Origin of the sequence: Geobacter anodireducens (genome assembly GCA_001628815.1) — a bacterium.
Classification (GTDB): domain Bacteria; phylum Desulfobacterota; class Desulfuromonadia; order Geobacterales; family Geobacteraceae; genus Geobacter; species Geobacter anodireducens.
Window position 1 is genome coordinate 3,402,916 of the sequence record CP014963.1, and the last position, 115,343, is coordinate 3,518,258.

General features: G+C 63.3%; 94 protein-coding genes, 2 tRNA genes, 1 other RNA gene and 15 pseudogenes (2 of these 112 only partly in view). 36 read left to right on the forward strand and 76 right to left on the reverse strand.

Features of this window, described 5'->3' with window-relative positions; all coding sequences use genetic code 11:
• From A2G06_15635 to prfC, 23 genes and pseudogenes are all read right to left on the reverse strand, one after another.
• Nucleotides 1–175: the 5' end (the start) of a 4-hydroxy-tetrahydrodipicolinate reductase gene (locus A2G06_15635; protein ANA41429.1), read on the reverse strand. 626 nt of this gene lie to the left of the window's left edge; only the first 175 of its 801 coding nucleotides appear in the window; it begins with the start codon at nt 173–175; its stop codon lies beyond the left edge, outside the window.
• Between the two features lie 21 nt (nt 176–196).
• A complete protein-coding gene (locus A2G06_15640) occupies nt 197–1,069 on the reverse strand; it encodes a 4-hydroxy-tetrahydrodipicolinate synthase (protein ID ANA41430.1) in 873 nt (290 codons plus the stop codon).
• A 33-nt stretch (nt 1,070–1,102) separates the two neighbouring features.
• Nucleotides 1,103–2,356: a diaminopimelate decarboxylase gene (locus A2G06_15645; protein ID ANA41431.1), complete on the reverse strand. Its 1,254-nt coding sequence runs from the start codon at nt 2,354–2,356 to the stop codon at nt 1,103–1,105.
• Nucleotides 2,357–2,493: 137 nt separating this feature from the next.
• A complete protein-coding gene (locus A2G06_15650; GenBank protein ID ANA41432.1) occupies nt 2,494–3,267 on the reverse strand; it encodes a hypothetical protein in 774 nt (257 codons plus the stop codon).
• Between the two features lie 38 nt (nt 3,268–3,305).
• Entirely contained in the window at nt 3,306–4,682 is a 1,377-nt protein-coding gene (locus tag A2G06_15655) for an argininosuccinate lyase (protein ID ANA41433.1), read from the reverse strand.
• A gap of 21 nt (nt 4,683–4,703) precedes the next feature.
• Nucleotides 4,704–5,867 carry a hypothetical protein gene (locus tag A2G06_15660; GenBank protein ID ANA41434.1) on the reverse strand — a complete coding sequence of 388 codons (1,164 nt, stop codon included), beginning with the start codon at nt 5,865–5,867 and terminating at the stop codon, nt 4,704–4,706.
• A 10-nt stretch (nt 5,868–5,877) separates the two neighbouring features.
• Entirely contained in the window at nt 5,878–6,321 is a 444-nt protein-coding gene (locus A2G06_15665; GenBank protein ANA41435.1) for a DNA mismatch repair protein MutT, read from the reverse strand.
• 165 nt (nt 6,322–6,486) lie between these two features.
• Nucleotides 6,487–7,707 (reverse strand): argininosuccinate synthase, encoded by a 1,221-nt coding sequence (locus A2G06_15670; GenBank protein ANA41436.1) that lies wholly within the window; start codon nt 7,705–7,707, stop codon nt 6,487–6,489.
• A 32-nt stretch (nt 7,708–7,739) separates the two neighbouring features.
• Nucleotides 7,740–8,651: an ornithine carbamoyltransferase gene (locus tag A2G06_15675; protein ID ANA41437.1), complete on the reverse strand. Its 912-nt coding sequence runs from the start codon at nt 8,649–8,651 to the stop codon at nt 7,740–7,742.
• On the reverse strand, nt 8,648–9,847 hold the full coding sequence (locus A2G06_15680; GenBank protein ID ANA41438.1) for an acetylornithine aminotransferase: 1,200 nt from the start codon (nt 9,845–9,847) through the stop codon (nt 8,648–8,650). The genes A2G06_15675 and A2G06_15680 overlap by 4 nt, the downstream gene beginning before the upstream one ends.
• Nucleotides 9,848–9,927: 80 nt before the next feature.
• Nucleotides 9,928–10,805, reverse strand: a pseudogene (locus A2G06_15685) (acetylglutamate kinase).
• Nucleotides 10,806–10,941: 136 nt separating this feature from the next.
• Complete coding sequence (locus A2G06_15690) at nt 10,942–12,057, reverse strand: hybrid sensor histidine kinase/response regulator (GenBank protein ID ANA41439.1); 1,116 nt, start codon at nt 12,055–12,057, stop codon at nt 10,942–10,944.
• A 22-nt stretch (nt 12,058–12,079) separates the two neighbouring features.
• Complete coding sequence (locus tag A2G06_15695) at nt 12,080–14,707, reverse strand: alanine--tRNA ligase (protein ID ANA41715.1); 2,628 nt, start codon at nt 14,705–14,707, stop codon at nt 12,080–12,082.
• A 67-nt stretch (nt 14,708–14,774) separates the two neighbouring features.
• The gene (locus A2G06_15700) at nt 14,775–15,251 is read right to left on the reverse strand and encodes a recombinase RecX (GenBank protein ANA41440.1); all 477 of its coding nucleotides are present in this window, start codon (nt 15,249–15,251) and stop codon (nt 14,775–14,777) included.
• A gap of 28 nt (nt 15,252–15,279) precedes the next feature.
• The gene (locus A2G06_15705) at nt 15,280–16,440 is read right to left on the reverse strand and encodes a type IV pili twitching motility protein PilT (GenBank protein ANA41441.1); all 1,161 of its coding nucleotides are present in this window, start codon (nt 16,438–16,440) and stop codon (nt 15,280–15,282) included.
• Nucleotides 16,441–16,443: 3 nt separating this feature from the next.
• A complete protein-coding gene (locus A2G06_15710; GenBank protein ANA41716.1) occupies nt 16,444–17,460 on the reverse strand; it encodes a DNA recombination/repair protein RecA in 1,017 nt (338 codons plus the stop codon).
• Between the two features lie 132 nt (nt 17,461–17,592).
• On the reverse strand, nt 17,593–19,722 hold the full coding sequence (locus tag A2G06_15715) for a histidine kinase (GenBank protein ANA41442.1): 2,130 nt from the start codon (nt 19,720–19,722) through the stop codon (nt 17,593–17,595).
• A 43-nt stretch (nt 19,723–19,765) separates the two neighbouring features.
• Nucleotides 19,766–21,006 (reverse strand): annotated as a pseudogene (locus A2G06_15720) (damage-inducible protein CinA).
• The gene (locus A2G06_15725; protein ID ANA41443.1) at nt 21,003–21,455 is read right to left on the reverse strand and encodes a phosphatidylglycerophosphatase A; all 453 of its coding nucleotides are present in this window, start codon (nt 21,453–21,455) and stop codon (nt 21,003–21,005) included. Before A2G06_15725 ends, A2G06_15720 begins: the two are co-directional and overlap by 4 nt.
• On the reverse strand, nt 21,452–22,618 hold the full coding sequence (locus A2G06_15730; protein ANA41444.1) for a hypothetical protein: 1,167 nt from the start codon (nt 22,616–22,618) through the stop codon (nt 21,452–21,454). The genes A2G06_15725 and A2G06_15730 overlap by 4 nt, the downstream gene beginning before the upstream one ends.
• A 7-nt stretch (nt 22,619–22,625) precedes the next feature.
• Nucleotides 22,626–23,375 (reverse strand): 1-(5-phosphoribosyl)-5-amino-4-imidazole-carboxylate carboxylase, encoded by a 750-nt coding sequence (locus A2G06_15735; protein ANA41717.1) that lies wholly within the window; start codon nt 23,373–23,375, stop codon nt 22,626–22,628.
• A gap of 206 nt (nt 23,376–23,581) precedes the next feature.
• Nucleotides 23,582–24,196 carry a hypothetical protein gene (locus A2G06_15740; protein ANA41445.1) on the reverse strand — a complete coding sequence of 205 codons (615 nt, stop codon included), beginning with the start codon at nt 24,194–24,196 and terminating at the stop codon, nt 23,582–23,584.
• Between the two features lie 226 nt (nt 24,197–24,422).
• Nucleotides 24,423–26,003, reverse strand: a complete 1,581-nt coding sequence (gene prfC, locus A2G06_15745) for a peptide chain release factor 3 (protein ID ANA41446.1) — start codon at nt 26,001–26,003, stop codon at nt 24,423–24,425.
• Between the two features lie 148 nt (nt 26,004–26,151).
• Here prfC and A2G06_15750 point away from each other — a divergent pair, with 148 nt between their 5' ends.
• Entirely contained in the window at nt 26,152–26,850 is a 699-nt protein-coding gene (locus A2G06_15750; protein ID ANA41447.1) for a pilus assembly protein PilZ, read from the forward strand.
• Nucleotides 26,851–26,962: 112 nt separating this feature from the next.
• Here the strand turns inward: A2G06_15750 and A2G06_15755 are convergent, their stop codons facing one another.
• Nucleotides 26,963–27,400, reverse strand: a complete 438-nt coding sequence (locus A2G06_15755; GenBank protein ANA41448.1) for a DoxX family protein — start codon at nt 27,398–27,400, stop codon at nt 26,963–26,965.
• 234 nt (nt 27,401–27,634) lie between these two features.
• Between A2G06_15755 and A2G06_15760 the strand changes: the two genes are divergently transcribed.
• A complete protein-coding gene (locus A2G06_15760) occupies nt 27,635–28,612 on the forward strand; it encodes a delta-aminolevulinic acid dehydratase (GenBank protein ANA41449.1) in 978 nt (325 codons plus the stop codon).
• Nucleotides 28,613–28,690: 78 nt separating this feature from the next.
• Nucleotides 28,691–29,791, forward strand: a complete 1,101-nt coding sequence (locus tag A2G06_15765) for a ribonuclease Z (GenBank protein ID ANA41450.1) — start codon at nt 28,691–28,693, stop codon at nt 29,789–29,791.
• A gap of 7 nt (nt 29,792–29,798) precedes the next feature.
• On the opposite strand, the gene A2G06_15770 is transcribed toward A2G06_15765, so the two are convergent.
• On the reverse strand, nt 29,799–30,965 hold the full coding sequence (locus tag A2G06_15770) for an exonuclease (GenBank protein ANA41451.1): 1,167 nt from the start codon (nt 30,963–30,965) through the stop codon (nt 29,799–29,801).
• A 276-nt stretch (nt 30,966–31,241) separates the two neighbouring features.
• Between A2G06_15770 and A2G06_15775 the strand changes: the two genes are divergently transcribed.
• Nucleotides 31,242–31,748, forward strand: coding sequence for a chemotaxis protein CheX (locus tag A2G06_15775; protein ANA41452.1), 507 nt, complete (start codon nt 31,242–31,244; stop codon nt 31,746–31,748).
• 153 nt (nt 31,749–31,901) lie between these two features.
• Here the strand turns inward: A2G06_15775 and A2G06_15780 are convergent, their stop codons facing one another.
• From A2G06_15780 to A2G06_15795, 4 genes and pseudogenes are all read right to left on the reverse strand, one after another.
• On the reverse strand, nt 31,902–32,657 hold the full coding sequence (locus tag A2G06_15780) for a hypothetical protein (protein ANA41453.1): 756 nt from the start codon (nt 32,655–32,657) through the stop codon (nt 31,902–31,904).
• A gap of 2 nt (nt 32,658–32,659) precedes the next feature.
• On the reverse strand, nt 32,660–33,613 hold the full coding sequence (locus tag A2G06_15785) for a methionyl-tRNA formyltransferase (protein ANA41454.1): 954 nt from the start codon (nt 33,611–33,613) through the stop codon (nt 32,660–32,662).
• Nucleotides 33,614–33,623: 10 nt separating this feature from the next.
• Nucleotides 33,624–34,127 carry a peptide deformylase gene (locus tag A2G06_15790; GenBank protein ANA41455.1) on the reverse strand — a complete coding sequence of 168 codons (504 nt, stop codon included), beginning with the start codon at nt 34,125–34,127 and terminating at the stop codon, nt 33,624–33,626.
• 87 nt (nt 34,128–34,214) lie between these two features.
• A pseudogene (locus A2G06_15795) lies at nt 34,215–36,469 on the reverse strand (primosomal protein N').
• Between the two features lie 122 nt (nt 36,470–36,591).
• Between A2G06_15795 and A2G06_15800 the strand changes: the two are divergent.
• From A2G06_15800 to A2G06_15850, 11 genes and pseudogenes are all read left to right on the forward strand, one after another.
• A pseudogene (locus tag A2G06_15800) lies at nt 36,592–37,364 on the forward strand (tRNA 2-thiocytidine(32) synthetase TtcA).
• A gap of 205 nt (nt 37,365–37,569) precedes the next feature.
• Nucleotides 37,570–38,547, forward strand: a complete 978-nt coding sequence (locus tag A2G06_15805; protein ID ANA41456.1) for a 4Fe-4S binding protein — start codon at nt 37,570–37,572, stop codon at nt 38,545–38,547.
• 23 nt (nt 38,548–38,570) lie between these two features.
• Entirely contained in the window at nt 38,571–39,224 is a 654-nt protein-coding gene (locus A2G06_15810) for a lactate utilization protein C (protein ID ANA41457.1), read from the forward strand.
• A 3-nt stretch (nt 39,225–39,227) separates the two neighbouring features.
• Nucleotides 39,228–39,944 (forward strand): competence protein ComF, encoded by a 717-nt coding sequence (locus A2G06_15815; protein ANA41458.1) that lies wholly within the window; start codon nt 39,228–39,230, stop codon nt 39,942–39,944.
• A gap of 156 nt (nt 39,945–40,100) precedes the next feature.
• Nucleotides 40,101–41,216 carry a hydrogenase gene (locus tag A2G06_15820; protein ID ANA41718.1) on the forward strand — a complete coding sequence of 372 codons (1,116 nt, stop codon included), beginning with the start codon at nt 40,101–40,103 and terminating at the stop codon, nt 41,214–41,216.
• A gap of 3 nt (nt 41,217–41,219) precedes the next feature.
• The gene (locus A2G06_15825) at nt 41,220–42,920 is read left to right on the forward strand and encodes a hydrogenase (GenBank protein ID ANA41459.1); all 1,701 of its coding nucleotides are present in this window, start codon (nt 41,220–41,222) and stop codon (nt 42,918–42,920) included.
• A gap of 9 nt (nt 42,921–42,929) precedes the next feature.
• Nucleotides 42,930–43,597, forward strand: a pseudogene (locus tag A2G06_15830) (Ni/Fe-hydrogenase, b-type cytochrome subunit).
• Between the two features lie 3 nt (nt 43,598–43,600).
• Nucleotides 43,601–44,071 (forward strand): hydrogenase expression/formation protein, encoded by a 471-nt coding sequence (locus A2G06_15835; GenBank protein ID ANA41460.1) that lies wholly within the window; start codon nt 43,601–43,603, stop codon nt 44,069–44,071.
• 158 nt (nt 44,072–44,229) lie between these two features.
• Entirely contained in the window at nt 44,230–44,580 is a 351-nt protein-coding gene (locus tag A2G06_15840) for a glyoxalase (protein ID ANA41461.1), read from the forward strand.
• A gap of 17 nt (nt 44,581–44,597) precedes the next feature.
• Nucleotides 44,598–45,203 carry a hypothetical protein gene (locus A2G06_15845; GenBank protein ID ANA41462.1) on the forward strand — a complete coding sequence of 202 codons (606 nt, stop codon included), beginning with the start codon at nt 44,598–44,600 and terminating at the stop codon, nt 45,201–45,203.
• Between the two features lie 278 nt (nt 45,204–45,481).
• Nucleotides 45,482–46,785, forward strand: a pseudogene (locus tag A2G06_15850) (aminotransferase).
• Nucleotides 46,786–46,896: 111 nt separating this feature from the next.
• On the opposite strand, the gene A2G06_15855 reads toward A2G06_15850, so the two are convergent.
• The 11 genes and pseudogenes from A2G06_15855 to A2G06_15905 form a co-directional block, all read right to left on the reverse strand.
• Nucleotides 46,897–47,859 (reverse strand): transglycosylase, encoded by a 963-nt coding sequence (locus A2G06_15855; GenBank protein ID ANA41463.1) that lies wholly within the window; start codon nt 47,857–47,859, stop codon nt 46,897–46,899.
• Entirely contained in the window at nt 47,850–48,875 is a 1,026-nt protein-coding gene (locus A2G06_15860) for a 4-hydroxythreonine-4-phosphate dehydrogenase (protein ID ANA41719.1), read from the reverse strand. Before A2G06_15860 ends, A2G06_15855 begins: the two co-directional genes overlap by 10 nt.
• Nucleotides 48,876–48,964: 89 nt before the next feature.
• Nucleotides 48,965–49,378, reverse strand: a complete 414-nt coding sequence (gene atpC / locus A2G06_15865; GenBank protein ID ANA41464.1) for a F0F1 ATP synthase subunit epsilon — start codon at nt 49,376–49,378, stop codon at nt 48,965–48,967.
• A gap of 59 nt (nt 49,379–49,437) precedes the next feature.
• Nucleotides 49,438–50,850, reverse strand: a complete 1,413-nt coding sequence (locus tag A2G06_15870) for a F0F1 ATP synthase subunit beta (protein ID ANA41465.1) — start codon at nt 50,848–50,850, stop codon at nt 49,438–49,440.
• A 57-nt stretch (nt 50,851–50,907) separates the two neighbouring features.
• Nucleotides 50,908–51,771 carry a F0F1 ATP synthase subunit gamma gene (locus A2G06_15875; protein ANA41466.1) on the reverse strand — a complete coding sequence of 288 codons (864 nt, stop codon included), beginning with the start codon at nt 51,769–51,771 and terminating at the stop codon, nt 50,908–50,910.
• Nucleotides 51,772–51,792: 21 nt separating this feature from the next.
• A pseudogene (locus A2G06_15880) lies at nt 51,793–53,303 on the reverse strand (F0F1 ATP synthase subunit alpha).
• Nucleotides 53,304–53,311: 8 nt separating this feature from the next.
• Entirely contained in the window at nt 53,312–53,854 is a 543-nt protein-coding gene (locus A2G06_15885) for a F0F1 ATP synthase subunit delta (GenBank protein ID ANA41467.1), read from the reverse strand.
• On the reverse strand, nt 53,851–54,471 hold the full coding sequence (locus tag A2G06_15890; protein ANA41468.1) for a hypothetical protein: 621 nt from the start codon (nt 54,469–54,471) through the stop codon (nt 53,851–53,853). The genes A2G06_15885 and A2G06_15890 overlap by 4 nt, the downstream gene beginning before the upstream one ends.
• Before the next feature lie 2 nt (nt 54,472–54,473).
• Nucleotides 54,474–54,899 carry a hypothetical protein gene (locus A2G06_15895; GenBank protein ID ANA41469.1) on the reverse strand — a complete coding sequence of 142 codons (426 nt, stop codon included), beginning with the start codon at nt 54,897–54,899 and terminating at the stop codon, nt 54,474–54,476.
• Nucleotides 54,900–55,076: 177 nt separating this feature from the next.
• Nucleotides 55,077–55,916, reverse strand: coding sequence for a chromosome partitioning protein ParB (locus tag A2G06_15900; protein ANA41470.1), 840 nt, complete (start codon nt 55,914–55,916; stop codon nt 55,077–55,079).
• Nucleotides 55,909–56,682 (reverse strand): chromosome partitioning protein ParA, encoded by a 774-nt coding sequence (locus tag A2G06_15905; protein ID ANA41471.1) that lies wholly within the window; start codon nt 56,680–56,682, stop codon nt 55,909–55,911. The genes A2G06_15900 and A2G06_15905 overlap by 8 nt, the downstream gene beginning before the upstream one ends.
• Before the next feature lie 187 nt (nt 56,683–56,869).
• Between A2G06_15905 and A2G06_15910 the strand changes: the two genes are divergently transcribed.
• Nucleotides 56,870–57,151, forward strand: coding sequence for a cytochrome C (locus tag A2G06_15910; GenBank protein ANA41472.1), 282 nt, complete (start codon nt 56,870–56,872; stop codon nt 57,149–57,151).
• A 60-nt stretch (nt 57,152–57,211) separates the two neighbouring features.
• Here the strand turns inward: A2G06_15910 and A2G06_15915 are convergent, their stop codons facing one another.
• From A2G06_15915 to A2G06_15975, 13 genes and pseudogenes are all read right to left on the reverse strand, one after another.
• The gene (locus A2G06_15915) at nt 57,212–57,601 is read right to left on the reverse strand and encodes a hypothetical protein (GenBank protein ID ANA41720.1); all 390 of its coding nucleotides are present in this window, start codon (nt 57,599–57,601) and stop codon (nt 57,212–57,214) included.
• Nucleotides 57,602–57,618: 17 nt separating this feature from the next.
• The gene (locus tag A2G06_15920) at nt 57,619–59,730 is read right to left on the reverse strand and encodes a histidine kinase (GenBank protein ID ANA41473.1); all 2,112 of its coding nucleotides are present in this window, start codon (nt 59,728–59,730) and stop codon (nt 57,619–57,621) included.
• A 146-nt stretch (nt 59,731–59,876) separates the two neighbouring features.
• Entirely contained in the window at nt 59,877–61,787 is a 1,911-nt protein-coding gene (locus A2G06_15925) for a selenocysteine-specific translation factor (protein ANA41474.1), read from the reverse strand.
• Between the two features lie 30 nt (nt 61,788–61,817).
• The gene (locus A2G06_15930; protein ID ANA41475.1) at nt 61,818–63,596 is read right to left on the reverse strand and encodes an antibiotic ABC transporter ATP-binding protein; all 1,779 of its coding nucleotides are present in this window, start codon (nt 63,594–63,596) and stop codon (nt 61,818–61,820) included.
• A gap of 149 nt (nt 63,597–63,745) precedes the next feature.
• Nucleotides 63,746–64,333, reverse strand: coding sequence for a gliding-motility protein MglA (locus A2G06_15935; GenBank protein ANA41476.1), 588 nt, complete (start codon nt 64,331–64,333; stop codon nt 63,746–63,748).
• Nucleotides 64,334–64,351: 18 nt separating this feature from the next.
• Entirely contained in the window at nt 64,352–64,843 is a 492-nt protein-coding gene (locus A2G06_15940; protein ID ANA41477.1) for a dynein regulation protein LC7, read from the reverse strand.
• A gap of 265 nt (nt 64,844–65,108) precedes the next feature.
• Nucleotides 65,109–68,696, reverse strand: a complete 3,588-nt coding sequence (locus A2G06_15945; protein ANA41478.1) for a pyruvate:ferredoxin (flavodoxin) oxidoreductase — start codon at nt 68,694–68,696, stop codon at nt 65,109–65,111.
• 65 nt (nt 68,697–68,761) lie between these two features.
• Nucleotides 68,762–69,355 carry a recombination protein RecR gene (locus A2G06_15950; GenBank protein ID ANA41479.1) on the reverse strand — a complete coding sequence of 198 codons (594 nt, stop codon included), beginning with the start codon at nt 69,353–69,355 and terminating at the stop codon, nt 68,762–68,764.
• 187 nt (nt 69,356–69,542) lie between these two features.
• Nucleotides 69,543–69,857 carry a nucleoid-associated protein gene (locus A2G06_15955; GenBank protein ID ANA41480.1) on the reverse strand — a complete coding sequence of 105 codons (315 nt, stop codon included), beginning with the start codon at nt 69,855–69,857 and terminating at the stop codon, nt 69,543–69,545.
• A gap of 70 nt (nt 69,858–69,927) precedes the next feature.
• Nucleotides 69,928–71,669, reverse strand: a pseudogene (locus tag A2G06_15960) (DNA polymerase III subunit gamma/tau).
• A 79-nt stretch (nt 71,670–71,748) separates the two neighbouring features.
• An RNA gene (gene ffs, locus A2G06_15965) (signal recognition particle sRNA small type) lies at nt 71,749–71,847 on the reverse strand.
• Between the two features lie 94 nt (nt 71,848–71,941).
• Nucleotides 71,942–72,029, reverse strand: a tRNA-Ser gene (locus tag A2G06_15970).
• Between the two features lie 11 nt (nt 72,030–72,040).
• Nucleotides 72,041–73,813: an ABC transporter ATP-binding protein gene (locus tag A2G06_15975; GenBank protein ANA41721.1), complete on the reverse strand. Its 1,773-nt coding sequence runs from the start codon at nt 73,811–73,813 to the stop codon at nt 72,041–72,043.
• Nucleotides 73,814–74,463: 650 nt separating this feature from the next.
• Here A2G06_15975 and A2G06_15980 point away from each other — a divergent pair.
• The 8 genes from A2G06_15980 to A2G06_16015 are packed head-to-tail and all read left to right on the forward strand — an operon-like array spanning nt 74,464 to nt 81,680.
• A complete protein-coding gene (locus A2G06_15980; GenBank protein ID ANA41481.1) occupies nt 74,464–75,048 on the forward strand; it encodes a heterodisulfide reductase subunit C in 585 nt (194 codons plus the stop codon).
• Nucleotides 75,045–75,935, forward strand: a complete 891-nt coding sequence (locus A2G06_15985; protein ANA41482.1) for a heterodisulfide reductase subunit B — start codon at nt 75,045–75,047, stop codon at nt 75,933–75,935. Before A2G06_15980 ends, A2G06_15985 begins: the two co-directional genes overlap by 4 nt.
• Nucleotides 75,936–77,933, forward strand: a complete 1,998-nt coding sequence (locus A2G06_15990; GenBank protein ANA41483.1) for a disulfide reductase — start codon at nt 75,936–75,938, stop codon at nt 77,931–77,933.
• The gene (locus tag A2G06_15995; GenBank protein ANA41484.1) at nt 77,933–78,433 is read left to right on the forward strand and encodes a heterodisulfide reductase subunit D; all 501 of its coding nucleotides are present in this window, start codon (nt 77,933–77,935) and stop codon (nt 78,431–78,433) included. The genes A2G06_15990 and A2G06_15995 overlap by 1 nt, the downstream gene beginning before the upstream one ends.
• A gap of 33 nt (nt 78,434–78,466) precedes the next feature.
• The gene (locus A2G06_16000; protein ANA41485.1) at nt 78,467–79,396 is read left to right on the forward strand and encodes a Fe-S oxidoreductase; all 930 of its coding nucleotides are present in this window, start codon (nt 78,467–78,469) and stop codon (nt 79,394–79,396) included.
• Nucleotides 79,397–79,439: 43 nt separating this feature from the next.
• A complete protein-coding gene (locus tag A2G06_16005; protein ANA41486.1) occupies nt 79,440–80,444 on the forward strand; it encodes a heterodisulfide reductase subunit A in 1,005 nt (334 codons plus the stop codon).
• A 12-nt stretch (nt 80,445–80,456) separates the two neighbouring features.
• Nucleotides 80,457–80,825 carry a hypothetical protein gene (locus A2G06_16010; GenBank protein ID ANA41487.1) on the forward strand — a complete coding sequence of 123 codons (369 nt, stop codon included), beginning with the start codon at nt 80,457–80,459 and terminating at the stop codon, nt 80,823–80,825.
• Between the two features lie 12 nt (nt 80,826–80,837).
• Complete coding sequence (locus A2G06_16015; protein ANA41488.1) at nt 80,838–81,680, forward strand: heterodisulfide reductase subunit F; 843 nt, start codon at nt 80,838–80,840, stop codon at nt 81,678–81,680.
• A gap of 98 nt (nt 81,681–81,778) precedes the next feature.
• On the opposite strand, the gene A2G06_16020 is transcribed toward A2G06_16015, so the two are convergent.
• The 5 genes and pseudogenes from A2G06_16020 to A2G06_16040 all read right to left on the reverse strand — a co-directional run bounded on the left by A2G06_16020 (nt 81,779) and on the right by A2G06_16040 (nt 86,544).
• Nucleotides 81,779–82,954, reverse strand: a complete 1,176-nt coding sequence (locus A2G06_16020) for an aminotransferase class I and II (protein ID ANA41489.1) — start codon at nt 82,952–82,954, stop codon at nt 81,779–81,781.
• Between the two features lie 12 nt (nt 82,955–82,966).
• Entirely contained in the window at nt 82,967–83,767 is an 801-nt protein-coding gene (locus tag A2G06_16025; GenBank protein ID ANA41490.1) for a laccase, read from the reverse strand.
• A 2-nt stretch (nt 83,768–83,769) separates the two neighbouring features.
• Nucleotides 83,770–84,738: an RNA pseudouridine synthase gene (locus tag A2G06_16030; GenBank protein ANA41491.1), complete on the reverse strand. Its 969-nt coding sequence runs from the start codon at nt 84,736–84,738 to the stop codon at nt 83,770–83,772.
• An 84-nt stretch (nt 84,739–84,822) separates the two neighbouring features.
• A complete protein-coding gene (locus tag A2G06_16035) occupies nt 84,823–85,086 on the reverse strand; it encodes a hypothetical protein (GenBank protein ID ANA41492.1) in 264 nt (87 codons plus the stop codon).
• 43 nt (nt 85,087–85,129) lie between these two features.
• Nucleotides 85,130–86,544 (reverse strand): annotated as a pseudogene (locus A2G06_16040) (peptidase).
• Between the two features lie 181 nt (nt 86,545–86,725).
• On the opposite strand from A2G06_16040, the gene A2G06_16045 reads away from it, so the two are divergent.
• Nucleotides 86,726–87,316 (forward strand): Cro/Cl family transcriptional regulator, encoded by a 591-nt coding sequence (locus A2G06_16045; GenBank protein ID ANA41493.1) that lies wholly within the window; start codon nt 86,726–86,728, stop codon nt 87,314–87,316.
• An 18-nt stretch (nt 87,317–87,334) separates the two neighbouring features.
• Here the strand turns inward: A2G06_16045 and A2G06_16050 are convergent, their stop codons facing one another.
• The 3 genes from A2G06_16050 to A2G06_16060 all read right to left on the reverse strand — a co-directional run bounded on the left by A2G06_16050 (nt 87,335) and on the right by A2G06_16060 (nt 88,564).
• Nucleotides 87,335–87,676 (reverse strand): pilus assembly protein PilZ, encoded by a 342-nt coding sequence (locus A2G06_16050; protein ID ANA41494.1) that lies wholly within the window; start codon nt 87,674–87,676, stop codon nt 87,335–87,337.
• Nucleotides 87,677–87,685: 9 nt separating this feature from the next.
• Nucleotides 87,686–87,883, reverse strand: coding sequence for a hypothetical protein (locus A2G06_16055; protein ANA41495.1), 198 nt, complete (start codon nt 87,881–87,883; stop codon nt 87,686–87,688).
• Nucleotides 87,884–87,964: 81 nt separating this feature from the next.
• On the reverse strand, nt 87,965–88,564 hold the full coding sequence (locus A2G06_16060) for a hypothetical protein (protein ANA41496.1): 600 nt from the start codon (nt 88,562–88,564) through the stop codon (nt 87,965–87,967).
• 106 nt (nt 88,565–88,670) lie between these two features.
• Between A2G06_16060 and A2G06_16065 the strand changes: the two are divergent.
• From A2G06_16065 to A2G06_16080, 4 genes and pseudogenes are all read left to right on the forward strand, one after another.
• A pseudogene (locus A2G06_16065) lies at nt 88,671–89,587 on the forward strand (NADH-binding protein).
• A 72-nt stretch (nt 89,588–89,659) separates the two neighbouring features.
• Nucleotides 89,660–90,313, forward strand: coding sequence for an isoprenoid biosynthesis protein (locus A2G06_16070; GenBank protein ID ANA41497.1), 654 nt, complete (start codon nt 89,660–89,662; stop codon nt 90,311–90,313).
• Nucleotides 90,314–90,364: 51 nt separating this feature from the next.
• The gene (locus A2G06_16075) at nt 90,365–90,967 is read left to right on the forward strand and encodes a hypothetical protein (protein ANA41498.1); all 603 of its coding nucleotides are present in this window, start codon (nt 90,365–90,367) and stop codon (nt 90,965–90,967) included.
• Between the two features lie 453 nt (nt 90,968–91,420).
• Nucleotides 91,421–91,869: pseudogene (locus A2G06_16080) on the forward strand (hypothetical protein).
• A gap of 70 nt (nt 91,870–91,939) precedes the next feature.
• On the opposite strand, the gene A2G06_16085 reads toward A2G06_16080, so the two are convergent.
• The 8 genes and pseudogenes from A2G06_16085 to A2G06_16120 form a co-directional block, all read right to left on the reverse strand.
• Nucleotides 91,940–93,193 carry an oxidoreductase gene (locus tag A2G06_16085; GenBank protein ANA41499.1) on the reverse strand — a complete coding sequence of 418 codons (1,254 nt, stop codon included), beginning with the start codon at nt 93,191–93,193 and terminating at the stop codon, nt 91,940–91,942.
• Between the two features lie 2 nt (nt 93,194–93,195).
• Complete coding sequence (locus A2G06_16090) at nt 93,196–93,969, reverse strand: 4Fe-4S ferredoxin (GenBank protein ANA41500.1); 774 nt, start codon at nt 93,967–93,969, stop codon at nt 93,196–93,198.
• Nucleotides 93,962–94,444, reverse strand: coding sequence for a cytochrome C (locus A2G06_16095; protein ANA41501.1), 483 nt, complete (start codon nt 94,442–94,444; stop codon nt 93,962–93,964). The genes A2G06_16090 and A2G06_16095 overlap by 8 nt, the downstream gene beginning before the upstream one ends.
• A 98-nt stretch (nt 94,445–94,542) precedes the next feature.
• Nucleotides 94,543–95,190, reverse strand: a complete 648-nt coding sequence (locus tag A2G06_16100) for a carbonic anhydrase (GenBank protein ID ANA41502.1) — start codon at nt 95,188–95,190, stop codon at nt 94,543–94,545.
• Nucleotides 95,171–95,881: pseudogene (locus A2G06_16105) on the reverse strand (alkyl hydroperoxide reductase). The gene A2G06_16100 and the pseudogene A2G06_16105 overlap by 20 nt, the downstream one beginning before the upstream one ends.
• A 66-nt stretch (nt 95,882–95,947) precedes the next feature.
• On the reverse strand, nt 95,948–96,160 hold the full coding sequence (locus A2G06_16110; protein ANA41503.1) for a hypothetical protein: 213 nt from the start codon (nt 96,158–96,160) through the stop codon (nt 95,948–95,950).
• A 166-nt stretch (nt 96,161–96,326) separates the two neighbouring features.
• Nucleotides 96,327–96,416: transfer RNA gene (locus tag A2G06_16115), tRNA-Ser, on the reverse strand.
• Between the two features lie 61 nt (nt 96,417–96,477).
• Complete coding sequence (locus A2G06_16120; protein ANA41504.1) at nt 96,478–97,017, reverse strand: tRNA-specific adenosine deaminase; 540 nt, start codon at nt 97,015–97,017, stop codon at nt 96,478–96,480.
• 726 nt (nt 97,018–97,743) lie between these two features.
• Between A2G06_16120 and A2G06_16125 the strand changes: the two are divergent.
• Nucleotides 97,744–98,246 (forward strand): annotated as a pseudogene (locus A2G06_16125) (cysteine methyltransferase).
• 398 nt (nt 98,247–98,644) lie between these two features.
• Here the strand turns inward: A2G06_16125 and A2G06_16130 are convergent.
• The gene (locus A2G06_16130; GenBank protein ID ANA41505.1) at nt 98,645–100,288 is read right to left on the reverse strand and encodes a hypothetical protein; all 1,644 of its coding nucleotides are present in this window, start codon (nt 100,286–100,288) and stop codon (nt 98,645–98,647) included.
• Nucleotides 100,289–100,868: 580 nt separating this feature from the next.
• Between A2G06_16130 and A2G06_16135 the strand changes: the two genes are divergently transcribed.
• The 3 genes and pseudogenes from A2G06_16135 (at nt 100,869) to A2G06_16145 (ending at nt 104,446) form a co-directional block, all read left to right on the forward strand.
• Nucleotides 100,869–102,287, forward strand: a complete 1,419-nt coding sequence (locus A2G06_16135; GenBank protein ANA41722.1) for a B12-binding domain-containing radical SAM protein — start codon at nt 100,869–100,871, stop codon at nt 102,285–102,287.
• Nucleotides 102,288–102,319: 32 nt separating this feature from the next.
• Nucleotides 102,320–102,910 carry a lipid A 3-O-deacylase gene (locus A2G06_16140; protein ID ANA41723.1) on the forward strand — a complete coding sequence of 197 codons (591 nt, stop codon included), beginning with the start codon at nt 102,320–102,322 and terminating at the stop codon, nt 102,908–102,910.
• 7 nt (nt 102,911–102,917) lie between these two features.
• Nucleotides 102,918–104,446, forward strand: a pseudogene (locus tag A2G06_16145) (dioxygenase).
• Nucleotides 104,447–104,460: 14 nt separating this feature from the next.
• Here the strand turns inward: A2G06_16145 and A2G06_16150 are convergent.
• Together A2G06_16150 and A2G06_16155 are read right to left on the reverse strand one after the other, a co-directional pair.
• Nucleotides 104,461–105,933, reverse strand: a complete 1,473-nt coding sequence (locus tag A2G06_16150; GenBank protein ANA41506.1) for a two-component system response regulator — start codon at nt 105,931–105,933, stop codon at nt 104,461–104,463.
• Nucleotides 105,930–108,254 (reverse strand): histidine kinase, encoded by a 2,325-nt coding sequence (locus A2G06_16155; protein ID ANA41507.1) that lies wholly within the window; start codon nt 108,252–108,254, stop codon nt 105,930–105,932. The genes A2G06_16150 and A2G06_16155 overlap by 4 nt, the downstream gene beginning before the upstream one ends.
• 365 nt (nt 108,255–108,619) lie before the next feature.
• Here A2G06_16155 and A2G06_16160 point away from each other — a divergent pair, with 365 nt between their 5' ends.
• Entirely contained in the window at nt 108,620–109,543 is a 924-nt protein-coding gene (locus A2G06_16160; protein ID ANA41508.1) for a lipid A biosynthesis acyltransferase, read from the forward strand.
• Between the two features lie 68 nt (nt 109,544–109,611).
• On the opposite strand, the gene A2G06_16165 is transcribed toward A2G06_16160, so the two are convergent.
• Genes A2G06_16165 through A2G06_16175 form a run of 3 tightly spaced genes read right to left on the reverse strand, consistent with a single transcriptional unit; the run spans nt 109,612 to nt 112,937 of the window.
• Nucleotides 109,612–110,304 carry a Crp/Fnr family transcriptional regulator gene (locus A2G06_16165; protein ANA41509.1) on the reverse strand — a complete coding sequence of 231 codons (693 nt, stop codon included), beginning with the start codon at nt 110,302–110,304 and terminating at the stop codon, nt 109,612–109,614.
• An 11-nt stretch (nt 110,305–110,315) separates the two neighbouring features.
• The gene (locus tag A2G06_16170; protein ANA41510.1) at nt 110,316–110,924 is read right to left on the reverse strand and encodes a DTW domain-containing protein; all 609 of its coding nucleotides are present in this window, start codon (nt 110,922–110,924) and stop codon (nt 110,316–110,318) included.
• A gap of 6 nt (nt 110,925–110,930) precedes the next feature.
• Nucleotides 110,931–112,937, reverse strand: a complete 2,007-nt coding sequence (locus A2G06_16175; GenBank protein ANA41511.1) for a transketolase — start codon at nt 112,935–112,937, stop codon at nt 110,931–110,933.
• A 78-nt stretch (nt 112,938–113,015) separates the two neighbouring features.
• Between A2G06_16175 and A2G06_16180 the strand changes: the two genes are divergently transcribed.
• A complete protein-coding gene (locus A2G06_16180) occupies nt 113,016–114,422 on the forward strand; it encodes a dihydrolipoamide dehydrogenase (protein ANA41512.1) in 1,407 nt (468 codons plus the stop codon).
• A 6-nt stretch (nt 114,423–114,428) separates the two neighbouring features.
• Entirely contained in the window at nt 114,429–115,232 is an 804-nt protein-coding gene (locus tag A2G06_16185) for a hypothetical protein (GenBank protein ANA41513.1), read from the forward strand.
• Between the two features lie 5 nt (nt 115,233–115,237).
• On the opposite strand, the pseudogene A2G06_16190 reads toward A2G06_16185, so the two are convergent.
• Nucleotides 115,238–115,343: pseudogene (locus tag A2G06_16190) on the reverse strand (hypothetical protein); it runs 793 nt beyond the window's last position.

Consider the following 115,343-nt stretch of genomic DNA (forward strand, 5'->3'; position numbering starts at 1 on the left):
CGGAAATGGCGATGCCCAGGGCGCCGCAGCCGGCGATGAGGCCAGCATCCTGCCCGACCATCTCGTGGCCCGGCCGCTCCAGGGCGCCGGAGACGGTGCAGCCCGCCTCCCTGGCGGCAACGATGATCCTCTGGCCCATGCGCCCGGCGGCGCCGCAGACAGCTATCTTGGTCATATCAACCTCGCAGTTCGCGCGTTAAATCAACTGGTACTCTTTCATGATGGCAGCCAGCTTCGCCTTGTTCCCCTCAGACATGGGGCAGAGCGGGAGGCGGACCTCGTCGGAGCACTTGCCCATGAGGCCCAGCGCCGTCTTCACCGGGATCGGGTTCGACTCTATGAACATGGCGTTGCTGATCTTGAGGGTGTTCAGGTGGAGCCGGCGCGCCGTCTCCAGGTCACCGGCAAAGAAGGCGTCGGTCAGGTCGGCCACGGCCTTGGGCATGATGTTGGCCAGCACCGAGATGACCCCCTTGGCGCCACAGGCCATCATGGGGAAGGTGATGAAGTCGTCGCCCGAGAGGACATCGATCTGGTCGCCGCAGAGGGCCAGGATCTCCGAGGCCTGCTGGAGCGAGCCGGTGGCCTCCTTGATGGCGACGATGTTCTTGTGGGGCGCCAGTCGCGCCACGGTGTCGGGGAGCATGTTGACCCCGGTGCGGCCCGGTACGTTGTAGAGGATCTGGGGGATTGCCACGGCATCGGCGATGGCGGTGTAGTGGCGGACGAGCCCCTCCTGGGTCGGCTTGTTGTAGTAGGGGGTGACCAGCAGCACGCCGTCTGCCCCGGCATCCTTGGCCTTGCGGGAGAGCTCGATGGCCTCGGCGGTGGAATTGGAGCCGGTGCCGGCGATGACCGGGACCCGCTTGTTCACCTGGTCGATGACGATCTTCACCACATCCATGTGCTCGTCATAGTCCAGCGTCGATGATTCGCCGGTGGTGCCGCACGGAACGATGGCGTCGGTGCCGTTGGTGATCTGGAACTCCACGAGTTCCCGCAGTTTCTCCTGGTCCACCGCGCCGTTGGCGAACGGGGTGACGATGGCGACAATGCTTCCCTTGAACATATCCGTATCCTCCCTCTCTGGGGTTGTCTTTCGTTACAGGAACGACGGCACCCGCTCGCCCCGGATCAGGTCTTCCACCGTCTCCCGCTCGCGGACCACTTCGAACTGGTTCCCCTTGACCATCACCTCGGCCACCCGGGGACGGCTGTTGTAGGTGCTGCTCATGGCGAAGCCGTAGGCGCCGGCCGACATGAAGGCCATCAGATCGCCCTGGCGGAACATGGGTACCTCCCGGTCCTTCACCAGGAAGTCGCCCGACTCGCAGATGGGACCCACGATGTCGGCCACGATCATGCCGTCCTGGTCCTTGACCACCGGCTGCACGCCGTGGAAGGAGCCGTAGAGGGCCGGACGGGCCAGGTCGTTCATGCCGGCGTCGATCATGATGAAGTTCTTCTCGTCACGCTCTTTGGTGAAGAGGCACGTGGCCACCAGGATGCCGGCGTTGCCCACGATGTTGCGGCCCGGCTCGAAGAGCAGGTGCATGCCCAGCTCCTTGGTGGCCGCGACGATCTCCTTGCCGTAGTCGGCGGGGAGCGGCGGCTCTTCGGTGCTGTACTGGATCCCCAGGCCGCCGCCGCAGTCGAAGTACTGCAGGTCGATCCCCTGGCCGCGCAGGTTGGCGATCATCGCCTTCAGCTTCTCGATGGAGTCCACGAAGGGAGTGACCTTGGTCAGCTGGGAGCCGATGTGCATGTCGATGCCGATCACGTCGATGCCGGGGAGCGTCTTGGCGCGGGCGTATTCGGTCATGGCCCGGTCAATGGTGATGCCGAACTTGGCGTTCTTGAGGCCCGTGGTGATGTAGGGATGGGTCTGGGGGTCCACGTCGGGGTTGACCCGGATGGCGATGCCCGCCTTCTTGCCCATGCGGGAGGCGATCTCGGAGATGCGGGTCAGCTCCTGCTCCGACTCCACGTTGAACATGAGGATGCCGGTGTTCAGGGCGTACTCGATCTCGTCGTCCTTCTTGCCTACGCCGGAATAGACCACCTTTTTCGGGTCCACGCCGGCCTGGAGGGCGCGGTAGAGCTCGCCGCCGGAAACGATGTCGGCGCCGCCGCCCAGGGTGATGAAGGTCCTGAGCACTGCCTGGGTGGAGTTGGCCTTGACCGAGTAGCAGATGGTGTGGGGGACGCCGGCAAAGGCCTCGTCAAAGGCAGTGAAGTGCCGGGTCAGGGTGGCGTGGGAATAGACATAGACCGGGCTGCCTACCCGGGCCACGATCTCCTTGAGCGGAACCTCCTCGGCGTGGAGCTCGTTCCCTTTGTACTGAAAGTGATTCATGATGTCCTCCGTTTATGAAAAGTGAATAATCGTCACGCTGTAAACAAAAGTGGACATTTTTAACATGCAAGACCGAAAAAGTCAAAAGATTAGCGGCTTATCGCCCGGTTCCGGCCGCCGCGCGCAGTGCCTGCCCCCTACTCCGGCTCGGCCAGGGCGCCCCGGACCGTGTTGGATGCGGCCCCTTCCACCAGCTGGCCGTCCACGGCAGCGACCTGGCGCACCAGATAGACATAGGTGACGCCACGCTCCAGGCGCTGGTCCTCGTAGCTCGTGCCGGTCACCGGCGCCGGCGTCAGGAGGACCAGGCTGGCGAGGTCGTCGCCCCGGCGGCGGTAAATGTAGGCGCCAACGGACTCCCCGGTCGCCAGCGGGGACTGCTCCCACTGGAGCGCGACTCCGGTTGCGCTCGACGAAGCGGTGAGGCGCGGCGCCGGCGGGGCCGCCACCATCGTGCGCCGGGTCCGGTTCGAGGCACCGCTCTCGCTGCCGTCCTTCTTGAAGGAGATTACCTTGTACTGGTAGGTGACCCCGTTGGTCAGGCCGCGGTCGGCCAGCACGTAGCGACCGTCGTAGGTGCGCACGTCCTGGGGATATTCCAGGTCCACGGTCCTGACCAGCGCGTAGGCGGTGGGGCACTCCTCGCAGTCCTGTCCCGGCGGAAGCACCGGCCTGCGGTAGACCCTGAACCCGGCCAGGTCCTTGAGGGGGCGGCCTCCTTCATCCCTGTCGGGCGCGGGCCAGGAGACGTAGAACGCGTCATCCTTCTGCTCCACCGTCAGGGTGGCGACGGGGGCCGGCACGAAGGATTCGGGCGGCACCAGGGGTCCCTTCCTGCCGCAGCCGGCCAGGGCGGCCGCAAGTGCGATTCCGGCAACGAGCTTGACTACGATTCCATGGTTACCGCTCACTGTCCCCTCCCCGGCCCTGTGCCGCGACGCGAATCACGCTATCTCCCCACTTTGGCCCGCTCGATCTCCGCCCTGACCCGCTCCAGGGCCGTGCCGCCGGTGGCGGCCCGGGCGTTGACCGACGCTTCCAGGGTGATCGCGTCGAAGATGTCCTCGCCGATCTTGTCCGAGAACCCCTGCCATTCATCCATGGTCAGGTCCGGGAGATCTTTGCCGTTGGCGATGCAGTAGGCCACGGTCTTCCCCACCACCTCGTGGGCGTCGCGGAAGGGCATCCCCTGGCGGACCAGGTAGTCGGCCACGTCGGTGGCGGTGGAGAATCCCTTGGCGGCCGCGGCCCGCATGTTCCCGGCGTTGATCCGCATCTCCCGCACCATGTCGGCGAAAATCTTGAGGCTCCCCTTCACGGTGTCGATGGTGTCGAAGAGGGGCTCCTTGTCTTCCTGCATGTCCTTGTTGTAGGCCAGGGGCAGAGCCTTCATGACCGTGAGGAGCGCCATGAGGTTGCCGTAGACCCGGCCGGTCTTGCCGCGGACCAGTTCCGGCACGTCCGGGTTCTTCTTCTGGGGCATGATCGAGGAGCCGGTGCAGAAGGAATCGGTCAGCTCCACGAACTTGAACTCGCTGGTGGACCAGAGGATCAGCTCTTCGGAGAAGCGGGAGAGGTGCATCATGAGGATCGAGGAGGCCCCCATGAACTCCAGGGCGAAGTCCCGGTCCGATACCGAATCGAGGGAGTTGCGGGTCACGGCGGGGAAGTCCAGCAACTCGGCCACGTACTCCCGGTCGATGGGGAAAGTGGTCCCGGCCAGGGCGCCGGCGCCGAGCGGAAGGGCGTTCATCCGCCGCAGGCAGTCCTCCATCCGCCCCTTGTCCCGGGTGAACATCTCCACGTAGGCCATCATGTGGTGGGAGAAGAGGATGGGCTGGGCGGTCTGCAGGTGGGTGTAGCCGGGCATGATGACGCCCAGGTTGGCTTCCGCCTGGTAAATGAGGGAGTCCACCAGCATATCCAGGTAGGCGGAGATCTCCACGATCTCGTCCCGCAGGTAGAGGCGGATGTCGAGGGCAACCTGGTCGTTGCGCGAACGGCCGGTGTGGAGCCGCTTGCCGGCCTCGCCGATCTTTTCCGTGAGACGCGCCTCGATGTTCATGTGGATGTCTTCCAGGGCCACGGAGAAGTCGAACTTCCCGGCCTCGATCCGGGCAAGGACCTCCTGGAGCCCCGCCACGATCTTTTCAACCTCGGCCATGGGGAGGATGCCCTGCTTGCCCAGCATCCGCGCGTGGGCAATGGATCCCCGGATGTCCTGATGGTAGAGCCGCTTGTCGAAGTCGATGGAAGCGGTGAATTCCTCGACGAATTGATCGGTCGGCTCGGAAAAGCGGCCGCCCCAGAGTTTTTCGTGTGCCATAGGTGTCTCCTGATGGTGTGATTACGTGTTCTGCGCGATCTCGAACCCCGCCACCATCTCATCCCCGCTGATCTTGACCCAGCCGCCGTCCCGGGACGGACGCATGATCGTGTGGACCTTGAGGGGGACCCGCGTGGTGCGCGGATCGATCTCGTGGTGGAGCGGAAGGTTGAAGTAGTAGAGGCGGGTCCCGGTCCCGAAGCGGAGCCGGCAGATCGGGGCGCCGTCGAAATCGTCGGTGGAGAACTCCGAGAGCTGCACCCGCGCCAGGCGGTGGCTGCTGTTGATGACCACGGAGGAGGTGCCGAAGGCGTGCCCGCCGGGAGCGTCCTCGATCCGGGTCTCCTCGGAGGTGTTGCCGAAGACCGTCACCGTTTCCCGCACGCCTGGCGTGTCCTCCAGGTACTCGCCGTAGAATCCGGAGAGCACGTCCCGGTAGGCCCGGTGCTCGGGCTTGGGGTCACACTGGATCACGAAGATGGTGTCCAGGGTCTGCCGGGTGGAGAAGTAGAGCTGGTTGGCGTGGTCAATGATCTGCTTGATGTTGGAGCTGTACAGGTCCCGGTAGAGGTAATCCAGGCAGATCAGGACCATGAAGTTGAAGCAGGAGGGGCGGCTCCGGAAAAGGTAGAAGTGGCGCCCGCGGTAGAGATCGTGGAACTTGTCCAGGAACTCCTCCCCGTGGAAGGGGTGGCTCTTGGCCTCCAGGAAGACGCGCAGCCTGCCCGTGGCCTCCTTCACCGCGATGCAGCACCAGTTCACCGGCATCTCCAGCACGTCGCCCGAGTCGATGTCCCGGTCCACCAGCTCGATGGCCTCGGCGTTGTCCTCCCGGAACCGCTCCAACATCTCCCGGTAGGTCTTGAGGCTCACGTGCTCCACCCCGAACATGGTGACGGTGTTGGGGCGGAAGGTGCCGTTGATCGCGTTCAGCATCTCGTCGAACCGGCTGACCGGGACGTGGGCCTCCGGGAGCATGAGGAAGTGGAGCTTCTTCAGGTTCCCCTCGCCGGCCGCCACCAGGTCGAGGATCGACCGGACCCGCTCCCACTGGCGGTCGGGCTCCACGATGGCGAATCCCTTCTCCGCCCCCCGCAGGTGGTTCGGCACCTGGGCGATCATGCAGTGGAGGTGGTGCCCCAGCGGGTATTCGAGATTCACCTTCTTGTCGATGATCTGGACCATGGGAACCTTGTCATGTCTCGCAACTGCAGAGCTCCGGAAATACCTTGCCGAGGATGAAACGGGTCCCTTCGGGCATTGTGTAGCCCGCCAGCTCCCCGCGGGGAACCCAGCGAGCCTCCTCCACCTCGGCCCGGTTATGGTCGATGTCGCAGTAGATGGGGTGGCAGAGGTAGTAGAGGATAATGAAGTGGTAGTTGTCCTCCCCCGGGGTCACGTGCTCGAACACGTCGATGAGGTCTTCCACCTCCACCTGGAGCCCCACCTCTTCCATAACCTCCCGCTGGAGGGCCGCAATGATCGGCTCGCCCAGGTCAATCTTCCCCCCGGGCATGACCCATTCGCCCTTGAAGGGATTCACGTTCCGCTTGGTGAGGAGCACCTGGCCCTCATCGTCCACGATGACGGCCACGACAGAGGTGACGATGTGGTCTTTCTTGAATGCTTTCTCGGCCATGGGATAGACGAAGGGACACGGCGGACCGTGCCCCTTTTGATCTTTCTGAAAACGCGAATTTCTCGCAGGATCAAGGTCTCAAGAACCTGCGCGGAGGCGTACTGAACGTACGCCGCACAAGCAGTTTCGCAGGGCAATGCAGAGCGTGCGGAAAAGGCGCGCTTTCTACTTCTTCCCCTGCATGAGCGCTCTGATCCGCAGCCGCAGGCTGTTGATCTTGATGAAGCCGGTGGCGTCGGCCTGGTTGAAGACCTGATCCTTCTCGAAGGTGGCGAAGTCCAGATTGAAGAGGGAGTTGGTCTCGGACTTGCGCCCCACGGTGCGGCAGTGCCCCTTGTAGAGTTTCACCCGGGCCACGCCGTTCACGCACTTCTGGGAATCGTCGATCAGGGTCTGGAGCATCTCCCGCTCCGGCGAGAACCAGTAGCCGGCATAGACCTGGCGGGCGTACTCGGGGATGAGGGAGTCGCGGATCCGCATGACCTCGCGGTCCATGGTGATCTGCTCCACCGCCGAGTGGGCCTCGCGCAGGATGGTGCCGCCGGGGGTCTCGTACACGCCCCGGGACTTCATGCCCACGGAGCGGTTCTCCAGGAGATCGACCCGGCCGATGCCGTGCTCGCCGCCGATGTAGTTCAGGTGGGCCAGGAGCTGGGCCGGGCTCATCTTCTCGCCGTCAACCGCCACGGCGTTCCCGTTCTTGAACTCGATCTCCACGAACTGGGGCTTGTTGGGGGCCTTTTCCGGCGCCTTGGTCAGCACGTACATGTTCTCGGGGGGCTCGGCCCAGGTATCTTCCAGGATGCCGCCTTCGAAGGAGATGTGGAGGAGGTTGCGGTCCGAGGACCAGGGACGCTTCTTGGTGACCGGGATCGGGATCCCGTTCTTCCTGGCGTAGTTCACCAGGGCCTGGCGGCTGTTGAGCTTCCACTCGCGCCAGGGGACCACCACGGTGATGGCCGGGTCGAAGTGGTAGTAGGCCAGCTCGAAGCGGACCTGGTCGTTCCCCTTGCCGGTGGCGCCGTGGGAGACGGCGTCGGCCCCCTCGATCTTCGCAATCTCCATCTGGCGCTTGGCGATGAGAGGCCGGGCAATGGAGGTGCCCAGGAGGTAGTGCCCCTCATAGATGGCGTTGGCGCGGAACATGGGGAACACGAAATCCCTGACGAACTCTTCCTTCAAATCGTCGATGTAGACCTTGTCTGCACCGGTGGCGATGGCCTTGTCCCGGATCGGCGCCAGTTCGTCCCCTTGGCCCAGGTCGGCCGAGAAGGCGATGACCTCGCAGCCGTACTCGTTCTTGAGCCACTTGAGAATGATGGATGTGTCGAGTCCGCCCGAATAGGCAAGGACGATCTTTTTCACGTCTTTGTGCACTTTGGCCATGGGGATCTCCTTTGGATCGGTATGAAATCGGGTTACTTCATCAATGAAGCCATGATGGCTTTCTGAATGTGGAGCCGGTTTTCGGCCTCGTCCCAGACGGCGGAGCGAGGGCCTTCGATGACGCTGTCGGTGATCTCCTCGCCCCGGTGGGCCGGGAGGCAGTGGAGGACCATGCAGTCGGGCCGGGCCAAGGCAACCAGGGCGTCGTCGAGGCAGTAGCCCTGGAACGCCGCCTCACGCTCCTTCTGCTCCTGCTCCTGCCCCATGCTGGCCCAGACATCGGTGTTGACGACGTCGGCGTCGCGCACGGCCTCCTCAGGGTCCTCGGTGATGGTGATGGAGGACGTGGCCCGCTGCTGGGCCCAGTCCCAGACCTGACGGTCGGGCTCGTACCCGGTGGGGCAGGCCAGGGCCAGGTCGAAGCCCAGGATGGCGGCCGCCTCGATCCAGGTATTGGCCATGTTGTTGCCGTCGCCGACCCAGGCGAATTTCAGCCCCTGGTATCCCCCCTTGTATTCAATGACCGTAAAAAGGTCGGTCATGATCTGGCAGGGATGGAACAGGTCGGTGAGGCCGTTGATGACCGGCACCGACGAGTAGCGGGCGAACTCCTCAACGATCTCCTGGCCATAGGTGCGGATCATGACGCCGTCGCAGTAGCGGGCCATGACACGGGCCGTGTCCCTGATGGGCTCGCCCCGCCCCATCTGGGACGTGGCCGAGGAGATGAACAGGGGATGGGCTCCCAGTTGGGCGACCCCCACCTCGAAGGAGACGCGGGTCCGGGTGGACGATTTCTCGAAGATGAGGGCCACGCTCTTCCCCTCCAGCAACCGGTGGGGAATGCCCTGCTTCTGCTTGTCCTTCAACTCCCGGGTAAGGGTGAAGAGCCCGTCGAGCTCCTCTTTCGTAAACTGGTTGAGGGCCAGAAAGTGCCTGGTCATTTCGTCATTTCCTCCAGGATGCCGTCAAGGACGGCGATCATGTCGTTCACTTCCTGCTTGGTCACCACCAGGGGGGGGACGAACCGGAGCACCCGGTCCTGGGCCACGTTCAGGAGCACGCCCCGTTCCAGCCCCTTGAGCACGATGTCGCCGGCCGGCACCGACAGTTCCATGCCGACCATGAGGCCGATGCCCCGCACGTCGGTGATGATGTCGTATTTTCCCTTGAGCCGCTCCAGCTCCCCCACCAGGTACTCGCCCATCTCCTCGGCCCGGTTCAGGAGCCCTTCCTCCAGCACGGCCCGGACGGCTGCCAAACCCGCGGCGGTGACCAGGGGATTGCCCCCGAAGGTTGAGCCGTGGGTGCCGGGTGAAAAGGACGCGGCGATCTCGTCCCGAGCCAGCATGGCGCCGATGGGGGCGCCACCGGCAAGGGCCTTGGCCAGGGTCATGATGTCGGGGGTCACGTCGAAGTGCTCATGGGCGAAGAGCTTGCCGGTCCGCCCGATCCCCACCTGAACTTCGTCGAAGATGAGGAGCAGGCCGTGGCGGTCGCAGATCTCCCTTACCTTCCGGAAGTAGTCGGCGGAGGGGACGACCACGCCCCCCTCCCCCTGGATCGGCTCCAGCATCACCGCGCAGGTCGTGGGGGTGACCGCCGCCTCCAGAGCCGCGGCATCGTCGAAGGGAACGTAGGTGAAGCCATGGAGGAGCGGGTCGAAAAATTTCTGGACCTTCTCCTGGCCCGTGGCGGAAATGGTGGCCATGGTCCGGCCGTGGAAGGAGGCCAGCGCCGTAATGATCCCGTAGCGCTCGGCGTCGCCGGTCTTCTCCCGGGCATGCTTGCGGGCCAGCTTGATGGCGGCCTCGTTGGCCTCGGCGCCGCTGTTGCAGAAAAAGACCTTGTCCGCGAAAGAGTGGGCGCAGAGCAACTCGGCCAGCTCGATCTGGTTCGGGATGTGGTAGTAGTTGGAACAGTGGATCATCTCGGCGGCCTGCGTGCGCAAAGCCTCAACCACCTTCGGGTGGCAGTGCCCCAGGTTGTTCACGGCCACGCCGGCAAGGAAGTCCAAATACTCCTTCCCGTCAGCGTCCCAGACCCGGCACCCTTCTCCCCGCACCGGCACCAGGGGGTACCGGCCGTAGGTCTTCATGATGTATTTGTCAGCCTTTGCAATCCATTGTGCGGTCTTCATATCAGCGATCCTCATGGGCGGCCTGGGCCGCGCCTGTCCGTTTCATGCCTCTGATCGGGGCTTCCTGCCGGGAGAGGCCGTCATCGGTGAATCTCGGTGCCGACGCCGACGTCGGTGAAGATCTCCAGCAGAACCGCGTGCAGCACCCGGCCGTCGATGATGGAGGCCTTTCTGACACCCTCCTGGATGGCATCGACGCAGCAGGTGACCTTGGGAATCATGCCGCCGGTGATGACGCCGCCGTCGATGAGGTTGGGCACCGTATCGAGGTGGATGCTGGAGAGGAGGTCACCCGCCTTGTCCTTCACCCCTGCCACGTCGGTGAGCAGGATCAGCTTCTCGGCCCGCAGGCTCCGGCCACCCGGCCGGCCACCAGGTCGGCGTTCACGTTGTAGCTCTCCCCCTGCTCACCCACCCCCACCGGGGCGATGACCGGGATGAACTTGCCGTGCTCCAGGGTCTGGATCAGCTCCTGGTTCACCTTGACCACATCGCCCACGAAGCCGATGTCCACCGGCTCCACGGTGCCGTCATCCTGCCTGATCTCCTGGAGAAGCTTGCGACAGAGGAGGAGATTGCCGTCCTTGCCCGAGAGCCCCACGGCCCTGCCCCCGTGCTGGTTCAGGTACCCCACCACCTCTTTGTTCACCTGACCGGTGAGGACCATTTCCACCACCTGCATGGTGGCGGCGTCGGTGACCCGCATCCCCTTCACGAATTCGGAAACGATGCCGTACCGCTTGAGGGTTTCGTTGATCTGGGGGCCGCCGCCGTGGACCACGACGGGATTGATGCCGAGGGACTTCAGCATGATGACGTCGAGGGCGAAGGACTCCTTCAGTGCCTCGTCGGCCATGGCGTGTCCGCCGTACTTGATGACGATGGTCTTGCCGGAGAAGCGCCTGATGTACGGCAGCGCCTCCATGAGGGTATTTGCCTTGTCGATGAGATGCTGCATCCGGAATGGCCTCCCGGGCGGTGGGATAGGGGCGGGGACGGTCGCAAGAAAGGTGTAACTATAGCAGAACGGGGGAAATAATCAACCGTGAAAGGCGGCTCACCGGGTGCGCGCAACCGGTGGAACGACACTGGTCTCAGGCGGCTATGCGGGGCAGGGCGATGGTGATCCGGGTGCCCGCGCCGGGCTCGCTCTCGATGGAGATGGTGCCGTCGTGGAGCTTGACGAACTCGCGCGCATAGAAGAGACCGAGGCCAAAACCGCGGATCTGGCCGGTGCCTTCGGGGTCCACCTGGTAGAACTTCTCGAAGATCTTGGGCATTTCGTCGCGAGGGATACCCACGCCCGTGTCCTCGACGGCCAGCAGGTAGTCGTCGCCGGACTCCCTGAGGGTGATGGTGATCTTCCCGCTCTCCCGGGAAAACTTGTAGGCGTTGTCGATGATCTGGCCAATGGCGAAGGATATTTTTTCCCGGTCCAGGGAGATCGGGGGCAGCGGGGCCAGGTCGAAGGAGGTGACGATGCCGGGCTTGGCGACCGCCTCCCGGGACGAGGTGACGAGCTTGGGAATCATGTCCTGCAACAGGCACGGCTCGGGCTGGATGCCCGCCTCGGCGTCCATGAAGCGGCTGAAGGCGAGGAGTTCGCTCACCAGGCTTTCCAGGTAGCGGGACTGGCCGAAGATAAGCTCCAGGTTCCTGCGGGACTCCGGGTCGTCGGGGTCGTAGACGCCGCAGGCGAGATTCTGGAGAAAGAGCGAGATGGCGGTGAGCGGCGTCCGGAACTTGTGGGAGATGAGCGACAGAAAGTTGCTCTTGAGCCGGTCCATGCTCTTGAGGTTGGCGATCTCCTCCTTGAGGACCTTCTTGTCCAGGGCGCGGTCCACTGCCGTCTTGAGCTGAAGCAGGTTCAGGGGCTTGGTGATGAAGTCGTCGGCATCCGCCTTGAGCGCATTGAGGATGATGTCCTTTTCAGCGTAACCGGTCATGACGATGACCACGAGCGTCGGCTCCATCTCCTTGAGGCGCCGCAGGAGCTCGATGCCGTTCAGCTTCGGCATCATCACGTCGGTGAGGATCACGTCGATCCCCCCCCGCTCGAACAGGCGCAGTGCCTCTTCGCCGTCCCCGGCCTGGAGGACCCGGTACCCCTTGAGGGCCTTGGCGCACAGGTCGCGGATCACCGATTCGTCGTCCACGACGAGAATCGACTTGAGACCGTGCTCGGACTGCATCTTGGTCACGATATCCATGGTGTTCCTGCCGTTTCCCCGATCAGGGGACGAGTTCACACACCTTGCCGAGGGCCTCGCCGAGCTTGTCCGGCAGGGTCCCGCCCGCCTGGGCCAGCTCCGGCTTCCCTCCTCCGCTACCACCGATGATGGGGGCAAGCTGACGGATCAGGTCGCCGGCCTTGACGCGGCCGGTCAGATCCTTGGTCACCGCCACCAGAAGATTCGCCTTTCCTTCCTTGATGCACCCGAGGGCCACCACCCCGGAGCCGAGCCGGTCCTTGAGGGTGTCGGCCAACTCCCGGAGCTTCTTCGGATCGTCCACCTCGGCCAGGGTGGCGAGGACCTTGACGCCGTTCGCCTCCCGGACGCCCGCCAGCAGGTCAGCCGAGCGGGCGGCGTTGAGGCGCGCCTCCAGGGTCTCGATCTCCCGCTGCATCTCCTTCTGGCGCGCCAGCAGCCGCTGGAGGCGCTCCACGTTGTCCCCCCCCTCGGCCTTGATCAGGGCGGCGATCTCTTTCCGTTCGTCCTCCAGCTCCTGCACGTGGCGCAGGGCACCCATGCCGGTCAGGGCCTCGATGCGGCGGACCCCCGCGGCGATCCCCGCCTCGGAGAGGATCTTGAAGAAACCGATGTCGCCGGCGGCGTGGACATGGGTGCCGCCGCACAACTCCATGCTCACCTCGCCCACCCTCACCACCCGGACGGTGTCCCCGTATTTTTCGCCGAACAGGGCGGTGGCGCCGATCTCCATGGCCTCGTCCAGGGCCATTTCCCGGGCATGGACGTCGTCGTTAACCATGATGCAGGAGTTGACGATCTCCTCGACCCGCCGGGTCTCTTCGGGCGTCATGGCCGCGAAGTGGGTGAAGTCGAAGCGGAGGCGGTCCGGCCCCACCAGGGAGCCCGACTGCTTCACATGGTCTCCCAGCACCTGGCGCAACGCCGACTGAAGGAGGTGGGTCGCGGTATGGTTGCGGGCAGTGGCGTCGCGGCCCGGCGCGACCTTCAGATCGCAGGCGTCGCCCTGCCGGATGGTGCCCTCGACCACGGTCCCCCGGTGGACGATGAGGTCCGGGAAGGGACGGAGCGTCTCCGTCACCTCCACGTGGGCGCTGCCCGTGGAGATGGTGCCGGTGTCTCCCACCTGGCCGCCCGACTCGCCGTAGAAGGGAGTGGCATCGGTGATGATCTCCACCCGGTCGCCGGCCGAGGCCTCGACCACCTCGGCCCCTCCCTTGAGAAGGACCGTCACCGGCGAATAGGCGGTGCGGGATTCGTAGCCCGTGAAACGGCTCCGGACGCCCCGGGAATGGAGGGTCTTGTGGACCTCGGCGATCCCCTCCTCGCCGGAGCCCTTCCAGTGCTCCCGGGCCTGCTCCCGCTGGCGCTCCATGCAGGCTTCGAAGCCGTCTTCGTCGATGGTGAACCCTTCGCTCCGGACGATATCCGCGGTGAGATCCGTGGGAAAGCCGAAGGTGTCGTAGAGCCGGAACAGGGTTTCGCCGGGGATGACCGTGCGCCCCTCGCCCTTGAGCTCCGCCACGGCCTCGTTGAGAATGGCGAGTCCCCGGTCGAGGGTTTCGGCAAAGCGCTCCTCCTCGGCCCGGATCACCTTTCTGATGTACTCCTCACGCTCCAGAAGTTCCGGGTAGGCGTCGCCCATCATGGCGCTGACGGCCTCCACCATCCGGCAGATGACCGGTTCGGCAAAGCCGAGCATCTTCGCGTGTCGGGCGGCCCGGCGCATGATCCGGCGCAGCACGTAGCCCCGCCCCTCGTTGGAGGGGAGGACCCCGTCGCAGATCAGGAAGGTGGTGGCCCGGACGTGGTCCGCCATGACCCGCATGGAGACGTCGTCTTTCTCGCTGTGCCGGTAGCGCTTGCCCGAGAGCTTTTCCACGTGCCCGATGATCCCCTGGAACAGGTCGGTGTCATAGTTGGACTTCACCCCCTGCATGACCGTGGAGATGCGTTCGAGTCCCATGCCGGTGTCGACGGAGGGCTTGGGGAGAGGGGTCATGGTGCCGTCGGCGGAGCGGTTGAACTGCATGAAGACGTTGTTCCAGATCTCCATGTACCGGTCGCAGTCGCACCCAACGGCGCAGTCGGGGCTGCCGCAGCCGACCTCGGGACCGTTGTCCCAGAAAATCTCGCTGCAGGGGCCGCAGGGGCCGGTGTCGCCCATGGCCCAGAAGTTGTCCTTCTCGCCGAAGCGGTAGATCCGCTCCCGGGGTACCCCCTCCTGCAGGTGCCAGATGTCGGCGGCCTCGTCGTCGTCCGTATAGACCGTCACGTAGAGGCGGTCCTTGTCGAGGCCCAGGTCTTTGGTGAGAAAATCCCAGGCAAAGGCGATGGCCTCTTTCTTGAAGTAGTCGCCAAAGGAGAAGTTGCCGAGCATTTCGAAGAAGGTATGGTGCCGGGCGGTGCGCCCCACGTTCTCCAGATCGTTGTGCTTGCCGCCGGCCCGGACACACTTCTGGGACGAGCAGGCCCTGACGTAATCTCGCTTCTCCAGGCCCAGGAAGCAGTCCTTGAACTGGTTCATGCCGGCATTGGCGAACAGGAGCGTGGGGTCATTGTGGGGGATGAGGGGGGAGCTGGGCACGACGGCATGCCCCCGGTCGGCGAAGAACTTGAGAAATCGGGCGCGTATCTCTTTTCCGGTCATCGGGTCCTCTGTATCTGCATGATCATTGTAATGGGTATGGTCAATCTCTTCGTACGGTGCCGCTCCGTCATTCATCAACGGGACACCGGAGCGCTTCAAGGATGGCACTGAGCCCGAATCCACGGCGCTGGAACCAGCCCACCACCCGTCGTTTTTCGCGGGGGTCCGCCGCGGCCGGATCAAAGCCGGGAAATTTCCGGGCCAGCAGGTCTCCGACCATGGCCCGCTCGTCGCAACCGGCCGTCTGGGCAAGGGCCTCCTCGGCCAAGTCCGGCGGAATCCCCCGGCGGCGCAGCTCGACCCGGAGCCGCGCTCCCACCATCTTCCCCTGGGCCAGGGCAGACTCCGCCAGGCGGCAGGCAACGCGGCGATCATCCAGGTAGCCGAACTCCCTGAGGCGCGCGACGATGCGGTCGATCTCCCCCGCGTCGATCCCCCTGGTCCTCAGCTTGCGGGCAAGCTCGGCTTCGCTGTGGTCCCGGCGCGAGAGGATGTCGAGGGCGGTGGACAACGGGTCGCGCCGCCGCTCCGGTCGGGAATGCATGCTTGAATCAACCTCGCGGGCCACCGGCCTAGAACTTCTCGATGCCCTCGACGGCGGCCTCTCCCTCCGCGGGGGGGGCCTCGTCATGGACGAAGTCGTCCCACGTGCTGTCGGAGGTGGACGAGATGCCGGACACCTTGAGGGCGAAGTCGTCGGGGTTGGACGACTGGCGGAGCGCCTCCTCGTAGGAGATGAGCTTCTGGGTGTAGAGCAGCATCAGGGACTGGTCGAAGGTCTGCATCCCGTACGAGGTATAGCCCTGGGCAATGGCTTCGGGGAGGAGTTTCGTCTTGTCCTTGTCGTCGATGTATTCCTTGATCCGGGCGGTGCCGATCATGATCTCGACTGCCGGTACCCGGCCCTTGCCGTCGGCTCGGGGGACCAGACGCTGGGAGACGACCCCCTTGATCACGCCGGCGAGCTGGATCCGGACCTGGCGCTGGTGATAGGGAGGGAAGACCGAGATGATCCGGTTGATGGTCTCGGTGGCATCCAGGGTGTGGAGGGTCGACATGACCAGGTGACCGGTCTCGGCCGCGTGCATGGCAGTCTCGATGGTCTCCAGGTCGCGCATCTCGCCGACCAGGATCACGTCCGGGTCCTGGCGGAGGGCACCCTTGAGGGCGGTGGCGAAGGAGACGGTGTCGAACCCCACCTCCCGCTGGGAGAGGATGCTCTTCTTGTCGCGATGGAGGAATTCCACCGGGTCCTCGACGGTGATGATGTTGCAGGTCCGGTGCTCGTTGATGTAGTCGATCATGGCGGCCAGGGTGGTGGACTTGCCGCTCCCCGTGGTGCCCGTGACGAGAATGAGGCCCCGTTCCTCCATGGCCAGCCTCTTGATGACCGGCGGCAGGGTCAGGTTCTCCATGGAGGGGATGCCGAAGGGAATGAAGCGGAACACCATGGCCACGGTGCCGCGCTGGGAGTAGACGCTCACCCGGAAGCGGCCCAGGCCCGGCACGCCGTAGGCGGTGTCGCACTCGAAGTGCTCCTCGAAGATGCGCTTCTGCCGGTCGTTCATGATGGCGAGCGCCATGGCGCGCACCTGGTCAGGGGCCAGCCGCGGCGCGTTCGGGATCGGCCGCAGGCGCCCGTCGATCCGCACGACGGGCGGGAGGCCCGTTTTGATGTGGACGTCGGACGCCTTGGCGCGGACCGCCACGGTGAGGATATCGTTCAGTTCCATGGGCTATGCCGCTTCCTTCGCCCCTTTGCGGGGGATGCCGGCCACGTCGTAAACCTTCCCTTCGATCTCGTCCACCAGCTCGGGCCGCTCCTTGAGGAAGAGGCGGGAATTTTCGCGCCCCTGGCCGATCCGGTCGCCGCCGTAGGAGAACCAGGCGCCGCTCTTGTCCACGATCCCCTTCTCCACGGCCAGGTCGAGGATGTCGCCCTCGCGGGAGATGCCCTCGCCGTAGTAGATGTCGAACTCCACCTCCCTGAAGGGGGGAGCCACCTTGTTCTTGACCACCTTTACCTTGGTGCGGGAGCCGATGACGTCCTGCCCCTGCTTGAGGGATGCGATCTTGCGGATATCGAGGCGGACCGAGGCGTAGAACTTGAGGGCGTTGCCGCCGGTGGTGGTTTCGGGGTTGCCGAACATGACGCCGATCTTCATCCGGATCTGGTTGATGAAGATGACGCAGCAGTTGGACTTGGAGATGATGCCGGTGAGCTTGCGCAGGGCCTGGGACATGAGCCGGGCCTGGAGCCCCATGTGGGAGTCGCCCATTTCCCCTTCGATCTCGGCCTTGGGGACCAGGGCCGCCACCGAGTCGATGACGAGAACGTCCACGGCGCCGCTCCTGACGAGCATCTCGGCGATTTCCAGGGCCTGCTCCCCGGTGTCTGGCTGGGAGACGAGCAGGTCGTCCGTCTTGACGCCGAGCTTGCGGGCATAGCCGATGTCAAGGGCGTGCTCGGCGTCGACGAACGCGGCGATGCCGCCCATTTTCTGAGCCTCGGCCGCGATATGCAGGGCGAGCGTGGTCTTGCCCGACGACTCGGGTCCGTAGATCTCGATGATCCGCCCGCGGGGGACGCCGCCAACGCCGAGGGCCAGATCAAGGGAGAGGGAGCCGGTGGGGATGGCGGCCACATCGGGGAGGGCTTCATCTGCCCCGAGGCGCATGATCGCCCCCTTGCCGAACTGCTTTTCTATCTGGCTGAGCGCAAGCTCTATCGCCTTTTCGCGTTCCTGGGTCACAATCGCCTCCTGGGCGGTGCCGGCGGCGGCCGGCGCCACGTTTCGTATCGGTCAGTTGACCAGAAATAACACAGATCTTTCGGTCTTTTCAAGGGTATCTTTCCGGCAGATCCGGCCTGTTTCGAACGGGTGTCACACTCCCTCTCCGGGGATGCCACCCGCCAGCGGATCCCGGGGGCCGGCCAGGGGAATGACCGGCGCCCGCAGGCTTTCCTCAAGGGGGATGAGAACCAGGAACGCGCTGCCGAAGCGGGCCTCCGGGTCGACCCCCGGGCTTTCGACCCAGACCATGCCCCCGTGGGCCTCCACCATCCCCTTGACGATGGCCAGCCCGAGCCCCGTCCCCTTGCCCTGGAACTTGAACTTGCCGCTGGAGTGGTGACGGATATCGCCGATCTCGTAAAATTTGTCGAATATCTTCACCTGTTCGTCGTGGCTGACCCCGATGCCGTTGTCGCGGACCGCCACCTCCAGATAGCAGCGATCCCCGATCTGGGTCGGGAAATCGGCATTGAAGCGCGCCAGGATCTCCCGCTTCGGGGCCAACGCCCGCCGGTCCACCACTCGCGCCGAGATGATGATCGTTCCCCCGTCCGGGGTGAACTTGACCGAGTTCTCCAGCAATTCCGAGAATATCTCCTCGAAGCACTCCTGGTCGCCGATGCAGTGGGGGAGTCCCTCCAGATTGTTGAAGGCGATTCGCAGGCTCCGCTCCGCCAGCAGCGGCTCAAGCTTCGTGACCACCTGGCTGAATACCTGGGAGATGTGGAGGGCACGCCGGGTCACGGTGGCGGACTTGGCCTCAAGACGGGCAACCTTGAGGATGTCGTTGACGATCTCGAAGAGGCGCTCTCCCCCCTCGTGGATCATGTCGAGGACCTGCCGGCTGTCGGGGTCGCCGGCAAGGCTCGATGAGGAGCGCAAAAAATCGGTGCCGCTGATGATGCTGGTGAGGGGGGTGCGAAACTCGTGGGAAATCATGCCGAGGAAGTTGTTCTTCATCCGGTCGATCCGCTCCAGCTCCTGATTGGCGCGTTCCACGAGAGTCAGGTTGGTACGGAGCCGGTGCTGGGAAAGGGCAAGCTCGTGGCTGCTTTTCTCCAGGAGGCGGAACGACCCCATGAGCTCATCGCTCTTCCACTTGAGCTCATTGAAGAGGCGGGCGTTTTCGATAATGATCCCCATCTGGCCGGCAATGGAAAAGAACAGCTTGAGCTCTTCGTCGGTGAAGGAGCGCGCCTGCCGGTTCAACAGGTACATGACTCCGGTGACCCGGTTCTTGGCGAACAACGGGACCGCCGCAAACCCCGTCCAGCCTGCCGACTCATCCGAGAGTCCCGCCATGCCCCCTTCCATGGCCAGATCGTCCAGGGCGAGGGGGCCGCGCGTGGCGGCAACCCTGCCCAGCAATCCGCCGTCGGCTCCGGCATCGAGCGCCTCCCTGAGCCGATCCGGAACGGAGCAAGTGGCTGCCGGGCGCAGGGTGCCGTCCCGTTCGCGCAGATGGATGCCGCCACCGTCAACGCCGAAGACTTCGATCGTTTCCCGCAGGGTCACGTCGAGGACCGTCTCCAGTTCCATCTCCTGGTTGGCTCTGGTGATGATGTTGACCAGGGAGGTGAGCTCCCGGTTGCGCTGGCGGATTTCCCGCTCGGCCCGGTGCTTGAACGTAATGTCCCTGATCGTGGCGTGCACCACCTTCTCGTCGCCCAGGTCGATGAGGCGGGCTTCCACCTCTCCCAGGAAGCGATCCCCTCCCTTGCGGCGGAACGCGATCCCGTCGGTCCGGCCCCTTCCGCGCCGCACCACCCGCAATACCAGCAGGGAAAACTTCTCCTGGTCTTCTTCGGGCACCAGGTCCTTCCCCTTGAGAGTGACCATTTCCTCCTTGCTGTACCCCAGCAGTTCGGTGCCCCGGCGGTTCACCTCCACCAGGAGCCCGGTGTCGGCATTGAAGACGAAAACCGCGGTGCCGGCCCCTTCCAGAAGACTCCGGTAGCGCCGGGCAATCTTGTCCAGCTCCCTCTGGTACTGCATGAGCTCGTGCAGGTGGGCCAGTTCATTGACGCTGCGTGTCTTGCGGTAGCTGACCACCATGAAAACGATGCAGGAAACGAGCAGGAACAGCACCAGGGCAAGGAAGTCGAGGAGGGGAAAGTCGTGGCGGCGGTAGACGACAAAGGAGGCCGCGAGCACGCCGAGCACCAGGAGCGCCGAAACACTGACAACTATCAGATACACCCTGTCGTTGCGTACGGACATGACGAGCTTTCCCGCTGCGTGCGAAAAAGGGGGCGGCTACGATTCAGGCGGCGAGGAGACGCCTCCTCAGCCAGTCCAGGGCCGTGACGGCCGTGACGGTCCGGATGGCGTCCCGTTCGCCGGCGAAGCGGTACGCCTTGACCGAGCAGCCCGCCCGGTCGGCCAGGGCCAGGTAGACCGTGCCGACCGGCTTGTCGTCGCTCCCCCCATCGGGACCGGCGATACCGGTGACGGCCAGGGCAAGGTCGCTGCCGGCTGCGTGGCGGGCCCCCCTGGCCATGGCACGGGCAACTTCGGCGCTTACGGCACCCTTTTCCGCCAGAAGCGCGGCCGGAACGCCCAGAAGCCGCTCCTTGGCCCCATTGGCATAGGTGACCAGCCCCATGGAAAAATAGGCGGAACTGCCGGCCACGTCGGTGATCCTCTTGGCGATGAGCCGCCGGTGCACGACTCGGCCAGGGCGAGGGTGAGCCCCTTTTCGCGAAACAGGCGGGCAACCGCCGTATCGATGGTGTCGTCCCCCTCGGCCACGATCACATCGCCCAAGCGCTCGCGCACCAGGGGCAGCCCCCCGGCAATGATTTCCGCGGCCTCTTCCTCGCTTCGGGCGGTGGCCCGCAGTTTCACCTGCACCATCGGAAAATCGACGCAGTAGGCAATGCCGAGCCCCTCGCGGGAGCGCTCCAGGCCACTCAACCGGCCGCCGATTTCCGCCTCGGAGAGGCCGAACAGCGTCAGCACCGCCGTACGGGTAACCTCTGGCCCGCTCCGCCGGTCAAGGACCAGGGGCACCACCGACTCCTCCAGCATCCTGGCCATCTCGGCCGGGACGCCGGGGAGAAAGACCAGAAGACATTCCCCGTGCAGCAGGTGGAAACCGCACGCCGTGCCGAGGATGTTCGGGATAAGCCCCGCCTTGGCCGGCAGGAGGCACTGGCGCTCATTGGCGGGATACAGCTCGCGCCCCCGCCGGGAGAAAAAGTCCCGCAACCGGTCAAGAGCCTCCTCGTTCAGGACGAGGCGGCGTCCCGTTGCCCGGGCCGCGGCCCGGGCCGTGACATCGTCGTCCGTGGGACCGAGCCCCCCCGTGACGATGACGGCATCATGGCCCGCCGCAAGCGTGCCGAGGGCCGCCTCGATCTCCCCCTCGTCATCGCCCACGGTCAGGTGCCTGCCCACGGCAAGCCCCGCGTCCGCCAGGCGTGCTGCGATGCGAGCGGCGTTGCTGTCCACCACTTCGCCCCGCAGGAGCTCGTCGCCGATGGAAAGGGTTGCGATCCTCACAGGTACCCCAGCAGCAGATGGAGCGCGGCGCAGGCGTAGAGCCCGGCAGCCACGTCGTCCAGCACCACGCCGTAGCCGTTTCTCATCCGTCGGTCGAAATAGCGGGCGGGCCAGACCTTCACCACGTCGAAGAAGCGGAAAAGGAGAAAGCCGGCCAGGATACTCCGCCAGTCGGCGGTCACCCCGGCCATGGTAATGAGATAACCGATCACCTCGTCAATGACCACCGTGCCGGGGTCCTTCTGGCCAAACTCCTCCTGGGCGCGTCCCGCCACCCAGGACGACAGGAAGAAGAACGGCACGAGGATGGCGAGGTAGAGCCAGAGGGGCAGCCGCGCCATGGCCATGTAGAGAGGGATGGCGCCGAGGGTGCCCACCGTGCCGGGGGCAACGGGCGACAGTCCCGTGCCGAACCAGGTGGCGGCAACGACCACGAATCGCCGGGTCACTGTCCGCACTCCCGCTCCACGATCCGGTAGACCTCCATGAGCGGCATGGCGCGCTCGGCGGCGATCCGGCAGCAATCGTCGTACTCGGGCGCCACGCGCGCCACCCCGTCCCCATTGATGACCTTCACCCGCACTCTGCCAAGGGTCGTATCCCGCTCTTCCACCACCCGCCGGAGCTTCAGCCTCCCCGCCGGGTGGAAGCGCACCCCGATGGCGGATGTTTCCCGCAGGACAAGCGCCGCAAGTTCGTCCCGTTGCTCGGGATGAACCACCACCGTGAGCCTGACCGCGGGCCGATTCTTCTTCATCTGGAGTGGGGAAAAGGCCGCGTCCAGGGCACCGGCGGCAAGACAGCGCTCCATGACGTGTCCCAGGATCTCCGGGCTCGTGTCGTCGATGTGGGTTTCGATGACCACCACGTCGTCCCGTTCGAACCCTCTGCCACTCTCCCCCTGGAAGACGCGCAGAATATTGGGAATGTCGGCGAAGTCCCGGGCCCCGGCTCCACAGCCGACACCGGTAACGGTCATGGCCGGTGCCGGACCGAAACCGGCGGCCAGAGCCGCCAGGATGGCCGCCCCGGTGGGCGTGACCCGTTCGCCGGGCCCCGCCTCGCCATGGACGGGGATGCCGCGCAGAAGCTCTGCCGTGGCGGGTGCCGGCACCGGCAAACGGCCGTGGGCCGTTTCAACGAAGCCGCTCCCCAGGGGCAGGACTCCCCCGTGGATGGCCTCGATCCCGAGCCAGTCGATGGCTGCGGCGGCACCGACGATGTCGGCGATGGAATCCACCGCCCCCACCTCGTGGAAGTGCACCCGTCCCAACTCGACGCCGTGGACCTTGGCCTCGGCCTCGGCCAGGCGGAAAAATATCCGCTGGGCCTTTTCCTTGATGCCGTCGGCAAGGGGGCTCTCTTCGATCATGGCTGCAATGTCGCCGTAGTGCCGATGGGGCTGGTGCTCTTCCACCTGCACCACGAAGCGGGTGGCGGCTATTCCCTTGCGGCTCGTCCGCTCCGTGGCAAGGGAATAGCTCGACCGGGGCAGACGGAGACACCCCACGGCGTCGCGCACCACCTCGAAGGGGACCCCCAGGTCCAGCAGCGCCGCCACGGTCATGTCGCCGGCAATGCCGGCAAAGCAGTCGAAATAAAGTATCTTCAAACGGACCTCATTCTCTGTTGATTGTGCTCGCGGCAACGGCGGCGCCGAACCCGTTGTCGATATTCACCACGGTCACGCCGGCGGCGCAGGAGTTGAGCATGCCCAGCAGCGCGGCGATGCCGCCGAAGGAGGCCCCGTAGCCAACCGACGTGGGAACGGCGATGACCGGCCGGTCCACGAGCCCCCCCACCACCGAAGGGAGCGCCCCCTCCATGCCGGCCACCACGATGAGCACCCGTGCGGAAAAGAGCACGTCGCGCCGGGACAGCAGCCGATGGATGCCGGCCACCCCCACGTCGTAGAGGTGGGAAGCCTCGTTGCCGAGCATCCGGAGGGTGACCAGGGCCTCGGCGGCCACCGGCAGGTCGGAGGTACCGGCCGAGATGACGAGCACCGTGCCGAGCCCCCGCTTCTCAACCGGGCGCGGCTCCAGGGTGAGGCAACGGGCATCGGCGTGCCAGACCGCGGCGGGAAACGCCTCCTTGACTGCCAGGGCCTTGGCCTCGTCGAGGCGGGTCACCAGGATGTTGTTCCCCTTGGCGGCCAGGGAGGCCATGATCCGCTCCACCTGGCCAGCGCTCTTGCCGGCCCCGAAGATCACCTCGGGGAAGCCCTGGCGCAGCCCCCGGTGGTGATCCACCAGGGCGTCGCCCACATCCTCGTAGGGAAGATGCCGCAGCCGCTCCAGCATCTCGTCTTCGCTGAGCGCGCCGTCTTTGAAGGAACGCAGGATGGTTTTCAGTTCCCGAGGGTCCATGGGGGCTCCGATCATGTTCGTACATAGTGTAACATACCTGGGGCGCAAGGACAGGCACGCCGTAACGACGCGGGGCCGGCACCGGCGAGCGGACCCCGGCCTCGCACGGACCGGGGTCTGGCTTGTGTATAGCACCAAATCGAGGGGTTGGAAAGGGGTGAGGGAGGCTGCGGCGGAAAGAGTGCCCCGCCGGCGGGACGCGATGTTCAGTCGCGTTCGAGCCCGAGCAGGTGGCAGATCTGCCCCTGGAGCCCCATGAAGGGAGCGGCAACCGGCCGCAGCAGCACGGCCAGCCGACGCTCCAACTGGCGGGCGGCGGGGGAGCAGGGCGCCAGTTCCGGCTTGAAAATGGAAATGAGAACCAGGAAAAGAAGCACCACCATCTGGGCGACACCAAAGGCTACTCCCAAGCGGTAGGTTTGGACGTAGGCCAGGTTGTCGAAAGCCGCCAGCCGGTTGAGGCCGGCGATTTCAGAAAGCTCCTGGAGCCAGGGGCCGAGGAACACGATGCCGAAGAAGGTGGCCACCAGGGTAACCACCCACTTCACCGCGACCCAGCGGTGACGAAAAAAACCCCAGTGGGTCGTGAGCGATATGAGCGCGCCCGACATGACCGAACCGGCAACCCCCGGCCCGATGAGCCAGTTGTCCAGGGACCGGATGGCGTCGTTGACCGCGAAGAGCTCATCCCCGTTGGTGGCGAGGCGGTCCTTGTAGAGAAGGATGAGGATGGCCTGGGCGCCGCCGATCCACATCATGGCGGAAAAGGTATGGATGTACTTGAGGAGAAGGCGGGTCTGGGGGCTGGCCTGATACCGCATGTGCAATCCTCCGGGTCGGGATGGGAGGAGCACCGCCGGTGGCCGCGCTCCCGCCCTTGCCCGGAAAGAGTGCAAAGCGGATTCCCGTATACGGCAGTTTCGCGTATACGCGAGACTGCCTATTCTTACACAGGGATTACAGATTATGTGTCAACTATGCCCACTGCGCTTTGCGCCACACCTGTCACAGCATGGGCCATGCGCGGCACATGTTGCGCTTCGCCAATCAGTTGTGTTCGCGAGTTGCGTGGAAGGCGAGATCTTTCCAGTTGTCCATGGTATTGTCGAGGCGCCACTGGGAGCCGGCCAGATACGTCAGGTCCCCCTCGCCGTCGATGTAACAACTCATCACTTCCTTTTTCTGGAACTCCTCAATCTTTTTCTTCTCCCCGGTCACCCAGCGGGCGGTCACGTAGGAGACCGGCTCATAGGTGGCCTTCACGTTATACTCATGCTCGAGCCGGTGCATGACCACGTCGAACTGGAGAAGGCCGACGGCTCCGACAACCCAGTCGGCCCCCATGAGCGGGCGAAAGACCTGGGTTGTCCCCTCTTCGGCCAACTGGGTCAGCCCCTTCTCCAGGGCCTTGGATTTCAGGGGATCCAGCAGGCGCACCCGGCGAAAGTGCTCGGGGGCGAAATTGGGAATGCCCGTGAACTTGAGCTCCTCTCCCTGGGTGAAGGTGTCGCCGATCTTGATGGTGCCGTGATTGTGAATGCCGATGATGTCGCCGGGAAATGCCTCGTCCACATGGGTGCGGTCCTGGGCCATGAAGATCGTTGCGTTGTTGATGGCTACCTCGCGGCCGAGCCGCACATGGCGGACCTTCATGCCCCTGGTGAACTTGCCGGAACAGACCCGGAAAAAGGCGATCCGGTCCCGGTGGGCGGGGTCCATGTTCGCCTGAATCTTGAAGGCAAAGGCGGTGAAGGGCTCTTCGTAGGGGGAAACGGTACGGCTGACCGCCTCGCGGGGAAGCGGCGTAGGGGCATGATCCACAAAGGTGTCGAGAAGTTGCTGTACGCCGAAGGTGTTGATGGCGCTGCCGAAGAAGACCGGTGTCTGGAGTCCGGCACGATACGCCTCTTCCTCGAAGGGATGGGCAGCCCCCTCCAGCAGTTCCACGTCGGCACGCAACTCCTCGGCCTGGGAGCCCAGGAGTTCATCCAGGCGCGGGTCATCGAGGCCGGTCATGGAGATGACGCCGCCGGTGCCGCGCTCTGCCTCGGCATCGAAGATGACGAGCTCCTTGGTGTAGAGGTGGTAGGTTCCCCGGAAGCGTTTGCCCATGCCGATGGGCCACGTCATGGGGGCGCACTGGATTCTCAAGACTTTTTCGATTTCGTCGATAAGCTCAAAAGGATCGCGGCCTTCACGGTCAAGCTTGTTGATGAAGGTCATGATCGGCGTATGGCGCAGGCGGCACACATCCAGGAGCTTGATGGTCTGGTTCTCAACGCCCTTCACCGAATCGATGACCATCAGGGCCGAGTCGACGGCGGTGAGGACCCGGTAGGTGTCTTCGGAAAAGTCATTGTGACCGGGGGTGTCCAGCAGGTTCACCTCGTAATCCCGGTAGGTGAACTTCATGACCGACGAGGTGACGGAGATGCCGCGCTGCTTTTCCATCTCCATCCAGTCGGAAGTGGCATGGCGGGCTGCCTTGCGGGCGCGGACCTCGCCGGCCTGCTGGATGGCGCCGCCGAACAGCAGCAGTTTTTCGGTGATGGTGGTCTTGCCGGCATCCGGGTGGCTGACAATGGCAAAGGTGCGCCGGCGATCGATTTCCTGTTCGTTGTACTTCATTGTGTGGAACTCCGAAAGACTTGAGAATATCTGAACAAAGAAAAGGCGAAGAAGCTGCTCTTCGCCTTGAAAATCGATGATACACCAGCTCCCCGACGGTTTACAACCAAAAGAACGCCGGGGAAACACCTCGCTCAAGGATGGGGCAATGCACGACTACTACCAGTTGGTTACGGTTGCCGACCTTCCCCAGGACAACCGGCAGATTCTGGACACACTGACAGCCATCGGCGCGGGCAAGCTGCCCAACGATCTGAGGCTCCTGAACTACTACCGCTCCATCCCTGTCAACTTCGGCGCCACGGTGGAATCAGTGGAACGGGGCTCGGTGGAACTGGCGGTGAACCAACAACAGGCCATTGTCATGCAACTGGAAAAGCAGGCGTTCCTCAAGAGCAGCCACTTCCCCAAGGATGTACTGGCGACCGTCAGCTACGTCAATATCGACAAGTGCGTGGCCATCCTCGCCAACTTCGCCTATGCGGTGATCAGGTCGGAACGTCGTCAATTCGTGCGCGTGGAAGTTAAGGAAAAGATCGAGGCGAGTTTCGCGGGGGACGGCTTCACCGTGGCCGGCCAGTTGAACGACATCTCCCTGGGAGGCGTGGCCATCTCCGCCACGATCCCCTCTCATCCCGATGCGGGTATCAAAGGGAAGGTCACGCTGCATCTGCCCGGCGGCCCCCTCGAGATGCCCGCCCATATCCTGCGGGTCATCACCACGAAACAGTCGGACCTCTGCATCATTGAAATCCAGCCCGACAACCGGGCCGAGAAGGGGATATCCCACTACATCTTTCAGCGCCAGGTTGAGATCATCAGGGAACTGAAGGACTCGATTTTCTAGCTGGCCCGCATCCGCTGGCACGCCCCGTCTTCGTCCGCTCCCCTACCCCATGCTCCTCGACCTGGCGCACATCCGAACACGATGGAACGGCCATGGGGTTACGCGCAACAAGTTACCGCTTGAAAAGATAACGGTCAACGGACCATGCTCCGCCCCCGGTGAAGACGAGGGCCAGCGCCATGCCGAGGAGAGCGAGGTTGTACTCGACGCCGTTCCCCCGGGGGCCGTTGAGGAAAAAGCCGTTCACCCAGTGCACCTTGTACATGGCGACCGCCATGGTCGAGGCGATGCCGAAGCCGGACAGCCGGGTGAGAAAGCCGCAAAGAACGCCGATGCCTCCGCCGAATTCGGCAATGATGGCAAGCAGCGTGAAAATCGGCGGGACCCCCAGCTTCTCCTCGAACATCCTGAAGGTGGCGGTGAGGCCCTGGCCCCCGAAGGCGCCGAGAAGCTTCTGGGAGCCATGGGCAATAAAGATGGCGCCGAGCGGCACCCTGATCATGAGGAGCGCCAGCGAATCGGCCACGGCGCCCATGTTCGACCTGGCCATGGAGACCTCCTGCTGTTTGCGTGCCGGCGTACCCATCACGCACGACCGGTTATTGCTATTTTTGCCACAAGAGCCGCCCGTGCGCAACGGTAAATACCCCCTGGCCGGCAACGGCTCGTCGCTGCTCCGCCGCTACGGAAAACTATTTGAGTGAGAGCCACCAGATGAGTTAGTATGACCAGGTTGGGCAGCAGCCGCCCAGGCTGCCATCAGACAGCAAGGAGATCAGACGCCATGTTCTATCCCACCTTCAGAGCGCGCAGGATCAGGGGCAAGGAGGTTTTCCGCCGGATGGTCAGCGAGACCACCCTCTCCGCCACCGACCTGATCTATCCGATGTTTTCCGCCTTCGGCACGGGCATCAGGAAAGAAATTTCCTCCATGCCGGGCATTTACCAGCAATCCATCGAGCATATCGTGGCCGAGGCCCAGGAGGTTTATGAACTGGGAGTGCCGGCGGTGATCCTGTTCGGCATCCCCGAGACCAAGGACGCCGTTGGCAGCGACGCCTACGCCGAGCACGGCATCATTCAGGAGACGATCCGGGCCCTGAAGAAACAGGTGCCGGGGCTGGCGGTCATCACCGACGTCTGCATGTGCGAGTACACCGACCACGGCCACTGCGGCATCATCAAGGACGGCGACGTGGACAACGACGAGACCCTGGAGCTCCTGGCCAGGGAGGCCCTCTCCCACGCCGAGGCCGGGGCCGACATGGTGGCGCCGTCGGACATGATGGACGGCCGGGTCATGGCGATCCGCGAAATCCTGGACAACAACGGCTACAAAAATATCCCGATCATGAGCTATGCCGTAAAATATGCTTCGGGCTACTACGGCCCGTTCCGGGAGGCGGCCGAGTCGACGCCACAGTTCGGTGACCGCCGCTCCTACCAGATGGACCCGGGGAACCGCCGGGAGGCCATCCGCGAAGCCCGCATGGACGTGGAAGAGGGCGCCGACATCATCATGGTGAAGCCGGGGCTTCCCTACCTCGACATCGTCCGGGACCTGCGGGAGGAGTTCGATCTCCCCGTGGCGGTCTACAACGTCTCCGGCGAGTACAGCATGATCAAGGCCGCCGGCCGGGCCGGCTGGATCGACGAAGAGCGGGTCATGATGGAGACCCTCCTCTCCTTCAAGCGGGCCGGCGCCGACCTGATCCTCACCTACCACGCCAAGGAGGCTGCGCGGGTCCTCAAGAGAGGATAGCCTGTTTCCGTGATACACTGAAAAGGCCTGCCGGATGGCGGGCCTTTTTTCGTATCAGCCGCATTCGCGAGGCATCCCATGAAGAACCGCCTCCCCTTCCGTTACCTGGAACCCACCTTCTGCGCGGGGCTCCTGGACGACCCGGTCCTCCTGGTGAATATCCGGCCCCTGGGGCGTTCGATCCTGGTGGACTGCGGCCAGATCCACCATCTGGCAAAGCGGGTACTGAAATCCATCGATGCCGTATTCGTCACCCATGCCCATATGGATCACTTCATGGGGCTGGACACCCTGGTCCGCCACATTCACGTCTCCCCGCGGACTGTGGAACTCTTCGGCCCGCCGGGGATCGCCCGGAAAGTGGCTGCAAAGCTGGCCGGTTACGACTGGAACCTGGCCGAATCCTACTGGTGCATGCTCCGGGTGCACGAAGTCCATCCCGAGCGCATTGTCCGGTTCACGTTCCCCGGCTCCAAAGGGTTTCCCAGCCGGCCCGATGGGGAAACGGCGCGGACGGGGACCGAGATCTTCCGCAACGGCTTTCTCACGGTCGATGCGGATCTCTGCGACCACAACACCCTGCCGACCCTGGTCTTCCGCATCGCCGAACGCCCCACCTTCTGGATCGACGGGGCAAAAATCGGACAGGAGGGACTCGTGCCGGGTGCATGGCTGCGGGAGCTGAAGCACCGGTTCTATCGCGGCGGGCTTGACGGGGAGACGATCACCGTGGCCGTCCGGACGGTCGGCAACGGGGCGGCGCGACAGGCCAGGGAAGGCCGGGAGCTCTTCGAGGCAATCCGAAGAGATCAGGAGCCCGCCAGCATCGGCTACCTCACCGACATTGGCGCCAACGAGACCAACCTGGCCACGGTGCGGCGGATCCTTGCCAACGTCACGCTCCTGGCCTGCGAGTGCTCGTTCCTGGCGGCCGACGAGGCCAAGGCCCGCACCTCCCACCATCTCTGCACCGCGGATGTATCGGCCCTCGCCCGGGAGCTCCGTCCCGGCTGGCTCCTCCCCATGCATCTTTCCAAGAGCTACAATACAAAGGGCCACCTCCTCTACCGGGAGCTGGCCCTTGCGCCGGAGACCCGGCTGATCCGCCTGCCCGAGCATCTTACCCCCCGGCCGCTGCTGCCGGGGGAGTTTCCGGGCCTCTGGAAGGTCTCGGAATAGAGGGGGCTCACTCCCCCGCCAGCCACCCCTCGATCCGCGCCAATTCCTCGCCCCATCCGGCACCCAGCCGCACCGTGAGGAATTCGCCGTACAGGCTGTCAAAGAGTTGGAGCCCCTGCTCCAGAACATACATCCGCTCGTAGAAGGCCGCCTCCCGTTCGCTCACCTCGTCCACGTGGTCGCCCTTTTCGATGGCCACCTTGGGGGACTTGAGGGAGGCGAAATGAAAGAGCTCCCCCTTGAGGGTCAGCTTCCAGACGTTCTCCTCCTTTTCCAGGTAGAGGGTCGATTCGGTGATCCGCTTGCCATGGGCAAGGGCGGTGCGGGTCTCGCGGAAGTGGTCCTGGGGGCCGGCCACGGTGATCTTCTGGGTTCCGGCCTCCCCCGCGCTCATGAGCACGAGGCGGTCGTTCAGGTAGGCCACGAAGGGCTCGCCAGCCAGAGCCGGGCCGGGTTGGCCCACGCGGTACTCGGAAGAATCGGTCATGGTCCGGTGGAGAAGCCAGAGGAGGAAATCCCACCCGAGCCACTGGTTGCTCCTGATCAGATCGATGGCGGCATCGCTCGTGGCGAGGTTGGCCTGTTCCAGGGCAGGCTTCAGCCCTTCGCCGCCCACGGCCTCTGCCCGGGCATAGGGGTGGATCGCCACCAGGCGCGTCCCCTCGAAGGTCTTCTTGAACTGGGTCTCGAACAGCTCGATAATGGGAGCCGACAGGGAGGTAAAGGTGACGATGCCGGTGCGGGTGTCCCAGACCGCATCCCAGGTGGAGGGAACCGGCAGGGTCTTGGCCAGGAGGTTCAGGCGCACCGCCTCTTTCAGCTCCTCGCGCTTCTGCTTCGGCACCCGGTTGAGGCCGGGGCTGGCGGCAAGATGCTCGTGCTCGGCCACCTGGAGGTAGGCCTTTACCAGCGCCGCCGGGAGCTTGCGCTGATCGCGGCGCAGGGTGAAGGCCACGTAGTGGTCGCGCCAAAAGGCGGCGGGAACGTCAAAGCTCATCTGCCGATGGTCGTCCAGGTGAACCCACCCCACGGACTGCTCGGCGACCCCTTGATCGATGGACTGAAAGGCCTGTCGGGCGAGATGTTCGGCAATCCAGGGATAGAGGTCTCCGGAGGGGATATCCCCCGCGACCCGGAACTGGCATATGGCGGTTGTAGTTGAAAGAATACCCATGGTTCTGCTCCTTCGGATAATGTGGAAAGGGATCAGTGATACACCGGCGGGGCGGCGGGGTGCAAGCAGATTATCGGTCAACGGGCGAGATGCACCGGATTTACTCCACACATGAAAAAATTATTGCAGTTTTATCTGCCAACGCCGATAAATGTGTATGCGGGAACGCGAATACCGAGATCGCGCGCGGTGGGTGGCGGAAGCAGAACGCGTCGTCCGAGCAATCCCTGCACAGTGAGTGCAGGGCCGCGTCCAGGCGAGTAAAGGAGCAAGCGTATGGCGTTGAGTTTTACCGTCAAGGAAGCCACCTACAACGAAGCGGATCTGGTGGGACACATCGTTGAGTCGGTCAAAAAAATATTCTCGACCATGATCTTCATAGATGACATTGTCGATGAGTATCCCCTTGCCAAACCCGAATCCCACTTCATCGCCAGCATTTCGGGCATGGTCGGCCTGGGCGGCGATTTTTCGGGGATGGTGGGAATCCACATTCCCATCGAATTCGCTCGGGAGTCCACTGCTTCCATGCTCGGCATGGGATTGGATGAACTCGAAGGCGAAGACGATATTCGCGACGCCGTGGGAGAGATTACCAACATGCTCGCCGGCGAGATCAAGATGCTCTTTTCCGCCAATAACCTCTCGGTGTGCCTTTCCACCCCGTCGATCATCTCCGGCAGCGATTATACGGTGGAGGTGGTTTCCAGCGGGGCCGCCGTGGTGGTCCCCTTCAACCGCAATGAATATCGCTTCCTGGCAACGCTGCAGATCGAGGCGTAGCACACATACCTGTCCCGGGCGCGCCGAACAGCGTCGTTGCCGCCCGGGCTCTCCCTTTCTCCGCTGAGCCGCCTTCAGCACACACCTGAACCGGATACGACCACGGGCAACATGAAACAGAGCGCGGAGCGAGCGCCGCCGTACGGCAGTGCATCACCCCATGATGATCTGGAGGGATTCGTCTATCTTGGCGATGTCCACCGAGGTATTGAAGCAGGGCCCGAAGGGGCGGTCGTTGAGAACGCCGATGACCGGCAGGGGATAGCAGTCCTTGATGCCCGAGGTCAGATCCCGCTCGCAGGCCACGGCCACCACGAGTTTGGGGCGCTTCTCAATGATGACCTTGCGGGCAAGGGTGCCGCCGGTGGCCACGGAGATGTCGATCCGGTACTTCTCGGCCAGTTCCGCCAGCCCCTTGATGTCGCACCGGCCGCAGCGGATGCATTTGTTGATGTCGCCGGTCACCTTGATCTCGCAGTCGAAGAGCTGGAGACAGTGGGGCAGCAGGATGAGGATCCGGTCCGGCTTCACCTTGTAGCGCTGGGACAGCACCAGGCTGTTGTTCATGGCGATGAACGATTGACGGATGGTGTCGGTTGAGATGCCGAAGGCGCGCCCCAGGAGTTCGATGACTGGGAGCAGGAACTTGATGACCACGCCGCGCAGGAAGCGGGTGAAGTACATGTCCTTGCCCAGGGCGGTGGTCAGCACGAGCACGGCGGTACCCAGGAGCGCCAGGAGCGAAAGGCCACCGAGCACGATCCCCACCACCCTCGGCAGGCTCGGATGGATGTTGGCGAGTCCGGTGGTGGGAACCCACCAGAGAAGGTAGATCCCTCCCACGATCAGGAGGCAGGTGAGCCCCATGAGGGCGATGAACAGACGTTTCTGGGGGGGGCGTTCCGCCATTGTCAGTTCTCCACGCTCCCTGCATCGCCAAGGCGCGTTCCCGGCTCCAGGCGAAATCCGGCGAGGAACTCGGCGGTGGGGAGCCGCTTGCGTCCCTCCAGCTGCAACTCCTGGATCAGAATGCTGCCGGAGCCGCACCCCACGAGAATTCCCTCCCTGCAGGCCCTCAGGATCTCGCCGGGCGCGCCGGTTTCCCCGGCAACAGCCACCCGGTAGAGCTTGAGGGTCTTTCCGTCCAGGAAAGTGTAGGCTCCCGGCCACGGGGTAAAGCCCCGCACCTGGTTCTTGACGTGCACCGGCTCTCGGGTCCAGTCGACGAGGCCGTCCTCCTTCTTGAGCAGGGGAGCGTAGCAGGTGAGGGAATCATCCTGCTTTTCGCGCACCAGTTTGCCGGCCAGCAAGAGATCGAGGGTCTCGTCGATGGTCTCGGCACCCAGTTGCGACAGGCGGTCGTGGAGGGACTGGGCGTCCTCGTCGGGCTCGATGGGGATGGCCCGTTTCACGAGCATGTCCCCGGTGTCGAGGCCCGCATCCATCATCATGGTGGTGATCCCGGTCTCGGTCTCGCCGTTGATGAGGCACCAGTTGAGGGGAGCCGCTCCCCGGTAGCGGGGAAGAAGCGAGGCATGAATGTTGATGCAGCCGTGCTTCGGGATGTCGAGCAGGCTCTGGGGCAGAATCTGGCCGAAGGCCACCACGACGATGAGATCGGGGGCGAGCCGGCGGATCTCGTCGACGGACTCCGGGGTTCGCACCTTGAGAGGCTGGAGCACCGGGATGCCGTGCTCCTGGGCCAGGGCCTTCACCGGCGGCGGCACGAGCTTCTGGCCGCGCCCCTTGGGGCGGTCGGGCTGGGTGACGACGGCGATGACCTCCTCGCCGCGCTCGATCAGCTTCCTGAGCGTGGGGCAGGCAAATTCGGGGGTTCCCATGAAGATGATGCGCAGTCCGGCCATAGGTTGATCCTCACTCCTCTTCGGTCATGCGGCGGTATTTTTTCTTGAACATTTCCTTCTTGAGCGCGGAGAGGTGATCCACGAAAAGGACGCCGTCCAGGTGGTCGATCTCATGCTGGAAGGCGATGGCAAGCAGACCCTCCGCCCGATGGACGACCTCCTCTCCCTCCAGGTCGAGGGACTTGACCACCACCCGCTCGTGGCGGTGAACGTTGGCCGAGTACTTGGGGACCGAAAGGCACCCCTCCTCCTCGTAGGATTCCCCCTCGGCATGAATGATGACCGGGTTGATGCAGACGATCAGCTCGGGCCGCTCGTCGCGCGGGGACACATCGATGACGATCACCCGCTGGCTCACGCCGACCTGGGGGGCCGCCAGCCCGACGCCCTGGGCATCGTACATGGTTTCGGCCATGTCGCGAACCAGTTCGCGGGTGGCGTCGTTGATGATGGTAACCGGCACCGCCTTTTTCTTCAGCACCGGATCGGGATAGGTGAGGATCGTGCGTACCATGGTCTGAACCTTCCGTAATGGGTTAATCTTTCTGATAATAGCTAATTGCGGCGGGAAAAATCAAACCTAAACGAGGCGCACGGGGGTTTACATGAGATCCACGGGGTCCATGTCAACCTGGAGCCTCACGCCGGCCGGAGGCTGGAAGCTCTCACGCACCCGACGAACGAGGCGATGGAGGGTAGTCCGGTCTGCCGCCTTCAGAAGGATCTGCCGGCGGAAACGGCCGCGGAGTTTGGCCAGGGGCGCGGGCGCCGGCCCCAGGATCTCGACCCGTCCGCCCCCATCCCGGCGCAGTTCGCGCAGCCGCGCCGCCAGGAGCTCACTTGTCCGCTCCACGGCCGATGCGGCGGTTCCGCTCAGGCAGAGGGCCGCCAGATGGGCAAAGGGGGGATAGCCGGTCTCCTGGCGGAACGCCAGTTCTGCCCCGTAAAAACCATCCATATCGCCGGCCACGGCGTGGGCCAGGGCGTAGTGATCGGGGTTGAGGCTCTGGATCAGCACCCGGCCCGGATCATCCCCCCGGCCAGCCCGTCCGATGAGCTGGGTCACCAGCTGGAACGTCCGCTCGGCACTCCGGTAATCGGGGATATTGAGGGTCGATTCCACCGACAGGATTCCCACCAGGGTGATCCCTGGGAAGTCGTGCCCTTGGCCACCATCTGGGTGCCGATGAGGATGTCGGTCTGCCGCTCCGCCACCTTGCGCAGAATCCGGGCATGCCCTCCCCTGCGGGCAGTGGTGTCCCGGTCCATCCGGTCCACCCGGGCATGGGGAAAGTGCTCGCGCACGTACGCTTCCACCTGTTCGGTGCCGAGCCCCAGATGGATGATCCGTCCGCAACCGCATCCCGGGCACAGGGACGGGGCCGGAACGGCATAATCGCAGTAGTGGCAGATGTGCCGGTTCCTGCCCTGGTGATAGGTGAGGGTAACCTGGCAGTTCGGGCAGCGGAGCACGTGGCCGCACTCTTCGCAGGTGAGCCAGGTGGAGAAGCCGCGGCGGTTGAGGAAGAGAAGGGTCTGCTCCCCCCGCGCCAGGTTCTCCTCCACCTCCGCGGCGAGCCGGGCATGGAGGATGCTTCCCCTGGCCCCCCGGACGTCGATGATTTCGGCCGACGGCAAGGGTAGGCCGTTCACCCGTTCGGGGAGGTCGAGGCATTCGAGCTTGCCGCCGGCAACCGCATGCCAGGTGGTGACCTGGGGCGTGGCGGTGCCGAGGACCACGCAAGCCCCGGCCATCTTGCCCCGTACCAGGGCCATGTCGCGGGCGTTGTAGCGGAACCCCTCCCCCTGCTTGTAGGACCCTTCGTGCTCCTCGTCCACCACGATCATGCCCAGTTCGGCCAGGGGAGCGAAAATGGCCGAGCGGGCACCGATGACGATGGCTGCCTCGCCCCGGCGGATCCGGCGCCACTCATCGAAGCGCTCCCCATCGGAGAGACCGCTGTGGAGCACTGCCACCCCGCACCGGAACCGCCGGCGGAACCGGCTTACCAGTTGGGGAGTGAGGGCGATCTCGGGGACCAGGACCAGGGCGCTCCTCCCCTGTTCGAGACAATGGGCGATGGCCTGAAGATAGACTTCCGTCTTGCCGCTGCCGGTGACGCCCCGGAGCAGGAAAGGGGTGAACCGTCCAGCGTCCAGGGCCGTTCTCAGCCGGACCAGCGCAGCAGTCTGCCGCCCGTTGAGCACCAGGGGACAATCGTGGCCAACGGTTTCCATCCGGAACGGGTCCCGGTAGATTTCCCGCTCCGCCATCTCCACGAATCCCAGTTCCCGCAGCCGTCTGAGCTGAACTGAACATTCACCAAAGAGACGCCGCAACTCCGGTGCCGACTCCTGGCCCCGCTCCGTCAGGTGAGCCAGCAGCACCGAGGCCTTCCCCGGCGGAGGAGCAGTCTCCGGCACCCCGGCAACGGCGCGATAGACCCGTTCGGTCTTCACCGAGCGGCCGCCGGTGAGCTCATCCTCTTCCAGACCCCGACCCCGCCGACTCTGGACGTTGATCCCCGCCGGGAGCGCCGCCTTGATCACCTCGCCGAGGGGGTGGAGATAGTAGGAAGAAGCCCAGCGGTACAGGGCCAGCTCACTGGGGGTGAAGAGGGGACCATCGTCCAGGAACTCAAGAACGTCGCGCAGCTCCCGCCCGTCGTCATCGACAACCTCCAGCACGTAGCCGGTGACCTTCCGCCGGCCGAAGGGGACGAGGAGCCGCCGCCCCACCGCCGCTGCCGGGGCCAGCGGAGCGGGCACGCGGTAGGAGAAGGGGGCATCGAGCGGAAGCGGGACCGCCACGTGGACAATGACGGTCTGCCGTTCGTTCATGGGGAATGATGACATGGCCCCATGGTATCAGCAGTCGGGCGTCCGGACAAGGAGAGAGCTGGTTCCCCGGACGGCATGCCTTGACGAGACCGGCGCGTTTCCGCTACCCTGAAGGCTTGCACTGAAGGGAGATTCGGGTGGAATTCATCGACAACATACGATACAAGAAGATAAAAAATGCCGTGGGCCGGGCCGTGGCCGACTTCGACCTCATCCGGGACGGGGACCGGATCGCGGTGGCGGTGTCCGGGGGCAAGGACTCATACACCCTGTTGCACATCCTGGAGGCCCTGCGGCGCCGGGCACCGGTAAAATACGAGCTGATTGCCGTCACCATCGATTCGGGCTACCCCGGATTCCGCAGCGACGTGATCGCCTCTTACCTGCGGGAACAGGGGTTTGTCCACCACCTGGAGACCACGGACCACTACGACATCATCCGCGAGAAGCGCCGACCCGGCTCATCCTACTGCTCCATCTGCGCCCGGCTGAAGCGCGGCGTCCTCTACACCCTGGCCCAGAAGCTGGGCTGCAACAAACTGGCCCTGGGACATCACCTGGACGATTTCGTGGAGACCCTGCTCCTGAACCAGTTTTTCGTGGGGACCTCAAGGCCATGGCGCCCCGGATGCTGGCCGACAACGGCGAGACAACGGTGATCCGGCCACTGGTTTACGTGGAGGAGCGGGAGATCATCCCCTTTGCCCGGGAGAACCGCTTTCCGGTGGTCTGCTGCTCCTGCCCGGTCTGCGGCACCGCCGACCTTCAGCGGCGGCGGATGAAAAAGCTTCTGGCCGAGCTGGAAAAGGAAAACCCGGCAGTCAAGCGGAGCCTGCTGCGCGCGCTGGGCAACGTGCAGCCGCGATACCTCCTCGACCGCGAACTGCAGCGGCTCTGCGACGTTCCCTGACCGGGGGGTGTGGCGATGCCGCCCCTTCCCGGGACTCGACGGGGGCGCGACGGTCGCGCAGCATGTCCACAAGGGCAATGCCCGCACAGTAGACAACGAGAATAACGCCAAAGGCGACGAGCGGTTCCATGGCAGCCTCCTTGAGTATCTGATACGGCAAGGATACCAGGATATCGCGACACAATACGTCTCAAGGGAGACCGACGTGAGCAACCGCTACATGCAGCCCCTCCGAATCGCCATTCAGTGGGGATTTCTCGTTTTCATGCTCTACCTGGGGGTGCGGCTGTATCTCTTCGCACAACACTTCCGCACCGGGGGCGCGGCCCCCTTCGTGTCCCGTCCCGACGGCGTGGACGGATTTCTCCCCATATCGGGCCTGCTGGGGCTCAAGGACTGGCTTGCCGGCGGAGCCATCAACCCGGTGCATCCCGCGGCCGTGGTGGTCTTCGTGACGGTAGTGGCGGTGTCGCTCTTGCTCAAGCGCTCCTTCTGCTCCTGGATCTGCCCTGTGGGTACCCTGTCGGAACTGCTCTGGAAGCGTGGCTTCGCCCTCTTCCGCCGCAATCTGAGACCTCCCCGCTGGCTCGATGTGGCCCTGCGCGGCCTGAAGTACCTGCTCCTGGCCTTCTTTCTCTATTCAATTCTGTGGGTCATGCCGCCTCCGGCGGTAAAGGCCTTCATTTTCATGGATGATCACCTGATTGCCGATGTGAAACTGCTGAACTTCTTTCTGCACCTGTCAGGCATCCCCCTTGTGGTCATCCTGGTGCTGCTGGTCCTGTCGCTGCCGGTGCGCAACCCCTTCTGCCGCTACCTCTGCCCCTACGGGGCGCTGCTCGGCCTCGTCTCCCTCCTCTCGCCGGTGAAGGTGACGCGGGAGCGGGCCGTCTGTGTTTCCTGCGGAGTCTGTACCCAGGTCTGTCCGGCCTACATCCCGGTCATGGCCACGGAGCGGGTCAATTCGGAAGAGTGCATCGGCTGCTGGCGCTGTGTCAGCCACTGCCGTGCCCAGGGGGCCCTGTCCATGAAGCTCACCGGCAGGCGGGTGGCTGTCAGCGGCATCGTTTTCGCCGTGCTGGTGGTGGTGATCTTCGTTGGGGGATCCGTTGCGGGGCGCGCCACCGGACACTGGAAATCACAGATTCCCTACGCCGAGTACGTGCGGCTTCTGGGGCCGTGATCACTGAAGAAAGGAGTCTCATCATGTCACTTACCACGGAACTCATGGACTGGACCCATGAACAGAAATGCCGCAAGGCGGTGGCCGCCCTTGAAAAGAACGGCTTCACCGCCGTCTATTGCCCGAGCGGCAAGGAGGCCTTCGACTACATCCTGGCCGAGGCGGCGGACACCCGGAGCATCGGCTTCGGCGGCTCCTTGTCGGTAGTTGATCTGCAGGTGATCGACCGGCTCCGGGAGATGGGCAAGGAACTCCTGATCCACGGCCTGCCGGGACTTTCCCTTGAAGAACGTGTCGCCATCATGCGGCGCCAGCTCACCTGCGACCTCTTTCTCACCGGCACCAACGCCCTTACCCTCTCTGGCTGGCTCGTGAACATCGATGCCACGGGGAACCGGGTGGCCTCCATGTTCTTCGGCCCGCGCACAGTGATCGTTGTGGCCGGCAGGAACAAAATCGTGGACGGCGGGGTAACGGAAGCCATTGAACGGGTTAAGGAATGGGCATCGCCCCCCAACGCCCGACGGCTCAGCTACAAGACCCCCTGCGCCACCACCGGCTTCTGCTCCGACTGCAACTCCCCGGACCGGATCTGCCGGATCACCACGGTGATCGACCGCAAACCCCGGCTCACGGACCTCAGGGTCCTGGTGGTAAACGAAGACATGGGGCTCTAGCCGGTGATCATCCGGGCGCTGCTCGACATCCTCTTCCCACCCCTCTGTCACCTGTGTCGCGCCCCCATCCCGGGGGCGGAGGAGCTTCACCTCTGCCCCGCCTGCCTCGCCCGGGCAAAGCCGATCGGCTCGCCCCTCTGCACTGTGTGCGGAGTTCCCTTCGCCACCGAGGGGGGAATCGACCACCGCTGCGGCGACTGCATCGTCTCCCCGCCTCCCTATGAGGGAGCCCGGGCCGCCTACCTCTTCGAGGGACCGGTACAGGAACTGGTGCACCGCTTCAAGTACGGCCACAGGACGCACCTGCGCCGCCCCCTGGCCCTCCTGGCAGCGGAACGGCTCACGTCCTTCGTGGCCGAGGCAGCCCCCGACCTGATCATCCCGGTCCCCCTCCACCGCTCCCGCCTCCGGGAGCGCGGCTTCAACCAGGCGATCCTCATGGGCGAACTGCTTGCCCGACAATGGCGCATCCCTCTGCACCGCGCCACCCTGGGCCGGGTCCGCGCCACGCCCCCCCAGGTGGGGCTCACTTCCGCCCAGCGGCGGGAGAATATCCGGGGGGCCTTTGCCGTCCCCTCTCCCGCTGCACTGGCCGGCCGCAGGGTACTCCTGCTGGACGACGTCTTCACCACGGGAAGCACCATAGCCGAATGCGCCCTGGTCCTCCGGAAGGCCGGAGCCGCCGCAGTCCACGCGGCAACCGTTGCCAGAACCCCCTAGCCCCCTTCCCAACCTCAGGTTTCCACCCAGATTGTCACTTGACAACCCCAGGACCATCGCGGAAAGTATACATTAACAAATAGCGTTTTATCGTTTTGCCCTATCGTGCATATCCCTACCGGAGCCTTCCCACGTCTAATGAAGGAGGATGCTTTCATGGCAGGCAACGACGATGGCAACGACCTGGTGAAACAGTATTGCAAGAGCTCGGGATCATGGGAAGAACAGGGGATTTCCCGGCGTGGATTCCTGAAGTTCTGCACCGCAATGTCGGCGGTGCTGGCCCTGCCGGTTACCCTGGTGCCACGAATCGCCGAGGCCCTGGAGGATGACAAGCGCCCCTCGGTCATCTGGCTCGAATTCCAGAGCTGCACCGGCGATACCGAAGCGCTTTTGAGGGCCGCCAACCCCACCGTGGCAGACATCGTTCTGGACGTCCTTTCCGTGGACTACGCCGAGACCATCATGGCTGCGGCGGGCTTCCAGGCCGAAGCAGCCAGGCACGCAACCATGAAAGCGCGATCCGGCACGTACATCGCCGTGGTGGAGGGAGCGATCCCCACCGGAGCCAACGGCGCCTACTGCTGCATCGGCGGCCGGTCGGCCCTGGACATCACCCGGGAAGTCTGCGGCGGCGCCATGGCAACCATTACCGTTGGCACCTGCGCCTCTTACGGCGGCATTCCGGCGGCCGCGCCCAACCCGACCGGCGCGGTCGGCGTCAAGGATGCGGTGCCGGGGGCCACGGTGATCAACCTCCCCGGCTGCCCCGTCAACACCGACAACCTGGTGGCCACCATCGTCCATCTGCTCACCTTCGGCGCCCCACCGGCCACCGACGGCAAGGGTCGTCCCCTCTTCGCCTACGGCAAACGGATTCACGACAACTGCGAGCGGCGGCCCCATTTCGACGCTGGCCAGTATGTGGAGCAGTGGGGCGACCAGGCTCACCGGGCGGGCCACTGCCTCTACAAAATGGGGTGCAAAGGGCCTGAAACCTTCCACAACTGCCCTTCCCAGCGCTACAACGAAAAGACCGCTTGGCCGGTTTCGGCGGGCCATGGCTGCGCCGGTTGCTCCGAGCCCCACTTCTGGGATTCCATGACACCGCTCTACAAGCGGCTCCCCAATGTGCCCGGCTTCGGCGTGGAGACCACGGCCGACCAGGTCGGCCTGGGGATCGCTGCGGCCACGGCGGCCGCATTCGGCATCCACGGCGTGGTGAGCGCCCTGCGCAAGGGGAACGATTCCGGCGACGAGAAGGAGGGGTAGCTCATGGCCATGATCGTTGTTGACCCGATCACGAGAATCGAGGGACATCTGCGCATCCAGGCCGAGGTGAACGGCGGACGGATCACCGATGCCTGGAGCTCCTGCACCATGTTCCGTGGGATCGAGAAAATCCTGAAGGGGCGCGATCCCCGCGACGCCTGGTATTTCACCCAGCGCTTCTGCGGCGTCTGCACCACCGTGCACTCCATCGCCTCCATCCGGGCGGTGGAGAATGCCCTGAACGTGAAGATCCCCCTGAACGCCGAACTGATCCGCAACCTCATCATCGGAAGCCAGGTGGTCCAGGACCACGTGATCCACTTCTACCATCTCCACGCCCTGGACTGGGTCGACGTGGTCTCCGCGCTCAAGGCAGATCCATCAAAGACGGCGGCCCTGGCGGCGTCCATTTCTGACTGGCCCCTCAACTCCCCCACCTACTTCACATCGATCCAGAACCGGCTGGCGGCCTTTGTCAACAAGGGACGGTTGGGCCCCTTCGGCAACGCCTACTGGGGTCACCCGGCCTACAAGCTGCCGCCCGAGGCGAACCTCATGGCCACGGCCCACTACCTCGAGGCCCTGGACTGGCAGCGGGAGATCATCAAGATCCACGCCATCCTCGGGTCCAAGAACCCCCATCCCCAGACCTTCCTGGTGGGCGGCATGGCGGTGCCGGTGGACCCGAACTCCCAGAACGCCCTCAACGCCGACAAGATCGCCGAGATCGGCCAGCTCCTGAAAAAGATCCGGGCCTTTGTGGAAAAGGTCTACATCCCCGACCTGCTGGCGGTGGCCTCCTTCTATCCGGAGTGGGCCGGCATCGGCGGCGGGGTCGGGAACTACCTCTCCTATGGCGAATATCCCCTGGACAACAGCGGCAAGCCAGAAAAGCTCTGGCTGCCCCCGGGGATCATTCTGAATCGTGATCTGTCCCGGGTCTACCCCATCGACCAGCGCAAGATCACCGAGAGCGTGGCTCACTCCTGGTACGAGGGGGAAGCCGCGGGGGTCCACCCCTATGACGAGACGACCGAAGCCAGGTACACGGGCCCGGCACCGCCCTACGAGATGCTCGACACCTCTGGCAAGTACTCCTGGTCCAAGTCGCCCCGCTACGATGGCAGGCCCATGGAGACCGGCCCCCTGGCCGCCATTCTCGTGGCTTACGCTGCAGGCCACCCGGGGGCAAAGGGCGCAGTGGACATGGTCCTCGGCAAGCTCGGCGCGGGACCCGACGCACTCTTCTCAACCCTGGGGCGTACCGCGGCCAGGGGAATCGAGACCCTGCTCGTGGCCCGCGAACTCTCCACGTGGCTCGACATGCTCGTGGCCAACATCGCCGGTGGCGACCTTACCATCCACAACGGCGAAAAGTGGGACCCGGCCACCTGGCCCCGGGAGGCTGCCGGCTATGGCTGGCACAATGCCCCCCGCGGTGCGCTGGGCCACTGGGTCAGGATCAAAGACCAGAAGATCGAGAACTACCAGGCAGTGGTCCCCTCCACCTGGAACGCCTCGCCCCGGGATGAAAAGGGGCAGCAAGGCCCCTACGAGGCTGCCCTGGTGGGGACCCCCCTGGCGGATCCCGGCAGGCCCCTGGAGATCCTCCGCACCATCCACTCCTTTGACCCGTGCCTGGCCTGCGCCGTGCACGTGGTTGACCCGCAGGGAGGGGAGCTGGTCAGCGTAAAGGTCCTGTAGGAGGCAGCCATGGCACGGAACCGGAATTGTCTCTACGAGGAGTACGTCTGGGAGGTCCCGGTGCGGGTGACCCACTGGGTCAACATGCTCGCCATCGTCGTGCTGTCGGTGACCGGCATCTACATCGGGTCACCCAAGACCATGGGACTCTCCGCCTCGGACTATGTCATGGGCTGGGTCCGCGTCATCCACTTCACGGCGGGCTACACCTTCGCCACAAGCGTAGCGAGCCGCATCTGGTGGGCCTTTGCCGGCAACCGTCACGCGGGGTGGCGCGAATTCGTCCCGTTCCTCTACCCGGAAGGCGCCGGAACATGTGGCGGATGTTCGCCTACTACACCTTCCTCTCCCGGAAGGTTCCGCACCCCATCGGCCACAATGCCCTGGCGGGCGCCACCTACCTTCTGGTCTTCCTGCTCTACCTGACCATGATCTTCACCGGGCTCGCCCTCTATGCCGAGCACCGCCCCGGCGGCGCCATGCACGTGCTCCTCTCGCCCCTCTATTGGCTGTTCAGCAACCAGGGGATGCGCCTGACCCACCATATGGTCATGTGGCTCATCATTGCCTTTGCCATCCACCACGTCTACAGTGCGTGGCTCATGGACGTGAAGGAGCGCGGCGGCGTCATGTCGAGCATCTTCGGCGGCTACAAACCGGTCAAACGGAAGGAGTAACCACTGAATGTCCTGGTTCTCGGCATAGGAAACCTCGTCATGTCCGATGACGGTGCCGGCGTGCGGGCGGTGGAGCTAATCCGGGAACTCTACCCCCTGCCTGGCGGGGTGACGCTCCTGGACGGCGGCACCCTTGGCCTCGACCTGCTTCCCCGGTTCGATGGCGTCGACCGGCTCCTGGTGGTGGATGCCATCGACACGGGCGCACCTGCGGGGACCCTGGTGCGACTCCAGGGAGAGGATATCCCGACAGCGCTCCGCACCAAGGTTTCCCCCCACCAGATGGGACTCCAGGATCTCCTGGCCGTGGCCGACCTCCAGGGAAACCTGCCCGGCGAGATGGTCCTCTGGGGGGTCCAGTACGGCTCCGTGGAACCGGGGACCGACCTGTCGGCGCCGGTGGCGCGGGCGCTCCCCCTGCTGGTGGCCCAGGTGCTGGCCGAACTGGCGGCATGGGACATCCATCCCGGCTGATCCCGGCAATGTCGACGTCCTCCTTCAAAACGGGCGCGCGGACCGAGTGTCCCCGCGCCCGTCAGTTTTGGCGGGAAGCGATTCCCCCTTGCCGCGGACGGTACCGTCTGCTATGGTTCGATCCATTGCGCTCCGTATACTTTTTCGGGAGGATTCCCATGATCGAAGCAATGAAAAACGTGGTGGTCTTTGTCCGTGACCTGGAGGCGGCAAAGCGGTTCTACCGCGACCAGCTCAAACTTCCCCTGGCCCAGGCCGGCATGACCATGATGGAGTTCTTCTCCGGCGGCACCACCCTTGGGGTGGCCCAGGCCCTCACCCCTGACGCACTGGTCTTTGTGGGGCGGCATACCGGCATCACGTTCCGGGTGAAGGACATCGACACGTTCTGCAAGGAATTGGCCCAGGCCGGCGTCCGTTTCGACCAGCCCCTTGAGCAGAGCCCCTGGGGCAAGATGGCGGTTGTCAGCGACCCGGACGGCAACCTCTTCGCCCTGGTGGACCGGTAAGGCATTCCGGTACCACCATGTGGTTTCTCCGCACCGGTGCACTTCTCTGGCTCCTGTCGGCGGTTGCCATCGGCACAGTGTCGGCTGCGCCCCCGCCTCCCCGCCCTGAAGCCGGTAAAGGGGTCCTGCTGGTAAAGGGCTCGCCCGCGCACGATAATGCCGGCGGTGGTTCTTTTGTCGTCATGTATCGGGAACCCGGCATCGGTCGCATCGGCGAACTTCGGGTGTCATCGCTTCCCGCTCTTGCCCGGTCGGTCAAGACCCCGCCCGGAGTGTTCGCCCTGGCGGTGACCGCCACGAAGGGTGAGTGGCTGAGGGTCCACTATGACGAAGCTGGCCGGTCCGGCTGGCTGGAGCCCCGCCGGACCTGGGCGTACCTTACCTGGGAGGAGTATCTCCGCGGCAAGACGGCGCGGCTGCTGCGCGGGCTGAGGAAAGAGTTCTACCTGGCCCGGAGCGGGCCGGATGGCGATGCCCCGGAGCTCCCCCCGCTCACGCCGGAGCGGAGCATGCGGATCCTCGACGTGGACGGAGACCGGGCCAGGGTCCTCGTGGACCTGAGCGTCATGGCGTGGCTACGCTGGCGCGACCCGGACGGGCGCTTGCTGATCGCCGTTGAGTGACCCTGGCAAGAGGCCGTCCGATACCGGCACATTCCCTGCGGAAAAAAACGTTGACGCCGCGAACGCAGCATGGTATCTGAAAGCTCCTATGAAGAAAAACATCGTTTCCATCGCTATCGCAGCACGAGCTATCACCGCAGCGGCGTCCGTCGCCGCAGGGTTACCCGCTGCCGTGTGAGGAGGCGTATACGCTTCGTATACCGGAAGGCCGTGGGTGACCCCCACGGCCTTCTTTATTTTCAGACAATCACAACGGGACCATAAGGGGGACGACTGACGTGAGAAATGAACTGGTTACGCCCGGGGCCGGCGAACTGACCTATGAAATCCGCAACATCGTAAATGTGGCGGAAAAGCTCCAGAAGCACGGCGTCAAGATCAACTGGGAGAATATCGGCGACCCGATCGTTAAGGGTGAGGAAATTCCCCGCTGGATGAAGGAGATCGTGGCGGCCGCCGTGATGGAGAACGATACCTGGGGCTACTGCCATACCCGCGGGGTGCTGGAGACCCGGGAGTTCCTCTGCGGCCTGACCAACAGCCGCGGCGGGGCCCAGATCACCCCCGACGACATCATCTTCTTCAATGGACTTGGCGATGCCATCTCCACGGTCTATGGCAATCTTCGCCACGAAAGCCGTATACTGATGCCATCCCCCACCTACACCACCCACTCCATCGGAGAGGCCGCCCACGCTCAGGCGGCGCCGGTCTGCTATCGGCTGAAGCCCGGAGACAACTGGCTCCCCGACCTGGAAGATCTGGAAAATCATGTCAAGTATAACCCGCAGATCTCAGGCATCCTTCTGATCAACCCCGACAATCCCACCGGCATGGTCTACCCCAGGGAGGTCCTCGAACAATTCGTGGCCATTGCCCGCAGGTACGAGCTCTTCATCATTGCCGACGAGGTCTACAACAATATCACCTACAACGGCCAGGCCACCGTACCCATCTCCGACGTGATCGGCGATGTGCCGGCCATCGCCATGAAGGGAATCTCCAAGGAGATCCCCTGGCCCGGCTCCCGCTGCGGCTGGATCGAGGTCTACAACGGCAACCGCGACGAGCAGTTCCGCAAGTTTCTGAACTCCATCCTCTCCGCCAAGATGAATGAAGTCTGCTCCACCACCCTGCCGCAGAAGTGCATCCCGGCCATCATGAAGCATCCCGAGTACCAGACGTACCTCCGGGAGCGAATCGCATGCTACGAGCGGATGAGCAACATCACCTATGACTGCCTCAAGCAGGTCCCGGGGCTCCTGGTTAACCGGACCAACGGCGCCTTCTACATGTCGGTCGCGTTCCGGGACGGCCTTCTCACTGACCGGCAGTCGCTGCCCATCGAGAGCGTCGAGATCCGTGAATTGGTGGAAAAGCTCGTGAACGCTCCCGGTGTCTCGCCGGACAAGCGTTTCGTCTATTATATCCTGGCAAGCACCGGCATCTGCATCGTGCCCCTGTCCTCCTTCAACACCCCGCTTCAGGCTTCCGGGTTACGCTGCTTGAAAAAGACGAAAACGAGTGCATGCGCATCTACCGTACCCTGGCGGAGAAGATCAAGGAGTACCTGAGCTCCTGATCACGATTTGGCGTGATGACGACAAAAAGGGTGACCGGAATACCATCCGTCACCCCTTTTTCTCTTCTTGCCGCACGCTGACCCCGGCGAGTCCGAGCGCGCCCGGGACCCTCAGCGGGCAGGCGGCGGGCCCTGCTGTTCGCCACCATCTCCGGCGACCGGTTCGCCGTTCGCAGCCGGTTGCGGAGATATCGCCGGCACCTCTTCGGGCGCTTGCTCATCGGGTGCTGTCGTCGGCTGCGGGGGCTCAAGCGGCACGGTAGCGCCCGTCCTGTTCTCGAAGGCCGTTTCCTCCTTCTCGATGCTCGCATCCACCTTCCGCTGGAGTCCGGCGATGTTCGGCGTCTGGGCAAGGGCCTGGCGGTATTCGTCCGTCGACAGCACTCCCTTGCCGCGCAGCAGGCGCAGAATCATATCCGAGCGTTTCAGCACCTTCCCAAGGTTCTTGTACGGGTTGTAGGCCACCCGCGGCCCCGGCAGCATAGCGGCCAGGAAGGCACACTCGCGCGGGGTGAGCGCAGAGGCAGGTTTGCCGAAGTAGTATCGCGCGCCGTGACCTATGCCGTAGACCATGGGACCCAGTTCCACGACGTTCAGGTAAAGCTCGATTATCCTTCCCTTGGTCAGTTCCTCTTCCATCCGTTTGGCAAGGACTATTTCCTTGATCTTTCGCGATATGGTCTTTTCGCGGGAGAGGAACAGGTTCTTGGCAACCTGCTGCGTTATGGTCGATGCCCCACGGGCAAAGCTCTTTTTTTCGAGATCGTACTTGATGGCGTTCTTTATCGCCTTGACGTCGATTCCTTCGTGCTTGTAGAAATTGGCGTCCTCAGCCAGGATGACCGCCCACTTCATCTCCGGGGGGATGCTGCCCGACGGCGTCCAGTAACGGTTCTTGGGCCCCACCGTGAAGGGATGGTACTCTCCGTGCCAGTCCTTGACCTGAATGGTCATGGTGGTGCGGCGGTTCTTGAGTTCCGCCACCGACGGGAGAAACATGAGCGATACGGCGAGATAGATCCCATACGCGGCCACGGCACCGATGGCCAGATACAGCAGTTTCTTCATCCGCACGGCGCTCCGTCCTCCCCTCCCCTTCTCCCGGCCATTGCCGCGGCCATCATGATGGCGGCCTTCATGCTCTCGGCAGAAGCCTTCCCTGTGCCCGCCAGATCGTAGGCAGTACCGTGGTCCACTGATGTCCGGATGATGGGGAGCCCCAGGGTAACATTCACACCATCGTCAAAGTGGAGGAGCTTCAGGGGAATGAGCCCCTGGTCGTGGTACATGCAGACAACCGCGTCATAGGCTCCCTGCGCGGCAAAGTGAAAGAGGGTATCAGCGGAAAGAGGGCCTGTTGCGTCAATGCCCTCCTGTCGTGCCGCCTGGACGGCTGGAGCGATGATTCGAGACTCTTCGTCCCCAAACATACCGCCCTCGCCGCAGTGGGGGTTGAGGGCAAGCACCGCGATGCGGGGATTGCGCGTAAAGTAGCGGTGCACGTCCCGGTGCGTGATACGAATGGTTGCCAGTACCCGTTCGAATGTCACCAGTGCGGGAACCCGCGCCAGGGCTTCATGGATGGTTACCAGCGCGACCCGCAGCCGTGCCCCTGCCAGCATCATGACGACGCGATCTGCTCCGGTAAGCTCGGCAAGGAGCTCCGTGTGCCCGGGATACCGGTGTCCCGCCCGGTTGAGCGCCTCTTTGTTGATCGGTGCCGTTGCCATACCGTCAGCATCGCCCTTCAGGCAGAGGTCTGCGGCATGACAGATGGCGCGAAACACGGCATCACCGCTGGCGACCGTGGGCCGACCATAGCCGAGGTCATCGGCGGTGAGGGCAGCAACCCTGCACAGCATAACCACTCCCTCGACAGGTTCCTCACGGGGCACGTTCTCCGCCGTCTCTATCCTGAAGCCGGTTCCGGCCAGGGCAATGCCCCGGGCCATGGCGAGTTCGTCGCCGACCACAAGGTGATGACAACACCCTCTCACCACCGGATCGGCCAGTGCCCTCGCTATGACCTCGGGCCCGACGCCGGTCGGATCACCCATGGTAATTACAATGCGCGGCTTTTTCATCTGCATGGTCGAATCATAGCAGGTTTCCGACGCGTCCCGATGAAAAAAAAAGAGCGGCAGAGCCGCTCTTTTCAGCATATTGTCGATGACGGTTATTATCTCGTGGACTTTCCGGCAACCTGCATCCGGATGAGTGCGCGCTCCAAGGCTGCCTCCATGACACGATAGTCCTTGTCCTCGGGAGAAAGCTTCTTGAGAGCAGCTTCGGCACGCCCCAGGGCAGCCTGGGCGCGTTCGAGATCAATCTCGTCGGCACGCTCGGCGGTCTCAACCAGCACCGTTACCTTGTCGTCCTCAACTTCGAAGTACCCCCAGTTGAGCGCAAGATGGACGACTTGCCCGCTCTTCTTATAGGTAAGCTCCCCAATCTTCAGTGAGGTAAGAAAGGGGGCATGCCCCGGCAGAACGCTGAATTCACCCAGCGCACCTGTTGCCGTGATCTCATCGACTTCTTCCGACAGGATCTTCTTGTATGGGGTAACCAAATCGACTTTCAGTTTTTCAGCCATCTATCGTAGTCCTTTATGCGGGGGATACCATCCTCCCCCGCGACGAGGTCATGAAATCCTTAGGCAGCGAGCTTCTTGGCCTTTTCAAGGGCCTCTTCAATGGTCCCGACCATGTAGAAGGCCTGCTCGGGGATATCATCGTGCTTACCGGCAACGATCTCCTGGAAGCCCTTGATGGTGTCCTTCAGCTCCACGTACTTGCCGGGGCTGCCGGTGAAGGCCTCGGCCACGTGGAACGGCTGGGAGAGGAAGCGTTGGATCTTCCGGGCCCGGGCAACAACCAGCTTGTCCTCCTCGGAGAGTTCGTCCATGCCGAGAATGGCGATGATGTCCTGGAGGTCCTTGTACTTCTGGAGTACGTACTGGACTTGGCGGGCGATGGCGTAGTGCTCTTCGCCGATGACCTGGGGATCGAGAATCCGCGACGTGGAGTCAAGGGGGTCAACGGCAGGATAGATGCCGAGCTCGGCGATCTGCCGGGAGAGAACGGTCGTTGCATCCAGGTGGGCGAAGGCGGTTGCCGGAGCCGGGTCGGTAAGGTCGTCGGCCGGAACGTAGATGGCCTGAACCGAGGTGATGGAACCCTTGGTGGTGGAGGTGATCCGTTCCTGAAGCTCACCCATCTCAGTGGCCAGCGTGGGCTGGTAACCGACGGCGGAGGGGATCCGGCCGAGGAGCGCGGAAACCTCGGAACCCGCCTGGGTGAAGCGGAAGATATTGTCAACGAAGAGGAGCACGTTCTGGCCCTCCTCATCACGGAAGTACTCGGCAATGGAAAGGGCGGAAAGGGCAACCCGGGCACGGGCTCCCGGCGGCTCGTTCATCTGGCCGTAGACCAGGGCGGCCTTGTCAAGAACCCCTGACTCCTTCATCTCCATCCAGAGGTCGTTTCCTTCACGGGTCCGCTCACCAACGCCGGCGAAGACGGAAAAACCACCGTGCTGCTTGGCGATGTTGTTGATGAGCTCCATGATGAGAACGGTCTTGCCGACGCCGGCGCCGCCGAAGAGGCCGATCTTGCCGCCCCGGGCGTAGGGTGCCAGGAGGTCGACGACCTTGATCCCGGTGGTGAAGGCTTCAACCTTGGTGGACTGATCCACGAAAGCAGGGGCTTCGCGGTGGATCCCGTACTCTTTCTCGGCATTGACCGGGCCCATCTCGTCCACCGGCTCGCCGATGACGTTGAGGATGCGGCCCAAGGTCTTGCGGCCCACCGGCACGGAAATCTGCTTGCCGGTATCGAGCACGGCCTGACCACGGACAAGACCGTCGGTGGAGTCCATGGCAATGGTCCGGACCGCGTTCTCGCCCAAGTGCTGGGCAACTTCGAGCACCAGGTTGTATTCCTTATCGTCAATGGCCGGATTGGTCACCCGGAGGGCGTTGTAAATGGGAGGCAGTTTGCCCGGCTCGAACTCGACGTCGATAACCGCGCCGATGACCTGCGAAATTTTACCGAAGTTCTGACTCATGGTGCCTCTTCCTCCTGCGGCCCGTGCCGGGCCTCTATTTTATAATCGTGAGATTGCTTAGCCCTTGATCGACTCGGCGCCGGAGATGATCTCCATGAGCTCGGTCGTGATGGCGGCCTGACGTGCCCTGTTGTACTGGAGCGTCAGCTTGCCGATCATCTCGGTCGCGTTCTTGGATGCGCTGTCCATGGCGGTCATCCGGGCACCGTGCTCGGACGCAACCGACTCGAGCAGCGCCTTGAACACCTGCACCTCGATGTGCTTGGGAAGAAGTTCCGCCAGGAGCTCGCCCTTCGAAGGCTCGTAAATGTACTCGGGAGCGTATTCCTCTGTGGAGGATGCCTCGGGCGCGATCGGCAACAGCTTCTCCAGGGTGATGTCCTGGGACATGACGCTCTTGAATGCGTTGAAGAGGAGATAAACCTCATCGTATTCTTCGGCGATGTACCCTTCGATCACTTCCTGAGCCAGCAACGCAGCAGTCGGGTAGCTGAGGTGCGCCAGAACATTCCCGTAGTTTTTGTGGATGTTCTGACGGCTCTTCAGGAACTCGTACCCTTTGCGGCCAATGGTCGTGACGGAAATCTCGGCGAACTCGGCCTTCTTTTCCTTGATGAAGCGTTCCGCCGCTTTGCAGATGTTGGCGTTGAAGCCGCCGCACAGACCCCGGTCAGAGGTGACCACGATCAAGAGCGCCTTCTGGCTGAGGCGTTGCTGCATCAGCGGGCTCTCGCTCCCGTCCTGGCTCTTTGCCAGTCGCTGGAGCACTTCCCCCAGCTTCTTCGCATAGGGACGGGCGGCAACCACGTTTTCCTGGGCGCGACGCAGTTTGGCGGCCGAGACCATTTTCATGGCCTTGGTTATCTGTCTGGTGTTCTTGACCGAGACAATACGCTTTTTTATGCTTTTAAGGCTTGCCATATGGGGAGGACCGTCCTTAGATTACGCAGTAAATTCCTTCTTGAACTCTTCCAGAGCAGCGATCATCTTTGCCTTCAGATCGTCGTCAATGGCCTTCTTGTCGCGCAGTTCGGCGAGAATATCGGCCTTTCTGCTGTCGAAGAAGGAGTAGAGCTCACTTTCATAGCGACGCAGGGAGGAAACGGGATACTCATCCACAAAGCCGTTGTTGGCGGCAAAGATGACAAGGACCTGCTTCTCGTTCGGGATCGGCCGATACTGGGGCTGCTTGAGGATCTCGACCAGACGCTCGCCGCGGGCAAGCTGCATCTGGGTCGCCTTGTCCAGGTCGGAACCGAACTGGGCAAACGCAGCCATTTCGCGATACTGGGCGAGGTTCAGACGGAGCGTACCGGCAACCTGCTTCATGGCTTTCACCTGGCAGAGCCGCCGACCCGGGAAACCGAGAGACCGACGTTGATGGCCGGACGCACACCGGAGTAGAACAGGTCGCTCTCCAGATAAATCTGGCCGTCGGTAATCGAAATAACGTTGGTCGGAATGTAGGCGGAAACGTCGCCGGCCTGGGTCTCGATGATCGGGAGCGCCGTGAGCGAACCGGCGCCGCAGTCGTCGGAAAGCTTGGCGGCACGCTCAAGGAGACGGCTGTGCAGGTAGAAGACGTCACCCGGGTAGGCTTCACGTCCCGGCGGGCGACGAAGGAGCAGGGAGAGCTGACGGTAGGCAACGGCCTGCTTGGACAGGTCATCGTAAATGATGAGAGCATGCTTGCCGTTGTCCCGGAAGTACTCGCCCATGGTGACGCCGGTATACGGGGCGATGAACTGGAGCGGTGCCGGCTCGGAAGCGGAGGCGGAGACGACGATGGTGTAATCCATCGCACCGTATTCCTGCAGCTTGCTCACCACCTGGGCAACAGTGGAACGCTTTTGGCCGATGGCGACGTAAATGCAGATCAGGTCGCCGCCCTTCTGGTTGATGATGGTGTCGATGGCAACGGCGGTCTTGCCGGTCTGACGGTCGCCGATGATGAGCTCCCGCTGGCCCCGGCCGATCGGCACCATGGAGTCGATGGCCTTGAGGCCGGTCTGCATCGGCTGGTGAACCGACTTCCGCTTGACGATACCGGGGGCCTTGACTTCGACTTTGCCGAAGGTGGTGGTATTGATCGGACCCTTGCCGTCGATGGGTTGACCGATGGCGTTGACCACGCGACCGATGAGGGCCTCGCCTACCGGAACCTCCACGATCCTGCCGGTCCGCTTGACGGTGGTCCCTTCCTTGATGTTCTCGTTGTCTTCACCGAGGATCGCCGCACCGACGTTGTCCTCTTCGAGGTTGAGAACCATGCCGGAGACCCCGCCGGGGAACTCCAGGAGCTCGCCGGCCATGGCCTTGTCCAGGCCGTGGATACGGGCGATACCGTCACCGACGGAGATGATGGTGCCGGTCTCGGCAACCTCTACCTCCTTGCCGTACTCCTTGATCTGCTTACGGATAATTTCGCTGATTTCTTCGGCTCTGATTTCCATGGAACCTCTCACCCCTTCTGTAATATATCCTGAATCCTGTTCAACTGGGTCCGTACGCTGCCGTCAAATACCTTGTCGCCAATCTTGGTGACCACTCCGCCGATGAGCGCGGAGTCCACTTGGGCCGAAAGCTCTACCCGCTTGCCGGTCGCCTTGGCAAGGGCACTCTTCATCCCTTCAACCTGGGCATCGTCCAAAGGAAATGCCGACGTGAGGACCGGGCGGACAATGCCGGAGAGTTCATCGGCAAATACTGCATAGCTGTGCGCGATCTGGGGAGTGAAGCCGATTCGCCCCCTATCGAGGAGTACCTGCAGGAAATTGGAGACGGTGCCGGAGGGATTCAGCTTTGCAAGGACATCCCTGAGAATTTCCCTCTTGGCTTCAATGCGGTACGCGGGGCTCTTGAGAACGGAAGCCAGGTCGGCATTCCCGTCGAGAAGGGCCGTGAACTGCCCCAACTCGACACCGAACCGGTCGACCGCTCCCTCCTCGGCCCCGAGCTGCACCAGCGCCTTGGCGTAGCGACGTGCAATAGCGTTCGAGATCAATGTAAGTTCTCCACCTTGGTAAGATATTCACTAACCAGTCGATCCTGGTCATCTTTCTTGATAGCCTCGCGCAGAGCCTGCTCGGCCATCTGCACCGCGAGGCGCGCCGCCTCGTCACGAAGTTCGGCCCGGGCCTTGAGGACTTCCTGGGTGGCAGTCGCCGTGGCCTGCTCACGAATCTTTTCAGCAGTGATCCTGGCCTCGGCGATAATGCGCTCTTTCTCCAGCTCGCCTTCCTTGCGGATGGCGGCGTATATCTCGTCGATTTCCTGGTTGGCCTTTTCAAGCTTCTCGCTGTACTCGGCGAACTTCTCCTCGGCAGCGGTCCGCGCCTCTTCGGCCTCGCGCAGGGCCTTTTCCACATTGGCGGTGCGGTCGGCGAGGGCACCTTTGGCGTTGGCCTTCTTGAGCGCCCAGACAAGCACGCCGGCCAGGGCGATAAAATCGATGACCCGCCACATGAAATCTTTCATCTGCTTGCCGGTGTCCACATGGTGGGCGCCTTCGCCGCCACCCGCAGCATGGCAGAGCACAACCGTGCCAGCCACCAGAAGACAGATCGCGGCAGTCGACACAAAAGGCTTCAGGAGCCCGTTCTTCTTAAACGCGTAGGCCATTGTTACAGACTCCTCCCGAGCACTTTCTGGCAGATTTCAAGGGACAGGGAACGGGATTGCTCCTTCAGGAACTCCTTGGCATCGACGGTTTCCTTGGCCACCCGGCTCTTGATGGATGCAAGGGAATCGGCCGCTTCCTTCCGGGCCTTCTCGAGAATCGCCGACTCCTCCTGCTGGGCTTCCTTGCGCAGCACCTCGCGCTCGGCACCGGCCTTGGCCTTCACATCGCGCAGACGTGCCTCATAGAGGGCCATCTTCTCCTGCACCTCTTTGTCGACTACCGCAGCGCGCTCCCTGGATCCGTCGATCTGCGCCTTCCGGTCCGCAATAACCTTCCTGATCGGCTTGAACAGAAAAACGTTCAGGATGACCATGAGGACCAAAAAGTTGATTACCTGAATGGCAAAGGCAAGATCGAGACTTATCACTCTACACCCCGTTCGTGATCTGACTGAATTTTGTATACAGTATACAGATCGGCTGTATTAAAAAAAAATACTCCGGCGTGGCCGTAAACAGACGTTAGCTACCACAGGCCATCCTGCATGTCAAGCGATTTATACTAGTTGTCGCGCTTCGCCGGCTGTCCGGCTACCCGCAAAAGACTATGCCATGAGCACATCGACGAGCCTCGACAGTTCCTCCTGGTTGCCGAATGCTATTTCGATTTTTCCGCCACGGCCACCGCGCCGGATGACCACGCGGGTCATGAGCCGCCGCTGGAGTTGCTCCACAAGGTCCGCCGAATGGACATCGGCGGATTTCGCCTTCGCACCGGTTCTGGCTCCGGTCTTGAGGCGCTTGACCAGACCCTCAGCCTCCCGGACCGTGAGATTCCCTTTGATGATGGCGTCCCGGGCCTCTTTGATCTGGGAGTCGGAATCGAGCGCAAGAACCGCCCGGGCATGCCCCATGGCAAGGCGCTCCTCGACGATGTCCCTCTTCAGTTCGGCCGGGAGCTTCAGCAACCGCAGCGAGTTGGCTATGGTGGAGCGGTCTTTGCCGACCCGCTTTGCCAGCTCCTCCTGGGTAAGGCCGAAATTCTCCATGAGCGCATGGTAGGCCTCGGCCTCCTCCACGGCGTTCAGGTCCTCGCGCTGGATGTTTTCGATGAGGGCCATCTCCAGGGCCGTATCTTCGGAGACATCCTGGATGACCACCGGGACTTCGCGCAGACCCGCTTTCTGGGCGGCCCGCCAGCGCCGCTCACCGGCGATGAGCTCGTAGTGGTCCCCCTTTTTGCGGACCACCAGGGGCTGGATAATCCCTTTTTCTCGGATCGAGGCGGCCAGCTCTTCCAGCTTTTCCGGGACAAAGGTCTTGCGAGGCTGGTTTTTGTGGGGGCGGATCTCCTCGATGGGGCATGAGAAGTAGCGCTTCCCCTCCTCTTCCACGACGGGTAGAAGGGCAGCCATCCCTTTGCCGAGGCCGGTTTTTTTAACCACGACGGACCTCCCTTGTCATGAGTTCCCGGGCCAGCTCCATGTAGCTCACCGCCCCCCGGGACGTGATGTCGTAGAGGATGATGGGACGCCCGTGGCTGGGCGCCTCGGAGAGGCGGACATTGCGCGGGATGACGGTCTGGAAGGCAATATCCGCAAAGTGGCCTCGTATTTCCTCGCTCACCTGACGGGACAGGTTGTTGCGGCCATCGTACATGGTCAGAACGATCCCTTCGATGGCGAGGCCGGGGTTGAGCCCCTTCTGCACGAGCTTTATGGTCTTGATGATCTGCGAGAGCCCCTCCATGGCGTAGTATTCGCACTGGAGAGGGATCAGGACCGAGTCGGCGGCGGTCATGGCATTCACGGTGAGCAGCCCCAGGGATGGGGGGCAGTCGATGATGATATAGTCATAGCGCTGCCCGAGACGGGCCAGTGCCACTTTGAGCTTACGCTCCCTCTCGGGCATGGAGACCAGCTCCAGTTCGGCACCGGCCAGATCGGTGGTCGAGGGGAGCAGCTCCAGGTGGGCAAGGTCGGTTCCGACGACAAGTCCCGACGGGTCCGCATCATTGATGATGGCGTCGTAGACCGATTCTTCGAGTCCAGCCTTGTCAACACCGACACCGCTGCCGGCATTTCCCTGAGGGTCCATATCGACCAGCAGCGTTCGCTTCTCCGCGGCGGCGAGGGATGCGGCCAGGTTCACAGCCGTGGTGGTCTTGCCGACCCCCCCTTTTTGATTGGCGATACAGATTATTTTGGCCATGGCTCAGTCGATTCGTCGTTAGCAGTCCTGGAAACTCGTGATAGTTACCATACTCGACACCGTTTGTGAAGGTATTTTTCCTGCGTTCTTTCAAGCTGTTGAACAAGAGAGGGTTTCTCTTTGACTTACGTCAAACCTTTGAAGAGCGTCGCAGGATATGGTGCGGCTAAAACTTCTGAGGTGACGTATGAACATGCATCTCGTTCTGGCAATGGCGGTGGTCTGGTTCGTGGCCGGGGATGTTTCACTGGCCGGGGCCTTCGAGTGCAACGTCTGTCACAGTAAAAATCCGGCCATGGTAACAATGCACGAGGCCGTGCGGGGACGGGGCTGCTTCGGTTGCCACAAGGTCGGCGAACGCCTCATGGGAAAGGGGCAGCCGAAGGACAAGGCGTCGCTGATGGAGCGTCGCGTGAAAGATGCCGCCTGCATTGAATGCCACAAGGCAAAGCAGCAGACCGGGGAGTAGTCCGTGTGCTCTAAGCCCCTGCGGGCCGGGAGCATACGAAGGACCGGCACGCAGAGCCGGTCAGGATGACAAACCCGCTGTCGCGAGAAGCGCCATGATTTTCTCGCCGTCTATGGGCTTCGTCAGATAGGCCAGAACACCCAGCTCACGACACTGCACCACATCGGACTCCTCCTGGGACGAGCTGATGACGATGACCGGCGTATGCCGGGTGCGCTCCACGCTGCGGATGGTGCGCAGAACTTCAAGGCCGTTCATCTTCGGCAGTTTGAGGTCGAGCAGCACGAGCCAGGGATCCAGGGGGGTAATCGCCTCGAAGAGTTGATCCACCGCCTGCTCTCCGTCACGGGCCACGACAACATCCCGCAGCCCATGGCGCCGCAGCGCCCGCAGGGCGAGGAACTCGTCGTCGGGATTGTCCTCCACAAGCAGTATCGTCTTGGCGTCCACCATCCCACCCCTATCGATTAATCGGGAAAGGTGAAGAAAAAAACAGCGCCTTCCCCACGCTCCCCTTCGGCCCAGATGCGCCCGCCGTGGCGCTGGATGACCCTCTGGACGGTGGCCAGCCCGATGCCGGCTCCGTCGAACTCGGCAGGACCGTGAAGCCGCTGGAACGGTTGAAACAGGCAACCGGCATACCGCATGTCGAAACCGACGCCGTTGTCGCGCACAAAGCAGGTCTTCATGCCGTGGAGCATGGTTGAGCCGAAGGCTATCTCCGCGTCCTTGCGGCGGCTGGTGAATTTCCAGGCATTCCCCATCAGGTGCCGCACGACCGTTTCCAGGAGCTGCGGGTCCCCTCGCACGATTACGCCTGGCTCAACGGAAAAGCTCACCCTTCTCAACGGCTGCGACCGCTGCAGTTCCTCCGCGACCCGTGCTGCCACCTCACTCAAGTCCACTGCTTCGTTACCGAGCTCGCACCGGGCGAGCCGGCTGAGGTCCAGCAGGGAGTCGATGGCCCTGCGCAGGTCCATGCTGATGCGGCAAATCCGCTCCGCATAGTGGCGGGCCTGGTTGTCGAGACCGGCGGAACAGTCTTCGACCAGCCCGCGACCAAGCCCCTCAAGCCTCGCCAGATGGGAGCGCAGGTCATGGGATACGGCGTAACAGAATCCTTCGAGCTCCCTATTGGAACATTCGAGCTGCTGGGTCCGGAGCCTGATCCGCTCCTCAAGGCTGCGGTTCAGGGACAGAATTTCTTCCTGGGCCTTCTTGACCTCGGAGATATTCTCATGAACCACGGCGACCCGGCCACGGCTGCCGTTTTCCAGCCTCGTGGCACGGACCTGGAACCACCGTTGCTCGCCGGGGCCGTGGCAGGGATACTCCAGATGGAACTCATCGATACGGCCGGCCGTCACTTCGCGGATGCCCCGCGCCACAGCGGAAGCGGTGACCGCGTCTTTTCCCTTCACGTTATCGCACAATCCGAGATAGTTGTCCCCAATGAAGTGATTGGGGTGACGGCACCCGTTTTCATCGGCAAATTTCCGCCAGGCCCGATTGACGGTAACAATATCCCCATCGCCATTCAAAATGGCAACGGGAGCTGACAGGGAGTCAATAGTAGCGTGGAAAAAACGCTCGGACCGACGGCGCTCCTCGATCTCCTCCACCAAACGCTCGTTCACATCCAGCAATTCAGCGGTTCGAGACCGAACCCGTTCCTCCATCTCTTCCACAAGGCGCTGGCGCTCATCTTCGGCGTGCTTGCGGTCGGTGAAATCTGAAAGGATGATGGTCGTTCCGCAAAATTTTTCACTGATGTCGAGCATCCGCTGCACCGTAACCAGAAAATACCGGCGCCCGGCAGAACTTTCGATGCTCTCCTCGAAACGCGCCTCCCGAGCCTTTCCCTTCAGAAAGCGCTTCAGCCTGCTCCAGCGGGGGACACCCACCTCCAGCCCGGGACTTCCGCTCTCGCGGTAATAATGCGTGCCCGGCGTCATGGGGCCGGCGAGCAACTCGACCGCCTCATGTTTCATGAACACGGGCCGGCCGTCGGTATCCAGAAGCATAACGGGAGAAGGGATGCTTTCAAGCAGGGTGAGGAGCCTGTTCTTTTCGTTGGTGATGGACCGGCTCGCCTCCTCCAGTTCGGCAAGCCGCTGGGGGGCGGAAACCGATGCCCACTCGGTGGTGAAGCCAATTTCGATCCGGTCGAAAAAGCAGTCGACAAAGAGCCTACCGCGCTCAAGGGTTTTCTCATCCAGCCCACTGCAGCGCACCAGATCCTGGTAGCTGCGGCGGTAGTATTTCATGAGGCCGAGGAACATGCCGAGCGTCACGCCGCGCATGCGGTGACGTCGGGCCTCGTCAATGCCGAACCGTGTGACCGGGTCTGCCGCAAAATCGTAATCCGGCGACAGTCCGGGAGTCGGCTCCTTTGCCCGGAGAGCATGGATGAGCGAAGCGGAAAGCCCGGCGACGGAAATCCGCCACGCCTCTTCGAGCGTAGACGTATAGCGCGTGTAACCGCCGTCCTTGGCATAACCGAGCACCCGAGCCGCAAGCCATCCTTCGTGCTCGGAGACAATCCGTTCGAGGGGATGAAGCGCCAGTGCATTGCCCATGTCTGCACCCAGCCATACAAATGACGATACCCATGCAACGGGCCAGTTGAATTCCCTGAGCTCCGCCAAAAGCTACTACGCGATAGTAGAGACATAATACCCTATGCCCCCACCTATGCAATTAAGGGATTTCCCTATGCAGCGCATCATCCCCGCCTGAGAATCCGTTTGTCCCCCACGCGAATGGTCATTTTTTCCTGGTCGAAAAATTCGAGCAGCGGGATCATGAACTTACGCGACAGCCCCGTGAGCTCCCTGAACTCCGGCGGCATTATTTCTCCTTTGTCACGGAGGTATGCCATGAGTTTCTCGCGGATGTCAGCCACAGGCTCCGGCGCATAGAAGATGTCGCTCTTAACCTTGACCGCCCGCCCCTCGCGGGCCAGGATGTTGAGGTGCTCCAGCAGCATTTTCTCAACGCAGTGCAGGGAGTCGCACATCTCCTTGATGGTGGGCGGCTCATACCCGCCGCGCTGGAGTGCCTTCTCGACGCGGACCTGAAAATCCGCCTGGTCCACGGTCACCGTCCCCTTGCGGCCCGGCAGCTTCACCAGATCGCGATCCACGACGATCTTGCCCTCTTTCTCCAGGGAGGCTAGAAGGGGGGTGAAGAACCGCGGATCGCTGCGCCGCGGCAGGCGGGTCTTGAGCTCTTCCTTGCCGAGGCCTTCCCTGAGCGGGTTGTCCCGGAGATAGCCCTCGACCTCTGACAGCAGAAGCCCTTTGAGAGAGGCAAAGGAGGCACGGGAGAGGAAAAGGCGCGGCTCGCGCACCATCTGGACCACCTCGCCGGTGGACAGAAGCGCTGCCATGACGGCCTCGGTACGCCGGGCGCTGAGGCCGCCGCGCACGACAATGTCCTCGAAACAGATGCCGGTGAGCAGGCTGCCCGAAACCAGAAGCCGAACCGTGTCGGGCTCGGAATGCTCGCCAAGAGCCTGCAGAAGCGCAAGGGCTTCGTCGGAACGGCGGCGGCGGCGCGGTGGCATGGGGTCGAGCACCCTTCCCCCGCCGAGGGTTGCCTGGGGAGAGTAGGAGCGGAGCACGAAGGGGTCTCCCGGCAGCAGGAGGACGGGATGACGGAGACGCAACTGGATGTACGCCGAATCACCTGGGATGAGCGCGTCGCGATCCAACAGGATCACCTGGGCAGGCACCTCATAGGTGGCGGAGTGCAGCCGGAGCGTCGAGCGGTGCCGCAACTCCCGGGGCGCCGACGGCAGATAGTCGAGCCGGGCATCCACGGCCCGGGTGGTCCGATAGACGCCGCGGGGGACCACGATATCTCCCCGCTCCACCTCCGTATGCTCCACCCCCTGGAGATTGACGGCCACCCGCTGTCCGGCGCTGGCGGCATCCCCCCGGCGGCCATGGGTCTGGACCCCCCGAACCCGGGCGGGCAGCCCCGACGGCAGGAGTTCCACCTCGTCCCCCACGCTGATGGTGCCCGACAACAGGGTGCCGGTCACCACCGTGCCAAATCCCGTAACCGTGAAGACCCGGTCAACCGGAAGGCGGAAGGGACCCTCTGTCTTTTTTTCGTCCACCTGGACTGCCAGCCGCGCCAGCTCCGCCTTGACGGCCTCGATGCCGGCACCGGTCCGGGAAGAGGCCGGCACGATGGGTGCTTCTTCGAGAAAGCTCCCGACCAGATAGTCCCTCACCTCCTCCACCACCAGATCCAGCCAGTCGGGCTCGACCATATCGCTCTTGGTAAGGACAACGAGCCCCCTTTTGACCCCCAGGAGCTGACAGATTTCCAGGTGCTCCCGGGTCTGGGGCATGACTCCTTCGTCTGCGGCGATGACGAGCATCACCATGTCCATGCCGCCGACCCCTGCCACCATGGTCCTGACGAAGCGCTCGTGCCCCGGCACATCCACGATGCCGAACTGAAGCCCCCCCGGCAGCTCCAGATGGGCGAATCCCAGTTCGATGGTGATGCCGCGCGACTTTTCCTCAGGGAGCCGATCGGTGTTGATACCAGTCAGGGCCCGTACCAGCGATGTCTTGCCATGGTCGATATGCCCGGCAGTGCCGAGAATCAAATGCTTCATAACAATACCTCCGGAAGATGCAACATCAGGTCAATCCCTGAACTGAAGCTGATAGAGCCGTGCATAGATGCCCCCTTGCGCCAGGAGCTCGCCGTGGGTCCCCTCTTCTACTTTTTCTCCCCGGTGGATGACCACTATCCGGTCCGCCCCCTGGACCGTCGAGAGCCGGTGCGCCACCACAATGGAGGTGCGGCCAGCCATGAGGGCGGCGAGCCCCTCCTGGATGAGCCGCTCCGACTCGGTGTCGATGCTGGCGGTGGCTTCGTCCAGCACGAGGATCTCAGGGTCAAAGGCAACGGCACGGGCAAAGGAGATGAGTTGGCGTTCCCCGGCCGACAGGTTGCTCCCTCGCTCGCGCACCTGCTCGTCGTAACCGCCGGGGAGGAGACGGATGAAGCGGTCTGCCCCCACCAGCCGGGCTGCGTCCTCCATCCGGGCGCGGGCACGCTCGTCCCCCAGGTGGATATTGAAGCCCACCGTGCCGGTGAAGAGATAAGGGTCCTGGAGAACCACTCCGATCCGCCGCCGGAGCTCCGTGAGGGGAATTGTGCGCACATCATCGCCGTTGAAGAGGATATCGCCCCTGCTCACGTCGTAAAAGCGCGAAAGGAGCCGGGTCACCGTCGTCTTGCCGCCGCCGGTCTCCCCCACGAGCGCCAGGGTCTCGCCCCGGCGGATCGTCAGGTCGATCCCCCGCAGGACGTAGTCGTTCCCCTGGTAGGCAAACCAGACGTTGCGAAACCGGATGGTTTCGATGGGAGGCGCGCCGGCGCTGACGGCAGGGCCGGTGGTTCCGGCATCATGATCGGGCGCCGTGTCGAGCAGGCCGAAGATCCGCTCAAGGGCTGCCATGGCGCCTTGCATGATCGAGTATTTTGCCGACAGGTCCCGGATCGGGCCGAAAAATTTCTCGATGTACTGGATGAAGGCAACCAGCGCCCCGAAGGTGAGGGCACCCGCGAGAACCTCTCCCCCGCCGTACCAGATGATGAGGCCGACAGCCACCGAGGAGAGGGTCTCCACAAGGGCGTAGAGAGAGGCGTCCCAGGTGATGACCGGGAGATTGGCATCGCGGTAGGAGCCGTTGAGGCGCGAAAACTCGGCGTATTCCCCGGCCTGGCGGTTGAAGAGCTGAATCACCGGCATGCCGCCGATGGTTTCGGCCAGAAAGCTGTTCAGGTTTGCCAGGCGGGCGCGCACCTCCCGAAACGCCTTGCGCATTCTGATCCTGAATGCGAATGCGACCCAGACGAGTAGCGGCAGCACCGAGAAGGTGATCAACGAAAGGGAAGGGTTCAACCAGAGCATCACGCCAACGATGCCGGCCAGAAAGAGGATGTCGCCAACAATCGTGATGATGCCGGCGGCAAACATTTCGCCGAGCACCTCCACGTCGCTGGTAAGCCGTGTCACGAGGCCGCCGGTGGCGGTGCGGTCGAAGAAGGAGACGGGAAGACGCTGCACGTGGGCGAACAGCTCCAGCCGCAGGTCGAGCATTACCCGCTGTCCCAGGTACTGGAGAAGCCACACCTCGAGAAAGGTTATCAGCGATTCGGCCACGATGAGCAGGAGAAACCCTGCGGCAACCAGCGGCAATCCCTCCAGCCGCCCCGTGACGATGTGATTGTCGATGGCGGCCTTGAGGACCAGCGGCTGCGCCAGCCGGGCCGCCGCCGAGAGCGGCAGGAGCACGAGCGCAGCCAGGGCCAGCCAGCGATAGGGATGCACATAGCGGATGAACCGCAGCATGAGCCCCCGGTCGTATGCCTTGCCGACTATTTCATCTTCGTAGGCGCTGCCGTAGTGCATCGCTCTCCTGTCGGGCTGTCCGTCCGCTTTTGTAGCTGTCGCCGGAACCCATAGTAGCGCTAACGTTCGGCTCCGCACAACGAAAAAAGCCCAAGGAAACCCCTGGACTTTTCGTGGTTATTTGCCGGTTGATTGCCAGTCGCGAGGCTTCAGCGCCCCTTCTTGAGATCGATGAGGATCAGTTTGGCCACGGCCTTGAGGGTCTCGAACACCCCTTCGCCGGTGGCTGCGCATGCCTCGAAGTCGGGCACGTTCCGGTGATTGAGTTCCCGGCGCAACTCCTCAACCGGCACTATGCCGGGGAGATCCCGCTTGTTGTACTGGATCACAAAAGGGATCTTCTCCAGGTCGTACCCCTGTTCCTTCAGGTTAAACGCCAGGTTCTCCAGGGACTCGATATTGGCATCCATCCGCTCCTCTTGGGAATCGGCCACGAAAACCACCCCGTCAACCCCCTTGAGAATCAACTTGCGGGAGGCATCGTAAAAGACCTGTCCCGGCACCGTATAGAGGTGGAAACGGGTCTTGAACCCTCTGATCTCGCCCAGGGCCAGGGGAAGGAAGTCGAAGAACAGGGTCCGCTCGGTCTCGGTGGCGAGACTGATCATCTTCCCCTTGGCCTCTGGAGCGGTCTTCTGGTAGACGTACTGAAGATTGGTGGTCTTGCCGCACAGGCCGGGGCCGTAATAGACAATTTTGCAGTTTATCTCTCGCGAAGCGTAGTTGATGAAAGACATTGCGCCATACCCCCGCCGCTAGCTGAAAAGATTGTCGATGTCGTCATCGGTGATCTCGGCGAAGGGAAACTCCTGGATACCGCTCCGCTCCTTTTCCTCGGCCTTTTTCATGAGTCGGTCGAACACGGTGGTCAGTTCGTCCGACGCCTTCTTCACCCTCAGCCGGACGAGTCCCAGGGACGAGCGGTTGTCGAACAGCACCACCAGAATCACCCGGCCCCCGACGATGGAGATGTGAAGATTGTCCTTTTCCCCTTCGTGGAAGAGGATGGAGAATTCCTTTTCGCCGATCAGCTTGGCCAGGCCGCCCGTGGCCGCGATGTTGCCCGCCGTGAGCGAAGCAAGCGAGGTGGTGTCGAACCGCTCGGTCTCCCCCACTCCCGAGATGAGCTGGCCGTTTTTGTCGACCAGAAAGATGACCTTGGCGTTGGCCTCCCGGAGGAGTTTCTCAATGATCGCATTGATCAGCTTGAACTCCTCGTCGTACATGACCATCTGAGGATAGGACATGAAACACTCCTCGACCGGGTTGTGGAATGACGGCCCGTTATAACAAAAATTTGACACTCACACAAGGATTCTAACGGGCCACGTGACGCTGATCGTCCTTTCACGCGCCGCTTGCCCGGCAGCAACCGTTTACAATGCAACATCAGGGCCAAATCAGTCGAGAGCTTCCTCCCGGAAGAGGGGCCTCACCGTCCGCCCCATCCCCAAAAACAAAGGCCCCGACGAGTTCATCCGTCGGGGCCTTCTGGCTGTTATGGGTCAACTGCTACTTCTCGCAGGTATCCTCGAAGTTGAGGGCCGCCAGCTTCTGGTAGTAGCTGAAGTGGGCCTTGGACCATGCCGCCGCTTTTCTCATGAGTTCCTCGTACCCTTTCGGGTTGTTCTTCTTGAGGACACGGTAGCGGTTCTCGCTGTTGACGTACTCTTCAAAGGCGATGGTCGGGGCCTTGCTGTCGAGCTGAAGCGGGTTCTTGCACTCGGCGGCCAGTTGCGGGTTGTAGCGGTAGAGGGGCCAGTAACCGGACTGAACCGCCCGCTTCTGGGCATCCACGCCGCTGGTCATGTCGATGCCGTGGGCGATGCAGTGGGCATAGGCGATGATGAGCGACGGACCGTCATAGGCCTCGGCCTCCAGAAACGCCTTGATGCACTGGGCCGGGTTGGCGAGGGAGACGGTGGCCACGTAGACCGACCCGTAGGCCATGGCCATCATGCCCAGGTCCTTCTTGGAGACCGGCTTGCCGCCGGCGGCGAACTGGGCCACGGCGCCCAGCGGGGTCGACTTGGAAGCCTGGCCGCCGGTGTTGGAGTAGACCTCGGTGTCGAGCACCAGCAGGTTGATGTTCTTGCCGCTGGCGATGACGTGGTCGAGGCCGCCGTAGCCGATATCGTACGCCCAGCCGTCGCCGCCGATGCACCAGACGGACTTCTTGACCAGGTAGTCGGCCACGGTGAGCAGGCGCTTGGCATCCGGCTCGGGACAAGAAGCAAGGGTCTTCTTCAGCTCCGCCACCCGGGCCCGCTGGGCCTCGATGCCGGCCTGGCTCGACTGGTCGGCGCCCTTGATCTCGTTCATGAGGGGCACCGCGCTCGTGCAGGAAGAGCAGGAGCAGGAAGACGAAAGCTTGTCGACCAGCTCAAGGGCCATGGCGTTGAATTTATCCACGGCCAGACGCATGCCGTAGCCGAACTCGGCGTTGTCCTCGAACAGGGAGTTCGACCATGCCGGCCCAAGCCCGTCGGACCGCTGGGCATAGGGGGTGGTGGGCAGGTTTCCGCCGTAGATGGAGGAGCAGCCGGTGGCGTTGGCAATGACGGTCCGGTCGCCGAAGAGCTGGGTCAGGAGCTTCAGGTACGGGGTCTCGCCGCAACCGAGGCAGGCGCCGGAGAATTCGAACAGCGGCCGCACCAACTGGGAGCCGCGGACCGTGTCCAGCTTGGCCACGGTGGGGTCCACGTCCGGGATGGTGAGGAAGAAGTCCCAGTTCTCGACTTCTTGAGCGCGCAGGGGCGGCTGGTATGCCATGTTGATGGCCTTGTGGTTCGGGTCTTCCTTGCTCTTGGCCGGGCAGTTGTGGACGCAGGCGCCGCAGCCGGTGCAGTCTTCAGGGGCCACCTGGATGGTGAACTTCTGCCCCTTGAACTCGGGAATCTTGCAGTCGATGGACTTGAAGGCTGCCGGCGCGCCGGCAAGGGCCGAGGCGTCATAGGCCTTCATCCTGATGGAGGCGTGGGGGCAGACGAAGGAGCAGATGCCGCACTGAATGCAGAGCTGCTCATCCCACACGGGGATCTCCACGGCGATGTTCCGCTTCTCGAACTGGGAGGTCGCTGTCGGGAAGGTGCCGTCAGCCGGCATCTTGGAAACCGGCAGGTCGTCGCCGAGGCCGGCGATAATCGGTGCGGTGGTCTCCTGCACGAACTGAGGGGCCTTGGCGCTGACCACGGGGGGCTTCTGGAGGGTGCTGGTGGCCGTTGCCGGCACCGTCACCTCGTAGAAGTTGTTGAGGCCGGCCTCAACCGCCTTGTAGTTCATCTCCACAACCTTCTCACCCGCCTTGCCGTAGGTCTTCTTGATGGCGTCCTTGATCTCGTCGATGGCCTGATCCAGCGGGATGATGTTGGATATCTTGAAGAAGGCGGTCTGCATGATCACGTTGATCCGGGGACCGAGTCCGATCTCGTTGCCGAGGCGCACGCCGTCGATCACGAAGAACTTGAGCTTCTTGTCGATGATCTGCTGCTGCATGTCGGCGGGGAGCCTGTCCCACACCTCGTTGTGGTCGTAAGGGGCGTTCAGGAGGAACGTGGCACCCTGCTTCGCCTTGGCCAGCATGTCGTACTTCTCCACGAAGGCGAAGTTGTGGCAGGCCACGAAGTCGGCCTCCTGCACCAGATACGGCGCCCGGATGTACTTCTTGCCGAAGCGCAGGTGCGAGGTGGTCATGGAGCCGGCCTTCTTGGAGTCGTAGACGAAGTAGGCCTGGGCGTTGTTGTCGGTCATCTCGCCAATGATCTTGATGGAGTTTTTGTTGGCGCCCACGGTACCGTCGGAGCCGAGGCCGAAGAACATGGCCTGGTAGGCCCCTTCCATCGGGTTGAAGAAGGACGGGTCGAGGGGGAGGCTGCTGTTGGTCACGTCCTCGGTGATGCCGACCACGAACTTGTTCTTCGGCTTGGCAGTGGCCAGGTTATCGAACACCGCCTTGGCCTGGGCCGGGGTGAATTCCTTGGAGCCGAGGCCGTAGCGGCCGCCCACGATGACCGGGTAGCCGTCGAACTGGCACTTCCCGTCGGCCATGGCCTCGCCGATGGCAGTGCGGACATCCAGGTAGAGGGGCTCGCCCAGGGCGCCGGGCTCCTTGGTCCGGTCGAGGACCGCGATCTTCTTCACGGTCTTGGGCAGGGCGGCAATGAACGCGTCGATGGGGAACGGCCGGTAGAGGTGGACCTTCACCACGCCGATCTTCTCACCCTTGGAGTTCAGGTGCTCCACGGTCTCCTGCACCGTGTCGGCGCCGGAGCCCATGATGACGATGACCCGGTCGGCGTCGGGGGCGCCCACGTAGTCCACCAGCTTGTACTGGCGGCCCGTGATCTTGGCGAACTTGTCCATCTCCTCTGCTACGATCTCGATACATTTCGGGTAGAAGGGGTTAACGGTCTCGCGCCCCTGGAAGTAGACATCGGGGTTCTGGGCGGTGCCGCGCATGACGGGATGGTCCGGAGAGAGGCCCCGGGCCTTGTGGGCGGCGATCAACTCGTCGTCCAGCATGGCGCGCATGTCGTCGAAGGTCAGCTCCTCCACCTTGAGAACCTCGTGGGAGGTGCGAAACCCGTCGAAGAAGTGAAGGAACGGCACCCGGGAGCGAAGCGTCGCGGACTGGGCGATCAGGGCGAAGTCCATGACCTCCTGGGAGTTGTTGGAGCAGAGCATGGCCCAGCCGGTGGAGCGGCAGGACATGACGTCCGAATGGTCGCCGAAGATGGAGAGGGCCTGGGCCGCAATGGCGCGTGCCGAGACGTGGAATACCGTGGAGGTGAGCTCGCCGGCGATCTTGAACATGTTCGGGATCATCAGGAGCAGGCCCTGGCTGGCGGTGAAGGTGGTGGTCAGGGCGCCCGCCTGGAGGGCGCCGTGCACGGCGCCGGCAGCGCCGCCTTCCGACTGCATCTCGACAACCGACGGTACGGTTCCCCAGATGTTCCTCTCGCCCATGGCGCTCTTGATGTCGGAAATCTCACCCATGACCGACGACGGGGTAATGGGGTAGATGGCAATGACCTCGTTGGTGGCGTGCGCCACGTGGGCAGCCGCGGTATTGCCGTCGATGGTTACCATTTTGCGACTCATGCTCTCCTCCTCTGCGATAGGTACGTACAGCCCGAAATCTGCGCGTTGAATTAGTACAACGTCGGTTACAGCTCGCTCCGCCCTTCCAGCGCCCGCTGCACCGTGGCCGCATCCACGAACTCCAGGTCGCTGCCGAGCGGTATCCCGTGGGCGAGCCGTGTCACCCGGACCCCCAGGGGCTTGATCATCCTGGCCAGATAGAGGGCCGTTGCTTCGCCCTCCACCGAGAAGTTGGTGGCGATCACCACCTCCCGGACCCCTCCCCCCTCCAGCCGCTTCATGAGCTCCGCCACGCGGAGCCGGTCGGGGGTAACACCGTTGAGCGGGGACAGCGCTCCCTGGAGCACATGATAGCGTCCCCGGAACGCCCGGGTCCGCTCAACGGCCAGAAGGTCCTGGGGTTCCTCGACGACGCAGATGGCACCATCGTCGCGGGCCTCGGAGCAGAACCGGCAAGGATCGTCCTCGGTAATGCCGAAGCAGACGGAACAGAACCGCACCCGGGACATGACGTCCCGAAGACTGTCAGCCAGGGCAGCGGCATTGTCGGGGGATTTCAAAAGATGAAAGGCGAGGCGCAGGGCGGTTTTCTCGCCAACTCCCGGCAGCTTCTGCAGTTCCGCGAGCAACCGTGACAATGAGTCTGAAAAATGTACCATACTTTATCCGCCATTTAAAACATTTTTTTATTACATTAATAATAAAAATTTAGCCGAAATAAAATCTCGGCTAAATTATTGATTGCAGACTCTTATATCCAGAGAGAAATTTCTCCGTCGAACACCTGCCCGGCATCCGATCTTTCCCGGAAACGAACAGCAAATCAAGTTTGCGATACACCGTGCCTTAGAACAGGCCGGGAATACTGAGTCCACCCGTGACCTTGCTCATTTCCTCGGCAAACTGGGACTGAACCTTCTTGAGCGCCTCATTTACGGCTGCCATGACCAGATCCTGAAGCATTTCCACATCTTCCGGATCGACTGCCTCGGGCTTGATCACCAGGGAAATAATCTGGTTCTTGCCACTCACCACCGCGGTGACCGCACCGCCACCCGCGGTGGCCTCCGCGGTCCGATTCGCGGCTTCTTCTTGAAGTTTCGCCATTTTTTGCTGCATCATCTGCGCCTGTTTCATGATTCCGGCCAAACCCTTGGACATCTTCCCCTCCATTGTTACTGTGATGTAAATTTACTCTCACTCAATTACTTTTGTTGAAACTAAAACATGGTTATAGCTTGCCCCGTGTCCCCAGCGGGGTAACCTCTGCGAGTGTTCCGTCAAAGACCTCAAGGGCCGAGGATACCGCCGGGTGGGATTCCGCCGACCGCTTCAGGCCGGTGCGGCGCTGCTCGTCTTCAGCTCTTTTTTTTTCAAGCAGGTTGGGAGGCGCATGGCCTTCACCGGTCAACACCTTGAGGGCAACCGTCATGGGCGTCGAAAAGAAGCGCTCCGCCAAGGCCTTGAGAGATGCTTGCGCATCGCCGTCCCGGAGACTCGACAGGGCAAAGGAGTTTTCCGGAAAACCGATCTCAAGGCGGTCGGCGGCAATGTGCAGCGGACTGCCGTACTCCAGCGATGTGCCGATCCGGGGCTTGGCACCCTTGACGAATGCGACGAAATCGGCCCACTCATCCCCGGTTCGTTGAGGCTCCGGAGTGGGTGCGCCATTGCGGGGCGGAGCCGGCTTCGCCTCAGCCCCGGCAGGAGCGGAGCGGGGTCGTTGTTCGACCGGGGCAGAGGGTGCCGGACGCGTCGGCACAGGGGCCACCCCGGCTTCCGGCGGGGGTGAGGGGCGCCATGACGCCCGGGCGTCGGCCGCAACACCGCTGCCCCGTTCCTCGATTCTGCCGAGCCTGTCCAGCAGTTCACCCACCGGCACCAAGGGCGCCAGCGTCGCCATTCGAACCAGCGCCATCTCCAGGACCAGCCGGGGGTAGCCCGAGTGAGCGATCTCGCCGTCGGCCCGCAGGAGGATTGTCACGTGCCGCTGCAGATCCTCCAGCGGGGCCGAAGAGGCCTGCTCGCGAACCGACTGGAGCTCCGCCTCGGAGAGGTCGAGCAGGTCTCCCGCATCGCCCACGGCCCTCAAAATGGTCAGATTGCGGAAATGGTCGATAAGTTCGCCGCAGAACTGACGCATGTTGTAACCGAATTCGTCCACCCGGGCAACCACCCCGAGCGCACTGCGCGTATCACGGCCAAGGACTGCGGCCGACGCCTCCAGCAGCAGGCGCCGGTCCACGACGCCCAGAAGGCTCACCACGTCATCATCGTTCACCGTCTCGCCACAGAAGGCCAGCACCTGGTCCAGGACCGACAGGGAGTCGCGCATGCTGCCGTCTCCCTTGCGCGCCACCACGGCAAGGGACTCATCGCTGATGGTGATCCCCTCGCGGTCGACGATGTAGCGCAGTCGGGCCACCACCTTTGCAAGAGGAATCCGCCGGAAATCGAAGCGTTGGCAGCGTGAAAGAATGGTGATGGGAAGCTTGTGGGGCTCGGTGGTGGCGAAGATGAACTTCACGTGGGGCGGTGGCTCCTCCAGGGTCTTCAACAGGGCGTTGAAGGCGTTGGTGGAGAGCATGTGCACTTCGTCAATGATGAAGATCTTGTAGCGCAACCGCGACGGAAGGTACTTGACGTTCTCCCGCAGTTCGCGAATGTCGTCGACACCAGTGTTGGAGGCGCCGTCAATCTCAAGAACGTCGATCGAGGTTCCGGCCGTGATCTCGGTGCAGGCGGGACAGACGTTGCACGGCTCGGGACTCATGCCCTGTTCGCAGTTGAGGGCCTTAGCAGGATCCGGGCCGACGAGGTCTTGCCGACGCCGCGGGCCCCGGTGAAGAGGAACGCGTGGGCGATCCTGCCGGAATCAATGGCATTCTGGAGGGTTCGGCTGACGTGCTCCTGTCCCGTGAGGTCGCTGAAGGTCTGGGGACGCCACTTTCGTGCGAGAACGAGATAGGACACGGGTCAACACCTCACTACGGGTTCGGTTCGTGCGCTTGCGAAGGGGAAGGGGCACATCGGGGATTTTGCGGGCACAACTGATAGCTGGGCTCCCCCGCGGCACACGGAATCAGCTACTACCGTTGCTTCCTTCCGGATCTGGCGGGGTTCATAACCTACCGTTGCGCGGGACCCAGCTATCAGCTCTGCCCGCAAAGGGGGTCCGGCCACCGGATCGGAGCGCCCGGACAGCGCGGATATGAAGGCTAGCCCAGGGGGCATGGATTTGTTCATGGCGGAGAGAGAGGGATTCGAACCCTCGGTACCTTGCAGTACACACGATTTCCAATCGTGCTCCTTCGGCCACTCGGACATCTCTCCGGAACGATCGACTATAATACAGCATTTTCCGTTTGTAAAGCCCCTTTTTCCCCGTCCTTTTCCGCGCCATCTTCCCGGAACCCGGCTATCTCGTCGCGCAGCCGCTGCTCGTGCCACAGGGCCGCGTAGGCTCCGCCCCGGGCAACGAGCTCGTCATGGCTTCCCTGCTCGGCAATAACGCCGTCTTTGAGCAGCACAATGACATCACAGGCACGAACGGCGGAGAGGCGATGGGAGATGATGACCACGGTCCGATCACCGTAATACCCGGCCAATGACCGGAGGATTTCCTCCTCGGTCCGGGCATCCACCGCAGAAAGCGGATCGTCGAGCACCAGGACGGAAGGGTTGCGCAACAGCGCACGGGCGATGGCCACCCGTTGCCGCTGCCCCCCCGACAGGGTAACCCCCCGTTCGCCGACGACAGTGGCAAGCCCTTGGGGGAAACGGGCCAGATCGCCATCCAGACTCGCCAGTCGCGCCGCCTCCATCACCTCGTCCTCCGTGGCCCCGTCCCTGCCGCAGGCAATGTTTTCCCCGACCGTCCGGGAAAAAAGGAAACTCTCCTGGGGCACAAGGCCGACACCGCGCCGGAGCACCTCAAGGGGAATCCGGTTGATGTCGGTCCCATCAATGAAAACCTGCCCGTCACCAACGGGATAGAGTCGCGCAAGCAGGCGGACGAGGGTCGTCTTGCCCGACCCGACGCCCCCCACGATACCAACCCGCGCCCCTGCCGGCACCCAGAGCGACACTCCCCGCAACACCTCTCCGCCGTTGTAGCCGAAACGGAGGCCCCGCAGCTCGATCTCCCCCCGGATCGCAGCGACCGGCGCCGGCGCCTCCGGGTCCACCACCAACGGCCGGGCGTCGAAGATCTCGCTCAGGCGGGCCATGGAGGCGCCTCCCCGCTGGATCAGGTTGAGGATCCAGCCAAAGATGACCGTGGGCCAGACGAGCATGGCCAGATAGCCGCTGAAGGCGACGAAGTCGCCCAAGGTGAGAATCCCCTCGATGACGCGGCTTCCGCCCACAAAAAGCACCACCAGGGTTCCCAGGGCCGATGTGGCCGCCATGAGGGGGAGCATGAGACCCCGCAGGCGCGCCATGGCCATGTTGCTGGCAAAGTAGTCGAGGCTCGCCCGGCGAAAGGCATCCACCGCCGCCGCCTCGCGACGGTAGGCCCTCACCACGACGGCTGCGGAGACATTTTCCTCGGCCTGACTGGAAAGCTTCGCCAACTCCTCCTGCGCCCGCCGCGAGCAGTGATACATCCTCCGCGTGAGCCCCTTGACCACCAGGATCATGAACGGAAACGGCGCAACGGCCAGAACGGTGAGCGTCACGTCGATGTTCGCCATGAGCACCAGGGCAGCCCCATAGATGACAGCCGTATTGATGACGTTCAGCACTCCGAAGCCCAGGAGCATCCGGATATTGGTCAGATCGTTGGCAAAGCGCGACATGAGGTCGCCGGTCCGCTCCCCGGAAAAGTAGGGCATGTCGAGGGAAAGAAGCTTGGCGAAGAGATCCTCGCGGATGGCGAACTCAATCCTGCGCGCTGCGTGCAAAAGCTTGGTGCGCGAGAAAATGCGAATCCCCCCCTGCACAAGTGCTGCGCCGATGATGACCCCGCCATACCAAGCCGGAGAGCGGGTCGCCTGACCGGGCGACCGCAGCCCCTCCACGGCAAGCTTCAGGAGCCACGGAATCAGGAGCGCGCACCCGTTCGTGCCGACCAGGCAAAGGGCGCCAAGAAGATACGTGCGCCAGCAGGGACGCATGTAATCGTATAATCGGGAAAGCTCGCTGATGAGAAACCTCGGAACCAACAGGATTACCACCCCTTGTAATCCATTTCGCCCACCTTGTCAAAAGAGGCTTCCACAAGCTGTTTCTTTTTTGTTACCATGCATCCAGTGATTCCAGGCACCGGCGAGCGCCTATCTTGGTCTGACCAGCAATAACAGTCTTAAACGATTAAGATTCGTAATGATCACCACGTATCGCTTCTCCTTCACCAGTCCTCATGGGCAGTTGCAAGCGGCATTTTACCCCGGCTCGCCAAGGAGTTGCATGGCAGACGCAATAGCGGCCTTACCATTTTCACGGCACTTTGATCACATACAAGCTTTCGGCAGATCGCACCGCCGCCATACACCGTTTTACTTTGGCGTTGACAAAGCAGCCTTTCGTGTGATAGCACAATTTATCAAGACTAAAAATCACTCCGGTGCCCGCCCGTCAATACACTGATGACAGTGGCGCCTGTTTAGTAAAAATAAAACGGCTGTTGGCCTTGCTGCCATCCGGCAAGGTCCGCCGGGGCATCATCCTGCCGCATCCGCGGAAGCCCCCCTTCCTCCCGCCCCCAGATCTTGGCCCGTTCACCGTCGCTGTTTTCCTGCGGCCCCACCCGCCACCAGGAGGTAGTGTGAAGCACTCCACGATGCGCCTCTCGACCGAAACCATGAATCTCGGTTTCGTGCGCAAGGTCGAAGCCCTCTCGGGCAGTTCGGTTCGCCGCTGTTTCCAGTGCGGCAAATGTTCGGCCGGCTGTCCCATGCGCTCGTTCATGGAGCACCCCCCCAACCGGATCGTCCGATTCCTCCAACTGGGCCAGTACGAGCGCGTGCTGGCGGGACGCAGCATCTGGTACTGTGCCTCCTGCGAGACCTGCACCACCCGCTGCCCCAACAAGGTGGATCTGGCCGCCATCATGGACGCCCTGCGCAAGTGTTCGTGGGATGCCAAGGGCCCGTCCAAGGAAAGCCTGGTCCAACTGGCGAACCGGCTGTTCATCGAAAACATCCGCACCTACGGCCGCCAGTACGAGATGCGGCTGGCCGCGGTCTTCAACGTGAAAAGCGGCCAGTTCCTCAAGGACCTGATGCTTGGACCGAAGCTGATCACCAAGGGAAAGCTCCGGATGTTCCACCGGAAAAACCGCAACATCGCCGAGATCGAGAACATCTTCGCCCGCATCGAAGCGCTGCGCAAAAAAGGTGAAGCCCCGTGACCCCCGCCAAGAACCTGCTGAACTATTCCTATTATCCCGGCTGCTCCCTCCACGCTTCGGCAAAAGAGTACGACGAGTCGACCCGGGGTCTGTTCCGGGCGCTGAAGATCGGACTCCACGAGGTTCCCGACTGGCTCTGCTGCGGCGCGACCCCGGCCCACAACGTGGACGAGCTCCTCTCCCTCTCCCTCTGTGCTAAAAACCTGTCCTTGGCCGATGAGGTCGGCGGCGACCTGGCCGTGGCCTGCGCCGCCTGCTTTTCGCGCCTGAAGGTGACCCAGCACCGGCTGGCGGACAACGAAGAAAAGCGCCGGCAGGTGGAGTACGCCATCGACGGGAAGGTTTCCTTTGACAAAAAGGTGAAGCATCTCCTGGAAATCCTGGCCAGGGACTTCGGCCTCGACCGGCTCGCGGCAGCCGTGAGAAAGCCGCTGGAGGGGCTCAAAGTGGCCTGCTACTACGGCTGCCTGCTGACCCGGCCGCCCGAGGTGCCGGAGCTGGACGACTGCGAGGCGCCGACCATCATGGAGCGGGTCATCGGCGCCGCCGGCGCCGAGACGGTCACCTGGAGCCACCGGATGGAGTGCTGCGGCGCAAACTTCACCCTTTCGCGCCCCGGCGTGGTGCTGAAGCTCTCCGGCGACATCCTCGCCTCGGCCAAGGCGGCCGGCGCCAACTGCATCCTGGTGGCCTGCCCCCTGTGCCACGGCAACCTGGACATCCGCCAGAAGGAGATCGAGGAGGCCAGCGGCCAGTGGTTCGGCATGCCGGTCTTCTACATGACCCAGCTCCTGGCCCTGGCAGCGGGGGTGGCGCCGGCAAAGCTCGGGTTCGACAGCATGATCGTCAACCCCCTGCCGCTTCTGAAAGAGAAAGGGTTGGTCTAGATGTCCCGAATCGGCGTATTTGTCTGCCATTGCGGCGAAAACATCTCCCGCACCGTTGACGTGGAGCGCGTGGCCGGGGAACTGGCCAAGGTTCCCGGCGTCGCCTTTGCCACCGACTACAAGTACATGTGCTCCGATCCGGGGCAGGGCCTATTGAAGAAGGCGGTGGCCGAGCACCGGCTCGACGGTGTCGTGGTGGCGGCCTGCTCTCCCCGGATGCATGAAAAGACCTTTCGCACCGCGGCCAAGGCGGCCGGCCTGAACCCCTTCCTCTGCGAAATGGCCAACATCCGCGAACACTGTTCCTGGGTCCACGAGGATCGGGACGAGGCAACCGCCAAGGCCATCTCCATCGTTGAGATGATGGTGGCCCGCGTCAAAAAGGACCGGCGGCTCGTGCCGATCACCGTACCGGTTACCAAGCGGGCGCTGGTCATCGGCGGCGGCATCGCCGGCATCCAGGCGGCCCTGGACATAGCCGACGCAGACCACAAGGTGGTGCTCGTGGAGCGTGAGCCCTCCATCGGTGGGCACATGGCCCAGCTCTCCGAGACCTTCCCCACCCTGGACTGTTCCCAGTGCATCATGACCCCCAAGATGGTGGATGTGGCCAACCACCCCAACATCACCCTCCACACCTACAGCGAGATCGAGAGCGTTGACGGCTACATCGGCAACTTCCAGGTGACCATCCGGAAGAAGGCCCGCTCCGTGGACGAGTCAACATGCACCGGCTGCGGGGTCTGCATGGCCAAGTGCCCCCAGAAGAAGATCCCGAACAGTTTCGACAAGAACCTGGGCATGCGCCCCGCCATCTACGTTCCCTTCCCCCAGGCGGTGCCCAACACGCCGGTCATCGACCGGGAAAACTGTACCTATTTCAAGTCGGGAAAGTGCGGTGTCTGCGCCAAGGTCTGCGGCCCCCGGGCAGTGGACTACGAACAGCAGGACCAGCTCATCGTCGAGCCGGCCGGAGCCATCGTGGTTGCCACCGGCTTTTCGCTCTACGACATCGGCCCCAAGCCGGCCGGCTCCCCCATCGAGGGGTACGGCGAGTTCGGCTACGGCACCATCCCCGACGTGATCGACGGGCTCACCTTCGAGCGGCTTGCCTCCGCCTCGGGCCCCACGGGGGGCAAGATCGTCCGCCCCTCGGACGGAAAGGAACCGAAGCAGGTGGTCTTTGTGCAGTGCGTCGGCTCCCGGGCCCGCGAAAAGGGGATTTCCTACTGCTCCAAGATCTGCTGCATGTACACGGCCAAGCACACCATGCTCTACAAGCACAAGGTGCATGACGGCCAGGCCTACGTCTTCTTCATGGACGCGCGGACGCCGGGCAAGAACTACGACGAGTTCTGGCGCCGGGCCATCGAGGAAGAAGAGGCGGTCTACATCAGGGGGATGGTCTCCCGACTCTACCAGAAGGGAGACAAGGTGGTGGTCATGGGGAGCGACGTCCACGTGGGGGTCCAGGTGGAGATCGAAGCGGACCTGGTGGTGCTCGCCACCGCCGTGCAGGCGCGGGAAGGGGCCGATTCCCTCGCCCAGAAGCTCGGCATCTCCTATGACAACTACAACTTCTATTCCGAGGCCCATGCCAAGCTCAAGCCCGTGGAGTGCGCCACCGCCGGGGTCTATCTGGCCGGGGCCTGCCAGGGGCCCAAGGACATCCCCGACACCGTCAGTCAAGCATCGGCTGCAGCGGCAAAGGTCATGACCCTCTTCGCCCGCGACGAGCTGGAGCGGGAGCCCATCGTGGCCAAGGTGGACGAGCGGCGCTGCGTTGCCTGCCTCTACTGCAAGAAGGTCTGCCCTTACGGTGCCGTGGAGGAGAAAGAAATCCGCGACCGCCAGGGGAACCTGATCCGGGTCGTGGCCTACGTGAACCCGGGTGTCTGCGGCGGCTGCGGCACCTGCCAGGCCACCTGCCCATCCAAGAGCGTGGAGCTGGATGGCTACACCGACGAGCAGATCATGGCCATGATCGAGGCGCTCTAATGCACGTACACAAAGAGAAACACGCTTTCGAACCCAAGGTCGTCGCCTTTGTCTGCACTTGGTGTACCTATGCCGGGGCCGACCTGGCCGGGACCTCGCGGATGCACTATCCCGCCAACGTCCGGGTGGTCAAGTTCCCCTGCACCGGCCGGATCGATCCGGTCTTCATCCTCAGGGCATTCCAGAAAGGGGCAGACGGCATCCTGGTATCGGGTTGCCATCCGGGCGACTGCCACTACATGGCCGGCAACTTCCACGCCCGGCGCCGCTTCGCCGCTTTTCGCCAACTCCTGGACTTCATCGGAGTCGATCTTCAGCGGCTCCAGTTCTCCTGGGTTTCGGCCGCCGAGGGGGGAAAGTGGGTTGAGGTGGTTACCGAGCTGACCGAACGGATTCGCGCCCTGGGGCCCATGCCCGAATTCAAGGAACTGGAAGCCGAGGAACACTGGTCCGGGGCTATCGACACGCCCGAGCTCAAGGCCGCGTACAACGACATCTGAAGCCGGCTCCCACGGAGCTTGCAAGGGTTCATCATGACGAATACCGCACATACCATCGACACGGCGCTCTATGACGCCGTCACCGACGCCCTGCGGGCGGAAGCCAAAAAGGTCCTGGAATCGGGCACGGCTGCCGCCGTGATCGGCTGGCAGGCGGGACGCCGCAGGGGAAGCGCCGTGCCGGCCATCGTCACCGATCCCGCCGACGCTGAAAAACTCATTTTTTCCCCCTCCTGCGTCAACAACCTGGCCCTTTACCTGACCAAGGCCAAGAAGGAGGTCCGGGAAAAGGGCACGCTGGCCGTGGTGGCCAAAGGGTGCGACATGAAGGCCCTGGCCGGCCTCATGGGTGAGAACCAGCTCAAGCGCGACGACATCTACATCATCGGCGTGGCCTGTGCCGGGGTCTACGGTCCGGCGGTCCAGGGCAACGCTCCCCTGGACGACAGCACCCTGGCCCGCAAGTGCCGGGAGTGCGCCGCAGAGCTCCCCGAAGGGGCCGATGTATCCTTGGGGACCGTCCCCCGGAGGCCCGCCTTCACCCCCCACGAGGCGGCTGAACTGGCTCGGCTCGAAGCCATGACCCCGGCCGAGCGGTGGGCGTTCTGGAAGGAGCATTTCTCCCGCTGCATCCGCTGCTACGCCTGCCGCCAGGTCTGCCCTTTCTGCTACTGCGAGCAATGCCTCTGCGACCGCAACCGCCCCCAGGCGGTGGAGACCACGCCGCGTCCGGCGGGGAATATGGCCTGGCACATGGTCCGGGCCATGCACCTGGCCGGCCGTTGCGCCGGCTGCGCCGAATGCGAACGGGCGTGCCCCATGGACATCCCGCTCAACCTCCTCAATCGCAAGATGGCCAAGGAGCTGAAGGAACTCTACGGCCACGAGGCTGGCTTCCAGGCAAAGGAAAAGGGACCGTTGGCGGAATACCGGGAAGACGACGATCAATCGTTCATAAAATAACCATGCAGGGGCGCCCGACCGGGCCGCCCCTCCAGGAACCCCCATGCCGAAAATCATCACCGATCAGAATCTCCGCCTTCTCATCGATACGCTCGCGGGCGAGGGCAAACGGGTCATCGGCCCGAAAGCCGTGGGCACCCTGACCCTGTACGAGCCGCTGGCCTCGGCGGAAGAGCTGTCCCTGGGAGAGCTGCCCCGCCGTTCCGCCAAGGAGACCTTTTTCCCCCTGTGCGAGAATATCCTGACCTATGAAAAGAGCAGTTCCGGGACCAGGGTGCACGACATCGACCCGGCCCGCTTCCCGGAGACAGTGCTCATCGGCGCCCGCCCCTGCGACGTGGCGGCGGCCCCGGTGCTCGACGCGGTCTTCTCCTGGGACTTCAAGGACGAATTTTTTCTGGAGCGGCGGCGCAAGACCACGATCATAGGCCTTGCCTGTACCACCGCGGACGATGCCTGTTTCTGCACGGCGGTGGGGCTTTCCCCGGCGGACACCAAGGGGAGCGACCTCTTCCTCACCCCCCTGGCTGGAGGAACCTACCGCTGCGACGTTATTTCCGACAAGGGTGAGGCGCTCCTGACCGCCCATGCCGGGCTCTTTGCCGAGGCGGATGCCGGCGAGCCTGTTCCCCTTGCCGAGCCCCAGCTGGCGCCGCTCGACCTGGACCGGATCAAGGCCTGGCTCGACACCCATTTCGAGGACCCCCTCTGGGAAGAGATCGCCGCCCGCTGTGCCGGCTGCGGCGCCTGTGCCTTTCTTTGCCCCGCCTGCCACTGTTTCGACATCAGCGACGAGGGGAGCGAGAAGCAGGGGGCGCGCCGCAAGCACTGGGACGCCTGCGGTTTCGGTAAATTCACCTACCATGCGTCGGGCCACAACCCCCGCGAGGTACAGCCCCATCGCTACCGCAACCGGATCATGCACAAGTTCAAGTACTACCACGATAAGTTCGGCCAGCGCCTCTGCACCGGCTGCGGACGGTGCATCCGCGCCTGTCCGGTGGGGATCGACATCGCCCAGATCATTGACGACATCAATAACAAGTAAGAGGAGTTCCCCATGGAACGCTTCATCAACATCGATCGTGTTGTCGCCGTCCAGATGACCACGCCGGAGGACAATCCGCTGGTGACCGATGCCAGCCGGATCATGGATGTCTGGTTCAACGGACCGGCCATCCGGAAACAGCTCTTTAAGAAGGTATCCAGAGCGGAGCAGGAACAATTCGCGGCCAACCTGCTGAAGCGCGGCTTCGTGCAGTCCGGCAACCTGCTGATCAATCCCAGGGCAGTTCTGTTCGCGGAAATGGAAAACCACCTGCTGGGTGGCGTGATCACCATCGGCTTCGGAGACAACAACCGCCCCGTGGAGCTCAAGGTAAAGGGCCAGGCATTCTCGGACCTGGCGGCAAAACTGGCGGAAGGATAAAAGGGCTCCACCATGTGCGACCACAAGAATATCTACCTCCCCCACCTGGCAACGATCGAGGAGATCGTTGACGAGACCCCCGACATCCGCACCTTCCGGCTCGTGTTCCAGGATGAACGGGTGCGGGAGCATTTTACCTTCAGGGCCGGCCAGTTTGCCGAGTACTCGGCCTTCGGCGCCGGCGAGGCCACCTTCTGCATCGCCTCGGCCCCCACCCGGCAGGGATACATCGAGTGCTGCTTCCGGGCCGTGGGGCGGGTCACGGAAGCACTGCGATCCCTGGAGCCCGGCGACACCATCGGCGTGCGCGGTCCCTACGGCAACTCGTTTCCCGTCGAAGAGTTCTTCGGCAAGAACCTCGTCTTCGTGGCCGGAGGTATCGCGCTGCCGCCGCTGCGGACGCTCATCTGGCAGTGCCTGGACTGGCGGGAGAAATTCGGCGACATCACCATCGTCTACGGCGCCCGGACCGAGGCCGATCTCGTCTACAAACGGGAACTCAGGGAGTGGGAGGAGCGGGGCGACGTACGCCTGGTAAAGACCGTGGATCCGGGGGGTAATTCCCCCTCATGGGACGGACAGGTGGGCTTTGTGCCGACGGTCCTGGAGCAGGCAGCGCCGGCCGCGGACAACACCATCGCCCTGGTCTGCGGACCGCCCGTCATGATCAAGTTCACCCTTCCCGTGCTGGAGAAGCTGGGATTCGCCGACACGGCAATCTACACGACCCTGGAGAACCGGATGAAGTGCGGCCTTGGCAAGTGCGGCCGCTGCAACGTGGGCAATGTCTATGTCTGCAAGGACGGCCCGGTCTTCACCGCGGCCCAGGTCAAGGCCATGCCCCAGGAGTTCTGAATCGCGAGCGCTTCTGCGCAAAAGCCCCCTGCCATGACATTCGGCAGGGGGCTTTTTTCGTTCCGCGGCAGGCGGATGAAAATCGGAAGAGGAGAACCTCAGGGGGCAAACGAGCGGAATCGCTCCACCGCGCCGGGGATGGCTTCGTCGCGGATGTTGCCGAAGGCGAGCCGGAGGTAGGATTCGAGGCCGGGGCCGAACACTTCGCCGGGGAGGCAGATGATGCCGGCTTCCACGGCCAGCCTGCGGGCAGCCTCCCGGCCGGTGCCCTCCTGCAGGGGATGCCGCACCCAGGCGAAGAAGGTGCCGCTCGCCACGAGGCTGAACGGATTGCCGGGACGGGTAAAGAGCGACCGGAAGAGGTCGTGCCGTCGGGTCATCATGAGCCGGTTCTCTTCCACCCAGCCGTCCAGATGGCTGACCCCGTAGAGCACGGCATGCTGGGTGATGCGCGGCTGGCAGACCGCCATGGTGTCCTGGGCCTTAAGGGCGTGGCCGATGAACTCTTTCGACGCGGCGAGACAGCCGGCCCGGTACCCCGTGAGGGCATAGGTCTTGCCGAAGGACATCAGGTGGATCAGGTGATCCCCCCAGCAGGGGTCCTGGAAAAGATCGTGGGGCCGCTCGCCGCCGGGGATGAAGTCGGCATAGGTTTCGTCCAGGACCAGCGCGATGCCCCGGCGCCGGGCCAACCCGTGGAGTTCCTGGATCGTTTCCGGCGGCGTGACCACGCCGGTGGGGTTGGAGGGGGTCACCAGCAGGATGGCCCTGGTGCGCGGGGTGATGAGACGCTCCACCGCAACGGGGTCAGGCACCCCGCCCCGTTCCTCGTCAAAGGGAAGGTAGACCGGCCTGATGCCCAGGATATCCAGGGCCATGGGATGGTCGAAGTAGGCGGGGAGCGGGACGATCACCTCGTCCCCGGCGCGGCAGAGGGTCACCATGGCGAGCCAGAACGCCTGGCTGGCGCCGATGGTGAGGCAAAGCTGATCCGGATTCATGGCCGCGCCGTAGACCCGGCCGTAGCGGGCGCACACCCCTTCGCGCACCTCGGGGAGCCCCTCGTCGGGCGAGTATTTCGACACCAGCGGATCGTCCAGGAGCGCCGCCAGGTAGTCGGTCAATTGACGGGCCGGCGGATAGTCGGGCACGGCCTGGCACAGATCCACCAGCGGGCGCTCCGGGTCGGGCTCCCGGTGAGCGAGCCAGCTCTTAACCTCGGAGATGGGAGCGCACTGGACTGACCGGATCTGATCGGAAATGGGAAACTTCATCGGCGCCCCGCCCTATCCTTTCAGCATGATGAATCCCATCTGCCGACCAGTATCTCCCTTGTCGCGACGGTAGGAGAAGAACTGCTCCGGCGAACAGCAGACACACTGGCCGCTCGTCTCGATATTTCGCTCCGCAATACCCGAGGCTGCCAGTTGCCGCGCGTTGGCCCGCGCCAGGTCCAGCTGCCACCGGGCCACGCCGCTGAGGGTGGCGACCTCGTCCCACTCGCAGCCCCCCTGGCGGAAGGCCTGGGCAACGGGGGTATCCACCTCGTAGCAGCAGGGGCCGATGGCCGGCCCCACAGCCGCCAGGATGTCCCGGGGATCCGAGCCGAACATGGAGACAAAGGCCTCCACCCCCTTGCGGCAGATGCCCGATGCAGTTCCCTTCCACCCCGCGTGGAGTGCCGCCGCGACGCCCTTCACCGGATCCAGCAGGAGCACCGGCACGCAGTCGGCAACGCAGACGCCGATCATCACACCGGGCTGGTTGGTAATGATCCCGTCGGCTTCCAGCCGTTGGAAGTAGCCGTAATCGGGGTTCGGCGCGTCAATGACCAGCAAGTCGGTCCCATGGACCTGGGTGACGGTCACCAGGCGCTCAACGGTGCCGCCGAAGGCCCGGGCCAGGATGCTGCGGTTCCCCTCCACGCTGTGGGAGGAGTCCGCGGTACCGGTACCCAGGTTGAGGGAATTGTAGGGGGTGCGCGACACCCCTTCGTGGCGGGTGGTGAATCCCTGCACCGCCACACCTGCGGCGGCCAGCAGGGACGGCTCCACGTAATGAACCTTGTCGGCTCGTTTCATCTCCATGATCAGGCTCCTTGTCGTTCCAGATAATCGATAATCCGCGCCATATCCTCGGGCAGCTCAGTGTCGAACTCCAGGAACTCCCCCGTGACCGGGTGGACGAAACCAAGGGTTTTGGCGTGCAGTGCCTGACGTCCCAGTTCCCGGATGAGTTTGCGCAGGACCGGGTCCCTGAGATTGTTGATCCGGCCGGCGCCCCCATAGACCTCGTCCCCCACCAGGGGAAACCCGGCCTCGGCCATGTGCACCCGGATCTGGTGGGTACGCCCCGTTTCCAGCCGGAGCCGCAGCAGCGTCACGCCGGTGAACCGGGCGGCCACCCGCCAGTGGGTGACCGCGTGTTTGCCGTGGCGCGCCGTGCCCGACATCTTCTTCCGGTCCGTGGGATGCCGGCCGATGGCCCCCTCGATCCGTCCCTTGTCCTCGCGGGGCGAGCCGTAGACCAGAGCCAGGTAGACCCTCTTGACCGTGTGGTCGTGGAACTGCCGGGAGAGCGATTCGTGGGCCCGGTCGTTCTTGGCCACCACCAGGATGCCCGAGGTATCCTTGTCGATGCGATGGACGATGCCGGGACGAATCTCGCCGCCAATGCCCGAGAGATCCGTACAGTGGGCCAGAAGGGCGTTGACCAGGGTTCCGCCGGGATTTCCCGCGGCCGGGTGGACCACCATGCCCGCCGGCTTGTGGACCACAATCACGTCGCCATCTTCGTGGAGGACGACCAGCGGGATCTCTTCCGCTTCAGGCACTGCGGGGGCCGGCGGCGGCACCGTCACCACCACCCGCTCGCCACCCCGGAGCTTGAGAGACGGCTTCTCGACGCGATCGTCCACCGTCACCCGCCCCTCTTCGATGAGGCGCTGGGCCGCCGAACGGGTTATTCCCTGGACCGAGCGGGCCACGAACTGGTCGAGCCGTTCCGCTTCACCTTCCGTCGGCACCGACAGATCGTATCGCTCCCCTTGTCTCTCCACCCCTGATCCTTTCCGCCCCTGAACAGGACGGGGGCGCGACCGCCGGCCGTGCCCCCGTCCGAACCCTTTCCCGCTTTTCCGCCCCTACCAGATGGCCGACTCGATCTTGCCCGCCCGCTTGATCAGGACATCAACCAGGGCCAGGTCGAAAATGCCGGTTCCCGCCAGTTCAGGCGCCACCCGCGAGGCGAAATGCTGGCGCCCCTCCTCGATCTCTTCGGCCAGCAGATCGAAGATGGTGTCGTTCTTGATCCCCTGCTCGACCTTTTCCCGGTTGTAGATGGCAATGTCCGAGATGATGGCGCGGGCGAGGCGGCGGGCCTGGTCGGGATTGTCGATCATTGTCATGGTATGTCCTCTGTCGTTGGCTGGCCCATGAGCCGGAAGTCCGCTACCTGAGCCTGAGGGAGAAATAGATGCTCGCGTCGCCACGGCGCACCAGAAGCACTACCGAACCGCGCCGGGCCGCCTCGCGCATGGCGCGGTCGTACTCTGCCAGGTTCGCCACGGGACGCCGGTTCACCGCCACGATCACGTCCCCCTCCCGGATGCCCGCCTCGCCGGCGGCGCTCCCATCGTCCACCTGGACCACCAGGACGCCGGCGAAACCTTCCTGCCGATATTCGCGGGGAAGTTCCTCCACGGCAAGGCCAAGGGTGTCGGGCGCCCCTCCCTGGGGCCGCGCCTGCCGTGCCTGGGCACTGTCGGAGCTGGCCGTCGCCAGGGAGAGCTGAACCTCTTTCCCGTCCCGGAAGACTACCACCGGTACCTTTGTCCCCGGCGCCGTGTCGCCCACCACCCGCTGGAGGTGCTGGGCATCCTTGATCTCCTTGCCGGCGAACCTGAGGATGATGTCCCCCTGCCGGATGCCGGCAGTTGCCGCCGGGCTCCCTGCCACCACGTCGCTCACCAGGACGCCCTGGGCCTTTTTCAGGCCGAATTCCTTGGCAAGGTCGTCGGTGACCGGCTGGATGGTGACGCCGAGCCAGCCGCGGGTGACCTTGCCCTTGGTGATGAGCTGGGTGACGATCTGCTTGGCCATGTTGACCGGGATGGCAAAGCCGATCCCCTGGCCGGCGGCCACGATGGCGGTGTTGATGCCGATCACCTCGCCGTGGACGTTCAGCAGCGGCCCTCCCGAATTGCCCGGGTTGATGGAGGCATCGGTCTGGATGAAGTCCTCATAGGTCTCTATCCCCATGTTGGAGCGGCCGGTGGCCGACACCACGCCGACGGTCACGGTCCGGTCCAGGCCGAAGGGGTTGCCGATGGCCACCGCCCACTGCCCCACCTGGAGCTTGTCCGAATCGCCCAGGACCGCCACGGGAAGTTCCTCCCGCGAGTCGATCTTGATGACCGCGATGTCGGTCTTGGGGTCGCTGCCGACGATGCGGCCGTCGTAGACGTTCTCATTGGAGAGCTTGACCTTGATGCTTTCGGCGTCGCGCACCACGTGGTCATTGGTGACGATGTACCTTCCCGGTTGATGATGAAGCCAGAGCCGAGGCTCTGCTCACGCCGGAACCGGGGGCGGCTGTCGAAGAAATCATTGAAAAAGGGGGAAAACTCGAAGAAGGGCTGCTCGATCTTTCTCCGGCTGACGGTGGAGATGTTCACGACCGACGGGGTCACCTTCTTGACCAGCTCGACGAAGGCCTGCTGGGTGGCAAGGATGTCCCTGGGCACCTCCTTGACCGGCGCGTCGGCACGGCCCGACTCATAGAAGAGCTTTTCTTCCTTCTTCGTGCAGGCGGTGAGCGTTGTGACAAAGAGCAGCGATATCAGGAGCAGACGACGGACGAACATGCAAAGAACCTCGCTCATACCGGTTCATGGGAGCTGATCGCTCTAAACCTTTGAAAGAGTAGCCAATATGCCCGGGGATGTCAACGCCCTTTCGGCGCCGAGCCGCGCCCCACGGCCATTCGGATTAGCACTTGACGCTCCCGCGGGAGTTGACCTATAACGGGCAGGAGAGGAGTTCACCGTGGACGACATCAAATCCCAGATCAAGGAATTGCGGCTCGGCGCCAAGATCAGAAAGCTCCGTCAGGAGCGACGGCTCACCCTCCAGGAACTGTCCGAGCTCTCGGGCCTCTCGAAACCCCTTCTTTCCCAGATCGAAAACGATCAGGTCACCCCTCCCATTGCCACGTTGCTCAAGATATCCAAGGGACTGAAGGTGGGCATCCACTACTTCTTCGAAGAGGAAGAAGACCAGCAGAAAGTGGTGCTGACCCGGGCAGCTCAGCAGCAGCCGACCCGACGCCGCTCAGGCAACGACGCGCCCCATGGCTACATCTATCGGTCCCTGGCCCCGGGTATCAGGCACAAGCCCATGGAACCGTTCCTGGTGGAGTTCGAACTGACCGACTGGAGCGACAGCTTCTTCTACCGGCACGACGGCTTCGAGTTCATCTACCTGCTCGACGGAGAGCTGGAATTCCACTACGGCAGCGATGTCATGCGGCTCCTGCCGGGGGACAGCATCTACTACGATTCCTCGGAGCCCCACGGCTACGTGTCGGTGGGAGAGGAACGGGCTCGGGCGGTGGCGGTTCTCTATACCCGGGACTGACCCGGTCCGGCCGAACGCCTAAGGCGCGGGCCGTTCCCGCTGCCGCTGCTCCAGCAGCAGTCGCACGAACTCACGCAACGTCTCCCGGCCCTGGGCATCCAGCTCCACGAACCGCAGGCCCATGGCTCCTTCCGGCTCCAGGCGGCTCCAGACCACCTGGGCCTTCAGGGTCACGGCACTGGCCGAGCGGGGGGTGAAAAACTGAAGGATAACGCTGCGCCCCACCGGCAGCGGGTCCTCCGTAATGACCGCTACCCCCTCGTCCGACAGATCAAAGGTGTAGAGGCAGGTGGCTCCGTCCATTTCCACGAGCCAGCACCCCACCTCCACCGACAGCCGCTTGCACTTTCGTCCTTCCACGGCACTCCCCTACTCGGGCACTTCCTCGCAGTCGGCAGCAACCCAACTGTCCAACTGGCCGTTCTGCAGCCGAACCTGAATGGTCCCCCCCTCCTCGGTGCAGCCGAAGGTGAAGCCGATCTCGCCGGTCTTCACGTTCCGTACCCTGACATTCTCTTCCTTGCGTTCAGTGCGGTTGCATACCGCTGTGCGGTCCTGCTCTTTCATGGCGTCCCTCCCTCGGGTTCGGTACTGACGAAAAAAGCCTAGCACGGGCCATCCGCTTTGCAACCGGGTCCGCCGGGGACACTACAACTCCTCCCCGTCACGGACCCGCGCCCTGACCACCCGCACGCACCCCCCGCTCCCGGCCAGGTCAGCATACACCCGCGCCAGGAAGCGGACCGTCACCACTTTGTGGATGTAAGCCTGCGTGAAGCGATAGAGCCATTTCCGAAGCCGCGACGGCTCACTGCTCCCGAGCAGCAGGGGGCAGTAGTCGGTCAGCCGCAGGGTGAGACGCACACCGGAAGCGTCGTCATCCAGCATGAACGAAAGCTCTCCGCGATCGCACTGGCGGGCCTGAACCAGGAATCCGCCGCAGATGCGGAGGGTGAGCGCCTCATGGCCGGGGCCCTCCTGTCGTATCGGCGGGGTAAAGAGAATCAGGCTCCGGCCCGTGCCGGCCAGGCGGAAGGCGATGCCGTCCGCCGCGACAACCGGCCGGATCAGGGTAAGCGTGAAGCGCCGGATGTAGGCAAGGTACCGCTCAAGGAGAAACTCAGCGGAAAGCCGCGGACGGAGGTCTGAGGGTACCGTCGTCCACTGGACCGAGAATACAGAGGAATCCTCCATGAGGATCTGCTGGCAGGCTATCTCTCTCGTGAACAGACCTTCCGTATTGCTCATCGCCCCCTCCCGCCACAACCATACCACAGCCGCCGGCCCTTGTCTTACGGCAGAAGCGTGTACAATTGATAGATAGATTTCCGCCGCCATCTGCCCAGGAGGAATTATGAACCCCGGAGAAGGGATCGTATTGGTCACCGGTGCAACCGGATTTATCGGCAAGAGGCTCGTGTCGGCCCTGCTGGCCGGCGGCCACCGGGTGCGCTGTCTCGTCCGGCGGCCCGATGCCCCGCTTCCCCACGGGGCAGAGCGGGTGGTGGGCGACATCCTTACCCGCGAAGGCTCGATGCCGCCCTGGCAGGGGTTGACACCGCCTTCTACCTGGTTCATTCCATGGCAGGCGGCCGGGCCGGGTTTGAGCGGCGGGACCGGGAGGCGGCGGAGAATTTTGTAGCCGCGGGCAACCGGGCGGGCCTGAGGCGGGCCATCTACCTCGGGGGGCTCGGCGAGACGGGCGACCACCTGTCGGAGCACTTGGCGAGCCGCCTCGAAGTGGCCGCCATTCTGGGGCGGGGCTCGTTCCGCACCACGTTCCTGCGGGCAGCCATCATCATCGGCGCCGGCGGCGCTTCCTTCGAGATGATCCGGGCACTGGTGGAGCGCCTGCCGGTCATGATCACTCCCCGGTGGGTCTCCACGCGCTGCCAGCCCATTGCCGTGGGAGACGTCATCCGCTACCTGACCGGCTGCCTGGAGGACGAGCGGACCACGGGCGAAACCTTCGATATCGGCGGTCCCGACATCCTCACCTATCGGGAGATGATGGAACGACTCGCAGGGGTTGAGAAAACATTCACCATGATCCTGTCAGTGCCGCTGCTGACTCCCAGACTTTCGTCCTACTGGGTGGGTCTTGTCACGCCGGTACGCCCCTCTATCGCCATCCCGCTCATCGAGGGGTTGAAAAACGAGGTCATCTGCCGCGAAAGCCGAATTCGCGATCTCATCCCCTTCCCGCTCACCGCCTACGAGCGGGCCGTGACGATCGCGCTTGCGGAAGATACGGGGAATGATTACAATTAGTGCCGCTTTAAGCTGCACCCACAGAATATCGTCCGGCATCATTACGATTCCACGACAACGAAGGAGGAGCCCATGAAAAAGATCGGTGTTGTTCTTTCCGGCTGCGGCGTCTATGACGGTAGCGAGATCCACGAGGCGGTCCTGACGCTCCTCGCCATCGACCGCAACGGTGCCGAGGCGGTCTGCATGGCCCCGGGCATGGAGTTTCGCGAGGTGAACCACCTCACCTCCCAGGAAACCGGCGCCACCCGCAACGCGCTTGTGGAGGCTGCGCGGATCGCCCGGGGCAAAATCAGGGACGTGAAGGATGTGTCGGCTGCGGAGCTCGATGCCGTTATCTTCCCCGGCGGTTACGGCGCGGCAAAAAACCTGTGCACCTTTGCCGAAAAAGGGGCGGCCGCCACCATCCACCCGGAGGTGGCCCGCCTCATCCGCGAGATGGCCGTGGCAAAAAAACCCATCGGCGCCATCTGCATCGCCCCGGCCCTCATCGCCGCCACCCTCGGCCGCGACTACAAGCCGAAGGTGACCATAGGCACCGATGCCGGCACCGCCGCCGCCATTGCGGCAACAGGCAGTGAGCACATATCCTGCCCGGTTGCCGAGTTCGTCATTGACCGGGAAAACAAAATCGTCACCACGCCCGCCTACATGCTCGCCAACCGCATCTCGGAAGCGGCGGAAGGGATCGAAAAGGCGGTCAAGGCCGTCGTGGAAATGGCCTGACAACTACCGACGCCAAACGGCGTCGCGATCACGACACGGAGGTTTCTCGACATGAAACGACTTATTGCCCTGCTCTGCCTGACTCTGACCGTCGCTGCCGGCAGCGGAACCGCTTTGGCGGAAAACATCAAAGGCCGCCTCGGGATCACCGGCAAGATCGGCTTTTACCTGCCCGGCGACAGCGACTTCGACAACTACAAACTGGAAACCGACGCCGGCTTCCTCGGCGGTGGCGGGCTGATCTACGGGGTGACGAACAACCTGGCGGCAGAGATCGACGTGACCCATACCAAGTTCGGTTCAGAGTTGGTGTCCGGCCTTGACCAGGGTGATTTCTCGATTACCAACATCGCCCTGGGAGTCCAGTACCGCTTCGATACCCCGCAGCCGAAGCTCTCTCCCTATGCAGGGGGAGGCATCGACATCCTCCTCAGCGATTACGATCGCCCGGGCGGGGCCGATGTGGACACCACCGTCGGCGTTCACCTCTGCGGCGGACTTGATTACTTTCTGACCAAGCACCTTGTCCTGAATGCCGAGGTAAGGGGGGTCGTGGCTCCCGAAGTGGACATCGACGCACCGGGGGGCAAATCGGGCAATTTTGACCCCAGCGGCGTTGCCGGCACCTTCGGTGTCAGACTCTTTTTCAACTGACGCGACGACATGCTCGTCACAAAATAAGAGGGGACGGCTACTGCCGTCCCCTCTTATTTTGTCCGGAACACCCCTTATGCTCCTCGCATTTTGTCCAACCTGCTCGCAGTAATGCGAAATTTCCGCCCCTCTCCCGATCCGACTGCCGGCACGCGTACCGTCCCCTCCCAACTTGATACAATGTGCAAACAATTTAGACACAATGCACCCATTGAAATCTGTAGTAAAATTATATACACGACTCCGGGATCCCGGAGCCGCAAGGAGATTCATCGGAGCACCCCGCAAAGACTGTTCGATGGCACGTTTTATGAATATTACCAAGACAGCCACGGCATTCCGGGCGAGGGGTAACCAACAATCGACAGTCAACCACCGGGGCAGGCCAACGCTCCGGTTTCCTGGCTACCCGGCATGCCCCGCAAGAATACGCCATACCCCGCGGGAGGGACCATGGACACTACAGTGATCGACGAAGCCATCGATAAATACGTGCACGAGCGGATGGAGAAGGGAAAAAAGAGCGCTGCGGAACGTTTCCTGTCCTATGCCTATCTCAAATATGCGGGGGACGAGGCGGGCGAGTTTCTGCGCAAGGTAAAGGGGCTGACCCGCTACTACGTCGACTTCCTGACCCTCATGGAGAACCCCTTCAAGGGGCCCGAGCTTGCTTGGTTTGCTCCATGGTCGTAATGGGAATCGTCTCGTGCGTCATGCTCAATGAAGAAGAAACCCGGTTGGCCGGTATTTTCATCCTGTCGGGGACCGTGGTGCACGCCTGGTCACTGCTCCGGATGGTTGCAAAGAAGTGGCGCGAGATCGGCGTGATGATCGCCATTTATCGCGAGATTATCGAGATTATCGAACGGGAGACATCATCGCTTCCCTCCTCTGCCCGATGATGCGGACATCCTGTTCTCTCCTTCTGGAGGGCGGCTCAAGGCCGCCCTTTTTTTCGCCCGGAGCGCATCGTCAGTGGTTCTCGTCTGACCCGAACACCGGGAAAATCCGGGAAAGAAGCCAGAACAGAGCAAAGGGCACCACCCCAACCGTCAGCGCTCCGAACAGCCCTTCCTTGAACGTCTCCAGATCATGGGGAACGATCGGCAGATGATAATGCATGAAGCCGGCAAATGAGGCGGAAAAGGCCTGACCGCCGATGACCACGTTCCACCGCATCATAAAGACGCCGAACAGTACCAGCAGCGTGCCCACGACCGCCCGGCGCACGGTGAGCCCGGGCAGGAGGAACAGAATGAATGGCACAAGGTTGCCGAGGCCATACTGGAACACGAAGATGGCGACAAAATCCTTGCCGTAGATGACGCTGCGCAGGATATCCCACGACTTGACCGCCGTGTAGCCCCGGAAGATGAGGTCCAGCAACTCCAGAGTGATGGCCAGAATGAGGAACATGATGAGATACCGGGAGGTCATCCTCACCACGTTGGCTTCCACCCCTCCCAGTTCCGCCGGGGTCGGCAGTCCCGGGTTGTCCCTTCGCCGCCAGACCGCGACGGACTTGCGCAGCTCCATGGTGGCAATGTAGGTCAGGATACAGAGCGCGATCCCCGACACCACGGCGGAGCAGATGAAAATGACCGGCATGAGCGGAGTCATCCAGAGGGCGTTGGCCTTCACGGAGCCGAAGATGAATCCCGCGTAGCCGTGAAGGAAGCAGGCCACGGGAATGCCCACTGCCGCCAATATCTTAACGGCCTTTTCATCCTGCTCCAGGGCATGGTGGCTCACGTCCCAGGCACCCAGCACCAGCACCGAATAGAGGCGCATCCGGATGGTTTCCGCCCGGGTGCGCTCCCGTTGTTCCTTCAGTTGTCGGGCCGTGACGGCGAAATACCCCCGGTAGACGAACCAGAGTTCCGAGGCGACGATCATCCCGTAGGTGAGGAAGACGATGCCGAAAGCGGCGATGGCCGACGTGAAGTGCGGCGTCATGAGGACATGATGGTTGCGTAGCGGCTGTTGCAGGTGCAGCAGAAGCGGCAGGGGCGCGCAGGGGAGGAGCGCGAAGGAAAAGACGAGCGAAAAGCGGGCAATGTCCTTCAACTGCTTGACCCCGAACACATGGTAGAGTGACGAGAGCACGAAGGCGCCGGCCACAAGGCCGGTCAGGAACGGGTACATGACGATCTGGATGGTCCAGTAGATGTACTCGTTGGGATAGACGAACAGCTCCTTGACGGTCCATGCCTCCCCGTGCACCATGGCTAGCGTACCTCCCTGGAGAGCCCCACATAGTAGACCTGAGGCTTGGTTCCGTACTCCTCTTTGAGGATACCGACCCGCCCGGTCATGATGGTCCTGGTGATCGGGTCATTGGGGTCGCGAAGATTGCCGATCCGGCGGGCTCCGAACGGACAGGCGTCGACGCACGCCGACGTCATCCCCCGGGAGATCCGGTGGTAACAGAAGGTGCACTTCTCCGCCACCTTGTACACGGGGTGGAAGAAACGGACCCCATACGGACAGCCCATGATGCAGTAGCCGCAGCCGATGCACCATGAGCGGTCCACGAGCACGACACCGTCGGCGGTCTTGTAGGTGGCCCCCACGGGGCAGACCTGGACGCAGGGCGGGTTGTCGCACTGATTGCAGAGCTTGGGGACAAAAAAGGCCTTTTCCACATCTTCGTCCCCCACGTCCCGGAGTTTTCCCGTACCGACCTCGATTCTCCTGTCGGTGAAACCGTCGCGGGCCCCGCGGGGCGAATCGATGAGAACCTCCCCATCCCTTTTCACCACGTAACGCTCGACCCACGTGCGGGTCACGTTGGCTTCATAGGGGATATCGTTCTCCACCTTGCACGCCTTGACACAGAAACCGCACCCCACGCATTTGTAGGTATCAACCAGAAAGGCCCAGCGCAACTCCGGCCGTGCCGCCAGCAGCCTTTCCGGGTCGACCAGCTCAAGGACCGCCGCCGGCGCCGCCAGTCCCGCAACGACCACCATGCTCCGCCTCAGAAACTCACGTCTATTCATGGCGCTTCAACTCCTCCAGATTGGGGTGGTGGGGATCGTGACAGAGCCGGCATTCGGCCTGGGAGTTGTGCGTATCGGGATCAATGCCGCGAATCTGCGATCTGCCGCTGGACGGCGTCACGAGCTTTGCGTGGCAGCGGAGGCACAGCCGGCGGCTGTGGTCGATGGTCAGGGTCGGCGGGTCCTTGGGGTGCCCCAGGGCAGGCCCGTGACAATCCTCGCAGGGAATGACGCCATGGGGAGAGCGATCGATACCGGCGACCTTGGCAGCATGACACCCGGCACAGTAGGCCTTGGTCCGGTACTTGACGGAGACCTGCTTCCACTCGTTTTCGTTCCCCTTGCGGTGCCAGCCGTACATGTACCCTTGCTCATGCACCCCGAAATCATCCGGCACCAGGAAGCTGCGCGCCAGGAGCAAGGCGCCGGCAACGCCGAGCGCAACATAGAGGGGACGCCAGACATGACTCTTCACGCAACCTCCTCTCCAACCATACCGCCACTCTTCCGGCGATGCCGGCAGCCGGGACAGCGCTTCCTCGGTGGGAACGGCAAGACGCCTTTGCGACGCGCCTACGGGAGTGGACAATACTCCGCGGCCCGGGGCGAAGCTGACCCCCCCTCCCCGGACTGTTCAGTGGACAGAATCTTGATTTCGCCGCTCTCCATGTCGTAAATCCAGCCATGGATGCTCAGTCTGCCCTGGCGCATGGCAGTACGGACAAAGGGATATTCGCGCAGGTGTTCCAACTGGAGGCGGACATTTTCCTCCACGATGAGCTTCATGCGCTGTTCAGGAGCGAGTCCGACATGGAGCGCCCGGATCCTTTCGTCGACCCGTTCCTTGGCCTTGTAGGCATTGATGAGCCAGATGGGGATGTACTTGTCGTCAGCCCGCTCCTCGTCCAGGGCCTGAATGCCGCCGCAGCCGTAGTGGCCGCAGATCACGATATCGGGGATGCACAGATGGTTGATCGAGAATTCGAGCACCGCCGAAAGGTTCCAGTCATTGACCGACACCACGTTCCCCACGTTACGGTGGACAAAGACTTCTCCCGCCTTGGTCTGGGTGATGGTGTTGACCGGCACCCGCGAGTCGGAGCAACCGATCCAGAGGACTGTCGGGTGCTGCCCCCGGGCAAGGGTCGCAAAGGCCTCGCGCTCCCTTTCGAAGACCTCGGCAACGAAGCGCCGATTCCCCTCAAGAAGCCTGGTTATCATCGCGCCCTCTCCCCTGGCGGATCCGCTCCAGCACGTCGAGTATCGTCGCCGGTTCGAGGCGCCGGGTGTAATCGGCATCCACGAAGGAATGCCGGATGGTCATGGTCCCATCAATGACGAACGTGCCGGGGAGCGGCAACTCCCAGGATTCGTCGCCGTTGTAATCGGCAAGGTTCACTCCGAACCCGAGGTAGATGCGACGCATTTCTTCGCCCAGCGGATACACGAGACCAAAACTACGGGCGACTGCATTGCTCACGTCGCTCAACACCTCGTACTGTAAAAAATTCTTGAGTAACGTCGCCTGAGACCTGTCCGGAGTCTGGGGTGAAATGGCCAGGAGTTCGCCCCCCAACTCCCGAATCCGCGGCAATACGGCTTGATAGGCCCGCAACTGCAGGCTGCAGTACGGTCACCACGCCCCCCGGTAAAACGTCACCACCGCCGCCGCCTTTGCCGTCACCTCGGAGAGGCGGATCTTTTGGCCCACCGCATTGGGCAGGGTGAAGTCCTGCGCCCGATCGCCAACCGCTGCAGCATGCTCTACTATCCCCGACAGCACCAGTTCGGTGACAGCGCGTTGAATCACTGCCGCATGCTCGGCAGGCGCTCCGGCGAGGTAGTTTTCCCTCAGGATGTCGAGCTCCTTCTGCAGTTCGTAGACAGGCCGTTGCTCATCGCTCACCACCATACCCTCCCCTGGAGGCAAAAAGACCGGAACCCGCACAAGGCGGGCACCGGTCCCCATGCTGTACGTTCAGGCAGCCCGGTGCAGGCTGTTCTCCATACGCCGTCGCTCGGGACCCGGATACCCCCTGCCCATGCTCCGTCTGAGCGGATCCCGTCCCACCACTGCCCAGCCGTCGGAACGGAGGAAGGCAACGACCCTGTCATCATCCAGATACTCCTGAAGTCGCCATGCTTTGAGCATATCATAGGTGTCGTTCGCATATCGGACCCTGATGAGCATTGGTAGCACCTCCCGCAAGGGAATTTGCCGGTCCGGACGGATAGTTCCTGAAAGTTTAGCAATCGGGCTGCAACTGTCAATGTATCTGCATTGGCCGCCTTGAGGTAATCATGCTGTTACTGCAAAGAAAAAGGGGCAGGCCGTTCACCGGCTGCCCCTTTTGGTATGGCGGAGAGATAGGGATTCGAACCCTAGGTACCGCAAGCGGTACAACAGATTTCGAGTCTGCCGCCTTCGACCACTCGGCCATCTCTCCGTAAGCATTGCTGGATCCTACATGGAATGCGGGTCGTTTATATCTCATTTACAAAAAAAACTCAAGGCTCTGGTGGCACCTTCCTTTCATCGGTGAAAAGCACAGGGGTGGTCTTGGTTTTTTTCCTGCGGCGAAGGTCACGGAAGAAATCACTCAACATCGTTGCGCATTCTTCCCGGCAGACGCCGGGGGTCAACCTTACCTGATGATTCAAGCGCGGGTCCGACGAGAGATCATAAAGAGACCCGGCGGCGCCGCCCTTGGGGTCATAACAGCCGAAAACGACCCGTTCGAGCCGGGCGAGGATAATGGCCCCCATGCACATGAGGCACGGCTCCAGCGTCACGTACAGAGTTGCGCCCGTCAGACGCCAGTTTGCCGACCTGCGGGCAGCCTGCCGGATGGCGATCATTTCGGCATGGGCGGAGGGATCGTTGCTACCCTCGCGGAGGTTGTACCCCCTGCCAATCACCGCACCGTTGCGCACGATAACGGCCCCGATAGGAACTTCGTCACGGGCCGAGGCCTTTGCGGCCTCCCGAATTGCCTTTTCCATCCAATAGGCATCGTCACGAACGGGCTTTTTTTTCAATGAAGGCATTACCCTATTACCATGCGCCCGGCCAGTCTCCTGGCGGGAGTGCCCGACTGGCTCCGGATGAAAAAAGGGGCCAGGCAATCTGCCTAGCCCCTTTAACATATCGCTCCAATTGACAATTAAAACTTTGGGCAGCAAATTACCACTTATAGTTAACGTTGACAAGGGAAATAACCCGCTCCTACTGGGTAGCCAGCCGGCCTGACAACCACAACGCGCGCCGATGATAGCGTGAAAGTGCCGCTTTAACATTTACACAGGCACTCTGTAGCCTGCCCTGGCATCTAACTGTTACAGCAAAGATCCTTGCTGCTTCTATGGTACAAATCGATAATAGCCGACACCGTCATCAAGCCGCTTTTATACCGGTGACGTTGTAACGACGCCTGAGATAGTGCAAATCTCTCATATGTCTTCTTGTGCCATTTACACCTATCAATTGCCTAATGCTCATAGGGCTCGCCTTGATACAAAATTATTAATATTTAACCCAGAACAAAAGCATGAATAAATAGAAATGCTTGTTGCATGGGATCCGACTTAATAAATCTGGGGCCTGACCAAAAAGAGGAATCCGGCTGTTATAATGATTAGAATTGCTGTGTACCTTGGAGGACTGTTGATGGAATCTAAAAGCCTAAAGGCAAACAGTAGTAAAGCAGAGGCGTTCGCGGCCTGCGTTGCAACAGGTAGTAAAGTTACCGGCCACGGATTTAAGGAGGCGCCACGATGAAACGGTACTGCACCATCCGGACACCCCTGGGCGACATGGTGGCCCTGGCGGAGGGGGACCACCTGAGGGGGCTCTGGTTCACGGATCAAAAGTACGTGCCTGAGGATGCCGGAGATCGGGTGTATGACCCGGATCATCCCCTTTTTGTGGAACTACGTCGGCAACTTGATGCCTATTTCGCCGGCCGGCTGCGGGAGTTCAACCTCCCGCTGGCTCCCGAGGGGACCCCGTTTCAGATGGCGGTCTGGAAACTTTTACGCACCATCCCCCGGGGAACGACCACCACCTACGGCGCCCTGGCCATCCGCATGGCCCAAGGCAGGGAAGGGCGCGCCACCTCGGCCCGGGCGGTGGGGAGCGCCGTGGGCCGGAACCCCATCGATATCATCATCCTTGCCACCGGGTGGTGGGGGCGGACGGTTCCCTTACCGGCTATGCGGGTGGGCTCGATCGCAAGGCGGCTCTGCTGAGCCTGGAAAAGGTGAAGGTTTCCGGCTAATCCGGGCCTTTTCCCGGGGGGGGGGCGTTTCGGTCCGGACCATCTCCGGCGCGGCAACGGCCCTGTAGCCGCCGGGAATCTCGAACTGCCCCGGCGGAACCGGCCCCGGGACGACCTGTTCCCAGGAAACGACCGCACCACGTTCATCCTCCCACCGTAGCGGAACCGGCAGCGGCGGGACCGCCTCCCAGAGGTATCCCTTGAAGGTGGTGCCGTTCTGGATTATCTCCGCGGCGCATTTCACGGCATCCCGCCCGTCCAGCCGCTCCTTTCCCAGTTCGGTGCGGGTGATCCGCAGGGCGGGATCGAAAAAGAGAGGGATGTCTCTCCGCAGGTCGCTCAGGGGTATTTCCCGATAGGTGGCAAGCGTGGGCGCCCCACTGCAGAGGGGTACCGGACTACCTTCTGACCACGGTCGAAGCGGTCTTCAGGTTGTTGGCGCCGTTGATGTCCTTGTCGCTGGTCACTTTCGCTTCCCACGTGACCGTGGTCCCGTAGGAGGGAGCGGTCCAGACGAAGCTGTAGACCGCAGCACTGTTATCGGCCGGCGTTGTGATGGTCTGGGAGAAGTTGCCCACGACTCCACCCCTGGAATCCTTGCCCACCAGGGTCAGGCTGCCGGAGGCAACGCCCACCGGCAGGTTGTCCACCGTAACCTTCAGGATTTGGACAGAATTTTTGCTCGCTCTGGTCGGTATGGACACAGCAGTGACGGCAAGATCGATCGACGGCACCACCACGCCGTCGGGATCCTCATAGGTGACCAGCAGTTGGGCGCTGCGGACCACGGTCGGCTTGCCCACCTCGCCCTTGATGTAGAGCATCAGGTCCAGGTCCCGGGTGAGGGGGCAGTCTTCCATGGAATAACCGTCAAACGGATCGTAGTTGCCGAAGATGTCGGTATGCTCGTCCAGGAAATTGTGCCAGTTTTTCGAATCCGCCAGGACCGGCAGTCCGGTAACGGGATCCTTGATGCTCAGCAGGTCGATGGTTGTCGTGGTGGGGGTACCCACCTTGTACTGGGGGATTTCCACCCCCGGCAGGTCCTGGCCGAACTTGCTGGACTTGAGGCGATAGCGGGGGTTGGGCCCGCCAAAGGGGTCGCGGTCAAGGGTCGTATACCAGGCATTGGTGTACTCGAAAAGCCCGGTGGCCGGATTGAACGCCTTGAGCACCGTGCCGGCGGGCAGCGGTTCGAGGTCGCCCCCCTCCTGGGAATCGACCGCAGACACCCAGGTGCCGGCGGGGAGCCCGGAGCATGCCGCCGGTGCCAGGGCCGGCGCGGTGGGGCAGGTGGTGTATTGGGGCAGGATGCCGGTGGCATTCTCGTTTTCGAAATCCTCGGGGCGGATCTGGTCGTTGGGGCTGTTGGTGATGTCGTGATCAACCACGAGCTTGGCCGAGGTGACCTTGTAGTTGGCTCCGGCCACCTTCCACGTGTCCGGCAACGGCAACGCGGCATAGATGTAGACCGGGGTCGGCTCCTGGTTGTAGTTTCCCCAGAAGTACAGGTACTTGCCATCATCTTTCATGCGTTTATTGTAGTCGATCCCTTCCTGGAGAGGATTCGGATCGGCAGGGTCGCGCATGAGGTGGTCCATGACCACATACTTCTCGGTGGCTGCCTTGGCCTTGAGAGCACCGAGCCCCTTCGCCCATTCGCCGCCGATGGGCCCGGTCTTCCAGTTGCCGGTTTCGTTGTTCTGGACCTTGATGCCGATGACCTTGCCGGTACCGTCCAGGATGTCGGCGACGCGACCGTCGTCATACACGCCGTCACGGGGTTTGGGCTTGAGCGCCGAGGGGTCGAAGTCCTTCACGTACCAGCCGTAGACCGAATCGATGCCGTAGTAGGTGAGCCCTCCCTCCACCACGGGATTGCCGAGACAGGTGGAGCCGATGATGCCCCGGCCGCACTGGATGTCTTCCTTTTTGAACACGTGAGTTGTGGTGTGGCTGACGGACACGGCGTGGGCCGCGCCGGCGGCGAACAGCATGCCAATGGTCATGGCGGATACGTGTGCGATGTTCTTGTGTTTCATTCCCTTTCTCCTCCTGTGAAGTTCGTTCTGTTCCGGTTGAAACGCTCTCCGGCCAAGCCGGAACAGATATCGTGCCCGCAGTAGTGCGGAACGGGCATCTCTCCTTTCCATCGGGTAGCCGACGCCCCATGCGGGCCGTTCGCCTCCCTCATGCGCACCAAAGGGTTACGCGACGATCAACAAGCGTGCCCATGCACAGCAATGCATTAAACGCTACCAAGCATCTTGCGTTCCAATACGGCCAAGATTATCTTTTATACATAAATGCAATCTAATTGTCCAAAAATATTCATTTCCTTATAGACAATCATTGCATTATCGCGTGATGCTGGATTATGCATAACTACGCCGTATAACCGTGCAGCCCGATCCATGAACGGGCAGAAACCATTGTTTTGGCATGAAATACAAACCGTTGGGCAACAACCGCCCCATGACCGCCACGTCCGCCTTTTCAAGCGGACGACGACGAACACGTTCCCGCCCTGCCGCAGAGAGCTGTTGACAGAGGCCTGACTGCTCTCTACTCTTGAATGTACGAAACAACCTGACCGACGCCGACCGGCGTCCCGAGGACCACGTGCGCATCCTCTTCGTTCACCCCCACGGCAGCAACTGGATGGGTGCCGGCAACGACATCACCGCCATCTTCAACCTCATGCCCCCCCTGGGAATGTTGAGCATCGCCGCGTTTCTGGAGGCGCGGGGCATGGAGGTGGAGATCATCGACTGTTACGGCACCGGCCACCGGGGACAGGGCCTGGTGGATGAGATCGTCCGCCGGCGACCCGACGCGGTCGGGTTTTCCTGTACCACCTCGTCGTTTCTCGAAGGGTACGCCCTGGCCGAAGGGCTCAAGGAGAGGCTCCCGGACACCCCGGTGATCTTCGGCGGCGCCCATGCCTGTTCGGTGGGGGTGAGCCTCCTGGACCGGTTCCCGGCCATCGACTACCTGGTCCTGGGCGAAGGGGAACAGACCCTGTACGAACTTGCTGCCGCAAGTTTTCGCAACGTGGAGAAAATTCCCGGCGTCGGCTACCGCCGTGACGGCGTCGGCACCCTCTCTGCGGCCCGGGAGCTCATCGCCGACCTTGACACCCTCCCCTTCCCGGCCTACCACCGGCTTCCGGACTTCCCCCGGCGCTATGCCCTGCCCCTGTTCAGCTACCCCAAGGCCCCCAACACCAGTGTCATTTCGAGCCGCGGATGTCCCTACCAGTGCTCCTACTGCGACCGATCGGTCTTCAGCCGGGGCTTCCGCTTCAACTCGCCCGAGTACATCGTGGAGCACCTGGCCTACCTCAACCGGGACTTCGGCATTCGCCACGTCTTTTTCTACGACGATCTTTTCACCGCCGACCGGGGCCGCGTGGCCCGCTTCTGCCAGTTGAAGGAGGCACGGCGGCTGCCGGTGACCTACAACTGCATCGCCCGCCTCGAACATGTGGATGCCGAGCTGCTGGCGCTGCTGAAACGCTCCGGCTGCTGGCAGGTGAATTTCGGGATCGAGTCCGGCGACCCGGAGGTGATCAAAAAGCACCGGAAGTACTACGGGCTCGACGAGGTGCAGACCAAGCTGGCCATGGTGCGCCGGGCCGGGATGCGGGTGAAGGGGCTGTTCATGCTGGGGCTGCCGGGCGAGTCGGAGGAATCCATCCGCCGGACCATCGATTATGCTTTGATGCTGCCCCTGGACGAGATAAACGTGACCAAATTCACCCCTTTCCCCGGCGCGCCCATCTACCGGGACATCCGGGCACAGGGGGAGTTCGACGAGAACTGGCCCCTCATGAACTGCATGAATTTCGTCTTCGTGCCTACGGGGATGAGCCGGGACCAGTTGGAGGGGCTCTACAACGAATTCATCCGGCGCTTTTACCGCCGGACCCGCATCCACTGGGGATACACGCAGATGCTCTGGAAGTCTCCCGGCAGCATCCTCAGATTCCTGCGCCACCTGCCGGAGATCCTTGCCTTCGAGATGAAGCAGAGATGGTGAGAGCGCCGCGGCACGAAGCCGGCGAGGTGTCCATGAAACGTTATGCGATGATCCTGCTCCTTTTGGCAGGCCAGATGCTTTCGGCAGGTGCCGGGCATGGGGAAGAGCCGGCTGTGCGGACCGCATCCGGCGAGTTCACCATCCTGGGGGGCTATGGTATCACCCACAGGGGGTTCGGCGCCACCCGCACCCAGGTGGAGACGGTGGATGCCATCCTGCGCTACGGACACTTCCTCTCGGGAGAGCTGGGCATCGGCCATTGGTTCCAGGGGCGCCACGAGCTGCTGGTGGAAGTGCCGCTCCACCTGACCCTGGACCCGCGCGTACGAACCATGACCGGCGGCTACCTCCTGGGCAGCTGGAAATTCACCGCCCTTGAGGGGCTGGCCCCCTACGTCTTCGCCGGCGGCGGCGTCCTCTACAACGACCTGGGACTCGACACCCAGGGGACGCGGCTCAATTTTTCCTATCAGGGGGGAACGGGGCTCCAGTGGTTCGTGCGGCCGGACACCGCCCTGGGGGTCGAGTACCGCTATCATCACGTCTCCAACGCCGGCACCGCCGAACCCAATGAGCCTCTGAATTCGAGCAAGTTTCTGCTGGGGGTGTCGGTCTACCGGTAGGTACGCCATGGACAGAAGGAACTTTTTCAAAACCGCCGGGCTGGCCGGCATCGCCCTGGGGCTCGCCGGCTGCGCCCGGAGCCTCCCCTTTGGCCGGGACGTCTTCCCCGACTTCGGCGACGATGCCCGCCCCTACCTGGGGCTTGCCACGTCGCTGCGGGAAGAGCACGACTACGGAGCCCGGGTAGAGGGGACCATCCCCGCGGGGCTGCGGGGCACCCTCTACCGCAACGGACCGGCCCTCTTCGACCGGGGGGGGATGCGCAAGCGGACCCTCCTGGACGGGGACGGCATGGTGCAGGCGTTCCGCTTCGGCGATGGCGGGGTCAGGTATGCGAACCGCTTCGTGCGAACCCGCAAATTCGTTGAAGAGGAGGCTGCCGGCCGTTTCCTCCATCCCACCTGGAGCACCCAGGCCCCCGGCGGGATATGGGCCAACGTCTGGCCCACGGAGCGCCTCCTGAGCCAGGCCGGGATCACGGTCTTTCCCTGGCGGGGACGGCTTTACGCCTTCGACGAATCATCTTTCCCCTACGAACTGGACCCGGACACCCTGGAAACCGTAGGCGAAACCACCTTCGGCCTGCCGCGCGACCTCACCATCTACTCGGCCCACGGCAAGTTCGACCCGGTCACGGGAGAATGGCTCCACTTCGGCATCCGCTACGGCCCCCGCACCTTTGTCCACCTGACCAGCTTCAACGCGGACGGCACCCTCCGCCGCCACCGGGCCCTGGAGCTTCCCCGGACGATCTACATGCACGACTGGTTCGTGACCGAGCGTCACGTGGTGTTCCACCTCCACCCCGTTGAAATCGCGTACTGGCCCTTCCTGCTCGGCATCCGGAGCATGGCCGAATCCCTCCGCTGGCGCCCCGAACAGGGAACGATCCTCATGGTGGTGGAGCGGGACGGCGAGGCGCCGCCACGCCTGGTGGAAACCGAGGCATGCTATCTCTGGCACACCTTCAACGCGTGGGAAGAACGGGGGGGAATCACTGCCGACTTCGTGGGGTACCGCAACCCGGATCATTTTATCAGCAACGATCCGGTCATCACTGCGGTCATGCTGGGACGGCGGGGAACCTACTCCTATCCCGGCGAGGTCATGCGCTACCGGATCGAGCCGACCAGGGGAACGGTCGCCCGCGAGGTGCTCCATCAGGGGAGCTGCGAGTGGCCCCGCATCGACGAGCGGCTCCGTTGCCGCCCCCACCGCACGGGTACATGCTCCGCTGCCTGCCCGGCGAATTCTTCTGGTCCATCGTCATGGGGCTCGACCCGGTTACCGGCCGCACCGGCGAGTACAGCTTCGGCCGGGGCGTCTACTGCACCGAGCCGGTCTTCGCGCCGCGGCCCGGCACTCCTGCGGGCGGCCCCGGCTGGCTCCTGGTCGAGATCTATGACAGCCATACCCGCACCAGCTCCCTGGCCATCCTTGACGCCGACAGGATCGCCGACGGCCCCCTGGCCCTTGTCCGGCTCACCCATCACGTCCCCTTCAGTTACCACGGCTGGTGGCAACCGGCTTCATAGCACCACCTGCCGGTTCAATGGGCGGGAAAGAACTGCAGCACCCGCTCCCGCCCGCTCCCTGCGGCACGTACGGGGGAAACGGGAGTGGCGTCGGGAAACTGCTTCAGCCGCTTGGCAAGGGCCTGCCGGGTTATGCCGAGCATGGCCGCCGCCAGGGTCTGGTTGCCCCGGGCGCGCCGGACCGCCTCCATGACCAGCCTGTGCCTGCCCTCCTCAAGGGTCGGCAGCCGCTCGGGGAAAATGATCTCCGTATCGGGTGCCGGGGACGGCAGGTCAGTGCTGTAACCGATCTTCTCCTTGAAGCTGTCCAGGGACAGGACATGGGAGCGATGGCGGCTCACCGCATCGTAGATCATGGCCCGCAATTCGCGGATGTTCCCCGGGAAAGAGTAGATGGACAGGAGCGTGGCCAGCTCACGGGGTGGCGTGGGGCTGCGTTTTCCCAGAGCCTCGGCGGCCTCTGAGAGAAAATGATCGATAAGCAGCGGCAGATCCTCGAACCGCTCCCGCAGGGGTGGTATCTGGACCTGGTGGGCGTTGAGGCGATAGTAGAGGTCCTTGCGGAACCCGTTTGAACCGCTCTTGCCGCTCAGGTCGTGATTGGTGGCGAACACGAGCTTGGCCCGCAGCTTGCGGGGCGTGTCCGAACCGATGGGAAAGAACTCTCCCTCCTGGAGCAGCCGGAGCAGCTTCACCTGGGAGACGTGGCTCAGGTCCCCGATTTCGTCCAGAAAGAGGGTACCGCCGGCAGCCTCCTCGATCATGCCACGCCGGTCGCGCTCGGCGCCGGTGAACGCGCCGCGGGCGTGCCCGAACAGGGTGTCGGCAAAGATTGTATCGTCGAGCCCCGCCGCGTTCACCGCCACCCAGGGCCCACCTGGGCAGCGGATGCGGTGAACGGCGCGGGCGATGAGCTCCTTGCCGACCCCGCTTTCGCCGGTGATCAGGATCGGCTCGCTGCTCTGGGCCACGGCCTCGCAGTACTGGAACACGGCCCGCATCTTCTTGCTGGCGGTCATGATTTCCGCAAAGGCATCCGGATGGGCCAGGTGGTCATCCAGGAACCGCGCCTTGAGGCTGCGGTTTTCGTTGCGCATCTCCTGCATGGAGAACGCCCGCTGGATGCCGGTGATGAGGCGCTCCTTCTCAACGGTCTTCACGTAGTAATCGAAGGCGCCCAACTGCATGCAGCGCACAGCCGTTTCCACCTGGTTCAGTCCGCTCAGGACGATCACCGGGATGTCAGGGTATTCCTGGCCGATCATCTGCAGCAACTCTGTGCCGGAAAAATAGGGCATGGTCAGGTCGAGCAGGATCAGGCTCACCTCGGTCCCGCGCAGGATAGCCATCACCTGTCTGCTGTCGGAGCATCTGATGATGTTATCGATGCCGGTGGCCTCCCGCAGCGTGAGTGACAGGCTGCGCAGCCACGCAGCCTCATCGTCCACCAGCAGGATGGGCGTGGGGGGATACTTTTCCGGACTCATGCGGCAATGACCTCCTTTTCGGCAGGCAGGGACAGGGTAGCCGTTGTCCCGGCTCCCGGGGCGGACTGGAATTCGAGCGTTCCGCCATAGCTTCTGACGATGCGCATGCAGATGGACAGGCCGAGACCCGTGCCGCCGGTTTCGCGCTTTGTGGTGAAGAACGGATCGGTGATGCGGGGAAGGACCTCCGGGGGAATCCCCTGCCCCTCGTCGCGCACCTGAACCGTGCAGACCCCACGGAGAGGGTCATAGCCGGTGCTGACGGTGATCCCGTTCGTTTTGTCCTGGAGGGACTGGCAGGCGTTCATGATCAGGTTGACCACCACCTGTTCGATCCGCTGGATGCTTCCCTCGAAGGAAGGGAGGCCGGGGGCCAGCTCCAGCACGAAATGGTCGGTGGCATTCTTGATGGCATTGCCCGCCAGGCGGACCGAGGCCCGGACCGCCTCGTTCAGGTCCACAGGCTCGCACTGGTCGGCGCCGTCGCCGCGGGCGAAGTCCTTGAGGTCATCCACGATCCGCTTGATGCGGCCCGCGCCCTCCTCCATCTCCGTCAGCAGGAGCGGCAGCTCCTCGCGCATTTCCGACCAGGGGATCCCCCCGATCGCCAGCTCGCTCTGCCGGTCAACGCGATCCAGCAGCAGGGGGATTGCTTCCCGGCACACCTTTTTGACCAGGTCCACGTTGAGCAGGATCACCGCATTGGGGTTGTTGATCTCGTGGGCCACGCCGGCGGCCAGCTCGCCCAGCGATGCGAGCCGGCTCGTCCTGACCGTTTCCTCCAGCAGGCGGACCTTGTCGGAGATGTCGCTGGCCAGCATGATGACGTGGCTCACCATCTCCGATCCCTCCCTGACCGGGAATGCCTTCACCTCAAGGGTCCTGCCGTCGGGCGTGGTGATGGTGGATTCCTCGTTCTCGCCCGACTCGAATGCCCTCACCGCCGGGCAGTTATCGCAGAGGGTGGTGCGGTTGTAGAGCATCTCGCAGCAGTATTCGCCGGGCACGGTCCGCAGAGGCGCGCCAAAGGGTTCGCCGGCCACCTTGTTGGACCAGACCACCTTCATGTCGTGGGAAATCAGGGTGAGACTGTCGGGGATGCCGTCCAGGATGATCCCGAACTGCCGGGATAGCTGCCGGTAGTTCTGCTCGCTCTGGCGCAGCCTGCGCTCGGCCCGGCGCCGGAGCAGGATGCTCCAGGTGAGCAGCAGGGTGATGCTCAGGGAGCCGAGCAGAATCGCGACGGCCCAGAGAAACTGGGACTTGGTCAGGTTGTAGAACGGCTTGGGCCCGTTGACCAGGATGTGCTTCGGCGGCAGGCGCCGGGGAGATATGCCCAGCCGCTGCAGTTCCTCGTAGTCAAAGATGGGAACGGAGCTGGCCGATTGCACCACAGGAATGTCGGCCACCGGCTCACCATGGAGCACCCGCAGTGCCGCCCGCGCGGCAAGCCGCCCCTGCTCGCGCACATCCACGAACGGCCCCCCCACGGTCCCCTCGCCGAGAAAGACGTTCCAGAAGCTGTAGAGGGGAAGGCCCGCCTGCCGCAGCAGGCCTGTCTGCTCATGGAACGAGAGGAGATTTCCCGAGCGGTCGCGGATCGACCCGTTGATGAGGATTAGGGTGCCGCGCGCCGGAGACTGCAGCCGCTCAATGATTGACTCGGCCGACAGGTCGTTCCAGAAATCGAACGTCACCCGTCCCGCGAATGCCTGGCTTACCGCCATGAGGCGCTGGGCATTGAGGCGGTCCGTGAGCTCCCGGGTGCCGCCGATGACGATCATTCCGGTCGTGCCGGGATGAAGCGCCAGGGCCTGCCTGATGACCCCCGCACAATCGGGATCGGCCCTGACGCCCGTATGCCGGTCAGAGGCGGTGGGGAGCGGATCGGGGCCGACGGTTGCGCAGGATACGATGGGCGCACCGCGGAACAGGTCACGGCGGTTGGCGAGAGCGTAGTCGAGCGCCTCGTTGCCGGATGCGATCACCAGGTTGAACGACCGTTGCCGCAGCTTATGGTGCAACACCGCGTCAAACATGCGGGAAACCTGGGCGGACTGCCGGTGACGCTTCACGTCGAGATATTCCACATCCATGTGAATCCGCTCGAAGGAATTCGACAGCACATCCTGGATTCCCGCCATGACCTGATCAGCCCACGGATAGCCGGGGTGATAGGAATGGAGCACCAGGATGTGGTTGGCCGCCCGCGCCTCGTAATCGGCGCGTGCCGGAGCGGGATACGCCCCAACGAGCATAACCACCGGCCATAGGCGCGCCAGCGCACAAACGAAACAACGTCGTCGGATCAATCGAAACATAACGCTCTCTTGACAAAAACAACATCGTTAAATCACTGTATTCAATCTAACAAAAACTGTTTATTAGCACTTTCTATTCCACACGGTGATCGGCCTCTCTGTTTCTTTCACCATAACCATACATATCAATTAATAAACGTATCTCCTCCCTCTCCACCGCTGCCCGGCAGGATACCCCCCGCAGAGCGGGAAAACGTGAAATAGCGGCGCCGCATACCGCTCCAGGCGCCAGACCCATTTGATTTCCGGGTGTTAACGTCCTTCTGCTCTTTAGCGTACACTAATGCCATTTCGCAACAGAGGACAGCCCTGTAGCCGCATGATTTTGGTTGGTCCCGGGGGATGGGTATGATATGAGATAGGCCGTGAACACGACTCTCCCATTACGCAAACGTCTCAAGTGGCACCTGGGCGTCTTGGCGGCCATCGTCGCGACCCTGCCGGTACTGCTGCTTCCCGCGCCGGCCGCCGTGGCCCTCGGAGGAGCGGCCGGCGCTCTCGCCTTCCGGCTCCTGGGCAAGGTGCGCCGGAACACCATCGCGAACATCAGAAACGCGCTCCCCGCACTCCAGGCCATGGAAGGGTGGGATCCGGCTGCGGGAACGCCGGAGGAGATCGCCCGGCGCACCTTCGTCAACCTGGGGCGGACCGCCGTGGAGATCATCAAGCTCTGCTACGGCCAGGGACAGGGCCTGGTGGAGAGGACGGAACTGCGGGGAATGGAGCACTACCTGCGGGCAAAGGAGCGGGGCAAGGGGGTCATCTTCATCACGGGGCATTGCGACAACTGGGAGATCGTGGCCCACGCCTTCGGCACCCATTCCGACGGCATGGCCGTGGTGGCCCGCCGCCAGAAATACGAGCCGCTGACAAAGCTGCTGGAGCGGCTGCGCAACCGGCACGGCAACAGTATCATCTATGCCGACGGCGCGGCACGGCAGATCTTTTTCCGCTTGAGGAAGAACGGGGCCATCGGCCTGCTCATGGACCAGGCAGTCCATCCCGGCGAGGGTGAGTTGGTGGAGTTTCTCGGAAGAAAGGCATGGACCACCACCATGCCGGCCCTGCTGGCGGCCAAGACCGGCGCGGCCCTGGTCCCCGGATTCGGGAGGCGGGAGGGGAATCGTCACGTGCTGGAATTCTTCCCCGAGATAGCACCCGACCCCGCCGGCGATCCCATCGCCACCACCAGGCTCCTCAACCGCGCCATCGAGGCGTACATCGTCCGCTACCCGGACCAGTGGCTCTGGGTCTATAACCGCTGGAAGCGGGTACCAACGGAACAGTAGCCGCCCCGTATCCCCGGCGGCAATCCCGCGAGCTAATGGATGGCACAGCCGGGGTGCGGCGGCTCAGATCAGGCCGGGCGCCTCCCGGCAGCGGCCTTCAGCTTTTCCATGTCGAAGATCACCACGCGGCTCCCGTCCACCTCGATGAGCCCCTCCTCCTTCAGCTTGCGGAACGAACGGGACAGGGTCTCGCTCACCGTGCCCAGGCGTGACGCCAGCTCCCCCTTTTTCATGTCCAGATCCAGGTAGGTCGTTCCCTGGAACGAGGTGGACTTGCGCTCGGCCAGCTCCACCAGGTGGGCGGCCAGGCGCGCCGGCACCTCCGCGAAGGTGAGTTCCTCGATCTGCCGGGCAAAGCGGCGCAGCATCAGAGACAGCGACACGATCAGGTTCAGGGAGAAGCGCGGATTGCGCTCCAGCAGCCCCATGAAGCCCTCGCGCGGGAAGAAGATCGCCTCCCCCTTCTCCACGGCCCGGGCCTCGGCCGGGTACTTGCCGTCGCCGAAGAAAGCAGCCTCGGCAAAGGTTTCGCCGGGATGAACGAAGTGGAGGACCTTCTCCTTGCCGTCGGGCGAGACCTTGCAGAGCTTCATGCTCCCCTGGGCCAGGAGGTAAAAACCGTTTGCCGGCTCCCCTTCGGCAAAGACGGTTTCCCCCCGGGCAAAGGGGCGGCGGGCTGCAATGACCGCCACTTCGGCCAGGTGGTTCTCGTCCAGGCCGGAAAAGAGAAGCGATTTCCTGAGGATGTCCCTGATGTCCATGAAATGTCCTTTCAGTCCCGGGCGACCGCGCATCCCCGGGCACCGAGGGTTTGTCTCACCATGAGGCGGAACAGGTGCTCCATGCCCGACTGGACGTCGGGTGATTCGATGATGCCCAGGGCCCGGGCGATGGCCTCGAAGGTGGCCAGCCCCTGGGGATGATTCTCCCGCCGGACGCCCCACTCGGTGGGAGGGCCCGGCGGGAGCCGGACCATCTCTGCGCGGGCGAGGCCGGGCAACCGTCGGCCCATGCGGGACGCCTGGCGCCAGGTGCCGTCGGGCACCACCAGGGTGACGGGCCGTCCGTCCCGTTCCAGCAGTTCCCGGTCCAAGACGGGGACGTCGTCGCCGGGATAGAGCAGAAGGATACGCCGCGCCGGGGTGTCCAGATCGCTCAGGTCCAGGGAACGGCCCAGCTCCCCGTGGATGCGCAGTTCGCTGTTGGGGAGCATCTCCAGGGCCAGGGGGCCGGTAGCCGTGGTTTTCGAGTATTCCCGGTGGTGCATGACCAGGACCACGCGGGTAGCAAGGGAATACCGCGGCAGCGCCGGGCAGACGCACCGGTGGATATGCATGCGGCACCGCGCGCAGCGCTCGCTCCGTTTCGATCTGGTACCCACGGTGTCTCAGCGCTCCACGAACTCGGCCACGCGCCGGGCAACCAGCTCAGGGGTGAACCCGTACTGTTCGGCCAGCACCTTTTCCGGGGCCGAGGCGCCGAAGCTCTCCAGGCCGATGAACAGGCCGGCCGGACCCAGGAGCCGCCACCAGAGGCCGCCATGCCCCGCCTCCACCGCCACCCGCGGGACGCGGCCCGGCAGGCAGCGGCGCCGGTAGCCTTCCGGCTGGGCCAGGAAGGCCTCCAGGCAGGGGATGGACACCACGCGGGCCGCAACCCCGTTACCGGCCATAATTTCCGCCGCGGCCAGGGCCAGTCCCACCTCGGACCCGCTCGCCATGAGGACCACGGCCGGGGCCGCACCCCCGGAGCGGACCACGTAGCCCCCCTTGGCAAAGGTTCTGGGGTCCAGGGACTCCTCCCGGGCGATGGCCGGCACTTTCTGGCGGGTCAGGACAAGGGCCGTGGGGCCGTCCGTGCGCCGCAGGGCCGCGGCCCAGGCCAGAGCCGTTTCGGGACCGTCCGCCGGCCGGATCACCCGGAGGTTAGGGATGAGCCGCAGGGACGAGAGCTGCTCCACGGGCTGGTGGGTGGGACCGTCCTCACCCACGAAGAGGGAATCGTGGGTGAACACGTACACCGCCTGCTGCTTCATGAGCGCCGCCAGCCGGATGGCCGGCCGGCAGTAATCGGCAAAGACCAGGAAGGTTGCGCCGTAGGGGATGAACCCGCCGTGGCGGGCCATGCCGTTCATGATGGCGGCCATGGCATGCTCGCGCACGCCGAAGTGAAGATTGCGCCCCCCGTAGCTGCCGGGGAGCACGGAGGAGGAATCCTTGATCCGGGTGTTGGTGGAGGGCTCGAGGTCCGCCGAGCCCCCGGCCAGGGAGGGCACCGCGGCGGCGGCCGCCTGGAGGGCCTTGCCCGCAAGGGCGCGCGTGGCGCCGGCTTCGGCTCCCACCGCCGCCAGCAGCCGGGCCTCCAGATCCCTGGGCACCCCCTTTTCCGCCATCAGATCCCAGAGCCGTCCCTTATCGGAATTGCGGCGGCGCCAGCGGCGGAGCTCATCCTGCCAGGCGGCGCGCGCCTCGGCGAGCGCTTCCCGCCTCTGTTCGCAGATCTCCCGAATCCGCTCCGGCACGTGAAACAACTCATCGGGCCACCCCAGGCTCCTGCGCGTGGCGGCGGCCTCCTCGGCACCCAGGGGCGAGCCGTGGGCGGCGGCAGAGTCGTGCTTGCCGGGCGAGCCCTGGGCGATATGGGTCCGGGCGATGATGAGAGAGGGCCGCTCCCGTTCCACCCGGGCCCGCCAGAGGGCCTCGTCCACCTGGCGGACATCGTGGCCGTCAACGGCCTGCACGTGCCAGCCAAGAGCCGCGAAACGCCCCGCCGTGTCCTCGGAAAAGGCCAAGTCCGTGGAGCCCTCGATGGTGATTCGGTTGTCGTCGTACAGGTAGACCAGGTTGCCGAGCCTCAGGTGCCCGGCCAGGGATGCCGCCTCCTGGCTGATTCCCTCCATGAGGTCGCCGTCGCTCACCAGGGCGTAGATATGGTGGGCGCAGGGATCGAATCGCTCGTCGGCGAAGCGGGCGGCCCCCATGCGCGCCGCCAAGGCCATGCCCACCCCCATGGCGAACCCCTGCCCCAGGGGGCCGGTGGTCACCTCCACGCCGGGGGTGTGGCCGTATTCGGGATGGCCCGGGGTGCGGCTCCCCCACTGGCGAAACCGCTTCAGCTCATCCAGGGGAAGGTCGAAGCCGAAGAGGTGGAGCAGGCCGTAGAGGAGCATGGAGCCGTGTCCCGCCGAGAGGATGAACCGGTCCCTCCCCGGCCACTCCGGGTCGGCGGGGTCGAAGCGGAGGTGGGAGTGCCAGAGGAGAAAGGCGTAGTCGGCGGCCCCCATGGGCAGCCCCGGGTGACCGGAGGCAGCGGCTTCAACCGCGTCCACCGCCAGCATCCTGAGGGTATCGGCGCCCAGGCGGGCGTCTTCGTTGGTAAGGCTTACCGCGGCCATGATTCCTCCTTGTCGCCATAACGTACTTCTCAAACGCACGCATTCGGGTACACTGTCAGGACCAGGGAGAATCATGCCATGTCCGACAGACACGACCTCATCATCCTCGGCTCAGGCTCCACCGCCTTTGCCGCCGCACTTCGGGCCCACTCCAGGGGTGCCCGGGTGCTCATGGTCGAAAAGAGCGTCCTCGGCGGCACCTGCATCAACTGGGGGTGCGTGCCGAGCAAGACCCTGATCCACGGGGCGCTATTCTATCAGGAGGGGCGGCTCGGGGCAAGGCTCGGCCTCGGAGAGTGCGGAGACACCGTCGATCCGGCCCCCCTCATGGCCCGCAAGGAAGAGGTAGTAAAGCATCTGCGCACCACCAGGTACCTGGATCTGCTCCGGGATACGCCGGGTCTGGAGCTGGCCAAGGGGACCGGCCGATTCCTGGGCCCCGGCCGGCTGGAAGTGGTGGACCGGGTCTACCGCTGCGACCGTTTCCTCGTGGCCGTCGGCGGCACGCCCCGCATCCCGAAGATACCGGGCCTGGAATCCACCCCGTTTCTCACCAGCCGGGGCGCGCTCCTGCTGAAACGCTTTCCGGCGTCTCTCATCATCATCGGCGGCGGGGTCATCGCCGTGGAGCTGGGGCAGATGTTCCAACGCTTGGGCACCCGGGTGACCATCCTCGAGCACGGGCCGCGCATCCTCGCCCCCGTGGAACCCGAACCGGCCCTGGCGATACGGAACGTCCTCAGGGACGAAGGAATGGAGATCGTCTGCCGTTCGCCGGTCTGCGCGGTGTCGGGAGACGGCTCCGCAGTGAGCGTTGAGGTCGAGCGCGAGGACGGACGCCGGACCTATACGGCGGAACAGCTCCTCCTGGCGGCGGGGACCGCACCGGCCACCCGCGGCATTGGCCTGGAACTGGCCGGCGTGGAAACCGACAGCCGGGGGTTCGTCAGGGTGGACGAACGGATGAGGACCGCGGCTCCGGGCATCTGGGCCGCCGGCGACTGCATCGGAGGAATGATGATCGCCACGGTGGGGGCGCGGGAGGGAATCATCGCCGTGGACGACATGTTCGCCACCGGCTGCGGCTGCGCCATGGACCACCTGAGCGTGCCCATGGCCATCTTTACCGACCCGGAGGTGGGGGCCGTCGGCTACACCGAACAGGGTGCCCGGGACGCCGGACTCGATCCGATCGTGAGCATTCTCCCCGTGTCGGCCATTCCCAAGGCCCATGTGACCGGGCATACGGCAGGCGTCATCAAACTGGTGGCGGAGCGGGCCACTGGACGGCTGCTGGGGGCGCACCTGGCCTGCCACCGGGGGGCCGAGCTCATCAACGAGGCAGCGCTGGCCATCCGGCTGAGGGCTACGTTCGACGATCTGGCAAACGCCTTGCACGTCTACCCTTCAATAGGAGAGGGACTGCGGCTCTGCGCCCAGGGATTCACGAGGGATGTCAGCAAGTTGTCGTGCTGTGCGGAGTGATGGACCATGGAACCGGGCGGGATCTACGCAAAAAATGTTCAGCTTGACCGGGAATTGTCACAGCGGCTGCACGGGGCGCTCACCTGCGGCAGGGAGGAACTCTTCCAGGTCGTGGCCGACCCCGCGCCCGAGGTGATCCGGGCAGCCCTGCGCAACCCGGCCCTGGACGAAAACCATCTTCTGGTACTGCTGGGGCGGCGGGACCTGGGCGAGGATCTCGTTGCAGCCATCGGCCGCCACGATGCGGTGGCCGAGAGCCACAAGCTGAAGGCGGCCCTGGTGCGCAACCCCGCCACCCCGGCCCAGTTGGTCATGGCCCTGCTGCCCCACCTCTATCTGTTCGAGCTGGTGGACCTCTGCCTTCTCGCCGGCGTGACCCCGGACCAGCGCGTCGCGGCCGAGCGCGCTGTCATCCAGCGTCTCTCCACCACCCCCCTGGGCAACAAGATCACCCTTGCCCGGCGCGCCACCGCATCGATTCTGGACGCCCTGCTCAAGGAGGGCGATATGCGGGTGGTGGAGTCGTGCCTCACGAACCCCCGCCTCAAGGAAGGGTCGGTCTTTCAACTGGTTTCCAGCTCCCGCGCCACCGGCGACGTCATCGCTGCCGTGGCACGCCACCAGTGCTGGAGCAACCGCCCCAACCTGAAGGCGGCCATGCTCAAAAACCCCAACACCCCCACCTCCCTGTTCAGCACCCTCCTCGCGTCCGCCTCGACCATGGAGGTCAGGAATCTGGCCGCCTCGGGGCGCCTGGGCGCCGAGCGCAAGCGCCTGGCAAGCCAGGAACTCAAGCGGCGGGGCTGCTGACCGCCCTATTCATACCACCGCCGCACGACAAAGGTCTTCTCCCCCTGCCCGTCCGCGTCCCTGAACCGGTCCGACGCGCCCGCCCCTTCATTACCTCGGCCAGCACCTCCC

Bases quoted from the DNA above. Each gene is read 5' to 3' on its own strand.
- A2G06_16185 (ANA41513.1), top strand. From the start codon at position 114,429: ATGGAACCGGGCGGGATCTACGCAAAAAATGTTCAGCTTGACCGGGAA.
- A2G06_15975 (ANA41721.1), bottom strand. From the start codon at position 73,813: ATGCGTCCCTGCTGGCGCACGTATCTTCTTGGCGCCCTTTGCCTGGTC.
- A2G06_15760 (ANA41449.1), top strand. From the start codon at position 27,635: ATGTTCTATCCCACCTTCAGAGCGCGCAGGATCAGGGGCAAGGAGGTT.
- A2G06_16130 (ANA41505.1), bottom strand. From the start codon at position 100,288: ATGAAACACAAGAACATCGCACACGTATCCGCCATGACCATTGGCATG.
- A2G06_15905 (ANA41471.1), bottom strand. From the start codon at position 56,682: ATGGCCAAAATAATCTGTATCGCCAATCAAAAAGGGGGGGTCGGCAAG.
- A2G06_15940 (ANA41477.1), bottom strand. From the start codon at position 64,843: ATGTCCTATCCTCAGATGGTCATGTACGACGAGGAGTTCAAGCTGATC.
- A2G06_15950 (ANA41479.1), bottom strand. From the start codon at position 69,355: ATGGTACATTTTTCAGACTCATTGTCACGGTTGCTCGCGGAACTGCAG.
- A2G06_15680 (ANA41438.1), bottom strand. From the start codon at position 9,847: ATGAAGACCGCACAATGGATTGCAAAGGCTGACAAATACATCATGAAG.
- A2G06_15910 (ANA41472.1), top strand. From the start codon at position 56,870: ATGAACATGCATCTCGTTCTGGCAATGGCGGTGGTCTGGTTCGTGGCC.
- A2G06_15665 (ANA41435.1), bottom strand. From the start codon at position 6,321: ATGGCCGAGAAAGCATTCAAGAAAGACCACATCGTCACCTCTGTCGTG.
- A2G06_15875 (ANA41466.1), bottom strand. From the start codon at position 51,771: ATGGCAAGCCTTAAAAGCATAAAAAAGCGTATTGTCTCGGTCAAGAAC.
- A2G06_15870 (ANA41465.1), bottom strand. From the start codon at position 50,850: ATGAGTCAGAACTTCGGTAAAATTTCGCAGGTCATCGGCGCGGTTATC.
- A2G06_15840 (ANA41461.1), top strand. From the start codon at position 44,230: ATGATCGAAGCAATGAAAAACGTGGTGGTCTTTGTCCGTGACCTGGAG.
- A2G06_16020 (ANA41489.1), bottom strand. From the start codon at position 82,954: ATGAAGTTTCCCATTTCCGATCAGATCCGGTCAGTCCAGTGCGCTCCC.
- atpC (ANA41464.1), bottom strand. From the start codon at position 49,378: ATGGCTGAAAAACTGAAAGTCGATTTGGTTACCCCATACAAGAAGATC.
- A2G06_15740 (ANA41445.1), bottom strand. From the start codon at position 24,196: ATGCGGTATCAGGCCAGCCCCCAGACCCGCCTTCTCCTCAAGTACATC.
- A2G06_15825 (ANA41459.1), top strand. From the start codon at position 41,220: ATGGCCATGATCGTTGTTGACCCGATCACGAGAATCGAGGGACATCTG.
- A2G06_15925 (ANA41474.1), bottom strand. From the start codon at position 61,787: ATGAAGCATTTGATTCTCGGCACTGCCGGGCATATCGACCATGGCAAG.
- A2G06_16085 (ANA41499.1), bottom strand. From the start codon at position 93,193: ATGGTGCACGGGGAGGCATGGACCGTCAAGGAGCTGTTCGTCTATCCC.
- A2G06_15770 (ANA41451.1), bottom strand. From the start codon at position 30,965: ATGGGTATTCTTTCAACTACAACCGCCATATGCCAGTTCCGGGTCGCG.
- A2G06_15820 (ANA41718.1), top strand. From the start codon at position 40,101: ATGGCAGGCAACGACGATGGCAACGACCTGGTGAAACAGTATTGCAAG.
- A2G06_15775 (ANA41452.1), top strand. From the start codon at position 31,242: ATGGCGTTGAGTTTTACCGTCAAGGAAGCCACCTACAACGAAGCGGAT.
- A2G06_15945 (ANA41478.1), bottom strand. From the start codon at position 68,696: ATGAGTCGCAAAATGGTAACCATCGACGGCAATACCGCGGCTGCCCAC.
- A2G06_15935 (ANA41476.1), bottom strand. From the start codon at position 64,333: ATGTCTTTCATCAACTACGCTTCGCGAGAGATAAACTGCAAAATTGTC.
- A2G06_16150 (ANA41506.1), bottom strand. From the start codon at position 105,933: ATGAGTCCGGAAAAGTATCCCCCCACGCCCATCCTGCTGGTGGACGAT.
- A2G06_15995 (ANA41484.1), top strand. From the start codon at position 77,933: ATGCACGTACACAAAGAGAAACACGCTTTCGAACCCAAGGTCGTCGCC.
- A2G06_15705 (ANA41441.1), bottom strand. From the start codon at position 16,440: ATGGAACTGAACGATATCCTCACCGTGGCGGTCCGCGCCAAGGCGTCC.
- prfC (ANA41446.1), bottom strand. From the start codon at position 26,003: ATGAAGTACAACGAACAGGAAATCGATCGCCGGCGCACCTTTGCCATT.
- A2G06_15675 (ANA41437.1), bottom strand. From the start codon at position 8,651: ATGACCAGGCACTTTCTGGCCCTCAACCAGTTTACGAAAGAGGAGCTC.
- A2G06_15785 (ANA41454.1), bottom strand. From the start codon at position 33,613: ATGGCCGGACTGCGCATCATCTTCATGGGAACCCCCGAATTTGCCTGC.
- A2G06_15645 (ANA41431.1), bottom strand. From the start codon at position 2,356: ATGAATCACTTTCAGTACAAAGGGAACGAGCTCCACGCCGAGGAGGTT.
- A2G06_16180 (ANA41512.1), top strand. From the start codon at position 113,016: ATGTCCGACAGACACGACCTCATCATCCTCGGCTCAGGCTCCACCGCC.
- A2G06_15735 (ANA41717.1), bottom strand. From the start codon at position 23,375: ATGGACCCTCGGGAACTGAAAACCATCCTGCGTTCCTTCAAAGACGGC.
- A2G06_15695 (ANA41715.1), bottom strand. From the start codon at position 14,707: ATGACCGGAAAAGAGATACGCGCCCGATTTCTCAAGTTCTTCGCCGAC.
- A2G06_16015 (ANA41488.1), top strand. From the start codon at position 80,838: ATGTGCGACCACAAGAATATCTACCTCCCCCACCTGGCAACGATCGAG.
- A2G06_15990 (ANA41483.1), top strand. From the start codon at position 75,936: ATGTCCCGAATCGGCGTATTTGTCTGCCATTGCGGCGAAAACATCTCC.
- A2G06_16075 (ANA41498.1), top strand. From the start codon at position 90,365: ATGAAACGACTTATTGCCCTGCTCTGCCTGACTCTGACCGTCGCTGCC.
- A2G06_16070 (ANA41497.1), top strand. From the start codon at position 89,660: ATGAAAAAGATCGGTGTTGTTCTTTCCGGCTGCGGCGTCTATGACGGT.
- A2G06_15660 (ANA41434.1), bottom strand. From the start codon at position 5,867: ATGGTCCAGATCATCGACAAGAAGGTGAATCTCGAATACCCGCTGGGG.
- A2G06_15955 (ANA41480.1), bottom strand. From the start codon at position 69,857: ATGTCCAAGGGTTTGGCCGGAATCATGAAACAGGCGCAGATGATGCAG.
- A2G06_15655 (ANA41433.1), bottom strand. From the start codon at position 4,682: ATGGCACACGAAAAACTCTGGGGCGGCCGCTTTTCCGAGCCGACCGAT.
- A2G06_16055 (ANA41495.1), bottom strand. From the start codon at position 87,883: ATGAAAGAGCAGGACCGCACAGCGGTATGCAACCGCACTGAACGCAAG.
- A2G06_15930 (ANA41475.1), bottom strand. From the start codon at position 63,596: ATGCACTACGGCAGCGCCTACGAAGATGAAATAGTCGGCAAGGCATAC.
- A2G06_15790 (ANA41455.1), bottom strand. From the start codon at position 34,127: ATGGTACGCACGATCCTCACCTATCCCGATCCGGTGCTGAAGAAAAAG.
- A2G06_15715 (ANA41442.1), bottom strand. From the start codon at position 19,722: ATGTCCGTACGCAACGACAGGGTGTATCTGATAGTTGTCAGTGTTTCG.
- A2G06_16175 (ANA41511.1), bottom strand. From the start codon at position 112,937: ATGGCCGCGGTAAGCCTTACCAACGAAGACGCCCGCCTGGGCGCCGAT.
- A2G06_16120 (ANA41504.1), bottom strand. From the start codon at position 97,017: ATGCCTTCATTGAAAAAAAAGCCCGTTCGTGACGATGCCTATTGGATG.
- A2G06_16060 (ANA41496.1), bottom strand. From the start codon at position 88,564: ATGAGCAATACGGAAGGTCTGTTCACGAGAGAGATAGCCTGCCAGCAG.
- A2G06_15750 (ANA41447.1), top strand. From the start codon at position 26,152: ATGCACGACTACTACCAGTTGGTTACGGTTGCCGACCTTCCCCAGGAC.
- A2G06_15755 (ANA41448.1), bottom strand. From the start codon at position 27,400: ATGGCCAGGTCGAACATGGGCGCCGTGGCCGATTCGCTGGCGCTCCTC.
- A2G06_16005 (ANA41486.1), top strand. From the start codon at position 79,440: ATGCCGAAAATCATCACCGATCAGAATCTCCGCCTTCTCATCGATACG.
- A2G06_16140 (ANA41723.1), top strand. From the start codon at position 102,320: ATGAAACGTTATGCGATGATCCTGCTCCTTTTGGCAGGCCAGATGCTT.
- A2G06_15700 (ANA41440.1), bottom strand. From the start codon at position 15,251: ATGCATTCCCGACCGGAGCGGCGGCGCGACCCGTTGTCCACCGCCCTC.
- A2G06_16025 (ANA41490.1), bottom strand. From the start codon at position 83,767: ATGGAGATGAAACGAGCCGACAAGGTTCATTACGTGGAGCCGTCCCTG.
- A2G06_16155 (ANA41507.1), bottom strand. From the start codon at position 108,254: ATGTTTCGATTGATCCGACGACGTTGTTTCGTTTGTGCGCTGGCGCGC.
- A2G06_16035 (ANA41492.1), bottom strand. From the start codon at position 85,086: ATGACAATGATCGACAATCCCGACCAGGCCCGCCGCCTCGCCCGCGCC.
- A2G06_16090 (ANA41500.1), bottom strand. From the start codon at position 93,969: ATGAATAGACGTGAGTTTCTGAGGCGGAGCATGGTGGTCGTTGCGGGA.
- A2G06_16010 (ANA41487.1), top strand. From the start codon at position 80,457: ATGGAACGCTTCATCAACATCGATCGTGTTGTCGCCGTCCAGATGACC.
- A2G06_15765 (ANA41450.1), top strand. From the start codon at position 28,691: ATGAAGAACCGCCTCCCCTTCCGTTACCTGGAACCCACCTTCTGCGCG.
- A2G06_15845 (ANA41462.1), top strand. From the start codon at position 44,598: ATGTGGTTTCTCCGCACCGGTGCACTTCTCTGGCTCCTGTCGGCGGTT.
- A2G06_15670 (ANA41436.1), bottom strand. From the start codon at position 7,707: ATGGCCAAAGTGCACAAAGACGTGAAAAAGATCGTCCTTGCCTATTCG.
- A2G06_16110 (ANA41503.1), bottom strand. From the start codon at position 96,160: ATGCTCATCAGGGTCCGATATGCGAACGACACCTATGATATGCTCAAA.
- A2G06_16165 (ANA41509.1), bottom strand. From the start codon at position 110,304: ATGGACATCAGGGACATCCTCAGGAAATCGCTTCTCTTTTCCGGCCTG.
- A2G06_15920 (ANA41473.1), bottom strand. From the start codon at position 59,730: ATGGGCAATGCACTGGCGCTTCATCCCCTCGAACGGATTGTCTCCGAG.
- A2G06_15890 (ANA41468.1), bottom strand. From the start codon at position 54,471: ATGGCCTACGCGTTTAAGAAGAACGGGCTCCTGAAGCCTTTTGTGTCG.
- A2G06_16100 (ANA41502.1), bottom strand. From the start codon at position 95,190: ATGATAACCAGGCTTCTTGAGGGGAATCGGCGCTTCGTTGCCGAGGTC.
- A2G06_15860 (ANA41719.1), bottom strand. From the start codon at position 48,875: ATGCAGATGAAAAAGCCGCGCATTGTAATTACCATGGGTGATCCGACC.
- A2G06_15780 (ANA41453.1), bottom strand. From the start codon at position 32,657: ATGGCGGAACGCCCCCCCCAGAAACGTCTGTTCATCGCCCTCATGGGG.
- A2G06_15690 (ANA41439.1), bottom strand. From the start codon at position 12,057: ATGGATATCGTGACCAAGATGCAGTCCGAGCACGGTCTCAAGTCGATT.
- A2G06_16000 (ANA41485.1), top strand. From the start codon at position 78,467: ATGACGAATACCGCACATACCATCGACACGGCGCTCTATGACGCCGTC.
- A2G06_15640 (ANA41430.1), bottom strand. From the start codon at position 1,069: ATGTTCAAGGGAAGCATTGTCGCCATCGTCACCCCGTTCGCCAACGGC.
- A2G06_15810 (ANA41457.1), top strand. From the start codon at position 38,571: ATGTCACTTACCACGGAACTCATGGACTGGACCCATGAACAGAAATGC.